This is a genomic window from Pseudomonas sp. AL 58, assembly GCF_036348395.1.
GTDB lineage: Bacteria > Pseudomonadota > Gammaproteobacteria > Pseudomonadales > Pseudomonadaceae > Aquipseudomonas > Aquipseudomonas defluvii.
Genome location: NZ_JAZBQR010000002.1, coordinates 168,577 through 282,294 on the forward strand (window position 1 = coordinate 168,577; position 113,718 = coordinate 282,294).

Consider the following 113,718-nt stretch of genomic DNA (forward strand, 5'->3'; position numbering starts at 1 on the left):
AAACCCAGAAAATGGCCCGTGGCGAGCCGCATAAGCGGAAGGATCAATAGATGTTCGAGCGTCTGCGTGAAGATATCCAGAGCGTTTTCCACCGTGATCCGGCGGCGCGCAATGCCTTTGAGGTGCTGACCTGCTACCCGGGTATGCACGCAATCTGGCTGCACCGTGCAGCGCATGCCCTGTGGGTGCGGGAGTGGAAGTGGCTGGCGCGGTTGGTGTCGAACTTCGGTCGCTGGCTGACTGGCATCGAAATTCACCCGGGGGCCAAGGTGGGGCGGCGTTTCTTCATCGATCACGGTATGGGTATCGTGATTGGCGAGACGGCCGAGATCGGCAACGATGTCACCCTGTACCAGGGCGTGACGCTTGGCGGTACCAGCTGGAACAAGGGTAAGCGCCACCCCACGCTGGAAGATGGTGTGGTCGTGGGTGCTGGTGCCAAGGTGCTCGGCCCGTTCACGGTCGGTGCCGGGGCCAAGATCGGCTCCAACGCCGTGGTGACCAAGGCCGTGCCGGCCGGTGCCACGGCGGTAGGTATTCCGGGGCGCATCATCGTCAAGACCGATGCCGAGCAGGAAGCCAAGCGCAAGGCCATGTTTGATGCCTACGGCGTCAGCGAAGACATGCCAGACCCGGTCGCGCGCGCCATTGGTCAGTTGCTTGATCACCTGCATGCGGTGGATGGGCGCCTGGAGGACATGTGCGGTGCCTTGAAAAACCTGGGCAGTGACTACTGTGCCAAGGAGCTGCCTGCCTTGCGCGACGAGGACTTTGCCGAGGTCAAGGCCGAGCCGCGTAGCGACGCCGCGACGCATTGACAGAAGGGGCGTGTGCTCACGCCCCGACTTTGCTATTATTCCGCCGCCGTTCAGGCTCAATCCCGACTAAAGCACTAGGTCTTATAGTTGACTTAAATGCTCGGGAATAGCATACTCGCTCACATCCCGTAACTCCGTGGTACCTACTAGCCATGCGACTGACTACAAAAGGCCGATACGCCGTGACCGCCATGCTTGACCTGGCATTGCACGCGCAGCATGGGCCGGTGTCCCTGGCCGACATTTCCGAGCGCCAAGGCATTTCCCTCTCTTATCTGGAGCAGCTGTTTGCCAAGCTGCGTCGTAGCAGTCTGGTTTCCAGTGTGCGCGGTCCGGGCGGTGGCTATCAGCTGTCGCGAGACATGGGAAGCATTCAAGTCGCGCAAGTTATCGATGCGGTCAATGAATCGGTCGATGCTACGCGCTGCCAGGGCCTGGGTGATTGCCACGCCGGCGATACCTGCCTGACTCACCACCTGTGGTGCGATCTCAGCCAGCAGATTCACGAATTCCTCAGCGGTATCAGCCTGGCTGACCTTGTCACTCGCAGTGACGTGCAAGAGGTCGCCCAGCGTCAGGACTTGCGTCGAATCGCAGGCCGGGCACCGCAGCTGGACAAGATTGAGACGTCCGCCGTCGAATGACCGTTTCGACGCGCGACGCGACCGCCTGATAGGAGATATTCAATGAAGTTGCCGATCTACCTCGATTACTCCGCGACCACGCCGGTCGACCCACGCGTCGCGCAGAAAATGAGCGAGTGCCTGCTGGTCGACGGAAACTTCGGTAACCCGGCCTCGCGCTCCCATGTTTTTGGCTGGAAAGCCGAAGAGTCGGTCGAAAATGCTCGTCGCCAGGTTGCTGACCTGGTCAATGCCGATCCGCGGGAAATTGTCTGGACCAGCGGTGCCACCGAGTCCGACAACCTGGCAATCAAGGGTGTCGCGCACTTCTATTCGACCAAGGGCAAGCACCTCATCACCTCCAAGATCGAGCACAAGGCGGTCCTGGACACCATGCGCCAACTGGAGCGTGAAGGTTTTGAAGTCACCTACATCGAGCCCGGTGAAGACGGCCTGATTACCCCGGCCATGGTTGAAGCGGCACTGCGTGACGACACCATCCTGGTTTCGGTCATGCACGTGAACAACGAAATCGGCACCATCAACGACATCGCCGCCATCGGTGAGCTGACCCGCTCCCGTGGCGTGCTGTTCCATGTCGACGCGGCCCAGTCCACTGGCAAGGTCGAAATCGACCTGCAGAAGCTGAAGGTCGACCTGATGTCCTTCTCGGCCCACAAGACCTACGGCCCTAAAGGTATCGGCGCGCTGTACGTCAGCCGCAAGCCTCGCGTACGCCTGGAAGCCACCATGCACGGTGGCGGTCACGAGCGTGGCATGCGTTCCGGCACCCTGGCCACCCACCAGATCGTCGGCATGGGTGAAGCCTTTGCCATCGCCAAGCAGGAAATGGCCAGCGAAAACCAGCGTATCAAGGCCCTGAGCGAGCGCTTCTTCAAGCAGGTCGAAGGCCTGGAAGAGCTGTACGTCAACGGCAGCATGACCGCCCGCGTACCGCACAACCTGAACCTGAGCTTCAACTACGTCGAAGGCGAGTCGCTGATCATGGCGCTCAAGGACCTGGCCGTTTCGTCCGGTTCGGCCTGCACCTCGGCCTCGCTGGAGCCGTCCTACGTGCTGCGCGCCCTGGGCCGCAACGACGAGCTGGCACACAGTTCTATCCGTTTCACCTTCGGTCGCTTCAGCACTGAAGAAGAAATCGACTACGCCGCGCAGAAAGTGTGCGAGGCAGTTACCAAGCTGCGCGAATTGTCGCCGCTGTGGGACATGTACAAAGACGGCGTCGACATCTCCAAGATCGAGTGGGCTGCGCACTAAGTAGTCGCCAGCAAGAGCGGCTCTCTGATGAGGAAGGAATTGCACCATGGCATACAGTGAAAAGGTCATCGACCATTACGAAAACCCGCGTAACGTCGGCAAGATGAATGCCGAGGACCCGGATGTCGGTACCGGCATGGTTGGCGCACCTGCGTGCGGCGACGTCATGCGCCTGCAGATCAAGGTCAACGAGCAGGGTGTTATCGAAGACGCCAAGTTCAAGACCTATGGCTGCGGTTCGGCTATCGCTTCCAGCTCCCTGGCCACTGAGTGGATGAAGGGCAAGACGCTGGACGAGGCTGAAACCATCAAGAACACTCAGCTGGCTGAAGAACTGGCGCTGCCGCCGGTTAAAATCCACTGCTCGGTACTCGCCGAAGACGCCATCAAGGCGGCCGTTCGTGATTACAAGCAGAAGAAAGGCTTGCTCTAAGTCGCTTGTTGCAGGTTAAGGAGTTCCGATGGCTATCAGCATGACAGAAGCCGCCGCCAACCATGTGCGGCGCTCCCTCGAAGGACGTGGCAAGGGTGAAGGCATTCGCCTGGGCGTACGTACCACCGGCTGCTCCGGTCTGGCCTACGTGCTGGAGTTCGTCGACGAGCAGGGCAGTGAGGACCAGGTCTTCGAAAGCCATGGCGTGAAGGTGATCATCGACCCGAAAAGCCTGGTTTACCTTGACGGTACCGAGCTCGATTTCGTCAAGGAAGGGTTGAACGAAGGCTTCAAGTTCAACAACCCCAACGTGCGCGGTGAGTGTGGCTGCGGCGAAAGCTTCAACGTTTGAGGCAGATTGTGGGTACTCCTTGTCATTTCGCCCTGTTTGACCTGCAACCTGGCTTCCGCCTGGACCTCGACAAGTTGGCCGCGCGTTATCGCGAGCTGGCCCGCGAGGTCCATCCGGACCGCTTCGCCGATGCTTCCGAGCGCGAGCAGCGCTTGGCGCTGGAGCGTTCGGCTGGCCTCAATGAAGCCTACCAGACGCTCAAGAGCGCGCCGCGACGTGCCCGTTACCTGTTGGCGATCGGCGGCCATGAAGTGCCGCAGGAAGTCACCGTCCACGACCCTCAGTTCCTGCTGCAGCAGATGCAGTGGCGCGAGGAGCTCGAAGACTTGCAGGACAGTGCCGACCTCGAGGGCGTGGCAGCCTTCAAGCACCGCTTGAAAGTTGCTCAGGAGGCCCTCAATGAGGACTTCGCCGCTTGCTGGGATGTGGCTGCGCAGCGTGAGCAGGCCGAGCGCCTGATGCGCCGCATGCAGTTCCTCGACAAGCTCGCCTACGAAGTGCGCCAGTTGGAAGAGCGCCTCGACGATTAACCCGGTGCCGCCCTGGCGGCCCCTCTGGTACCCGAATAAGCATGGCCCTACTGCAGATCGCTGAACCCGGTCAGAGCCCTCAGCCCCACCAGCGTCGTCTGGCGGTGGGCATCGACCTTGGCACCACCAATTCGCTGGTCGCTGCGCTGCGCAGCGGTCTTTCCGAACCACTGGCCGACTCCGAAGGTCGGGTCATCCTGCCGTCTGCGGTGCGTTACCACGCTGACCGCGTCGAGGTCGGGCATTCGGCCAAGGCGGCTGCCTCCAGCGACCCGCTCAATACCGTATTGTCGGTCAAGCGCCTGATGGGGCGTGGCCTGGCGGATGTCAAACAGTTGGGTGATCAACTGCCTTACCGCTTTGTCGGCGGTGAATCGCACATGCCGTTCATCGATACCGTGCAGGGTGCGAAAAGCCCTGTAGAGGTTTCGGCCGAGATCCTGCGGGTGCTGCGCCAGCGTGCTGAAGACACCCTCGGGGGTGAACTGGTGGGTGCGGTGATCACCGTGCCAGCGTATTTCGACGACGCTCAGCGCCAGGCCACCAAGGACGCCGCCAAGCTGGCGGGCCTCAATGTATTGCGCCTGCTCAACGAGCCAACCGCGGCCGCGGTGGCCTATGGCCTGGACCAGAATGCCGAAGGCCTGGTGGCCATCTATGACCTGGGTGGCGGTACCTTCGATATTTCCATCTTGCGCCTGACCGGCGGTGTGTTTGAGGTGCTGGCTACCGGCGGCGACAGTGCCCTGGGCGGCGACGATTTCGATCACGCCATTGCCAGCTGGATCGTTGAGCAGGCCGGCCTGTCGGCTGACCTCGATCCGGGCGCGCAGCGCCAACTGCTGCAAACGGCGTGTGCCGCCAAGGAAGCCCTGACCACGGCCGACAGCGTGCCGGTGGCTTACGGCCAATGGCAGGCTGAGCTGACCCGCGAAGCGTTTGATGCGCTGATTGAGCCGATGGTCGCACGCAGCCTCAAGGCTTGCCGTCGTGCGGTGCGCGACAGTGGCATTGAGCTGGACGAAGTCGGGGCCGTGGTAATGGTCGGCGGCTCGACCCGCGTGCCGCGTGTGCGCGAGGCGGTTGGCGCACTGTTTGGGCGTACGCCACTGACCGAAATCGACCCGGATCAGGTCGTGGCCATTGGCGCTGCCATTCAGGCGGATACCCTGGCCGGCAATCGTCGCGACGGCGGCGAGTTGCTGCTGCTTGACGTGATCCCGCTGTCCTTGGGCCTTGAGACCATGGGCGGCCTGATGGAAAAGGTGATTCCGCGCAACACCACGATCCCGGTGGCACGCGCTCAGGAGTTCACCACCTACAAAGACGGCCAGACAGCCATGATGATTCATGTGCTGCAGGGCGAGCGTGAGCTGATCAGCGACTGCCGTTCCCTGGCGCGTTTCGAGCTGCGTGGCATCCCGGCCATGGTTGCCGGTGCCGCAAAAATCCGTGTGACCTTCCAGGTCGACGCCGATGGCCTGCTCAGCGTGGCGGCCCGTGAACTGGGTTCGGGTGTCGAGGCCAGCATTCAGGTCAAGCCGTCCTACGGTCTGACCGACGGTGAGATCGCCCGCATGCTCAAGGACTCCTTCGAGCATGCCGGCTTCGACAAGACCGCCCGTCAGTTGCGCGAGCACCAGGTCGATGCTCAGCGCCTGATCGAGGCGGTGCAAGGCGCCCTGGATGTCGATGGTGACCGTTTGCTCAGCGCCGAAGAGCGTCTGGCGATCGAGCATCAGATGCACGAGTTGCGTGAATTGATGAACGGCACCGATGGCGCAGCCATCGAGCAGCAGACCAAGCGTCTGTCGCAGGTGACCGATGCTTTTGCAGCCCGCCGCCTTGATTCGACGGTAAAAGCCGCGTTGGCCGGGCGCAACCTGAATGAGATCGAGGAATAACTGATGCCGCAGGTGATTTTTCTGCCCCACGAGAAGTTCTGTCCGGACGGTCTTGTGGTGGAGGTGGAGCCGGGTACTAATATCCTGGAGTTGGCCCACGAGCACCATATCGAGATGGAAAGCGCATGTGGCGGCGTGTGCGCCTGCACCACTTGCCATTGCATCGTGCGTGAAGGTTTCGATTCGCTCGAGGAAGCTGACGAGCTCGAAGAAGACATGCTCGATAAGGCCTGGGGCCTGGAGCGCCAGTCGCGTCTGGCCTGTCAGGTATTCGTGGGTGAGGAAGACCTGACCATCGAGATTCCGAAGTACACGATCAACCTGGCCGCCGAAGCGCCGCACTGATTCAAGGAGCCATCATGAGTCTGAAATGGGTTGATGTACTTGAAATTGCAATCCAGCTTGCCGAAAGCAAGCCGGAAGTCGATCCTCGTTATGTGAACTTCGTCGATCTGCATCAGTGGGTTCTGGCTTTGCCGGAGTTCAGCGACGATCCACAGCGCGGCGGCGAGAAGGTTCTGGAAGCGATCCAGGCCGCCTGGATCGACGAAGCCGACTGAGTACGCTCGGCAGGTTAGGCAATCCCTAAGAACCCGCGTATAATTCGTGGGTTTAATTTTTCGCTTCACTTACTGTTTCTGGAGTTTTCCATGGCTGTTCAACGTACTTTCTCGATCATCAAGCCTGACGCAGTTGCCAAGAACGTCATCGGCGAGATCACCACTCGTTTCGAAAAAGCCGGCCTGCGCGTCGTCGCTTCGAAAATGAAGCAACTGTCCAAAGCCGAAGCTGAAGGCTTCTACGCTGAGCACAGCGCTCGTGGCTTCTTCGGCGACCTGGTTGCCTTCATGACCTCCGGTCCAGTTGTTGTCCAGGTTCTGGAAGGCGAAAACGCCATCGCTCTGAACCGTGAGCTGATGGGCGCTACCAACCCTAAAGAAGCTGCTGCCGGCACCATCCGCGCTGACTTCGCTGAGTCCATCGACGCCAACGCCGTACACGGTTCGGACTCCGAAGCCGCTGCTGCTCGCGAAATCGCTTACTTCTTCGCAGCTACTGAAGTAACCACTCGCTAAGCGAAGGCTGACGAGTGAGGGTGAATCCATGACGACATCGACTGGCAAAATCAACCTGTTGGGTCTAACCCAGCCGGAAATGGAAAAATTCTTCGACTCAATCGGGGAGAAGCGCTTCCGTGCCGGTCAGGTCATGAAGTGGATTCACCACTTTGGCGTTGATGATTTCGACGCCATGACCAACGTCGGCAAGGCCTTGCGCGAAAAGCTCAAGGCCTGTGCCGAGGTTCGCGGTCCGGAAGTGGTCAGCGAGGACATCTCCAGCGACGGTACCCGCAAATGGGTCGTGCGCGTGGCGTCCGGCAGCTGCGTCGAGACCGTCTACATCCCCCAGGGCAAGCGTGGCACGCTGTGTGTCTCGTCCCAGGCCGGTTGCGCCCTGGACTGCAGTTTCTGCTCCACCGGCAAGCAAGGTTTCAACAGCAACCTCACCGCCGCCGAAGTCATCGGCCAGGTGTGGATTGCCAACAAGTCGTTCGGCACTGTACCGGCCAAGATCGACCGTGCTATCACCAACGTGGTGATGATGGGCATGGGCGAGCCGTTGCTGAACTTCGACAACGTCGTCGCGGCCATGCATTTGATGATGGACGACCTCGGCTATGGCATTTCCAAGCGCCGGGTGACCCTGTCCACCTCCGGCGTGGTACCGATGATCGATGAGCTGGCCAAGCACATCGACGTCTCCCTGGCACTTTCGCTGCACGCGCCGAACGATGCGCTGCGCAACGAACTGGTGCCGATCAACAAGAAGTACCCGCTCAGCGTGGTGCTCGACTCGTGCATGCGCTACATGTCCGAGCTGGGCGAAAAGCGCGTACTGACCATCGAGTACACCCTGCTCAAGGACGTCAACGACAAGCTTGAACATGCCGTGGAAATGGCCGAGCTGCTGAAAAACGTTCCGTGCAAGATCAACCTGATTCCGTTCAACCCGTTCCCGCATTCCGGTTACGAGCGGCCGAGCAACAACGCTATCCGCCGTTTCCAGGACCACCTGCATCATGCCGGCTACAACGTGACGGTACGCACCACCCGTGGTGAAGACATCGACGCGGCATGTGGTCAGTTGGTCGGTCAGGTCATGGATCGCACCCGTCGTAGTGAGCGTTACATCGCCGTTCGTCAGTTGAATGCTGATGGTGATGCGCCGAACACGGCCGTGCAGAACTGAAGAGAGGATCTCCATGACCCCACGCGCTGCGCTGCCGATCCTGCTGGTCGCTCTGTTGGCAGGCTGTGCGTCGACCGGTGAGCCTGGTACGCCGGTCAGCAGCAAGGCGCGGGTCGAGGCGGTTCAGGCGTATGTGCAGTTGGGCCTGGGGTACTTGAAGCAGGGGTTGACCGAGCGTGCCAAGTGGCCGTTGAAAAAGGCCCTTGAACTCAATGCTGACGATGCTGATGCGCATGCCGCCCTGGCCCTGGTGTTCCAGGCTGAAGGTGAAGCCGCACTGGCAGAGCAGCACTTTCGCAAGGCGCTGGCGCAGGCCCCGGACAACACCCGAATTCGCAACAATTTCGGCAGCTTCCTTTATGCTCAAGGCCGCTACACCGATGCCGAGCAGATGTTTCGTCGCGCGGCTGCCGATACCCTGTATCCTGAACGTTCGCGGGTGTTCGAAAGCCTGGGGCTAACCGCCTTGAAGCTCGATCAGCGCGAGCAGGCGCGGGAATACCTGGAAAAGGCTTTACGGCTCAACCGTCATCAACCCCATGCGTTGTTGGAAATGGCTGAGTTGTCTTACGAAGACAGGCATTATGTGCCGGCCCGAGACTTCTACGATCGTTTCAGCCAACTGAGCGACCCCAATGCCCGCAGCCTGCTGCTGGGCAGTCGCCTGGCAACGGTGTTTGAAGAATCGAACAAGGCCGCCGAGCTGGGCCTGCAATTACAACGACTTTATCCCGGTACGCCGGAATATCAGCAATACCTGTCGGAGCAATGATGAAAGCGGCGCATCCCGAAGCAGTAGCAGCGACTCGCGAGAATCCCGGTGAGATTTTGCGTCAGGCCCGTGAAAACAGGGGCTGGTCGCAGGCCGAAGTGGCCCACAAGCTCAACTTGACCGTGAGTTCCCTGAGCAATCTTGAAGCCGGCGCCTTCGACAAGCTGCCTGGGCATACCTTTGCCCGTGGTTATATCCGTGCCTACGCCAAGTTGCTCGACATGGATCAGGCAGCGTTGGTTCAGGCCTTTGACCAGTGCACTGGCACCCATGCCCAGGGCAGCGATGTGCATGCCTTGGGCCGTATTGAAGAGCCTGTGCGGTTGTCGCATAACATTTTGCGTGGCGTAAGCCTCGTGCTGCTGCTGGCGGTGGTCGGCGGTGGTTATTTCTGGTGGCAGGATCAAACCCGTCGGCATGGCAAGGACCTGGCCACCATTGCCATGGAGCATGTCGAGGTCGAGAGCGCCGACGGCACGACGCAAATTCATCCGCTGGACGAGCCGGAAGATCAGGCCGTCGATGCATCGCAACAACCGCAAAGCACTGATTTGAGCCTTGAACAGGCCCAGCCAGACGTGGAAGCCCCTGCACCTGCGAGCGAACCAGCAGCGGCCGTGGCTCCAGCCGCGCCAGTGGCTGTGACGCCTGCCAAACCCGCTGCTGCAGCGGTCGTGCCTGCAGCGCCAGCCGCTCCGGCTGCACCTGTGGTACCTGTGGTACCTGTTGCGCCGGCCAAGCCCGTCGTGCCGGCCCCGGCCCCAGTTGTGGCCCCGGCTGCTGTCGTCGCGGCCGCAGAGCCTGCGGTTGCAGGCAGTGGCAAGGTGCATGTTCAATTCAATGCCGATTGCTGGACGTCAGTTATCGACGGCAACGGCAAGGTGCTGTTCAGTGCCATCAAGCGCAAGGGCGACAGCCTGGACGTCAGCGGCAAGCCACCGTTTGCGGTGCGCTTCGGCTACGCCAAGGGCGTGCAACTGAGCTACAACGGTCAGCCAGTCGACCTTGCGCCGTTCACCAGTGGCGAGACCGCTCGCCTGAAGTTGGGACAATAAGTCATGCACGGCGAATCTCCGATCAAACGGCGCGAATCCCGGAAAATCTGGGTAGGTAATGTACCTGTCGGCGGCGATGCACCCATTGCCGTCCAGAGCATGACCAACACCGATACCAACGATGTCGCCGCCACCGTGGCGCAGATCAACCGGCTGGTCGATGCCGGTGTCGATATCGTGCGTGTCTCGGTACCGGACATGGACGCTGCCGAAGCGTTTGGCAAGATCAAGCAACAGGTCAGCGTGCCCTTGGTGGCAGACATTCACTTCGACTACCGCATTGCCTTGCGCGTGGCCGAACTGGGTGTCGACTGCCTGCGTATCAACCCGGGCAACATCGGTCGTGAAGACCGTGTGCGTGCGGTGGTCGATGCGGCACGTGACCGTGGTATCCCGATCCGCATTGGCGTCAACGCCGGTTCGCTGGAAAAGGACCTGCAGAAAAAGTACGGTGAACCGACCCCGGCTGCGCTGGTTGAGTCGGCCCTGCGCCATGTCGAGCACCTCGATCGCCTGGACTTCCAGGACTTCAAGGTCAGCGTGAAGGCGTCCGATGTGTTCATGGCCGTCGAAGCCTACCGCTTGCTTGCCAAGCAGATCATCCAGCCGTTGCACCTGGGTATCACCGAAGCCGGTGGCCTGCGTTCGGGGACGGTAAAATCGGCGGTTGGCCTGGGCATGCTGCTTGCCGAAGGGATTGGCGATACTATCCGCATCTCGCTGGCGGCCGATCCGGTCGAAGAAGTGAAGGTCGGTTACGACATCCTCAAGTCGCTGCACCTGCGTTCGCGTGGTATCAACTTCATCGCCTGCCCGAGCTGCTCGCGGCAGAATTTCGATGTGGTCAAGACCATGAACGAGCTGGAAGGGCGCCTGGAAGACTTGCTGGTACCGCTGGACGTTGCGGTCATCGGCTGTGTGGTCAATGGCCCCGGTGAAGCCAAGGAAGCCCATGTCGGGCTGACCGGTGGTACGCCGAACCTGATCTACATCGATGGCAAGCCGTCGCAGAAACTGACCAATGACAACCTGGTTGATGAGCTGGAAAAGCTTATCCGCCAGAAAGCGGCCGAGAAGGCCGAGGCCGACGCGGCGCTGATCGCCCGCGGCTGACACCGTATCGCTAAGGATTTCCCGTGAGCAAATCGCTGCAAGCCATCCGTGGCATGAACGACATTCTGCCCGAGCAGACCCCGCTATGGCGCTACTTCGAGAGCACCGTGGCCGGCCTGCTCGACACCTACGGCTATCGTCAGATTCGTACGCCGATAGTCGAGTTCACCGAGCTGTTCAAACGCTCGATTGGTGAAGTGACCGACATCGTCGAGAAAGAGATGTACACCTTCGCCGACCGTAACGGCGACTCGCTGACCCTGCGCCCTGAAGGCACGGCCGCCTGCGTTCGCGCGGTGCTCGAGCACGGCATCAGCGGCGGCGGCCAGGTACAGAAACTGTGGTACATCGGCCAGATGTTCCGCCACGAGCGTCCGCAGAAAGGCCGCTACCGTCAGTTCCACCAGATCGGTGTCGAGGTCTTCAACCTCGACGGTCCGGACATCGACGCTGAGCTGATCGTCCTGACCTGGCGCCTGTGGGGCCTGCTGGGCATTCGCGACGCGGTCAAGCTTGAGCTGAACAGCTTGGGCACCAGCGAAGCCCGTGCGCGCTATCGCGATGCCCTGGTCGAGTTCCTCTCGGCACGCCTGAGCGAACTGGACGAAGACAGCCAGCGTCGCCTGAAAAGCAACCCGCTTCGCATCCTCGACAGCAAGGACCCGAACACCCAGGCGGTACTGGTCGGTGCGCCGAAGCTTGAGGAATACCTGGACGAAGAGTCTCGCGTGCACTTCGAAGGCCTGAAGGCGCGCCTGGATGCCGCTGGCATTCCTTACGTCATCAATACCAAGCTGGTACGCGGCCTGGACTACTACAGCAAGACCGTGTTCGAGTGGGTCACCGACAAGCTCGGTTCCCAGGGTACCGTGTGCGCGGGTGGCCGTTACGACGGTCTGGTCGAGCAGATGGGCGGCAAGCCGACCCCGGGCGTTGGTTTCGCCATGGGTATCGAGCGCTTGATCCTGCTGCTGGAAACCCTGGAGCAGATCCCCGAGTCGATCAACCGTCAGGTCGATGTCTACCTGTGTGCGTTCGGCGAGCAGGCCGAGCTGGCTGGCCTGACCTTGAGCGAAAAGCTGCGTGATCGTCTGCCGGGCCTGCGTCTGCAGGTGAACGCCGGTGGTGGCAGCTTCAAGAGCCAGTTCAAGAAGGCCGACAAGAGCGCAGCGCTGTTCGCCTTGATCCTGGGGGACGACGAACTGGCGCAACAAGTGGTAGGTTTCAAACCCCTGCGTGGTCAGGGCGAACAACAAAACATTGCCTGGGATGCTCTGGCCGAGCACCTGGAAGCTTCCCTCGCGCAGGCGTGAAGCGGGTCAACAGCCGATTTGGTGAAAAGGAGTATTGGGGTGTCGAGTACCGATGATGAACAGCTGGCGGCATTCAAGGACTGGTGGCAGCGTAACGGCAAGCCACTGGTAACCGGTGGCCTGCTGGCGCTGGTGGTGGTATTCGGCTGGCAGGCCTGGCAAAAGTACCAGGGCAATCAGTCGCAAGGCGCCTCCAACCTCTACCAGGCCTTGCTGGAAACGACCCTCACGCCGAGCGGTCAGCCTGATACCGCCAAGGTTGCCGAACTGTCCGGCAAGCTCAAGAGCGAGTTCGGCGGTTCTGCCTATGCGCAGTACGCCAGCCTGTTCGTGGCCAAGGTTGCGGTTGAAAGCGGCAAGCTGGATGACGCAGCCGCTGAGCTGAAGAGCGTTATGGACAAGCCGGCCGACGCCACGCTGGGCGAGATTGCCCGCCAGCGTCTGGCCCGCGTGCTGGCTGCGCAGAACAAGGCTGACGAGGCCTTGAAACTGCTTGATGGTGATGCCGACAAAGCGTTCCTGGCCAGCCGCGAAGAGCTCAAGGGCGACCTGCTGGTGCAACTGGGCCGCAGTGCTGACGCCCATAGCGCTTATGAGAAGGCCAAGGCGGCGCTCTCTGACGATGCCGCCATCGGTGGCCTGCAACTCAAGCTCGACGACCTGGCCAAAGGGGATGCCTGACGTGATCGCATGGAAACCTGCCGCAGTGCTGGCCTTGGCTCTTCTGGCCGTGGGTTGCAGCAGCAACAGTAAAAAGGAACTGCCGCCGGCCGAGCTGACTTCGTTCACCGAAGAAGTGGTGCTGAAAAAGCAATGGAGTCGTTCGATCGGTGACGGTCAGGGCGAAACCTTCAATATGCTCGTTCCGGCTATCGAGAACGACCGTATCTATGCTGCGGACGTCAACGGCCTGGTCATGGGCCTTGATCGTCTGAACGGCGACGTGATCTGGAAGAAGAAGCTGGAACTGCCGGTTTCCGGCGCCGTCGGTGTTGGCTATGGCCTGGTCATGGTCGGTACCCTCAAGGGTGACGTCATTGCCCTGGATGCCAGCACCGGTGAAGAAAAGTGGCGCTCGCGCGTTACCAGCGAAGTGCTGGCACCGCCTGCCACCAATGGTGACGTGGTTGTCGTTCAGACTCAGGACGACCGCGTGATCGGTCTGGATGCCAGCACGGGTGACCGCCGCTGGATCTATGAAAGCACCCCGGCCGTACTGACCCTGCGTGGCACAGGCGCGCCGATCGTGACCAACCGTCTGGCGGTTGCCGGGCTGTCGACCGGCAAGGTCATCGCCCTTGATACCCAGAACGGTGTACCGGTCTGGGAACAGCGCGTGGCCATCCCGCAAGGCCGTTCCGAGCTGGACCGTGTCGTGGACATCGATGGTGGCTTGCTGCTGTCGGGTGGTGTGATCTACGTTGCTAGCTACCAGGGTCGTGTTGCCGGCCTGGAACTGGAAAGCGGTCGTGTGCTCTGGCAGCGTGATGCTTCCAGTTCGGCAGGTGTCGCTCAAGGTTTCGGTAACGTCTACGTGAGCGAAGCAACGGGCGCGGTCGAAGGTATCGATGAGCGTTCGTCCACCGCACTATGGAGCAACGATTCGCTGGCACGTCGCCAGCTGTCGGCCCCTGAGGTGTTCTCCAGCTATGTGGCAGTCGGTGACCTTGAGGGTTACCTGCACTTGCTGAGCCAGGTCGATGGTCGTTTCGTTGGCCGTGAGCGCATCGACAGTGACGGCCTGCGCGCGCGTCCGCTGGTGGTGGGTGACACGATTTATGTGTATGGCAACAGCGGCAAGCTGGAAGCGCTGACCATTCGCTGAGTCTATGCTTGAGGCCTGCAAGGGCCTCGGGTTGCGGCACTTTGGTGCCGTCCGAACTCCGGCCGCTGCTGTGCAGCGGCCTTTGTATTTTTTGAATTTACGCAGTGGAGAGCCGCATGGTTCCCGTAATCGCCTTGGTGGGCCGGCCGAACGTCGGTAAATCCACCATGTTCAACCGCCTGACCAAGACCCGCGACGCCATCGTCGGCGACCTGTCCGGTCTGACCCGCGACCGCCAGTATGGTGAGGCGCGCTGGCAAGGGCGTTCTTACATTCTGGTCGACACCGGTGGTATTTCCGGTGACGAGCAGGGCATGGACGAAAAAATGGCCGAGCAGTCGCTGCTGGCCATTGAAGAAGCCGATGTAGTCCTGTTCCTGGTGGATGCCCGTGCGGGCCTGACCGCCGCCGACCAGATGATTTCCGAGCACCTGCGCAAGCGCAACAAGCGCTCGTACCTGGTGGCGAACAAGATCGACAACATCGATCCGCAGATGGCTATCGCCGAATTCTCGCCACTGGGCATGGGTAATGCCTTACCTGTGGCCGGTTCCCAGGGCCGTGGTATCAATGGTCTGCTGGAAACCGTGCTGGGTGAGTTCCCGCGCGACAAGGACGAGGAAGAAGTCGACCTTAACGTCGCCGAGGGCGAGGAGGCCGTGCGCATTCCTGGTCCGAGCGAGAAGGACGGGATCAAGATCGCCATCATCGGTCGTCCAAACGTCGGCAAGTCGACGCTGGTCAACCGTATGCTCGGCGAAGAGCGGGTGATCGTCTATGACCAACCCGGCACCACCCGCGACAGTATCTACATTCCGTTCGAGCGTAATGAAGAGAAGTACACCCTGATCGACACGGCTGGGGTGCGCAAGCGCGGCAAGATCCACGAGGAAGTTGAAAAGTTCTCGGTGGTGAAGACCCTGCAGGCGATCAAGGACGCCAACGTGGTGATCTTCGTCATGGACGCCCGCGAAGGCGTGGTTGACCATGACCTGAACCTGCTGGGCTTCGCCCTGGAAGCGGGCCGTGCGCTAGTGATCGCCCTGAACAAATGGGACGGCATGCAGCCTAGCGAACGCGACTACGTGAAGACCGAGCTGGAGCGCCGGCTGTTCTTCGTCGACTTCGCCGACATTCACTTCATTTCGGCGCTGCACGGCACTGGCGTGGGCAACCTGTATCAATCGGTACAGGCCTCGTTCAAGTCTGCGGTGACCCGTTGGCCGACCAGCCGCCTGACCCAGATCCTCGAGGACGCGGTCAGCGAGCACCAGCCGCCGATGGTCAATGGTCGCCGGATCAAACTGCGTTATGCCCACCTTGGTGGCGCCAACCCGCCGCTGATCGTGATCCACGGCAACCAGGTCGAAAAGGTACCGAAGTCGTATTCGCGCTACCTTGAAAACACCTATCGCCGGGTACTGAAGCTGGTCGGTACGCCGATCCGCATCGAGTACAAGGGCAGCGACAACCCGTACGAAGGCAACAAGAACACGCTGACCGACCGCCAGGTCAACAAGAAGCGTCGTTTGATGTCGCACCACAAGAAAGCCGAGAAGAAGCGCAAAGACAAGCGCAAGTAAGCTTTCAGGCCTAATCGCCGGCTGTGCCGGCGATTAGGATCACCTAACCTTTTTCCTGACCGTTCAATCCGCTATGCTCGGGGGCTTACCTCCCGTGCCGCCTCGAGCCGGATGTTCTGTGTAGAAAGAGGGTTACATGATCAGCAGCAAGTTGCCGAACGTCGGCACGACCATCTTTACCACCATGTCCCAGCTCGCCGCGCAAACCGGCGCCCTGAACCTGTCCCAAGGGTTTCCCGACTTCAATGGTCCGCAAGAACTGCTCGATGCGGTAGGCCGCCATATTGCTGCCGGGCACAATCAGTATTCGCCGATGACCGGCTTGCCCGCCTTGCGTGAGCAGGTTGCAGCAAAGATCGCCCGCAGTTATGGCGTAACGGTTGATGCCGACACTGAAGTGACCATTACTCCCGGTGCGACGGAAGCTATTTTCTGTGCCATCCATGCGGTGATTCGCGCGGGTGACGAAGTGATCGTTTTCGACCCGTGCTACGACAGCTATGAGCCGTCGGTGGCGTTGGCCGGTGGTCGCTGCGTGCATGTGCAGTTGAACCCCAACGATTTCTCCATCGACTGGCAGAAATTCAGCGATGCGCTCAGCCCGCGTACGCGGATGATCATTCTGAACTCGCCACACAACCCGAGTGGGGCGCTGATCAGCCGTGCCGAGCTGGACCAGTTGGCGGCATTGATTGCCGAGCGCGATATCTACCTGATCAGCGATGAAGTCTACGAACACCTGGTGTTCGATGGCGTAAGCCACGCCAGCGTTCTGGCCCATGAGGCTCTGTATCAGCGCGCTTTTGTGGTCAGCTCGTTCGGCAAGACGTATCACGTCACGGGCTGGAAAACCGGTTATGTGGTTGCGCCGCCGGCCTTGAGCGTGGAGTTGCGCAAGGTTCACCAGTACGTGAACTTCTGCGGCGTGACCCCGCTGCAATGGGCGCTGGCCGACTTCATGGCTGCGCACCCGGAGCATGTCGAAGAATTGCCAGCCTTCTATCAGGCCAAGCGTGATCTGTTCTGCGACCTGCTGACGCCCTCGCGCTTCACCTTCAGCCGCGCGGCGGGCACCTATTTCCAGCTGGTGGACTATTCGCAGATCCGCCCCGACCTGAACGATCTCGAGATGTCCGTGTGGTTGACCCGTGAACACGGCGTGGCGACCATCCCGGTATCGGTGTTCTACCAGCAACCTATTCCCGAACAGCGCCTGGTGCGCCTGTGTTTTGCCAAACGCGAGGAGACGCTGCGTCAAGCAGCGGAGAAACTATGCGCGATCTGAGCTCACTGCCTAACCTGAGCGTTGCCCTGGTCCAGACCACATTGGCGTGGCAGGACCGGTTGGCCAACTATGAACATTTTGAAACCCTGATGGAACAGGCCCGTGGCAGCGATTTGATTGTGCTGCCGGAGATGTTCACGACTGGGTTTTCCATGGACTCCGAACGCCTAGCAGAGCCTGAGAATGGCCCGACGTACAAATGGCTCAAAAGCCAGGCGAAGAAGCTCAACGCGGTGATCACCGGCAGTGTGATCATCCAGGCCGCGGACGGCAGCCATCGTAATCGGCTGCTCTGGGCGCGCCCAGACGGCGAAATCCTGCACTATGACAAGCGTCACCTGTTCCGTATGGCCGGCGAGCACAAGCACTACACGCCCGGCGAGCGCCAGGTGCAGTTCGAGATCAACGGCTGGCGGGTGCGCCCACTGATTTGCTATGACCTGCGTTTCCCGGTCTGGAGCCGTGACCCTCAGGACACCGACCTGCTGCTCTATACCGCCAACTGGCCGGCAGCACGGCGCCAGCACTGGAACCGGTTGTTGCCGGCTCGCGGTATCGAGAACCTCTGTTATGTGGCCGCGGTGAACCGGGTGGGTACAGACGGCAAAGGCTTTGCCTACACGGGCGACAGCCAGGTGCTGGATTTCCAGGGTGAGAGCCTGCTCAGCGCGGGAGAGGCGGATGGTGTATTTACCGTGGTGTTGAGCGCAGCCGACCTGGCAGCCTACCGTACGCGTTTCCCGGCGAACCTGGACGCCGACGTCTTCGAGTTGCAGTAAGCGTCATCGTAGGCAAGCCAGCTCCAACAACCTGTAGGAGCCGGGCTTGCCCGCGATGCAGACGCCGCGAACTCACTGGCACCGCGCCGAGGCTATCGCAGGCAAGCCAGCTCCAACAGAAAGTGCAACTTGTAGGAGCCGGGCTTGCCCGCGATGCAGCCGCCGCGAACTCACGGCCACCCCACCGACGCCATCGCAGGCAAGCCAGCTCCAACAGAAAATGCAACCTGTAGGAGCCGGGCTTGCCCGCGATGCAGCCGCCGCGAACTCACGGCCACCCCACCGATGCCATCGCAGGCAAGCCAGCTCCAACAGAAAGTGCAACCTGTAGGAGCCGGGCTTGCCCGCGATGCAGACGCCGCGAACTCGCAGTCACCCCACCGACGTCATCGCAGGCAAGCCAGCTCCAACAGAGTCCGCGCAACCTGTAGGAGCCGGGCTTGCCCGCGATGCAGACGCCGCGAACTCACGGTCACCCCACCGACGCCATCGCAGGCAAGCCTGCTCCAACAGAAAATGCAACCTGTAGGCGCCGGGCTTGCCCGCGATACAGACGCCGCGAACTCACTGGCACCGCGCCGACGCCATCGCAGGCAAGCCAGCTCCAACAGAAAATGCAACCTGTAGGAGCCGGGCTTGCCCGCGATGCAGGCGCCGCGAACTCACGGCCACCCCACCGACGCCATCGCAGGCAAGCCAGCTCCAACAGAAAGTGCAACTTGTAGGAGCCGGGCTTGCCCGCGATGCAGACGCCGCGAACTCACTGGCACCGCGCCGAGGCTATCGCAGGCAAGCCAGCTCCAACAGAGCCCGCGCCAGCTGTGGGAGCCGGGCTTGCCCGCGATACAGACGCCGCGAACTCATGGTCACCCCACCGACGCCATCGCAGACAAGCCAGCTCCAACAGAGCCCGCCAGCTGTGGGAGCCGGGCTTGCCCGCGATGCAGACGCCGCGAACTCGCGGACACCCCACCGACGCCATCGCAGGCAAGCCAGCTCCAACAGAAAATGCAGCCTGTGGGAGGTTTGCCAACGCCTGGGCCGTCAGGCGTCAGTAGACATCCCGCCGGTAACGCCCTTGCTCGATCAGGTGCTCAACCTCGGCAGTGCCCAGCACTTCCTTCAGCAGCGCATCGACCCCACCAGCCATGCCGTGCAGGCTACCGCACACATAAAGCGACGCCCCTTCGGCCAGCCATTGGCGCAACTCTGCCGCCTGTTCGCGCAGGCGATCCTGTACGTAGACCTTTTCTGCCTGATCACGGGAGAACGCCAGGTCCAGGCGTGCCAGTTCACCCGTACGCAACCACCCTTGCAGCTCTTCCCGGCAGAGGAAGTCGTGTGCTTCGTTACGCTCGCCGAACAGCAACCAGTTACGCCGCTCGCCTGCTTCGATACGCGCTTTGAGCAGGCTGCGCAGGCCTGCCAGCCCTGTGCCGTTGCCGATCAGAATCAGCGGTGCAGGCGTTGCCGGGAGGTGGAAGCCGCTGTTACGTCGCAGGCGCAGGTTGATTGGGCCGGCCAGCGGCGCGTGTTCGGTCAGCCAGCCTGACCCCAGGCCCAGTGCGCCATCAGGGTGTTGCTCCTGGCGCACGATCAACTCCAGCATGCCATCGCTGGCAATCGAGGCGATCGAGTACTCCCGGGGGCTGATCGCAGGGTTGTTCTGCGGCAGGATCTCTACCAGATCACCCGCTTCCCAACGTGCCGGTTGTGCTGGCATCAGCCCGAGCAGGTACACGGCTGACCCTTGGCTTCCTGGGTTGAGCCGTTCGCGCCGGGTGAGCGTCCAGGTTTCGAAGGCTGGTGCTTGCCAGTTACTGGCGACTGGGCTGCCGGTCAACTGTGCCAGTTGTTCTTGCCACTGCTGCAGGGCGTGTGGGTCGGCGTTATCCACTTCTACCGGGGCGAAGCGGGCTTTGGCCCCGCGTGTTCCCAGCCAGTCATGCAGGCGTTTGGCGAAACCGCAGAATTGCGTGTATTGACGGTCACCGAGGGCGAGCAGGGCATAGTCGAGTGAGCCCAGCGCCCAGGGCTGGCCGAGCACCTTGCGCTCGAACGTACGGGCGCTGTCCGGTGCTTCGCCGTCGCCAAAGGTACTCACCACGAACAGGGCCTTGTTCGCCTGGCGCAGGTCGGTTTCGCTCAAGTCAGCCAAGGCTCGCACGTTTACCGCAAAGCCCGCCGCCTGCAACTGCCCGGCGCTTTGCCAGGCCAGTTGTTCGGCGAAACCGCTCTGGCTGGCAAAGCCCACCAACCAGCTGTTTTCACCCGATGCAGGCGTGGTCATACCGTTGCGTGCGACGCGGATCTGGCGTTTCTTGCGCCGACGGTCGAGGTACAGCAACCAGCCAGTGATGAAGAACAGTGGCATGCTCAGGCTGGCCAGCATCATCAGGATGCGCCCGGTCAGGCCGAAGTAACTGCCGACGTGCAGGGCATAGACACTGGCCAGCAGTTGCGCCTTGAACGACTTGTCGGTGAAGCGTTCGTGTTTACGCACCTGACCGGTGGCAGGGTCGAGTGTCAGGGTGTTGAAGGCTCTTTCGTGATCGGAATTTTCAAGCAGGTAGAACAGGGTGGCCGGTTGCCCACCTGCAGGCGGCAGGCGCAGGTTGTAGGTGCTCAGGCCTGGCCCGGCAGCCGTTTGCAGGCTGGACCAGATCGCATCGTAGTCAACCACCAGAGGCGGTGCGTTCTTGTCTGGCGCAGGTGGGCGGCCGCGGCCTTCACCGCGTTTGCGTTGCTCGCCCGCCACCGGCCCGTCGGCCAGCAGTTTGTTCAGGCCTTCGCGGTACCACTCGTAAGACCAGAACAGGCCCGTCAGTGCTGCGAGCAGGTAGAACACCAGGCACCAGGTGCCGGCAACCGCGTGCAGGTCCCAGTTGAAGGCGCGGCCTTTTTTCGCCCAGTCCAGGGTCAGCCAGTTACGCCAGTTCAGCGCTTGGCGCGGCCAGCGCAGGTAGAGGCCAGAAAGGCAGAAGAACACCAGCATCAGGGTGCAGGCGCCGGTGATCTGCCGACCGGTGTCGCCGATGGCCAGGAATCGGTGCAGTTGCAGCATCAGGCCGAAAAAGTCCTGGCCACTGACATCGCCTTGCAGCGCGCCAGTGTATGGGTCGGCATAGCGCATTTCGCCTCGCCGCTCGCCAGGTGGCGGGGTGAAGAATACCCGCGCGGCGTTATCGGTGCGGGTATCGACCCAGAGCATGGCAACCTTGTCGCCGTGCTCGGCCTCTACCCGGCGTACCAGTTCAGCCGGCGGCAATACACCGCCTTCACGCACGTGAACCTTGAGGGCTTCGGGGTTGAACAGACGCAGCAGCTCATCCTGAAATGACACCGCTGCGCCGGTAATGCCCATCAGTGCGAGTACCAGGCCTGCGGTGATACCGAAGAACCAGTGCAGTTGAAACAGGGTTTTTTTCACCACATCGACCACCTTGTCTTGCTGTATACCTGTGCGGGGTATGCACGCTGTCGAGATACATAAAAGCCCCGCTCACTGAAGTGGGCGGGGCTTTGCCTGCCAGCAGCCTTAGAAGTGGAAGCTGGTGGTCAGCAGGGCGGTACGCCCGGCCGCCTGGTTGGCGTAGTGATTGCCGTAGGCCTTGTCGTAATACAGTTCGTCGGTCAGGTTCTGCACGTTGAGTTGCAGGTCGACGTTCTTGGTCAGCTTGTAGCTGGCCATCGCGTCATAACGCACGTAGGAGTCGACCATGACGCTGTTGGTGGTGTTGCCGAACACGTCATCGACGTAGAAAGCACCGCCCCCGATGGTCAGTTTTGGCGTTACGTTGTAGGTGGTCCACAGGGTCATGCTGTTGTTTGGGGTGTTGGGCAATTGGTTGCCGTCATCGAAACCGTCGATGTACAGGTTGCCCACCCTCGGAGCGCCGCCGTCTACAAGCTTGGCATCCATGTAGGTATAGCCCGCGAACACTTGCCAGTTGTTGGTCAGCTTGCCGGTTGCGGTCAGTTCGAGGCCGTCAACGCGGGTTGTGCCGACGTTCTGGTAGGTGTTGGCGTCAACCAGTACCCGGGCGTTTTCTTTCTCGGTACGGAAGATTGCTGCAGTCAGTGCCAGACGCTCCTGAAGCAGGTTCCATTTGGTACCGATTTCGTAGTTGGTGGTTTCTTCCGCTTTCAGGTCGCTGGTGGTGGTGGCGGTCAGCAGTGCATTACCATCGGCGCCTTCACCCAGCGAAGCACCGGCTGGCGTAGCAGAGGTGGCATAGGAGATGTAGATGCTGCCATTTTCAGCCGGTTTCCAGGTCAGTCCCAGTTGGCCGGTGACGAATTCACTGGTGTCCTCGGTCTTGAAGTTGACAACCTTGCCAGCAGTCAGTGCGCGGGTCTTGACCTTGGTGTCGAAGTGGTCATAGCGCAGGCCCATGGTTAGCAGCCAAGCCGGGTCCAGTTCAACTGTGTCGACCAAGTAGATCGCACGGGTGTTACCGGTGGTGTCGGCGCCGAGGTCATTACGTGCCACCGTGCCATCCCACGCCTCGTGAGGATCGGGGTTCGGGAATGAGGTGCACACACCGGAGATTTGCCCGGTAGCGCTGGAGCACTTGCCTGCACCGAAGCCTGTGATGGTGTAGCCGGTCTTGACCGAGGCTTCGCGGCTCAGTTCGATACCGGTGGAGAAGTTGTTCTTGAAACCTGCGATGTAGACTTCGCCGAACAGGTCGGTCTGGTTCGTGGTGGTACGGGTGTTGGAGACGCGGTTGTTTGGGCGACGCCAGATTTCACCGTTGAGGATGTTGCCCTTGCTGTCATCCGGCTGGGTGACGATGTAGTCCTGCAGGGTGTTGCCGTGGCGCAGGGTGTTCTTCACCGTCAGCGAGTCGCTCAGGTCGTGCTCGATGGCGATGGTGGAGATATCCGCGCGGCTCTTGTAGAAGTCGCGGCCAACCAGACCATAGAAGTTATCGCTGTCACCACCGTTGGTGGGCTTGTCCGGGTTGGCTGAACTGCGAGAACCCGGGACGCCAGAGTTCAGGCTGTAGGGGATGCCGGAGTCTGGCAGGTCGTCACTTTCGACGTGGTAGTAGTCCAGGCTCACGCGGGTATCGGTACCCAGGCCAAAGACCAGAGAAGGTGCTACGCCCCAGCGGTCATAGTTGACTTCGTCGCGCCCGGCGACGTTGTTTTCGTGGGTCATCAGGTTCAGGCGGAACGCTGCCGTGTCGAGGAACTGGTAGTTGCCGTCGAGGGTGTAGCGTTGCGTCTGGTCTGAGCCCCAGGTGTAGGCGCCATCCAGCGAGTTGCCCAGGTGGGCTTTCTTGGTGATCAGGTTGATGCTTCCACCGGCCGCGCCACGACCGGCGATGGACGAGTTCGGGCCCTTGCTGACTTCAATCGATTCGACGGCGAAGATTTCCCGGGTTTGTGAGCCCGTGTCACGCACACCGTCCAGGTACATCGAGCTCTGTGTGTCAAAGCCACGAATGAACGGACGATCACCAGAAGGGTTGCCGCCTTCGCCCGCGCCCATGGTGATACCGGGCACAGTTCGCAGCGCATCCTGCAGGTTCTGGGCGTTGGTGTCCTTGATGACCTGTTGCGGAACCACGGTGACGGTGCGTGGGATGTCCACCAGCGGCGCGGTGTACTTTTGCGAAGCCGATTTCTCAACCTTGTAGTCGGTGCTGGTCTGGTTGGCTTCACCCGTAACACTGGTGGCATCCAGAGCAATCGCCCCATCGTTGGCCGGTGCAGCTTCGGCAGCGTACGCTATGTGCGCAGTAGAGGTGGCGGTAATGGCCACACCGATGGCAGAAGCGAGCAAGCGTGGTGAACTGACAGCGGTTGGCACGTAGTGGCGCGACATTGTTATGACCCCTCCCAAGGTTTCAAGGCCGCGAAATGTAATGTAAATACATACGACTATCAATTGAGAAGAATTGTTATTCGTGTTGAATTTACAATCTTTACATTTTCATCCTGTGTTTTTTGCGGGCTCATTCGTCTTGGCAAGCGCTAAGGGCTTGTAGTGATGCAATAAGAATCAATATCATTGGCGTCTTTTCCGGCCTTAGGTATCCGCGCCATGCTTTTACACATTCCTGGTCTGTTTACGCGCGAGGAAGTGCTGCGTATTCGTGAGGCGCTGGAGCAGGCCGATTGGGCTGACGGCAAGATCACGGCGGGTTACCAGTCGGCCAAGGCCAAGCACAACCTCCAGTTGCCCGAGGGCCATCCATTGGCCAAGGAGATTGGTGCGGCCATGCTTGAGCGCTTGTGGGCCAACCCCCGTTTCATGTCTGCGGCCTTGCCCTTCAAGGTCTTCCCGCCGCTGGTCAACTGCTACCGTGAAGGCGGCAACTTTGGCTTCCATATCGACAATGCCGTTCGCCAGCCCCGTGGCAGCCACGAGCGGGTGCGTACCGATCTGTCTTCGACGCTGTTCTTCAGCGACCCTGAGGAGTACGACGGCGGTGAGCTCGAAATTCAGGACACCTACGGGCTGCAGCGGGTCAAGCTGGCGGCTGGCGATATGGTGTTGTACCCGGGGACGAGCCTGCACAAGGTCAACCCGGTCACTCGCGGTGCGCGTTATGCGGCGTTTTTCTGGACCCAGAGCATGATCCGCGAAGACAGCCAGCGTACCCTGCTGTTCGAGATGGACAACGCAATTCAGCAGCTGACTGCCGACGTTCCCGATCATCCATCACTGATTCAGTTGACGGGGACGTACCACAACCTGCTGCGTCGCTGGGCCGAGGTCTGACGCATGGCCTTTCACCTACGCCGTGAAGAAGTGCTCGACGGCGATCAACTGGGCCAGATGCTTGAAGAAAGCCCGGCCAAGGCGGCCCAAGCGCTGTTGATGGCGGCGGGGCAGGGGATCGTCGAGGCCCAGTTGCTGCTGGGGCAGATCCTCCTGGACGGGCGCGGTATCGAGCGCGACCCGGCGTTGGCCCGACGCTGGTTTGCCATTGCTGCCAATCAGGGCAGTGCCATGGCGCATAACATGCTCGGGCGTTGCCTGGAGCATGGCTGGGGTGGCGAGGTGGATGTTGTCGAAGCCGCTCGCCGTTACCGCCTCGCGGCAGACGCCGGGCTTGATTGGGGGCTGTACAACTATGCCAACCTGTTGGCCACAGGGCGTGGTGTCGCGATAGATCCTGGTGCGGCACTGCGCTGTTATCGGCGAGCCGCTGAGCAAGGGCATGCGAAATCCATGAACCTGTTGGGGCGCTACCTTGAGGAGGGTGTGCATTGCCCGGCCGATGTGTCGGCGGCACACGACTGGTATCGACGCTCGGCTGAAGGCGGGGACTTTCGTGGGCAGTTCAGCCACGCCGGGGTCTTGGCGGCGCGAGGGCAGGTCGAGCAGGCGCTGGGCTGGTTGCGTCAGGCGCTGGTTGCGGGGAATGCAAATTTTCTGACGGTTGCTGCCGCTGCGTTGGAGCAGGCGACACAGCCCGAGATTCGAGCCATGGCGTTGGCCTATCGCACTCGGCTTGGCGAGCTTGGCGTTATGCCATAAAGCAATCGCCGGCAAGGCCGGCTCCTGCAATCGCTGCAGGAGCCGAGCGTGCCGGCGATAAGGTTCAGCCGTTTACAGGTAGTAGGCTTTCAGCGGCGGGAAGCCGTTGAACTCTACCGCGCTGTAGCTGGTGGTGTAGGCGCCGGTCGACAGCCAGTACAGGCGGTCGCCGATAGCCAGGTTCAGTGGCAGGCCGTACTTGTAGTGCTCGTACATGATGTCGGCGCTATCGCAGGTTGGGCCGGCGATCACGACTTCTTCCATCTCGCCTTTTTTCTCGGTCCAGATCGGGAACTTGATGGACTCGTCCATGGTTTCGATCAGGCCGGAGAATTTGCCCACGTCGGTGTAGACCCAACGCTCAACCGCGGTACGCGATTTGCGGGCGACCAGCACCACTTCGCTGACCAGAATACCGGCGTTGGCAATCAGCGAGCGGCCAGGCTCAAGGATGATTTCTGGCAGGTCGTCACCGAAGTCTTCCCTCAGGAAGCGGATGATTTCCTCGGCGTAGGTTTCCAGGCTGTTGGTACGGGTGATGTAGTTGGCCGGGAAGCCGCCACCCATGTTGATCAGCTTCAGTTCGATGCCGTCTTCGTCTTTCAGACGCTCGAAGATCACTTTGACCTTAGCGATGGCCGCGTCCCAGACGCTGATGTCGCGCTGTTGCGAACCCACATGGAAGGAGATGCCGTAAGGCACCAGGCCCAGGTCGCGGGCGAGGATCAGCAGGTCCATGGCCATGTCGGTCTGGCAACCGAACTTGCGCGACAACGGCCAGTCAGCGGTGGTCGAACCTTCGGTCAGGATACGCACGTAGACTTTCGAGCCCGGTGCGGCCTTGGCGATGTTGCGCAGGTCGGCTTCGGAGTCGGTGGCATACAGGCGCACGCCCTTCTCGTAGAAGTAGCGGATGTCCTTGGATTTCTTGATGGTGTTGCCATAGCTGATGCGGTCTGGGGTGACACCGCGGCCCAGCACTTTGTCGAGCTCGTAGATCGAGGCGATGTCAAAGCTCGAACCCTTGTCGCGCAGCAGATCGATGATTTCGACCGCCGGGTTGGCCTTGACCGCGTAGTAGACCTTGGCGAATTCGAAGCCAGCACGCAGGTCGTCATAGGCCTGGCTGATCATCTGGGTGTCGATAAGTACGAACGGGGTTTCTTGCTTGTCGGCGAACGCCTTCATTTTTTGAAAGGTTTCGCGCGCGAAGTAGTCTTCGACCTGAATCGACATGCTTAGGGACTCCATGGGCAAACTAAAAAAATAAGTGGCTGCAGCTGAGCGCCCTCCGTATCCCCACTTTGGTTCGCCTACTTCCCAAGGCATGTCGCCGAAAGCAAAAAGGTCAACCGTGCGGTGAAAAAGGCGCTACGGGTGACCTTGCTGTCTCGTCGTCAGTACTTGAGCCGGATGGATCGTTTCCAGCATGGACGCTCGGCGCGAACTTTAGGACTTGAGGGGTTCAAGATCAACAAAAAATGTCGCGTTTTTGCACACGTCTGTCGCCCGGCGTTGCGCAGTCTCTTTGTAACCGAGCCGCATGACAGATGGATGTCTTTGAAAACAGTCCACATCGGCTCATGCCAAGGCCATTGCTGCGGCCGTTGTACCGGGGCTTGGCCGCTGTACGATCGCCGTGTGTGAGTCTGCCCTGGTCGTTGGGAGTCTCGACTTTGGTCCACCGGCAAGTTCGGGTATAATTTTGGCCCTTTTGAATCCCCAGTCAGGCGATTTCCCATGACCAACCAGGCCGCCGAAGTCGCGAAGCGTCGCACTTTCGCCATTATTTCCCACCCCGATGCGGGTAAAACCACCATCACCGAGAAGCTCCTGCTGATGGGCAAGGCGATTGCCGTCGCTGGTACGGTGAAATCGCGAAAGTCCGATCGCCATGCCACCTCCGACTGGATGGAAATGGAGAAGCAGCGCGGCATCTCCATCACCACCTCGGTGATGCAGTTCCCTTACCGCGATCACATGATCAACCTGCTCGACACCCCGGGCCACGAAGACTTCTCTGAAGATACCTACCGCACGCTGACAGCAGTGGACTCGGCGCTGATGGTCCTCGACGGCGGTAAAGGCGTTGAGCCACGTACCATTGCCCTGATGGATGTCTGCCGCCTGCGCGACACGCCTATCGTCAGCTTCATCAACAAACTCGACCGTGATATTCGTGACCCGATCGAGTTGCTCGACGAGATCGAAGCGGTCCTGAAGATCAAGGCCGCGCCGATCACCTGGCCGATCGGCTGCTACAAGGACTTCAAGGGTGTTTACCACCTGTCCGGCGACTACATCATTGTCTACACCCCGGGCCACGGTCACGAGCGTACCGAGGTGAAGATCATCGAGAAACTCGACTCGGACGAGGCCCGCGCGCACCTGGGTGATGAATACGAGCGTTTCATCGAGCAACTGGAACTTGTTCAGGGCGCCTGCCATGAGTTCGACCAGGACGAGTTCATGAACGGTGAGTTGACGCCGGTGTTCTTTGGTACCGCGCTGGGCAACTTTGGTGTGGACCATGTCCTTGACGCCGTGGTCGACTGGGCGCCGCGTCCGCTGCCGCGTGTAGCCAATGAGCGCACGGTGGAGCCGACCGAAGAGAAGTTCAGCGGTTTCGTCTTCAAGATCCAGGCGAACATGGACCCGAAACACCGCGACCGTATCGCCTTCATGCGGATCTGTTCGGGCCGTTACGAGAAGGGCATGAAGATGCGCCATGTACGCACCGGCAAAGACCTGCGTATCGGCGATGCTCTGACCTTCTTCTCCTCCGAGCGTGAGCAACTGGAGGAAGCCTGGGCCGGCGACATCATCGGTTTGCATAACCACGGCACCATCCAGATTGGCGACACCTTCACTGAAGGTGAGAACCTGGGCTTCACCGGCATTCCTCACTTTGCCCCTGAATTGTTCCGCCGCGTTCGCCTTAAAGACCCGCTCAAGTCCAAGCAACTGCGTCAGGGCCTGCAGCAGTTGGCCGAAGAGGGCGCGACCCAGGTGTTCTTCCCAGAGCGCAGCAACGACATCATCCTCGGTGCCGTGGGTGTGCTGCAGTTCGATGTGGTCGCCAGCCGTTTGAAGGAAGAGTACAAGGTTGAATGCGCCTACGAGCCGATCACCGTGTGGTCGGCCCGCTGGATCCAGTGCGACGACAAGAAAAAGCTCGAGGAATTCAAGGTCAAGGCCATGGAAAACCTGGCCATCGACGGTGGTGGTCACCTGACCTACCTGGCGCCGACCCGGGTCAACCTGGCACTGATGGAAGAGCGCTGGCCAGATGTGAAGTTCCGCGCCACGCGCGAGCACCACTAAAGCTCGCCGGCAAGCCCGTTCCTGCAACCCAGCACGCCTGAGGCTGTTGTGGGAGACGGGCTTGCCTGCGTACAGGTGTCGCATTAGCCGCCTACGCGAGCTGCCGGTACGCTCGGGCTATGCAGACGTTCACCCATGCGGAAGATCAGCAAGGTCAACGAGTCGGCGTTTTTCAGCATGATTTGCGCACGCTTTTCTGCATCGTTCAGAAAAACCTGACGGGCATCGTCGAGGTTTTTAGCGCCCGTGGTCTGCAGGATGAATCGCCGCCCCTTTCGATCATCGTCACGAATGTCGCGAGGGGCGCCATTCGGGTGATCCTGTATGACAAACAACTCATTGGCCGGTGTGCGGTGTGAGAATGTGGTGTCTTGGCGTTGCCTCAGCCAGAGTGTCTTGGGAACAGGCGCCAGCAGGTTCAGGAAGGGCAAGGTGCCTTCGTTGTAGCAGATGTCGCGCGTGTTGTAGGCCAGGTGCGTGAACTCGTGAACCAGCACGGCTGCCCTGAAAATGGCGGCGGCATCATCCTGCGTGTAGCCTGCACGGAAGGTGAATGTGCTGGCGAAACTGTAGTCAAAGTAGCCGTCGAGCATGAAAATCTGCTTTTCGAGATCCGAAGGCACCGTGAACGCCAGTCCCTCGCTGTTAATTGTGCTTGTACCGATGATGTAGCGTGACGAGGACTGCGGCGAGTAGCTGCCTGACCCCATCATATCGATGACGGCATTGACCGACTCATGCATGTATTGCCGGAGTGGCTCGGTCAGGGCCGGTACACCGAAGAAGTCGCTGATGATGCGTTGGGTTTCTACCGGGACGTGTGTGGCTGGATCGGCGTTGCGCAGGTTTTTCAGGCAGTTCGTCAAGTACATCATGGCGGTGCGATGTGCTTGGCGTATTTTTTGCGCGCGGCTGGGCATCATGTTTTGAATCTGCCGCATTCCGCTCGCGACAATAATGACGTTTTCGCGGCGAGCCTTCCAGCGCGTGTACTGGCCACCTAGCCGGGTCAGGACAGCGCCATGCTCTATCGGAAGCGGCAGCGTCGGGTCGATCTCCCATCGGTTGGCGGCGCTCAGGCGCAAACGAGGGCCAAGGTTATCTTCGGCCTCATCGATCAGGTACCAGTTGGCGTCCGAGAAGGTTGCCCGGTATACGTGTCCATCGATATTGACATAGTGTTTGCCTGTGCCCGCGTCTCTGTAGACCTGAGTAAGGCTGTCGAACACCATTAACTCCAGCGCTTGGGTGGGCGCTTCATAGCGTGCCAAAGGTATGGGGGAGTGCTCGTCAAGGTACAGGTTTTGCCAGAACTGGCGTTCGGCATTAAGGTTTTCTACGTCGCCCAGCGTGCTGGCGCTGTGGCCAATCAGCAGGCTTTGCACCAATACGCACAGCAGTTCGGCGGTATGCGCCGGCCAATCGCTGCCCTCGTCGTTACGTGCAATTTGTAGCACCGTCATTTCTGCCTGCCAGGCGCCGAGCAGCAGTCCAATCTTGCCCGGTACGAAAAAACTCAGTTGGTTGAACACAAGCCCGAGGATATGTTTGAGCGATTCCCAGTCAGCCTTTTCGGTGCTGATCAGTTGGGCGTCCAGCATGCGCTTGAGGGTGCGAATGTTTTCCTCGAACAGGTAATGCAGCGCGTTGCCCTTGACCGGCAGGTTGGCAAGGGTAACGGGGCCTGGTCTCGATAACGGCAGGTCGAAGTCCGATTCTGCACTGAAGGGCAAGTGGGGTTCGTCGAAGCCATTGTTGTCATAGCGTCTGCGCAAGGTCTCTGGTAACTGGGCGAGTACCAGGGCTTGCAACGCGGTGTCTGTCTTCAGTTGTGCCAGTAGTGCTGTGGTGCTGCTGAATTCCTTGAACGTAAAACTTTCGCAGTACGGGGCATAGAGCACTACGGGGTCGGTGTCTTCTGCTCGAAACAGGTAGAGGTCGGGGACAATATCGGCGGGTAAATCCGATTGTGCGATCAGCGCCAGCGGTGTCAGTTGGATGCGCTTGCCATCCAGCGGTAAGCGGGCGGTCGCATCGGGCATTTGTACCACTTGCTTCACAACGTTTACGGCAGTTTTACTCAGGTTTCGCTTCAGGTAGGCATTGAATGCACGTTCAAGCATTTGGTCGGGTACTTGGCGGCAAAACAGCTCCAGACGATGGTTGAAGCCGGGGCTGGCAGGGTCAAATGTCTGACTGAACAATGTCTGATAGTTGCTACCAATATCCAGGCGCCTGACCAGGTCCTTGATGTAGTCCACGTTCATTGCCGCGGGGGGCGCTGCACCGTTTTCCAATTCCAGTGCGGTGATGGGGTTGCTCCAGTCTCGGAAGTGATTCAGTGCATATTCGACCAATGTTTGTCGATGGTGGATGCATTCGCCTGTAGAGCCTGAGGGCACTTCGCCAATGGGCGGTAGCGTTGAGATGCAGGCGATGGTGGTGATGAAAATGCCATCCGGCGGATAGCGTTTGGCCGGAAAGTCGCTATCAAGCTGAGTGGCCAGTCGCTCATAGGCATAGTCCGCGATGGTGGGCATATCGGAGAGGTAATCTTCTTCCGATGTGATATTGAGCAGGTTGCGCCCCAGGATTTCCAGATAATCGAATTTGTCCTGGTAGGTTGCATCCAGCAGCCACTTCGGGATTGCCGCGCGCACGGTTTGTTCGCGTATTTCACGCTTGAAGCGCAGCAACTGTACTTCGCTGCTGTCCATGGGCGTATAGGTATGCAGCAGTTCCGGCAGACCATTGCCCGACAGCCCGGCATTGATGATCTGATCGAAGACGAACAGGGTGTTGCGCTGGCGAAGGCTGCTGTCGAGGGCTTCGAGCCGTTGCAGCACATTGGTCTTGATCGGGCTCCAGTTCAAGGTCGGAGGTGTCACTTGCGGCGCCATAGGGGCGCTATCCGGCAGCACGCTATCCTCTTCTGCAACGCAATCGTAGAGTGATTCTGCGCTGTGAAAGTTGGTTAGCCGCGCCTGAAGCTTCTGGTTGAGGGACTGGAGTGACGTGAAGGTTTCAAAGCCTAATGCCCGTGTCCACAGAATCAGGGGGGCTTCTGCTGTTTCCAGGGGGTTGCGTGACAGTAGCAAGAGGTTGGCAACCTGCGTTTCGTGCTTGCCCTTGTAGGTAATGTTCAGTTGCCAAACCATGGCCGGAGCACCCTCCAGCAGCGGTCGGGTGCGTGATATCGGGTAGTTGAGCACCGCTTGGATGAGGTCGATTGCCGGTTGTTCGAGGGTGTTTTTCTGACGAGCCAGCTGCAGTTCCAGCCGCAGTGTCAAGCCGTACAGGTTTTGTGCCGTGTGTCGCTCTTGGTTCTGATTACGCACGACTGCATGGGCCAGATAATGACGAAGTGAGCCGGTCACTTTGTCGACACACTGGTTGATGACCGGGGCTGTCAGTAGCGGCAGCAGCGCTTGAGCGTTGGCGGCCAGGCGGTGTTGTGCCGGCTGTTGAGTCGCCGACGTCGCATTCCGTTTGCTCAGGTTTTCCCAGATCAACTCACTGAGGCTCTGGTTGGGGGTTCCATCGGCGCCGTTCTGCAGCAGGACAGACGCTGCCGGCATGGAGCCGAGTAGGTAGCACAGGTTGTTTTCAATCAGCGACAGGGTGACGGAATCCAGGCTTGGACGGGCTTCCAGCAGTTGTGTGTTGTTCTGTTCCACGCGGCGTTTGATGTGCTTCAGGTCTTGGAGCGAAAGCGTTTCGCTGTTCAAGTCATGCTTGATTGCCGTGAGCGAGGCGCTGCTCTCTCTATCCTTGCGGACATACGGCATCATCAGGCGTGGCAGGCAGGGATCAATCAAGCTTTCCAGCTCAAGGGCTTTCTGACAGACACTGACAAACGCCAATGGGCCTTGTTGACGCAGGGCCTGGGTCAGGCGCTGGCGCGGTACGCTGAGTAGGCGTTGGGTGTAGGTTTGCAGGGCCGGAGCCTGCATGGGTAGTAGTGGTACGTCATCGATTGCCAGTGTATTCAAGAACGCCTGGCGGTTTGTGTGACGCTTCAGCCCTCCGGTAGGGGTGTAGCTATAGCACGGAGTTGACGGCGCATCCGCAGTGCCCAGCAACATGACGGTTTCCAGCGGAACTGTCGCGGTTGTCGAGGCTGTGGGTTTCAGGTACCAGGCCTGCAGCTCCGGTAAGTATTCTGCCTTGGACCATTTGATCAGGGTCCTGTACTCCTGGTTGCTCAGGTCGTTACTCCAGGCGAGCTGGGTTAGGGCTTCAAGAAAACGGCTGCGTAACGCATGGGTCAGTTGCTCAGTAGGGCTCAGGCCCTCGGAGCGTGATGCTGCCCAGTGGTTATCAAGCTGAGTGGTGCAGTGCTCACTCAACTGCGCCCGAGTCAGGCGCAGTGCGGTATTGAGTTTTTTTTGGTCTTGCGCGCTGGCTCGCGTGCCGTCGGGGTTCAGCAGTTCATGTGCCCCGTTTCCAATGAGTGTGGGGTCTGCCAGCGTTTCCAGAAGGGTATCGTTCAGGCTTTGGTGATAATCCTGCCCCTGGGCGCGGTTGGACAGGCGCTGAGCGGACACTTTGACTTCCCGGGTAGCGGGGTTGATGGCTGCATCGGGCCACTGCACGCGTAGTTGGGTCACGAAGGCTTGGGTTAGCAGCGTTTCGGGAGCCGGCTGGTTGAGGAGCAGGGTTTGCAGGGTGGTCAGGTTCTGGCCGAGACGTGAATTGATGCTCAGCATCAACCACTCAAATACCGCCCCTTCGATCAGGTTGTCTTCCAGGTCCACGACCGGGTCGTTACGCCATTGTCGATAGGCTTCGGCATCGGTGTATTGCAGCAGGGCCAAGGCGGTCTCGGCGTTACCGAGCATCTGGATGAGTGCATTGCGAGCCTGCAGACGATCATCGAATTTCATGATGCCCAGTACAGGGTTGTAGATGAACACTGCTGTTTGCGTGGAGTGGCTGATCAGCAGTGTCGAGATCAGGGCAATGGTTTGACCGGATGCGCTCACCGCATCGAGGTAGTCCACGCGTGTATCCGCGCGAGCGTCGGGCTGAGGCGCCGTGCTGGTCAGGCGTGAGAGCTGGTTTGCCTCCACGGCGCTAATACGTTTAGCAGAGGCGGCGTCTTGCAGGTGATCTTCAAAGCGTTTGTGCAGTGCATCGGTGTGATAGTACGGGAGGGTATTGAGGCTCATGGCACAGTCTCGGCAGGTGGTTAGGCTGTCCGGGCTGCTGTACGTGAACGCAGCACCCCGGCGGTGCGTTCACGGTGCCGGGATGCGGTGTCTCAAAGGTGATATTTATTTCAAGGGTGCTGCTGACACTGCCATGTCTCTGCTAGAGGAACTGCTCTGCGTAGTGACAGGCGACCTGCCGTGTTTCCACCTGACGGAACGCCGGTACCTCCTGGGCGCAACGTTCGGTGGCGTGCGGGCAGCGCTTGTGGAATGCACAACCTGATGGTGGGTCCAGCGGGTTGGGCAGTTCGCCAGCGATCTTGATTTTCGGTTTGAGCGGGTCCGGGTGCAAGGTCGGGGTTGCTGACAACAAGGCCTGGGTGTAGGGGTGCAGTGGCCTGTTGTAGATGTCTTCTTTCGGGCCCATTTCTGCCGGGCGGCCGAGGTACATCACCAGGACCTGGTCGGCCACGTGTCGCACCACGGCCAGGTTGTGGGAGATGAACACATACGCCGTGTTGAACTCGTTTTGCAGGTCCATGAACAGGTTCAACACTTGCGCCTGGATAGATACGTCCAGCGCCGAGGTTGGCTCGTCGGCCACCAGCACCTTGGGTTGCAGCATCATGGCCCGGGCGAGAGCGATACGCTGGCGCTGACCGCCAGAAAACATATGCGGGTAGCGTTGGTAGTGTTCAGGGCGAAGGCCGACCTGTTGCATCATCGCCTGAACCTTCTCTCGTCGTTCGGCTTTGGAGAGGTGGGTGTTGATCAGCAAGGGTTCGGCGAGTTGGTCGCCAATCTTCTGTCGAGGGTTCAACGAAGCATAGGGGCTCTGGAAAACCATCTGCACATCTTTGCGCAGTTGTTTGCGCTGAGCCTTGTTGGCGCCCGTGACTTCTTGCCCGGCAATTTTCAGGGAGCCGGAGGAGGGTTCTTCAATAAGGGTCAGGGCCCGGGCCAGGGTTGATTTGCCGCAGCCGGACTCACCCACGACTGCCAGGGTCTTGCCGGCTTCCAGTTCAAAGGAGACGCCATTCAGCGCGCGGACCAGTGCGTGGCCTTTGAACAGGCCACGTGAGACTTCGTAGTGACGGGTAAGCTCACGGGCGGTAAGAACGACGCTCATTACGCCACCTCCTGGTTCAGCGGGTAGAAACAACGGACCAGGCTGTGGGCCTGTCTGTCCAGGTTCGGACGTTGCTGGCGGCAGTGATCCTGAACGTAGGGGCAGCGCGGTGAGAGCAGGCAGCCCTGTGGTCTGTCATAGCGCCCCGGAACGATACCGGGCAAGGTTGCCAGGCGTGCAGCGCCTTCACTGTGCTCGGGAATGGCCGCCAGCAGCGCTTCGCTGTAAGGGTGCGCAGGCACCTCGAACAGCGTCGGTACCTGGCCAATTTCAACGGCTTGGCCGGCGTACATGACGCATACGCGCCTGGCTGTTTCGGCCACCACGGCCAGGTCATGGGTGATCAGGATCAGGGCCATGTCCTGCTCCTGTTGCAGGTTGAGCAGCAACTCCATGATCTGCGCCTGAATGGTGACGTCCAGTGCGGTGGTCGGCTCGTCGGCGATCAGCAACTTGGGCTCGCCGGCAATCGCCATGGCAATCGCCACGCGTTGGCTCATGCCGCCCGAGAGTTGGTGCGGGTAGGCGTCCAGCCGGCTTTCAGCCGCCGGAATTTCGACTTTCTTGAGGAGTTCCAGCGCCCGCTGGCGGGCTGCCTTGCCGCGCAGACCAAGGTGCTGGCGCAGCACTTCCTCGATCTGAAAACCGACGGTATAGCTGGGATTGAGCGCGGTCATCGGGTCCTGGAAGACCATCGCCAAGTCCTTGCCGACGACCTTGCGCCGTTGCCGCGAGCTGAGCTTGAGCATGTCGTTGCCGTCGAACGTCATGCTGTCGGCGGTGACGATGCCGGGGGCGTCGATCAGGCCCATCAGTGCCATCATGGTCACGGATTTTCCCGAACCGGACTCACCGACGATGGCCAGCACTTCGCCTTTTTCCACGCTGAGGTCGAGACCGTCGACCACGGGGACCGCCTTGGCATCGCCAAAGCGCACATTGAGATTGTTGATCTGCAACAGTGACATGGGCGTCTCCTCAGGCGGCATTCTTGAGTTTCGGGTCCAGCGCGTCGCGCAGCCCGTCGCCCATCAGGTTGATTGCCAGCACGCTGAGCAAAATGGTCAGGCCGGGCAGGCTCACGACCCACCAGGCGCGCTCGATGTAATCGCGGGCCGAGGCCAGCATGGTGCCCCACTCGGGAGTTGGCGGTTGTACGCCAAGACCGAGGAAGCCCAGGGCCGCGGCATCGAGGATGGCCGAGGAAAAACTCAAGGTTGCCTGGACGATCAGCGGTGCCATGCAGTTGGGCAATACGGTGATGAACATCAGCCGTGGCAAGCTGGCACCGGCCAGGCGCGCAGCGGTCACGTAGTCACGGTTCAGTTCTCCCATCACCGCGGCACGGGTCAGGCGCACGTAGGACGGCAACGAAACGATGGCAATGGCAATCACGGTGTTGATCAGGCCAGGGCCGAGAATGGCTACGATGGCCACGGCCAGCAGCAGCGAAGGCAGGGCCAGCATGACGTCCATCAGGCGCATGATCGACGGGCCGAGCAGGCGTGGAAAGAACCCGGCCAACAGCCCCATCAGCACCCCGGGGATCAGCGACATGACCACTGAGGACAGGCCGATCAGCAAGGACAGGCGCGAGCCATGGATCAGTCGCGAGAGCAGGTCGCGGCCGAGCTCGTCGGTGCCGAGGATGAACTGCCAGGTGCCGCCCTCGAGCCAGACCGGCGGGGTCAGCAGGAAATCTCGGTACTGTTCGCTTGGCTCATGGGGCGCGACCCATGGCGCGAAGAGCGCACAGAACACGATCAGGCACATGAACAGCAGGCCGGCGAAGGCGCCTTTGTTGCGGGCGAAGGCCTGCCAGAATTCGGTGTACGGCGATGGGTAGAGCAGGCTCTGGTCCACGGCGCTGGGCGGCACGGCAGAGGCGGATTTTACGATTGGGTCAGTCATTGTCTCGGCCTCAGCGCTGGTGGCGAATGCGTGGGTTGACCAGGCCGTAGAGGATATCCACGACGAAGTTCACCAGGATCACCAGGCAGGCGATCAGCAGGATGCCATTCTGTACCACGGGGTAGTCACGGGCGCCGATGGCTTCGATCAGCCACTTGCCGATGCCCGGCCAGGAAAAGATGGTTTCGGTCAGCACGGCGCCGCCGAGCAGGGTGCCGACCTGCAGGCCGAACACGGTCAGAACCGGGATCAATGCGTTGCGCAGGCCATGCACGAAGACCACGCGGGCAGGCGACAGGCCTTTCGCGCGGGCAGTGCGAATGTAGTCCTCGCGCAGCACCTCGAGCATCGAGGAGCGCGTCATGCGTGCAATCACCGCCAGCGGGATGGTGCCCAGGACGATGGCCGGCAGAATCAGGTGCATGAGCGCATCCTTGAAGGCGCCTTCCTCTTCACTGAACAGGGTATCGATGAGCATGAAGCCGGTGATGGGCTCGATGTCGTAGAGCGAGCTGATACGTTCGGAAACGGGTGTCCAGCCGAGGCTGACCGAGAAGAACATGATCAGGATCAGGCCCCACCAGAAAATCGGCATGGAGTAGCCGGCCAGCGAGATACCCATCACGCCGTGGTCGAGTAGCGAGCCGCGCTTGAGGGCGGCGACCACCCCGGCCAACAGGCCGAACACGCCGGCAAACAGCAGGGCGGCAAGCGCCAGTTCCAGGGTGGCCGGGAACAGGGTGAGAAACTCTTTCCAGACGCTTTCGCGCGTGCGCAGCGACTCGCCCAGATCACCCTGGGCAAGCTTGCTAATGTAGTCCAGGTACTGCACCGGTAATGGTTTGTTCAGCCCCAGCCGCTCCATGGCTTGTGCGTGCATTTCAGGGTCAACGCGACGCTCGCCCATCATCACTTCGACCGGATCACCTGGTATCAATCGTATGAGCGCGAACGTCAGTAAGGTGATGCCGAAGAAGGTCGGGATCAACAGTCCCAGTCGTCGGGCAATAAAACTAAACATGTTCTGGTGTACCTCATCAGCCGGTTAGGCGTACCCGCCAACGCCCGGATAAGGCGCGGGCGGGCGTTGTTGTTCTACTTCACCAGGGTGGTAGCGAAGTTGTTGGTGGTCAGCGGGCTGATGTGGAAGCCCTCGACGTTCTTGCGCATGGCGGTAAACATCTTCGGATGTGCGATGCTGATCCACGGTTGGTCTTCATCGTACACCGCCAGGGCTTTCTCATAGAGTGCTGCGCGCTCACCCGTGTCGATGGTCTCGCGGGCTTTGGTGATCAGCGCCTGGAAGGTCGGGTTACACCAGCGTGCGTAGTTCTCGCCACTTTTTACGGCGTCGCAGCTCAGCAGCGGGCTGAGGAAGTTATCCGGGTCGCCATTGTCACCGGCCCAGCCGGTCGAGACCATGTCGGGTTCTCCCTTCTTCGCGCGCTTGAGCATTTCTGCCCATTCCATCACGCGGATGTCGACCTTAAGACCAATCCTGGCCAGGTCGGCCTGGAGCATTTCTGCGCTCAATCGCGGGTTGGGGTTGGTCGGGCCACCACCGTTACGGGTGTACAGGGTCAATACGGTGCCTTCCGGTACGCCGGCTTCCTTGAGCAGGGCTCGGGCTTTATCCAGATCCCGGGGCGGGTTCTGGTTGGCGTTGTTGAAGCCAATCAGTGTGGGCGGGTGGGGGTTTATGCCGATCAGCGCGTTGCCTTTGCCAAACAGTTGATCAACATGGGCCTGTTTATCGAAAGCCAGGTTGATCGCTTTGCGTACCCGCACGTCACTGAGGTACTTGTGCTCGGTGTTCAGTGAGATGTAACCGGTGGTCAGGGCCTCCAGTTCATCAACTTTCAGGTTCGGGTCTTGGCGGATACTGGGGATGTCATCGGGCTTGGGGTACAGCGCGACCTGGCACTCATTGGCCTTGAGTTTTTGCAGGCGCACATTGTTGTCGGTGGCGATGGTCAGCACCAGAGGGTCGCTGGGTGGTTTGCCCCGGAAATACTCGGGGTTGGCCTTGAAGCGCACCTGAGCGTCTTTTTTGTAGCGCTGAAAAATGAATGGGCCGGTGCCGATTGGTTGGCTGTTGAGGTTGGCCGTCTTGTTGGTCGCCAGCAACTGGTTGGCATACTCGGCCGAATAGATCGAGGTGAAGGCCATGGCCAGGTCACGCAGGAACGGTGCTTCCGGGCGTGTCAGGGTAAAGGTGACGGTGTGCTCGTCGACTTTCTCGACACCTTTGAGCAGGTCTTTGAAACCCATGCTTTCAAAGTAGGGAAAGCCGACGCTGGCCTTGTCATGCCAGGGATGCTTGGGGTCGAGTTGGCGCTGAAAGCTCCAGAGCACATCGTCGGCATTCAACTCACGGCTTGGGGTGAAGTAGTCGGTTTTGTGGAACTTCACGCCCCGGCGCAGGTAGAACGTGTACGTCAGCCCATCCGGGCTGATTTCCCAGCGCTCGGCCAGGGCCGGTTCGATGTCGGTGGTGCCCGGCTTGAAGTCTACCAGCCGGTTGAACACGGTTTCGGCGGCCGCATCGGCCGTCACTGCGGTGGTGTATTGAACGATGTCGAAGCCTTCCGGGCTGGCCTCGGTACATACCACCAGTGGCTTGGCTGCCACGCCAGCTGCAGTGCTCAACAGTAGGGCTGCCAGGGCAGCCTGAAGGGGTCGCAGTTTCATGAAAGCTCCCAGCGATCAATTAAAGCAGGTTAGTTGCCACGGGCGATTCGTCTAATCCCCCGTGGCCATGCCCCCTAAAGGATGTTGAATGGAATGGTGGTCACGACCCGGAACTCGTCCAGGCTACCGTCGGCCTGGGCCTTGCTGGCACGGTGCGCGGTGTAGGTGGCGCGTACCGTGGTGTCTTTGAGCGAGCCGCTCTGCACGGTGTAACTGCTGCCTATGCCGTACTCGTAGTGGTTTTCACCCTCAAGGCCACGCACGTCGTAGCCGGTGCTCGTGTAGTGGGTGCCGTCGATACCCCAGCCACGGGCGTTATAGATATTAAACTTCAGCCCCGGAACACCATACCCGGCCATGTTCAGGGTGTAGGCCACCTGCAGGGATTTTTCGTTCGGGCCGTTGAAGTCCGAGAGCAGTGAGTTGGCCAGAAAGATGGCGTTGGTATCATGGAGGTAGTCGAAGTACTCGTTGCCGTTTACCTGCTGGTAGGAAACGCTGAGTTTGTGCGCCTGATGGGTCAGGCCTAGCGACAGGCTGTAGGTGTCATTGTCGATCTCACCCAGTTTGCGTTTACCTTCATCCCGGGTTTTGTAGTAGTTCAGCCCCGTGCTCAGGCTCAGCAGTGCGCTGTCGCCCAGCTCGTGCGTGGCGCCGAAATAGTACTGGTTCCAAAGGTCTTCGACATTGGACAGGTAGAGGCTGGTGTTCAAGCTCTTGAGTGGCTGGTAGTTGACGCCGGCCATGCTGATGCGGTCGGTGTACTGGTTGCTGTCGCCATATTCGGAGCGGAACTTGCTCTGGCCTTGCTCGGTTCGGGTCGAGACGCGGTCGAAGGTGCCGGCATCGAACGACAGGTTGTCGAACTCTGCGCTGTGGATGCTGACACCCTGGAAGCTGGAAGGCAGTGCACGGTTGCCAATGTAGGCAATAACCGGCGTGTCGATGGACTGACGGCCTGCTGTGAGGGTGGTGTTGGAGACCCGCGCCTTGAGGTTGGCCAGGCCCATCTTGCTCCATTGGCCGATGACCTCTCCGTCGCGGTGGGTCAGGGTGCGGTTGTTTGGCCCGGCGACGGCGGCGCGGCCTTGCTCAAGCGCAATGGCGTTATAGGCGGCGACTTCGGTGCTTAAGCCGACAGTGCCTTCGGTGAAACCGGAGGTGTAGTTGAGAATGGTGCCCTGTACCCAGTTGTTACGGCTATGGGTGTCATGACGGCTACCATCACGTTTGTAGTATTTCCACAGGGGTGCACGGGTAGCACGCTCATGGGCATACCAGTTGCGGGTCGAACCGGACAGGCTCTGCCCTTCGATGAAGCCTTTGGCTTCGTTTTGATCGCTGGTGGATTTGACCGTCACCGGGACGAATGCCTGGCTGATGGGTTCTGCCAGGGCCAGTGTGGATAGGCTACTGAGGGATAAGGCCAGTACTGCGTTCTTGGTTCGTCTCAAGGTAAAACTCCCTTTCTTCTCTTTCTATTAACCGTCCAGCCTCGTGAGCCGTGCGGGTACTGCGGTGGAACTGGTTTGGATGAACCAGGCGTTCAATCCACGCTGACACCTGAGAAGTTGTTGCGGCCGAACGGGCTCACCTTGAAGCCCTCGACCTTGGCGCTGAGCGGCTGATTGACGGTCGAGTGAGCGATTGGCGTGATGGGGACCTGTTGCTTCAGGCGCTGTTGGGCTTGCTGGTAGAGCGCGGTACGTTGCACGCGGTCGGTGACGGTCTTGGCCTTTTTAACCAGCGCGTCATAGTCCGCATCGCACCACATGGAGTAGTTGTTGCTGCCAATCGCGTCACAGCTGTACAGCGTGCCCAGCCAGTTGTCCGGGTCACCGTTGTCGCCTGTCCAGCCGATCAGCGAGATGTCGTGTTCACCGTCCTTGGTGCGCTTGAGGTATTCCCCCCACTCGTAGCTGACGATCTTGACCTTGAAGCCGACCTTGCCCCAATCGGCTTGCAGCATCTCGGCCATCAACTTGGCGTTGGGGTTGTAAGGGCGTTGCACGGGCATGGCCCACAGGGTGATTTCGGTCCCTTCCTTGACGCCTGCGGCCTTGAGCAGTTCGCGTGCTTTTTGCGGGTTGTACCCGGCGTCCTTGAGGGTTTCGTCGTACGACCACTGGGTCGGCGGCATGCTGCCGACGGCCAGTTGCCCGGCCTGCTGGTAAACCGCATTGACGATGGCGGGCTTGTTGACCGCCATGTCCATGGCCTGGCGCACCTGCAACTGATCGAACGGTGCGCGCTGGACGTTGTAGGCGATATAGCCAAGGTTGAATCCAGGCTTTTCGATCACCTGCAGCTTCAGGTCCTGCTTGAGTGCATCGAGGTCGGCCGGGCGCGGATTCAGGGTCACCTGGCATTCGTTCTTGCGCAGTTTCTGGACGCGCACCGATGGGTCGACGTTGATCGAGAAAATCAGGCGCTCGACCTTGACCTGGCTGGGGTCCCAATAGGCTTTGTTGGCCTGGTAGCGAATCTGCGAATCTTTTTGGTAGCGCTGGAAGACAAAGGGGCCGGTGCCAATGGGGTGCTGGTTGATGTCGCTCGGTTTTCCGCTGGCCAGCAACTGGTTGGCGTACTCGGCAGAGAGGATCGAAGCGAAACTCATGGCCATGTTCTGGATGAATGCGGCATCGATGCTGTTGAGGGTAAACCTGACGGTATGCGCGTCGAGCTTCTCCACCTTGGCGATGTTCTTGTCCAGGCTCATGCTCACGAAGTAGGGGAACTCGGTAGGGTAGGCCTGGCGAAACGGATGGGTTTTGTCGAGCATGCGCTGGAAGGTGAACAGCACGTCATCGGCGTTGAACGTGCGGGTAGGGGTGAAGGCCTTGTTGCTGTGGAACGTGACGCCTTCACGTAAGTGGAAGGTGTAGTGCAAACCATCCCTGGATACCTCCCAATGGGTTGCCAGTGCCGGTTTGACGATGGTGCTGCCTCGTTCGAATTCCACCAGTCGGTTGTAGATCGGCTCGGCCGCATCGTTGTCGGTGGCACTGGTGTACTGGGCGGTATCGAAACCTGCGGGGCTGCCTTCCGAGCAGAATACCAGGCTGCCTTTGGCCTGAACCTGAGTGGCCAATGCCAGGTGTGTCTGGGCCAGTAGGCCAAGGCCGAGCAAGGTGGCAAATACGGGTGTGTATCGCATGGCGGTCCCTTTCTTTTCTTCTTGTTGAACAGGTCAGTGGCATGCAGTCGGCCATAAGCTCGCGACTGGCCGGATGCACCTTCGACGTTAGGGGGGCAGGGGGCATTCAGGAAGGTAAGAAAGCGGAGGGTGTAAGTAGGATGTTTCTGATTGATGCGTAGGCTGTGTCTTGATGGGGCGTCGGCAGGATGTTGGCCTTCGTTAAAGGCTGGCCCCGGCACGCCGTCTGGCGGTACCGGGGTACCCCCCAGTGTCTACTGGCTGATGCCGACCCCGTAGAAGGCATTCAAGGCAAACGGACTGATCTTGAACCCCTGCACGGTTTTACGCATGGGTTGGTAAACCGTTGAATGCGCGATAGGGGTAATCGGCACCTGGTCCTTGATAATGTGTTGTGCTTGCTTGTATAGCGCGGTGCGCTTGGCTGTGTCGGAGGTGGCCTTGGCTTGCTTGATCAGCGTGTCGTACTCGGTGTTGCACCATTTGGAGAAGTTGTTGCCGTCCACCGCGTCGCAGCCGTAAAGCGTGCCCAGCCAGTTGTCGGGGTCACCGTTGTCGCCGCTCCAGCCGATCAGCATGGCGCCGTTCTCGCCTGCCTTGGCGCGTTTGATGTATTCGCCCCACTCGTAGGTGACGATCTTGGCCTTGATGCCGATTTTGGCCCAGTCCGATTGCAGCATTTCGGCCATCAGTTTGGCGTTGGGGTTGTAGGGGCGCTGAACCGGCATGGCCCACAGGGTGATTTCGGTGCCTTCCTTGATCCCGGCTTCCTTGAGCAATGCCTTGGCTTTTTCCGGGTCGTAGGGGGTGGCCTTGATGGTGTCGTCATACGACCACTGGGTGGGCGGCATGGCATTGACGGCTTCCTGGCCCGCCCCCTGATAGACCGAGTCGATGATCTGCTTCTTGTTCACAGCCATGTCCAGGGCCTGGCGTACCTTGAGCTGAGCCATCGGGTTGGGCTCGTTGCTGCCCTTGATCTTGTCCATCACGTTGTAGGCGATGTACCCCAGGTTGAAGCCGGCTTGCTCGGGCATTTGCAGGTTCGGGTCGCTTTTCAGCGATTGAATGTCCGCTGGGCGCGGGAACAAGGTGACCTGGCATTCGTTTTTCTTCAGTTTCTGCATGCGTACCGAAGCGTCTGTGGTAATGGCGAAGATCAGGTTGTCCAGCTTCACGTCCTCGGGCTTCCAGTAGTCCTTGTTGCCCTTGAAGCGGATCTGCGCGTCTTTCTGGTACTTGCTGAATACGAAGGGGCCGGTGCCGATTGGCTTCTGGTTGATGTCGGCGGGTTTGCCCTCCTTGAGCAACTGGTCGGCGTACTCGGCTGATTGAATCGAGGCGAAGCTCATCGCCAGGTTCTGAATGAATGCGGCGTCTACGGTCTTTAGCGTGAATTTGACTGTGTGTTCGTCGATTTTTTCGACTTTGCTGATGTTTTTGTCCATCCCCATGTCGGTGAAGTAGGGGAACTCGGTGGGGTAGGCCTTACGGAATGGCATGTATGGGTCGAGCATGCGGTTGAAGGTAAACAGCACGTCGTCGGCGTTGAACTCACGGCTTGGCTTGAAGTAGCTGGTGGTATGGAACTTCACCCCCTCACGCAGGTGGAAGGTGTAGCTCAGGCCGTCCTCGGCAGTATCCCAGCGGGTTGCAAGGCCCGGGATAACGGATGTGCCGCCTTGTTCAAATTGCGTCAGGCGGTTGAAGACTGTTTCGGCAGAGGCATCGAAGTCGGTTCCGGTGGTGTATTGGCCGGGGTCGAAGCCCGCCGGGCTGCCTTCAGAGCAAAACACCAGGTTGCCTGCAGCGAGGGTGAACGGGGCACTGGAGAGTAGGCTTGCACCTAAAAGAAACGGAATGACTGCATGTTTAAGCATGGTGGCCTCATTGTTGTCATTTTGATGTGAGGGCGGCCTCGTGAGCCGGCCTGCCGGATACTTAAGCAGGCCCCATTGCCAATGCAATATTCAGCGTACTGAGTACGGGGAAAATGTGGAACGATCGTACATGGATGTCGCGTTGGTATAACTATCTGGCTTGTTTAACGCTTAATCGTGAATGTTTATGTTTTTTTACGATGATTTCGTGTAGGTGCGGCTGCGCGGCGAGTGAAAATCGCCGCGCAGTTAGCGGATGTCAGGGCATTTGTACTTCGATCGTACCGTCGGCATTCATGCTGACCTGGCTGGTACCGGCTTCGACCTGCGGGCTGGGTGCGGCCTCGGCATCCATACTGGCTTTCATCATCATGACTGGGCCACGGGCATAGGGTTGCGGATAGCCACTGCTGTTGAGGTTCAGGTTGAGTACTTTGTAACCCTTGCCGCCCAGTGCCTCGGTGGCCAGTTGCGCACGGCTCTTGAAGGCGTTTACGGCATCTTTGAGCAGTTCATCTTCACTGGCCTTGCGGGTGGCTGGTGCAATGGCAAAGTCCATGCCGGCCATTTTCAGTTCATGCAGCAGTTCACCGGTCAGTTTCGACAGCGCCGGGAAGTCGGTGCTTTCCAGGCGAAGCTCTGCACGTTCACGCCAGCCGGTAATTCTTTGGCCTTTGGTGTCGTAAATGGGGTAGCTGTTGCGGCTGCCCTGGCTGATTTTGATGTCCTTGACTGAGCGTGCCTGCTCCAGGGCCTTATTCATGGTTCGGGTGATTTCGGCTGCGAGCTTGCCAGGGTCGCTATTCTGCGCTTCGCTGTACAAGGTTACGCTCATCAGGTCGCGAGCCACTTCCTTGCTGACTTCAGCGCGCAGGGATACTTGATTGTAACGAGGTTCTTCAGCCAGCACCGGGAGGCTGGCCATCAGACCAGCGGCCAATAGCATTGCTGCACTGCGACGAGGGAAATACATGTAGGGCTCCTTGAAAAAAGGCGTGGTTGATGGTCATCCATTTTCACGCAGACACTTAAGACCCTTGGCAGTGTAGCGAGGTTCAAAAATGCCAGTATGGGCCTGTAAAAAACTGTGGTGTGTTGCCGCATCGCTGCAGACCAGGCCTCACCTTCGGTATACTCGCGACGATTCACCTGGAGCACTCATCAGGAGAGCTCATGCTCGCCCCCGTACAAATACTCTCTGCTACCCGTCAGAACCTCTGGCGCCTGACGTTCATCCGCATTCTGGTTTTGGCGGCCCAGGCCGGTTCCGTGGCCGTTGCCTACTGGACTGATCTGCTGCCGCTGCCGTGGTTGTCGTTGGTTATCACGCTGGGCTTGTCGACGTTACTCTGCGCCTTCACGGCCTTGCGCTTGCGCCTTTCCCTGCCCGTCACCGAGCTGGAGTACGCCTTTCAGCTGGCTTGTGATCTGCTTATTCACAGCGCCCTGTTGTACTACTCCGGCGGGTCGACCAATCCGTTTGTCTCGTACTACCTGGTACCGCTGGCCATCGCTGCAGTGACCTTGCCGTGGGTCTACTCACTGATCCTGTCAGGCATCGCACTTATTGCTTACAGCCTGTTGCTGGTGCAGTTCTATCCGCTGGAAACCTTCCCGGTTGCACGGGAAAAAATGCAGATATATGGCATGTGGCTGAGCATCGCGCTGGCTGCAGCGGTGATTACCTTCTTCGCCGCCAAGATGGCCGAGGAGCTGCGCCGTCAGGAGCAGTTGCGCGCCCAGCGTCGCGAGGAAGGCCTGCGTGACGAGCAGTTGCTGGCCGTCGCCACCCAAGCGGCAGGCGCGGCCCACGAGTTGGGAACCCCGCTGGCGACCATGAGTGTGTTGATCAAGGAAATGCGCCAGGACCATTCCGACCCGCTACTGCAGGAAGACCTGCAAGTGCTGCAGGATCAGGTCAAACTGTGCAAGGAAACCTTGCAGCAACTGGTGCGTGCCGCCGAAGCCAACCGGCGCATGGCCGTGGAAGATCAGGACGTCACCTTCTGGCTTGACGAGGCACTGAACCGCTGGCACTTGATGCGCCCAGAGGCGAGTTACCGCTTCCAGCGACTTGGCCAAGGCAGCATACCGCGCCTGGCACCACCACCGGATCTGACCCAGGCGCTGCTGAACCTGTTGAACAATGCCGCCGATGCCTGCCCGGATGGGCTTGAAGTTCATCTGGACTGGAACGACCAGGACATCGTGATCAACATCCGCGACCATGGCCCCGGCGTGCCGGTGGCCATCGCCGAGTCGATCGGGAAACCCTTTTTTACCACCAAGGGCAAGGGCTTCGGCCTGGGCCTGTTTCTGAGCAAGGCCAGCGTCACGCGTGCTGGTGGCTCGGTAAAACTCTATAGTCACGAGGAAGGCGGTACGCTGACCGAGCTACGCCTGCCGCGTGATGCGCGAGGAGATCAACAATGAATGATGAAACCCAGGTCGAAGGCGAAGAGCTGCCGCATCTGTTGCTGGTGGACGATGATGCCACCTTTACCCGCGTGATGGCCCGAGCCATGAGCCGTCGCGGTTTTCGTGTGAGCATTGCTGGCTCGGCTGAAGAAGGGTTGGTGCTGGCTCAGCAGGACATCCCCCACTACGCGACACTGGACCTGAAGATGGAAGGCGACTCGGGCCTGGTGCTGCTGCCCAAGCTGCTCGAACTCGATCCGGAAATGCGCGTGGTCATTCTGACCGGCTATTCAAGCATTGCTACCGCGGTTGAGGCGATCAAGCGCGGCGCCTGCAATTACCTGTGCAAACCCGCTGACGCTGACGACGTGCTGGCTGCATTGTTGTCCGAGCACGCAGACCTGGACAGCCTGGTACCGGAAAACCCGATGTCGGTGGACCGCTTGCAGTGGGAGCACATTCAGCGGGTACTCACCGAGCATGAGGGCAATATCTCTGCGACGGCCCGGGCACTGGGCATGCACCGCCGCACGTTGCAGCGCAAGCTGCAAAAGCGCCCGGTCCGACGCTGAGCGGTATCAGATCTCGCTACCGTGTTTTGCCAGGGCCTGACGGATCAGGCCTAGTACTTCCGTCGGGTGCGCCGCTCTTTTTATGGATGTTGCACAGTCCAGGGGAGCGCTAGCGTAGTAATCGACGCAGATGAAATCATCCACAAGGCCATTAACCAGTACACGATGGTCTGCGGGGCCATCCCCGACGATGATTACAGGCCCATTCAGACGGCCTTTGGCCCGCCATTCGCGCACAATTGCAGACTTGCCTTTGCTTGAACTCAGCAAGGGAGAGGGGCGAATGGCCAGTGCGCGCGAGCCAAGCCAGAAAAAACGGTTGGCGATGACGTGCTGCGGGTTGATCCCCCATGATGCTGCCAGCGGCACGATCCACTCCATGTAACCGCCCGAGATGATGTGTATACCGACCTGCTGTTCTTGAAGGTGGCGCAGGGTTGTGCGCAGCGCCTCAGGCAGGCAGTTTGCCTGTTCGCGGATGTAGCGTTGAACATGCTCTCGGCGGATTCTGGGGATGATTTTCATCAGTGTCAGCAATTCTGCCAGGCTGGCCTGGCCTGCCAGAGCCTTTGGGGCGATGTGGGCAAGCCGTTGAATCACTTGCGGCGCGTCCTGGCATCCTTCCAGGCTGAGCTTGATGACTTCGACTGTGCTTTCGCCGGGAAGCAGTGTCTGGTCAAAATCGAAAATCACGTGAGCTTTCATGGCTGAAGCCTGCGCTGTTCAAGGTCGTGGTACTTGTCTTCGCGTGTCCACTGAGTGGCGGCTATCTGCAGGTGCTGAGCGATGGCGTTCTGTACTTGATCGGCGAAGTCCTGATCTGACTGCTCCGCAGCGGGTGACTGGTGGGCGAGAAAGGTCAGTTCAAATTCGAGCCAGGGCATGGCCAGGAGCCGCAGGAATTTCATCGCGCCCGGATCTTCAAGCGGGTTGGGGTTCAGTCCCAGGGGGGTTTTGAGCTTCATTGCCAGTGGTACCACCGGGCGACGGCGCACCATGAACTCCGGGCGAAAACGGAAAAGGCCTTTGCCGTTATTGATGGTCGCTTCGGGGGTGATGTAGAGCGCCGTGCCTTCGGGGGCGCGTTGCCATTGTCGGAAATGCCCGGCGAGTTGCCGTTTATCATCGGTCACTTGCCAGTAGCTTGAGCCTGAGCACTGAAACAGCAGGTGCCCGGTCAGTTTGCCGATGATGCTGTCGGTTTTTACCACCATCACCGTGGCGAAAGGCATTGCCAGTACCGGGTAGTGATCAAACACGCTGATGTGATTGAGCGCGACGACGCAGCCGTCAGTATGCTGCCCTACCTGCTGAGGCGTCATCGCGCACTTGATGCGTATATTCATGGCTTTCAAGAGGCATCGATACAGCGCCCTTTTACCAGCGCGAGGTAAAACCAGTGCGATCAGGCTAGCCAAGAACAGACTGAACAGGCGCAGTACCAGAAGTATGATGCCTACAGGCAGGTACAGGTAACGCAGTACGGCGGATACACCGCTACGGGGTTGCCAGGCGCTCATGTCCGAAAGGTCACTGACCCGAGGGGTAATCCGTTCATTCGATTGCTTAGACATTTGCATGGTGCGCGCCCTGTTTAGGCGCTTCAAGAGCGCGTTCACGTTTCTGTTCAAAGTAGTTGATCAAGGATTCGATACGGGCGGCGTTCTTGGCGCGGACTTCGAGGATTTTTTGTTTGGTGACATCGATTTTTACATGCGGACCAAACGGGGTTTCGATAATGCAATCCGGAAGTACTTCCAGGTTCAGCAGTTTTTTGTTCATGTTGAGTGCTGCAGTGTGCTTCAGGTTTGTCAATGTATAAACTTTCTCAAACCCCAATGTTTCAAAGGCATAGGTGACGGCCATATGAGCGGCGGTGAAGGGATAAGGTGTTCCCCAGTAGGGCTTTAAAAAGCGCATTCCAAAGTTTATTCCCCACTCTTTTTCAGCAAACCCCGCGTAGCCTATGAAGGGCGAGCCAAGGCCAAGGCTTACGGCCCAGCGCGACCAGCCTTGTTTGGCGTGCGCTTCCTGGAAGGTCGCCACTTCGGCGGCGGCATCCTGCTCGGTTCGTGTGGTGCCAGCAGAAATGAATTGCATCGTTTCACTGTCGCTTACCAGTGAGGCGTAACCCTGTATATCCGCTGCATCCCACGTTCTTAAGGTTAATCCATGTAGGCTGATGATTTCTGTGCGCACGGTGAAGTCCTTGTCGATCTAAGAAGTATCAAGTGGAAACTCAGGTGGCTAAGGTGGGTAAGCGTCTTACACAAACTTAGTTGTGATCGTTTCTATAATGAGTGTTGTTGAGGTGCAAGTTCGTGGGGGTGGGCTGCAAGAAAGTTAGTGGTTTCTGTAGTTGTCTTGTAACTTGTCTTGGATGTAGGTGGAAGTTTTCTGTCAGACGCTCGTTGATACAGGGCGCGAGGATAGTGTTGCTCAAACGGAGTGACTCAGGGCTGTCGAACCGGCGCTTGTATTTGCGCTATTGAATATCTTTTCAGTGGCTTTTCTGCCTGTGCAGCCCGCACTGTTTGGTCGGATGCGACACTTGATTCAGACCTGTACGCGCTGATCTGAAATTTATTGCGTGTGGCGAAAAATCCCCATCAAGATATCGCCTTTGCTGGCGTATCATTAGCCACCTAACGACAGCCAGCCAACGGGATCGCCTGCATGCTCGCCCTCTTTTTTCAGACGCTGAACATCACTGCGCCTGTTTTTGCGATGTTGTTCATGGGGGTGCTGCTCAAGCGCATTAATGCCATCAACGACGGTTTTATCCATACCGCCTCGTCCCTGGTCTTCAACGTCTGTATGCCAGCGTTGTTGTTCCTGGGGATCTACCACGCGGACCTGAGTGCGGCGGTCAAGCCGGGTTTGCTGCTGTACTTTGCGGTTGCAACACTGGGTGGTTTTTCCCTGGCTTGGGCCTATGCCCTGTGGCGTTGCCCGCGTGAAGACCGTGGTGTCTATATCCAGGGTGCATTTCGTGGCAACAACGGGGTTATTGGTCTGGCGTTGGCGGCGAGTATGTACGGTGATTACGGCATCTCGCTCGGTGCGGTTCTGGCGGGCCTGGTGATCCTGCTCTACAACTCGTTGGCGGCGGTGGTGCTGGCGGTCTATAGCTCCAGCACCAAGTCCGACCCGTGGAGCATTCTCAAGAGCATTTTGCGTAACCCGCTGATTATCAGCGTGCTGCTGGCCACTCCAATGGCGTATGGACAGGTGCCATTGCCGAACTGGTTACTGACCTCCAGCGACTATCTGGCGCAGATGACACTGCCGTTGGCGTTGATCTGTATCGGTGGCACGCTGTCGCTGGCATCGTTGCGCAACAGCGGCAGTCTGGCCATCAGTGCCAGCCTGCTGAAAATGGTCTGGTTGCCGCTGATCGGTACTGTCGGCGCGTGGTTGTGGGGTTTCCGAGGTGCCGAGTTGGGCATTCTGTTCCTCTACTTCGGTAGCCCGACGGCAGCTGCCAGCTACGTGATGGCCCGCGCCGTCAACGGCAACCATGAGCTGGCGGCATCGATCATTGTCATCACCACAGTGGCGGCGGCGCTGACGACAAATATCGGCATCTTCCTCTTGCAGTGGGGCGGCTGGATCTAGATCCTGTCACAAAACAATTCAAACGCTGCCTGACCTGTCCGAGGACATTCCATGCAAGACGAGATCACGCCCGAGCGCTTGCACCGTGGGCTGAAGAATCGCCATATCCAGTTGATCGCCCTGGGCGGAGCCATCGGTACTGGCCTGTTTCTCGGCATTGCCCAAACCATCCAGCTGGCTGGCCCTTCGATTTTGCTGGGGTATGCGGTTGCAGGGCTGATTGCATTTTTTATCATGCGACAGTTGGGCGAGATGGTGGTCGAGGAGCCGGTATCGGGTACGTTCAGCCACTTCGCACACCGTTACTGGAGTGAGTTCGCCGGTTTCATGTCGGGCTGGAACTACTGGGTGCTCTATGTGCTGGTGGGCATGGCCGAGCTGACCGCCGTGGGGATTTATATCCAGTACTGGTGGCCAGGCTTTCCGACCTGGGCCTCGGCAGCCGTATTCTTTGTGTTGATCAACTTGATCAACCTCAGCCAGGTCAAGGTCTATGGCGAGATGGAGTTCTGGTTTGCCTTGATCAAGGTCGTGGCGATTGTCAGCATGATCGCCTTCGGTGGCTGGTTACTGTTCAGCGGCAATGGCGGCCCGGACGCCAGTGTGGCCAACCTTTGGCAATACGGTGGTTTCTTTCCCAACGGCCTGACCGGGTTGTTGATGGCCATGGCGGTGATCATGTTCTCGTTTGGCGGCCTGGAGCTGGTCGGCATTACTGCCGCTGAGGCCGACAATCCGCGCTACAGCATCCCGCGGGCGACCAATCAGGTGATCTACCGCATTCTGCTGTTCTACATCGGGGCGCTGGCGGTGCTGCTGTCGCTCTACCCATGGCAGAAAGTGGTTCAGGGCGGCAGCCCCTTCGTGATGATTTTCCATGCACTGGATAGCAACGTGGTGGCCACGGTACTCAACCTGGTGGTGCTGACGGCAGCGCTGTCGGTGTACAACAGCTGCGTGTATTGCAACAGCCGCATGCTGTTTGGCCTGGCAACACAAGGCGATGCGCCGAGGCGCCTGCTCAAGGTCAACGCACGGGGTGTGCCCCTGGCGGCGCTGGGGGTTTCGGCAGTGGCCACCGGGCTGTGTGTGTTGATCAACTATGTGATGCCGGCCAAGGCCTTTGAGTTGCTGATGGCACTGGTGGTGTCATCGTTGGTGATCAACTGGGGCATTATCAGTATCACCCACTTGAAGTTCCGCCGGGCCAAGCAGGCTGCCGGAGAAACGACGTTCTACAAAAGCTGGGGCTACCCGCTGACCAACTACATCTGCCTGGCCTTCCTGGCCCTGATTCTGGTGGTGATGTACTTGACCCCGGGCATCAACATCTCAGTGATGCTGATTCCGGTCTGGCTGGTGCTATTGCGGCTGGCCTTCTGGCTGAAAAAACGCAACGAGAAGGCTGCCGCCGTTGCCAACTGACGCGCCGAAGGCAGGCGAGTGATCGATCAGCCCTGTTGGTAGCTGTCGATCACTTCCTGGGCGGCACGGAAGGCGTCTATTGCTGCTGGAACGCCGGCATACACCGCGCAATGCAGCAACGCCTCGCGAATCTCTTCTACCGTACAGCCGTTGTTCAAGGCGCCGCGCACGTGGCCCTTGAGTTCTTGCGGGCACTTCAATGCGGTCAGTGCGGCCAGGGTAATCAGGCTACGGGTTTTCAGCGGCAAGCCTTCGCGGCTCCAGACACTGCCCCAGGCATGTTCGTTGACGAATGCCTGTAGCGGCGCCGTGAAATCGGTGGCGTTACCCAGTGCACGGTCAACGAAGGCGTCACCCATTACCTGGCGGCGGACCTGTTCGCCGCGTTTCTCGCTGTCACCCATCGTGTTCTCCTTAGTGTTGACGGCGCCAGGCTTGCAGGCTGGTGTAAAGCAGCGTCACAGCGAGCACTGGCAGGACATAGAACAGCATCAATCGCTCAAGCTTCGTCGCCAGCGGCATGCCGGTGGTGAACGCCACCACGTGCAGACCATAAGCCAGGTACAGGCAGAGAAACACCAGACCTTCGGCGCGGGTGATCCGATAGCCGGAATAGAACACTGGCAGGGTCAGGACGGCAACGCCGAGCATCACCGGCAAGTCGAAGTCCAGTGCATTGGGTGAAATCGACAAGGGCGTCGGGGCCAGCACGCTGGTCAGGCCCAGCACGGCGAGCAGGTTGAACAGGTTGCTGCCAATGACGTTGCCCACGGCGATCTCCCGTTCGCCACGCAAGGCGGCGATCAGTGAGGTGGCCAACTCGGGCAGTGAGGTGCAGACCGCAACCACTGTCAGGCCAATGATTCGTTCGGAGAGTCCCAGGTCGACTGCCACCTCGACCGAGGCTTCCAGCAGCAAATGTCCGGCCAGGCTGAGAAGGCCCAGGCCGGCAGCCATCAGCAAGAGGCTATTGAACCAGAAGCCTGCGCTGCGCTGTGGCCTTGGCCCTGGGGCCGGATAGGTGCGCGCGTGGTGCCGGGATTGGTGCCAGAGCAGGCTCAGGTAAGCGACCAGTGCGCAGAGCAGCAGGACGCCTTCCAGGCGACCAAGCCGTTCATTGAGCGCGAGCAGATAGACCAGCAGGCTGGCGCCGATCATCAAGGGGATGTCCAGCCTTACCAGCTGTCGGGAAACCCGCAGTGGAATAATCAGTGCTGCCAGGCCAAGGGTTACCAGAACGTTGAAGATGTTGCTGCCGATGACACTGCCGACGGCGACGTCTGGCGCGCCGCTGTAGGCTGCTTGAATACTGACCGTCAATTGCGGTGCGCTGCTGCCGAAAGCTACCAGGCTAAGACCAATGATCAGCGGCCTCACCTGCAGGCTTTCGGCCATGCGCAGGGCGGCACGCACCAGCAGCTCGGCACCTGTGATCAACAGCAGCAGGCCGCTGATCAGTTGCAGCAGGCTGAAGGTCGGTAATGAGGCCAGGTCAAAAATGGTCGTGCTCCCTCAAAGGTCAGTCGCTAAGACCTTGTACCCGTACGCGGGCCGTTCCGCTACGGATCATGCCCAATTGTTCGGCGGCAGCACGGGAGAGATCAATCAGCCGGCCGCGGGTGTGCGGGCCACGGTCGTTAATGCGCACCACCACGCTGCGTTGGTTGTTCAGGTTGGTGACGCGTACCTGTGTGCCGAAGGGCAGGCTGCGGTGCGCAGCGGTCAGTGCGCGTTGATTGAACGGTTCGCCACTGGCAGTACGCTTGCCGTGGTGACGGGCGCCGTAATAGGAGGCCGTACCACTTTCATCGTAACCGTGAGGGTCGATGTCGTGGCTGGCACAGCCGGCAACCAGGGTGAACAGTGCTAGTGCACTAAGCGGACGCCACATGAATCAGATACTCCGAGGTGTGTGCATGGCTGGCAAGGCTGGCTCTTACAAGGTGCAGGCCTGGTAGGAGCCAGCGTTGCCGGCGATGCAATTACCCTTCGAGCTTGCTCTTGAGCAATTGGTTCACTTGCTGCGGGTTGGCCTTGCCTTTGGACGCTTTCATTGCCTGACCGACGAAGAAACCGAACATCTTGCCGCGCTTGGCTTCATCGGCGGCGCGGTACTGCTCGACCTGCTCGGCGTTGGCTGCCAGCACTTCGTCCAGCACTTTCTCGATCGCGCCGCTGTCGGTGACTTGCTTCAGTCCGCGGGCCTCGATGATGGTGTCGGCATCGCCTTCACCGGCGGCCATCGCCTCGAAGACCATCTTGGCGATCTTGCCGCTGATGGTGTTGTCGATGATGCGCGAGAGCATACCGCCCAGTTGTGCGGCACTGACCGGTGATTGCTCGATTTCCAGGCCCAGCTTGTTCAGCAGGCTGCCCAGTTCGACCATGACCCAGTTGGCGGCCAGTTTGGCATCGCCACATACGCCAACCACCTGTTCGAAGTAGTCTGCCTGTTCACGGCTGGAAGCCAGCACGTTGGCGTCGTAGCTGGACAGGCCGAACTGGCTCTGGAAGCGCTCGCGTTTCTGCGGTGGTAGCTCCGGCAGGGTGGCGCGGGTGGCTTCGAGGAAGGCCTCTTCGATGACCACAGGCAGCAGGTCCGGGTCGGGGAAGTAACGGTAGTCGTTGGCTTCCTCCTTGCTGCGCATCGAGCGGGTTTCGTCCTTGTTCGGGTCGTACAGGCGGGTTTCCTGGATGACCTTGCCGCCGTCTTCGATCAGGTCGATCTGGCGTTGCACTTCGCTGTTGATCGCACGCTCGATGAAGCGGAACGAGTTGACGTTCTTGATCTCGCAGCGGGTGCCGAACTCGGCCTGGCCTTTCGGACGAATCGAGACGTTGCAGTCGCAACGCAGCGAGCCTTCGGCCATGTTGCCGTCGCAGATGCCCAGGTAGCGCACCAGCGCATGGATCGCCTTGACGTAGGCCACGGCTTCCTTGGCGCTGCGCATTTCCGGCTCGGAGACGATCTCCAGCAGCGGGGTGCCAGCACGGTTCAGGTCGATGCCGGTGGCGCCGCTGAAGTCTTCGTGCAGGCTCTTGCCGGCGTCTTCTTCCAGGTGCGCGCGGGTAATGCCGATACGCTTGACGGTGCCGTCTTCCAGGGCGATGTCCAGGTGGCCCTTGCCGACAATCGGCAACTCCATCTGGCTGATCTGGTAACCCTTGGGCAGGTCAGGGTAGAAGTAGTTCTTGCGGGCGAACACGTTGTGCTTGCCGATCTCGGCGTCGATCGCCAGGCCGAACATGCAGGCCATGCGCACGGCTTCTTCGTTCAGCACCGGCAGCACGCCGGGCATGCCCAGGTCGATCAGGCTGGCCTGGGTGTTCGGCTCGGCGCCAAAGGTGGTGGCGCTACCGGAGAAAATCTTCGACTGGGTGGCGAGCTGGGTATGAATCTCCAGCCCGATAACAACTTCCCATTGCATGTGTGTATTCCTCAGAAGCCTTTAGGTGCGCGGGTGTGCCAGTCAGTCACTTGCTGATAGCGGTGCGCGACGTTGAGCAGGCGGCCTTCCTGGAAATACGGGGCGAGCAATTGCACGCCGACCGGCAGACCTTCGACGAACCCGGCCGGCATCGACAGGCCCGGCAGGCCCGCGAGGTTGGCGGTGATGGTGTAGACGTCTTCCAGGTACGCAGCAACCGGATCGTTGTTCTTCGCGCCAATCTTCCAGGCCGGGTTCGGCGTGGTTGGGCCGAGAATGACGTCGACCTCGTTGAAGGCGGCCATGAAGTCGTTCTTGATCAACCGACGGATTTTCTGCGCCTGCAGGTAATAGGCATCGTAGTAACCCGCCGACAAGGCGTAGGCGCCAACCATGATCCGGCGTTGTACTTCAGCACCGAAGCCTTCGCCGCGCGAGCGCTTGTACAGGTCGGTGAGGTCTTTCGGGTTTTCGCAGCGGTAGCCGAAGCGCACGCCGTCGAAGCGCGACAGGTTGGAAGAGGCTTCTGCCGGCGCGATCACGTAGTAGGCCGGAATGGCGTGCTGCATGTTCGGCAGGCTGATTTCCTTGATGACCGCACCGAGCTTCTCCAGCTCTTTGACGCTGGCCTGGACCAGGTCGGCAATGCGCGGATCAAGACCGGCACCGAAGTACTCCTTCGGCAGGCCGATGCGCAGGCCTTCAAGGGATGCATTCAGGTTGGCGCTGTAATCGGGCACGGGCTCATCGATGCAGGTGGAGTCCTTGGCATCGAAACCGGCCATGCCTTGCAGCAGCAGTGCGCAGTCTTCGGCGGTGCGGGCCATCGGGCCGCCCTGATCGAGGCTTGAGGCATAGGCGATCATGCCCCAGCGCGAAACACGACCATAGGTCGGCTTGAGGCCGGTCAGGTTGGTCAGCGCCGCAGGCTGGCGGATCGAACCACCGGTATCGGTGCCGGTGGCGGCTGGCAACAGGCGTGCGGCGACAGCCGCGGCCGAACCACCGGAAGAACCGCCAGGGACGTGCTCGAGGCTCCACGGGTTCTTGACGGCGCCGTAGTAGCTCGATTCGTTGGCCGAGCCCATGGCGAACTCGTCCATGTTGGTCTTGCCCAGGGTGACAGTGCCAGCTTCGGCCAGCTTGCTGACAACGGTGGCGTCGTAGGGCGCCTTGAAGTTGTCGAGCATCTTCGAGCCGCAGCTGGTCCGCACGCCTTGGGTGCAGAACAGGTCTTTGTGGGCGATCGGCGCGCCGAGCAGGGCACCGGTCTCGCCAGCAGCACGCCGTGCGTCGGCTGCACGGGCCTGGCTGATGGCCAGCTCTTCGGTGATGCTGATGAAACTGTTAAGTTGTGGGTCGAGTTGCTGAATGCGTGCCAACAGTGCACGGGTCAGTTCTTCGGAGGAAAAACGCTTGTCGGCGAGTCCGCGGGCGATCTCGGCCAGGGTCAGTTGATGCATGGCAGGCTCTTTTCCCTTACTCGATGACTTTCGGAACCAGGTACAGGCCGTTTTCGGTCGCCGGGGCGATGGCCTGGTACTGGTCGCGATGGTTGCTTTCGGTGACCACGTCAGCGCGCAGGCGCTGGCTGGCTTCCAGCGGGTGGGCGAGTGGTTCGATGCCGGTGGTGTCGACGGCTTGCATCTGGTCGACCAGCCCCAGAATACTGTTCAGGGCATCAGTGGTGCGTGGCAGATCGCTTTCATTCAGGCCCAGACGGGCCAAATGAGCAATCTTTTCCACGTCGCAGCGTTGAAGCGCCATGGGAATCTCCAGGGAAACAAAAAAACGGATTTCATCCGTGATGAGGAACATGCCGGCAATTTTACGGTCATACGGCCGCGATCATGTGCTGGCTTGCTCGGAAAAACTGCCAATTTAACATATTGGCGCCTTGCCCAAAATCCCCGCCGTTGTTAGAGTTTGCCGCACTTTTTTACCCACGCGTTGCCTAGGGTCACTTTCCCATGTTCAAGAAACTGCGTGGCATGTTTTCCAGCGATCTTTCCATCGACCTGGGCACTGCCAACACCCTTATTTACGTGCGTGAGCGCGGTATCGTCCTGAATGAGCCCTCGGTCGTGGCCATTCGTACTCACGGCAACCAGAAAAGTGTCGTCGCTGTCGGTACCGAAGCCAAACGCATGCTGGGCCGTACGCCCGGTAACATTGCTGCCATTCGTCCGATGAAGGACGGTGTGATCGCCGACTTCAGCGTTTGCGAAAAAATGTTGCAGTACTTCATCAACAAGGTTCACGAAAACAGCTTCCTGCAGCCCAGCCCTCGTGTGCTGATCTGCGTGCCGTGCAAATCGACCCAGGTCGAGCGTCGTGCCATTCGTGAATCGGCGCTGGGCGCCGGTGCCCGTGAAGTGTTCCTGATCGAAGAGCCAATGGCTGCTGCGATCGGTGCAGGCCTGCCGGTTGAAGAGGCGCGCGGTTCGATGGTCGTCGATATCGGTGGTGGTACCACTGAAATTGCACTGATCTCCTTGAACGGCGTGGTTTATGCCGAGTCCGTGCGTGTGGGCGGCGATCGCTTCGACGAAGCCATCGTGACCTACGTGCGCCGTAACTACGGCAGCCTGATCGGTGAGTCCACCGCCGAGCGCATCAAGCAGGAAATCGGTACCGCTTATCCGGGCGGCGAAGTCCGCGAAGTCGATGTACGCGGCCGTAACCTGGCAGAAGGCGTTCCACGTGCTTTCACCTTGAACTCCAACGAGGTGCTCGAAGCGCTGCAGGAGTCCCTGGCGACTATCGTCCAGGCGGTCAAGAGCGCGCTGGAGCAATCACCACCCGAGCTGGCTTCGGATATCGCCGAACGTGGCCTGGTGCTGACCGGTGGTGGCGCGTTGCTGCGCGATCTGGACAAGCTGCTGGCCCAGGAAACCGGCCTGCCGGTCATCGTCGCCGAAGATCCGCTGACCTGTGTCGCCCGTGGCGGTGGTCGTGCGCTGGAGATGATGGACAAGCACACCATGGACCTGCTCTCCAGCGAGTGATCTTGCCGGCAGCCATCCGATGAGTGGTTTACAGGTAGTGCCAAGGGTGCTACCTGTATGCGGTTGTCGGCGCCTTCAGGCGCCGCATCGCCTTACGCCACGCGTCGGCACGTGTGTTGCCGTATGATTGATCTCCTGAATAGTCGCCCACGAGGAACGGCCCATTAAACCGCTTTTCGCCAAAGGCCCTTCACTGGGTGTTCGCTTGCTCGTGCTGGTGGTGCTTTCGGTCGCCCTGATGGTGGTCGACGCGCGCTTTTCGGTGTTGCAGCCGGTGCGCCAGCAAATGTCGCGGGTACTGATCAAGGCCTACTGGGTTACCAACCTGCCGGAGCAGTTCTGGCAGGGCATCTCCAACCAGTTCGGCAGCCGTGCCGAATTGATGGCCGAGAACGAGAAACTCAAGACCGAGGCGCTGCTACTGCAAGGTCGCCTGCAGAAGCTGGCTGCCCTGACGGAACAGAACGTGCGTTTGCGCGAGCTGCTCAATTCCTCGGCATTGGTTAACGAAAAGGTCGAGGTCGCCGAGCTGATCGGTATCGATCCGAACCCGTTCACCCACCGTATCCTGATCAACAAGGGCGAGCGTGATGGCGTCGTTCTGGGGCAGCCTGTGCTCGATGCTCGCGGCCTGATGGGGCAGGTGGTCGAACTGATGCCTTACACGTCCCGTGTGCTGCTGCTCACCGATACCACCCATAGCATTCCCGTGCAGGTCAACCGCAATGGCTTGCGCGCCATTGCCAGCGGCACCGGCAACCCGGAGCGCCTTGAGCTGCGTCATGTTGCCGATACCGCCGACATCAAGGAGGGCGACCTGCTGGTCAGCTCTGGCCTCGGGCAGCGGTTCCCGGCGGGTTATCCGGTGGCCACGGTCAAGGAAGTCATTCACGACTCAGGCCAGCCCTTCGCTATTGTCCGTGCGGTACCAACGGCGGCTCTCAATCGCAGCCGCTACATGCTGTTGGTGTTCAGTGACAGTCGTTCTCCTGAACAGCGCGCCACCGAAGCGGCCCAGGCCCAGGAAGCCGCGGACCGGCAGAAGCTCGCCGTGCCAGGTGATGCCCCGGCCACGGTTGCGCCCGCGCCGGCCACGCCTGCTGCCACGGCACCTGTTGCAGCGCCTGCTGCACCTGCTCCCGCGGCAACTGCCCCGGCCCATGGCGCGGGTGCTGCGCCGGTCAACTCCCGGGAGAGACACTAATGGTTAGTACCCGAAGCAGAAACGGCTGGGTCATTTGGCTGAGCTTCGTGATCGGCATACTGTTGAGCGTTGCCCCCATGCCAGAGGGCTCCGATCACCTGCGCCCCTTGTGGCTGGCGTTGTTGCTGGTGTTCTGGACGCTGACGCTGCCGCACAAGGTCGGAATGACTACGGCCTTTGTGCTCGGCCTGGCATCCGATGTGCTGTGTGGGACCCTGTTGGGGCAGAACGCGTTGGTGCTGACCTTGATCAGCTTCCTGATCCTGTCGCTGCAGCAGCGGTTGCGCATGTTCCCCATGTGGCAACAGAGCCTGGTGGTGCTGGTGATCTTTGGCCTGGCGCAGTTGGTCCAACTGTGGCTAAGCGCCCTGACCGGTAACCGCCAGCCGACCCTCGCCTTGCTCTGGCCTGCCGTTGTCAGTGCCTTGCTCTGGCCCTGGATCAGCTACGCCTTGCAAGGCTTGCGCCGCCGACTCGGCATCCACTGATTCCACTGCCCGCCGTTGACAGGGAGACGTCAAGATGACTCCGCTTTACCTGGCCTCTGGTTCGCCACGCCGTCGTGAACTGTTGACCCAGATTGGTGTGCCATTCACGGTCATCAGTGCCTCCATCGATGAAACCCCCCTGGCCGATGAGTCTGCCTGTGCTTATGTCGAGCGTCTGGCGCGTGGCAAGGCATTGGCCGGGCTGGCAATGCTCGCCGCCACGGAGGCGCGCGCGCCCTTGGCGGTCTTGGGGGCTGATACCGCTGTGGTTCTGGATGGGCAGATTTTAGGTAAACCGCAGGACCGTGCCGAAGCCCTGGCGATGCTCGCTGCGCTTTCCGGGCGCGAGCATGAGGTGTTGACCGCTGTTGCCATTACCGACGGTTCCCGTTGCGAGAGCCTGTCTGTGAGCAGCCGCGTTGCGTTTCGCTCGATCAGCCCGGCCGAAGCGCAGGCTTACTGGGAGAGTGGCGAGCCGCATGACAAGGCCGGCTCTTACGCAATCCAGGGCCTGGGGGCCGTGTTCGTGAAGGGCCTGAGTGGTAGTTATTCAGCCGTTGTCGGCTTGCCGCTTTGTGAAACGGCCGAACTGCTGGCGCGGTTCGGCATTCCTTGCTGGCAACGCCTCCAGGCCTGTTGAGCGAGGATGCACTGAAGCTGCCAGCGCTCGCCAGCCTTCCATGAGCGAGCCATCATTACCTGAACACCTTTGACGAGAGCCAGCCATGAGTGAAGAGATTCTGATCAATATCACGCCGATGGAATCACGCGTGGCGGTGGTGGAAAACGGTGTCCTGCAAGAGGTGCATGTCGAGCGTACCCAGCGCCGCGGGATTGTCGGCAACATCTACAAGGGCAAGGTGGTGCGTGTCCTGCCGGGTATGCAGGCGGCTTTTGTCGATATTGGCCTGGAGCGCGCAGCGTTCATCCATGCGTCGGAAATCTCCCTGCGTGAAGGGCCGGCAGTCGAGACCATCAGTGCCTTGGTGCATGAAGGTCAGAGCCTGGTGGTGCAGGTGACCAAGGACCCCATCGGTTCAAAGGGCGCTCGCCTGACCACACAGCTTTCGATTCCTTCGCGTTATCTGGTTTACATGCCACGCACCAGCCATGTCGGTATTTCCCTGAAAATCGAAGACGAAGCCGAGCGTGAGCGTCTCAAACAGGTGGTCAGTGACTGCGTGGCCCAGGAAAATATCAAGGATGCCGGTGGTTTCATCCTGCGCACGGCTGCCGAAGGCGCGGGCGCCGATGAAATCCTCATGGACATTCGCTATCTGCGTAGGCTCTGGGAGCAGATTGGCAATCAGATCAAGACTGTGGGGGCGCCGACCGTCATTTATGAGGATCTGGGCCTGGCCTTGCGTACCCTGCGCGACCTGGTCAACCCGAAAATCGAGAAGATCCGCATCGACTCTCGGGAAACGTTCCAGAAAACAACGCAGTTCGTCGCCGAGCTGATGCCGGAAATCGCCGACCGGCTGGAGCATTACCCGGGTGAGCGTCCGATTTTCGACCTTTATGGCGTCGAGGACGAAATCCAGCGTGCGCTGGACCGCAAGGTGCCGCTCAAGTCCGGTGGTTATCTGGTGGTCGACCCGGCTGAAGCGATGACCACGATCGATGTGAACACCGGGGCTTTCGTCGGGCATCGCAACCTTGAAGAGACCATCTTCAAGACCAACCTGGAGGCGGCAACCGCGATTGCCAGGCAACTGCGCCTGCGCAACATTGGCGGGATCATCATCATCGACTTCATCGACATGGAAGACGAAGAGCATCAGCGCCAGGTATTGCGTACGCTGGAGAAGCAGCTCGAACGTGATCATGCCAAGACCAACATCATTGGTATCACCGAGTTGGGCCTGGTGCAGATGACCCGCAAGCGCACCCGTGAAAGCCTCGAGCAGGTGCTCTGCGAGCCCTGCATCAGTTGCCATGGTCGCGGCAAGCTGAAAACACCCGAGACAATCTGTTACGAGATTTTCCGGGAAATCCTTCGCGAGGCCCGCGCCTATCAGGCTGAAGGCTATAGAGTGCTGGCCAACCAGAAGGTGGTGGACCGGTTGCTGGACGAGGAGTCTGGCAATGTTGCCGAACTTGAGGCGTTCATCGGGCGAACGATTCGCTTCCAGGTCGAGTCGATGTATTCCCAGGAACAATACGATGTGGTGCTGCTCTGATTCGCTTTTGTTGTTCATTTGAGCTGTGGCTGCTGGCAAAGCCGGTAGTCCGGGCCATAGTTAAAGTTCGACTCGGGGAGACATCGACATGGAACGTCTGACGCGCGTTCTGATCGCATTGACTCGCTGGGGCTTGGGCGGGTGCGCCCTGCTGACAGTGCTTGTCGCACTTTACGTAAGCCTTGGGCGGCAGTTGGTGCCGTTGGTGGCTGAATACCGGAATGACGCTCAGGACAAGGCCGAGCAGGCCTTGGGCATGCCTGTCCATATCGGCGCCCTGGAGGGACGCTGGAATGGGTTGGCGCCGGTGTTGCTGGTGCGTGATGTGCAGCTGGGTGATGGCCCCAACGCCTTGCGCCTGGATGCGGTCAGGGTAGTGCCAGACCTTTGGGCCAGCTTGATGGAGCGTCAGCTACGCATTGCCCAGATCGAGTTGGGTGGCCTGCAGGTGAGCCTGCATGAAGATGAGAATGGCCGTTGGGCGCTGAAGGGTTTGCCCGTCACGCAAGCGCAATCACTCGACCCTGAGCAGGTGCTGACCCAACTTCAGGTGGTCTCGAAGGTTTCCCTGTTCGACAGCCAGGTGACCCTTGAGCCGTTCCAGCGTGACCCGACAACCCTTACCTATGTCAGCCTCGGGCTACAGACCGGCAGTGTGCGCCAGCGTCTTGATGCGCGTGCGACCCTGCCCGACGGCCAGCCGCTGGCCTTGAGCCTGCGCAGCCGGATTCGCCCGGCTCAATGGCGTGAGGCGCAACTAGAGGCGTACCTGAGCCTGCCGCAGAGTGACTGGGCCAAGTGGATACCGCCGAAATGGCTGGGACAGTGGAAGGCCGAGCAGTTGCGTAGTGGCGGCGAGGTCTGGCTCAACTGGTCGAACGGTGCGGTGAGCAGTGCGGTGGTGCGCATGAACGCGCCGCGGTTGCGCGGTGCCTATACCGGGCGCAAAGCCATCGCCCTGGATAACCTGGCCCTCAACGCCTGGTTCCAACGTAGCGAGCAGGGCTTCGAAGTGGCCGTAGACTCCCTGGCGATGAGCCTGGGCGAAACCCGCTGGGAATCTCGTATCCAGTTGCGCCAGTTGGCGGCCACCGAGAAAACCGAAGAAACCTGGGAGGTGCAGGCCGATCGCCTGGACCTTGCCCCGCTCACGCCGTTGATCGATGCCCTGGCTCCGCTGCCGGACACTCTGATGGCCGTGGTTGATGGTCTCAAGGTGACCGGTGGCTTGCGCAACGTGCGGCTGGATATTCGACCCAAGGCCAGTGGCGATCAGCGCCTGAGCTTTGCAGCCAACCTCGACCGGGTGGGGTTTTCGGCCTACCACGGTGCACCGGCGGCAGGAAACGTCAGTGGCAGCATCAGTGGTGACCTTGGTCAGGGTGAGCTACGCCTTGATACCGATGCATTCATGCTGCATCTCGATCCTATCTTCGCCAAACCCTGGCATTACCAGAAAGCCAATGCACGCTTGACCTGGCGTCTGGATCAGGACGGCTTCACCCTCATTGCGCCTTACCTCAAGGTGCTGGGAGAGGAAGGCAAGATCGCTGGCGATTTCCTGATTCGTCTGCTCTTCGACCCTGCGCTTGAGGACTACATGGACCTGCGTGTCGGTCTGGTCGAGGGTGACGGTCGTTACACTGGCAAGTACCTGCCGGCAGTCTTGAGCCCCGCATTGGATGAGTGGCTGCGCACGGCAATTCTCAAGGGTGCGGTCGATGAGGGCTATTTTCAGTACCAGGGCTCGCTGAACCACGGGGCATCCCCTGAGGCCCGGAGCATCAGCCTGTTTTTCAAGGTGCATGATGCGGCCCTCGATTTTCAGCCTGGCTGGCCGACGGTGCACAACGTCGACGGCGACGTGTTCATCGACGATGCCGGGGTGCGGGTAAAGGCCCGCAGTGGGGAGCTGCTCAATACCCAGGTCAGCAACGTGATAGTCGATATTCCCCATGTGGACAGTGGCGAGCAAAGCCACTTGTACCTTGATGGCGAATTTTCCGGCGGGCTTGGCGATGGTCTGAAGATTCTCCAGGAGGCACCTATTGGCACCGGGCCGACCTTTGCCGGTTGGGAGGGCGAGGGCAGCCTGGTGGGCAAGCTCAAGCTCGATGTTCCACTGGTGAAGGGGCAACAGCCCAAGGTGCTGGTGGACTTCAGTACGGCTGATGCACGCCTCAAGATCCGTGAGCCGGCGCTGGAATTGAGCCAGCTCAAGGGCGATTTTCGATTTGATTATGACAAGGGCCTGAGCGGTCAGGGCATTACGGCCCGGGCGTTCGACAAGCCGTTCACTGCGCAGATTTTCGCGGAAGGCAAGCCCGGTCAGTTGCAGACCCGCCTCGCTGCCAAGGGGCAGATCGGGCTCAAGGCGCTGACCGACTGGCTGCAGTTCAACCAAGCCTTGCCGCTGTCTGGCGAACTGCCCTACGAGTTGCAGGTAGCCTTGGGTAGCCGCAGCAATCAACTGACGATCAATTCCACGCTCAAGGGGCTGGCAATCGACCTGCCTGCACCGTTTGGCAAATCCGCAGGCGAGGTGCGTAACAGCCAGTTTCGGATGAACCTGCAAGGCCCTGAGCGCCGTTACGATGTTGATTACGCAGACCTTGCCAACCTGGTGTACGCATCGCCGGTGGGCAAGCCCGGCCAAGGGCGCGGCGAACTGTTGTTTGGCGAAGGCAATGCCCAGTTGCCCTCTGCCCAGGGCGTGCGGTTGAGTGGCAAGCTGGCCGAGCTGGACGTGGCGCTTTGGCAGAAACAGCTGGAACGTTATGCCGGAAACGATCCAGGCGGCAGTGCCCGGCAAGCCCTCCAGAGTGCCGATGTGAGCATTGGGCAGGTCAAGGTATTCGGTCTTGACCTCAACCAGGCGGTGGTTCGTGTCAACCGTAGCAATGACAGTTGGGGCGTGCGCCTGGACAGCAAGGAGGTCATAGGTAATGCGCGCCTGCCGGATAACCAGGCACAACCGATCACCCTTAATTTGCAGACCATTCATCTGCCGTCGGCTGATCCCGCTGAGGTTACGGCCCCGGATGCCCCGGACCCCTTGGCTACTGTCGATCCGCGCAAAATTCCTGCAGTCGACCTGACCATCGGCAAGTTGTTCCTGGGTGACGATCTGTTGGGCAGTTGGTCGCTGAAGCTGCGGCCCACGGCCAAGGGCGTAGCGCTGAAGGATCTGGACCTCAATCTCAAAGGCTTGATGATTGATGGCAACGCTGGCTGGGAGGGTGTGCCGGGGGCGAGCAGTAGTTGGTACAAGGGCCGTCTGGAAGGCAAGGACGTGGCAGATGTGCTCAAGGCCTGGAAGTTCGCACCGACCGTGACCAGTCGGGATTTTCGTCTGGACGCCGACGGCCGCTGGCCAGGCTCGCCCGCCTGGGTTGGCCTCAAGCGGTTTTCCGGCAGCCTTGATGCCTCGCTACGCAAAGGCCAGTTTGTCGAGGTGGAAGGTGGTGCTCAGGCGCTGCGGGTGTTTGGTCTGCTGAACTTCAACTCGATTGGCCGTCGCTTGCGCCTGGACTTCTCCGACCTGCTTGGCAAAGGCCTGAGTTATGACCGGGTCAAAGGCTTGTTGGTCGCCAGTGAGGGCGTCTACGTGACGCGTGAACCGATCACCGTGACGGGGCCCTCAAGTAATCTGGAGCTGGATGGCACACTGGACATGGTTCGAGACCAGATCGATGCCAACCTGCTGGTGACCTTGCCGGTGACCAACAACCTGCCATTGGCGGCGTTGATTGTCGGTGCGCCGGCCATTGGCGGTGCCCTGTTCCTGGTTGACCGCCTGCTGGGGGACCGGGTGGCACGTTATGCCAGCGTGCACTATCGCGTCGAAGGCCCGTGGAAAGAGCCTAAGATTAGCTTTATCAAACCTTTCGAGAAGAACCGTTGATGAAAGCAGCCGTGATTCAGATGGTCAGCCAGAGCGATATTGCTGGCAACCTGGCCCAGGCCCACGCATTGCTTGAGCGTGCAGCCCATGGCGGTGCGCGGCTGGCAGTCTTGCCAGAAAACTTTGCGGCCATGGGGCGTCGTGACAGTGCCGCAATCGGCCGAGCCGAAGCGCTTGGCGAGGGGCCAATCCTGCCGTGGTTGAAACAGACGGCACGTGACCTCAGGTTATGGATTGTGGGCGGAACCGTGCCTTTGCCGCCGGTCGGGCAGCCCGACGCGAAAGCCCATGCCTGTTCGTTGCTGATCGACGATCAGGGGCAGCAGGTGGCGCGCTACGACAAGCTGCACCTGTTCGATGTCGATGTGGCCGACAACCGTGGCCGTTATCGTGAGTCCGATGATTATGCCCATGGAAGTCGGGTGGTCGTGGCCGACACGCCGGTTGGCCGTCTGGGGCTCAGTGTTTGCTATGACCTGCGCTTTCCGGAGCTCTATAGCGCCTTGCGCGAAGCGGGGGCTGAATTGATCAGTGCGCCGGCGGCGTTTACCGCGGTAACCGGTGCCGCACACTGGGAAGTGCTGATACGTGCCCGGGCTATTGAAACGCAGTGCTATGTGTTGGCTGCGGCTCAGGGCGGCACTCATCCCGGTCCACGGGAAACCTTTGGTCATGCGGCGATCGTCGATCCATGGGGGCGCATCGTCGCCGAACAGGACACCGGCGAAGCCGTGCTGCTGGCCGAACGCGACAGCAGCGAACAGGCGTCCATCCGGGCGCGGATGCCGGTGGCCTTGCACCGGCGCTTTTTTTCGCAGGACGCCTTGCGGCCTGCGCACACCTCGGAGTGACTATGAGCGAGTTGTTATCCACCGTCAGTGAGCACCTGCTGGCGCCAGGTGGTCTTACCCTGGACAGCCTGCAGTCGGTGCTCGGTGAGCTGGCCGGGCCCGGTATCGATGCCGCCGACCTTTACTTTCAGGGGCAGATTTCCGAGTCGTGGGCACTGGAGGACGGCATTGTCAAAGAGGGCAGCTTCAACCTCGATCAGGGGGTAGGTGTTCGTGCCCAATCCGGTGAAAAAACCGGTTTCGCCTACAGCAATGCGATCAACCTTGAGGCCTTGAGCTCGGCGGCTCGTGCTGCCCGCTCAATTTCCCGAGCTGGACAGAACGGCAGCGTTCAGGCGTTCAAAAGCCAGGACGTGGTGCAGTTGTACTCGCCGGACAATCCACTTGAGGTCATCAGCCGTGCCGAGAAGGTCGAGCTGCTCAAGCGTGTCGATGCGGCAACCCGCAAGTTGGACCCACGTATCCAGCAGGTCAGTGTCAGCATGGCCGGCGTCTGGGAGCGCATCCTGGTCGCGGCCGCCGACGGTAGCCTGGCTGCCGATGTGCGACCGCTGGTGCGTTTCAACGTCAGCGTGATCGTCGAGCAGAATGGTCGCCGTGAACGCGGCGGCCACGGCGGCGGCGGGCGCACTGACTACCGCTTCTTCACCGATGAGCGTGTCATGGGCTATGCCCGCGAGGCATTGCGTCAGGCCTTGGTCAACCTTGAGGCGGTTCCGGCGCCGGCCGGGACATTGCCTGTGGTTCTCGGCCCGGGCTGGTCAGGGGTGTTGCTCCATGAAGCGGTCGGCCATGGTCTTGAGGGTGATTTCAACCGCAAGGGCAGCTCGGCCTATAGCGGTCGTTTGGGGGAGCAGGTCGCGTCCAGTCTCTGCACCATTGTCGACGACGGTACCCTGGAAGGGCGCCGCGGCTCGCTGAGCGTCGATGACGAAGGTACCCCCACCGAATGCACCACCTTGATCGAGAACGGCATCCTCAAAGGCTACATGCAGGACAAGCTCAATGCCCGCTTGATGGGGATGGCGCGCACCGGTAACGGTCGGCGTGAGTCCTATGCACACTTGCCGATGCCGCGCATGACCAACACCTACATGCGCGCCGGCGACAGCGACCCGGCTGAAATCATCGCTTCGGTGAAGCGTGGCCTGTACTGCGCAAACCTTGGCGGCGGGCAGGTAGATATCACCAGTGGCAAGTTCGTGTTTTCCACCAGTGAGGCCTACCTCATCGAGGACGGCAAAATCACCACGCCGGTGAAGGGGGCGACCCTGATCGGTAACGGGCCGGAGGCCATGAGCCGTGTGTCGATGGTCGGTAACGACCTGTCGCTGGACAGTGGTGTTGGCACGTGTGGCAAGGATGGGCAATCGGTGCCTGTGGGCGTTGGTCAGCCGACGCTGAAGATCGATGCGATCACCGTGGGTGGCACGGGCGCATGACGAAAAGGTCGAGCCGGCAGGGTGCCGGCTCGGCTACGAAGATCAGCGCAGGCCGCGCTGGGTTTCGTCGAGGTCGCGGATGTACTTGAAGATCTTGCGGCTGGCAGTTGGCGGCTTGTTGCGCGCCAGCTCATGCTGGGCCTGACGGATCAGCGAGCGCAGCTGCTGGCGATCCGCTTCGGCGTATTCGTTGACGAAACGCTCGAGGTCTTCGTCGGTGCCGCCGATCAGACGGTCGCGCCAGCGTTCAAGGTTGTGGAATCGTTCGTTGTACTGGCGAGTGGAGGCATCGAGTTGGTCCAGCAGCGCAAGAATGGCCTCGATGTCCTGATCGCGCATCAATTTGCCGATGAACGACAAATGGCGTTTACGGGCAATGTGTGCGGTGTGTTTGCTGGCATCGGCCAAGGCCCGGCGCAGGGCGTCGGTCAGCGGCAGGCGTGCCAGGGTGTCCGGCTTGAGCGTTGTAAGGCGCTCGCCGAGGTCGACCAGCGCATGCAGCTCGCGCTTGATCTGGGTTTTGCTTTTTTCGCCTTCGTCGAAGGCATCGTCGTAAGAATCAACCATGGTGGCAGTCCGCGTGGAAACGCCGCCATGATAACCAGTCGGGGGCCGCTTGTCCGGCCCGGTCGTGAGTTGACCCGTGCCGAGAGCAGATTTTGAGTGGAGAAGACCATGAGTTCAGTCCAGAGCGTAGGTCCGCAAGCCCTGCCGGCACTGCAGGAGCAGGTCGAGCAGATCATTGCCGAGGCCCGGCGCCAAGGCGCCAGTGCCTGCGAAGTAGCCGTTTCGCTGGAGCAGGGGCTGTCGACCTCGGTGCGTCAACGTGAAGTAGAGACGGTTGAGTTCAACCGTGACCAAGGCTTTGGTATCACCTTGTACGTTGGTCAGCGCAAAGGTTCGGCCAGCACCTCGGCCAGCGGCAGTGAGGCGATTCGTGAAACCGTTGCTGCCGCACTGGCGATTGCCAAGCACACCTCCGAAGACGATTGCGCCGGGCTGGCTGATGCCGCGTTGATGGCTCGCGATTTGCCGGACTTCGATCTTTACCATGCCTGGGACATCACTCCGGAACAGGCCATCGAGAAGGCCTTGGCCTGCGAGGCGGCGGCATTCGAGGCCGATCCACGGATCAAGAATGCTGATGGCACCACCCTCAATACCCATCAGGGCTGCCGCGTCTACGGCAACAGCCATGGTTTCATCGGCGGTTATGCCTCGACGCGTCACAGCTTGAGTTGCGTGATGATCGCCGAGGGCGATGGGCAGATGCAGCGCGACTACTGGTATGACGTCAATCGTCAGGGCGAGTTGCTGGCCGACCCGCAGAGCATTGGCCGGCGCGCTGCGCAGCGTGCTGCCAGCCGTCTGGGCGCGCGCCCGGTACCCACCTGCGAGGTGCCGGTGCTGTTCTCGGCGGAACTGGCCGGTGGGCTGTTCAGCAGCTTCCTGTCGGCGATCTCCGGTGGAAACCTGTACCGCAAATCGTCGTTCCTCGATGGCGCTATGGGCCAGCAGTTGTTCCCGAATTGGCTGACCCTGGATGAGCGTCCGCACCTGCAGCGTGCCTTGGGCAGTGCGGCCTTCGATGGTGATGGGCTGGCAACCTATGCCAAGCCATTCGTCAAAAACGGTGAGTTGGTGTCTTATGTTCTGGGCACTTATTCCGGGCGCAAACTGGGCATGCCGAGCACCGCCAACGCCGGTGGTGTGCACAACCTGTTTGTCACCCATGGTGATGAAGATCAGGCTGCACTGTTACGTCGCATGGGGCGCGGCCTGTTGGTCACTGAACTGATGGGGCATGGCCTGAATATGGTGACAGGCGATTACTCCCGTGGCGCGGCAGGTTTCTGGGTGGAGAACGGTGAGATCCAGTTTGCGGTTCAGGAGGTGACGATCGCCGGCAATATGAAAGACATGTTCCAGCAAATCGTTGCAATCGGTAATGATCTGGAAACCCGCAGCAATATCCACACTGGCTCCGTACTGATCGAGAAAATGACGGTCGCTGGTAGCTGATTCCCTTGGGCCTGGCCATAACTATGTAGGATCAGGTCATCTGTTTGCAGGCGTAGAGTCCGTTCTGTCGTTCGATAAGGATACGAACACTGAAACGGACTCTCGTACTGTCGTGGCGTAAGCCCTTCTTCGCTGTTCGTCCTTCTTGAACGTATCGCTTGCCCGGCGAACGTGCGCGTTAGCGCTGCGCAGGCCTCACTTTACCTGGCTCAAGAAAAGGATTTCCCAATGATGAATGATGTGAACAAGGCGCCGGAGGCTGTAGGGCCTGAAAATCTGCCCGACTTGAAGGCGCATGTCGAAGTGCTGCTTGCTGAGGCTCGCGCACAAGGTGCCGATGCCTGTGAAGCGCTTGCGCTGCGTACGGCACACCGTGTGCAGCCGGGTGGCAGGTGATCACGTGGACCCCTGTACACCGACGCTACAGCTTGGCTTGGGCTGGCAGTCTACGTTGGTCAGTGCAAGGCTGAGGTGAGCATCGACCTGAATGAGGGATTCTCGCCTGATGAAGCGGTGAGTTCTCCATGCGCGGCATTGGTTTCTGGATTGAGCATGGCGAGGTGCAGCATGCGCTGAACCCGTTTACTGTCTCGGGCAATATGAACGCACTGTTCAAGCAAATCGTTGCTGTAGGCCGTGATCGCGAGCCCGTTGGACGCTCATTGGGGCGCTCGCTTCTGATTGAACAACTGGATATCGTGAGTGATTGAGCAACTGTCGTAGTGGATCCTACGTCTGGTAGCTCGGCTTGGTGTTGGGCTACCAGAAGGGCACGCGGCTGTGTGCGACAAGGGGGGCAGTAGAATGCTTGTGCGTTACTCGCCTTCGTCAAAGCGATTGTTGATCAGCTCAACCAGTGCGTTGAGTGCCTCTGTGTCGTCTTCACCTTCGGTGTGCAGGTGTACCTGGGTACCTTTGCCTGCTGCGAGCATCATCACGGCCATGATGCTCTTGCCATCGACCAGTTTGTCCGGTGCACGGCCAATTCGTACCTGGCAAGGAAAACGGCCTGCAACGCCAACGAACTTGGCGGCTGCGCGGGCATGCAGGCCCAGCTTGTTGATGATGGTTATTTCAAGAGCAGGCATCGCACAAGAGTCCTGTGGCTAGAGGTCGCGGTGGCGGACCTGGACGTTCTTCAGCGATTGCTGCAGCAACTGACCCAGGCGTTCGGTCAGATAGACCGAGCGATGATGACCACCGGTACAACCGATGGCAATGGTGACATACGCACGGTTGCTGGCGGCAAAGCGGGGTAGCCATTTGAGAAGATACCCGGAGATATCCTGGAACATGTCTTCGACATCCGGCTGGGCGGCCAGGTAGTCGATTACCGGTTGCTCAAGCCCGGAGTGATCCCGCAGTTCTGGCTTCCAGTAGGGGTTGGGCAGGCAGCGCACATCGAACACCACGTCAGCGTCTACGGGCATTCCACGCTTGAAGCCGAATGATTCGACCAGGAACGCAGTACCCGGCTCTGGCTGATTGAGCAGGCGAAGCTTGATCGAGTCTTTGAGCTGGTACAGGTTCAGGTTGGTGGTGTCGATCTTCAGGTCGGCCAGATCGGAAATAGGACCCAGCAGTTCGGTCTCGACCCGGATGGCCTCAGCCAGCGAGCGCTGAGCGTTGGTCAGCGGGTGACGGCGACGGGTTTCCGAGAAGCGCTTGAGCAGGGTTTCTTCATCGGCGTCCAGATACAGCACGTCGCATTGGATATGCCGGTTGCGTGCATCTTCAAGCAGTTCCGGGAACCGGGAGAGATGGCTTGGCAGGTTGCGTGCATCAATGGACACGGCAACCTTGGGTTGCATCAGTTCGGTATTGATCAGCGCACTTTCGGCAAGCTGCGGCAGCAAGCCGGCCGGAAGGTTGTCGATGCAATAGTAGCCATTGTCCTCGAGCACATCGAGGGCAGTGCTTTTACCTGAGCCGGACCGGCCGCTGACGATGATCAAACGCATGTTCAGTGCCCGTTCTGTACATCCAGTACGACCTGATACAGGGACTGGCTATCGCTGGCCGCACGCAGTTTTTCGCGAACGTCCTTGCGGTCAAGCATGCTGGCGATCTGGCGCAGCAGCTCCAGGTGCTCGTCGGTGGCGGCTTCCGGAACCAGCAGTACGAACAGCAGGTCTACGGGAGCACCATCGATGGCGTCGTAATCTATGGGGGCATCCAGGTGGAGCAGCGCACTGATCGGTGCGGTGCAGCCACTGAGGCGGCAGTGTGGAATGGCGATACCGTTGCCGAAACCGGTTGAACCCAGTTTTTCGCGGGCAATCAGGCTCTCGAAGACATCTTGCATTTCCAGATCCGGTACTTCCCGGTCAATCAGGTTGGCAATGTGTTCGAGTACGCGTTTTTTACTGCCGCCCGGCACGTTCACAAGTGAACGGCCGGGGGTCAGGATATCTTCAAGTCGGATCATGAGTGGGGGGGATCAGCGAGCGGCTGCACCTTGCAGCAAGGCCTGCTGTTTTTCCTTGTGTTTTTTCAGTTGGCGGTCGAGCTTGTCGGCAAGCAGGTCGATCGCGGCATACATGTCTTCATGCTCGGCATTGGCGACGACTTCGCCGCCAGGGATGCGCAGGGTGGCCTCGATTTTCTGTTTCAGTTTCTCGACCTCCAGAATGACCTGCACATTGGTGATCTTGTCGAAGTGACGCTCAACACGCTCGAGTTTTTCCCCGATATAAGTGCGCAGCGCTTCGGTGACTTCTACTTGGTGTCCACTGATGTTGACTTGCATACAGCTTCTCCTTTTGTTGCCGGTGCATAAAGAGGCAGGTATTGCGCCTGCCACTTGAATTGCGGTGGCACACCTCAGGTGCGTTACATCAGTCGCTTGCGTTCACTCGACGGTGCAATGCCGAGCGACTCGCGGTACTTGGCGACGGTGCGTCGTGCTACCTGGATGCCTTGTGCCTCCAGTAAACCAGCGATCTTGCTGTCACTCAATGGCTTTTTCTGATTTTCCGCTGCAACCAGTTTTTTGATGATCGCGCGAATCGCCGTGGACGAGCATTCTCCGCCTTCGGAGGTGCTGACATGGCTGGAGAAAAAGTACTTCAGTTCGTAAATGCCACGCGGGGTATGCATGTACTTTTGCGTGGTCACCCGGGATATGGTCGACTCGTGCATGCCCACCGCTTCGGCGATGTCGTGCAGTACCAGCGGCTTCATGGCCTCGTCACCGTGGTCGAGGAATCCGCGCTGGTGTTCGACGATCTGGGTGGCAACCTTCATCAGCGTTTCGTTGCGGCTTTGCAGGCTCTTGATGAACCAGCGGGCTTCCTGAAGCTGATTGCGCATGAAGGTGTTGTCTGCGCTGGTATCGGCGCGGCGTACAAAGCCTGCGTACTGTGGATTGACGCGCAGGCGTGGGACGGCTTCCTGGTTCAGTTCAACCAGCCAGCGATCGCTGTCCTTGCGCACGATCACGTCAGGCACCACGTATTCGGGTTCACTGGACTCGATCTGTGAGCCGGGGCGTGGGTTCAGGCTTTGTACCAGTTCGATCACCTGGCGCAGCTCGTCTTCCTTGAGCTTCATGCGGCGCATCAGCTGGCTGTAGTCGCGGCTGCCGAGCAGGTCGATGTAGTCGCTGACCAGTCGTTGCGCTTCAGTCATCCAGGGTGTTTGTGCCGGCATCTGACGCAACTGCAACAACAGGCATTCGCTCAGGTTGCGGGCGCCTATACCGGCAGGCTCGAATTGCTGGATGCGGTGCAGGACGGCTTCCACTTCGTCCAGTTCGATATCGAGTTCCGGGTCGAAGGACTCACAGACTTCTTCCAGGGTTTCGTCGAGATAGCCCTGGTTGTTGATGCAGTCGATCAGGGTGACGGCAATCAGTCGGTCGGTATCCGACATTGGCGCCAGGTTCAATTGCCACAGCAGGTGGCTCTGCAGGCTTTCACCCGCCGAGGTGCGGGTGGTGAAGTCCCACTCGTCGTCATCGTTGCTGGGAAGGCTGCTGGCGCTGGTTTGATAGATATCTTCCCAGGCGGTGTCTACCGGCAGCTCATTGGGAATACGCTCGTTCCACTCACCTTCCTCAAGGCTTTCCACGGGAGTGGCGGTTTCCTGGAAGCTGGTTTCCTGGGATTCCGAGGTCGGCTTGGATTCGGCGTTATCCGCCATCGGGTCGCTGTTATCGAAGTCGTCGCCATCTTCCTGGCGTTCGAGCATCGGGTTGGATTCCAGGGCTTCCTGGATTTCCTGCTGCAGGTCCAGTGTGGAAAGCTGGAGCAGACGGATGGCCTGTTGCAACTGCGGTGTCATCGTCAGTTGCTGGCCCATTCTTAGGACGAGCGATGGTTTCATGGCAGGGGCTTAACACCTTATTCGCCGGCGCACATGCGCCATCCACTACAAGGGCGCCGAAGCGCCTTCTTTAAGCAAATTATATGCCTGAAACCGAGGTGTTTGCCTAGAGCGCTGTAACAAATAAGCCGGTATTTGGGCGGATCGTCAGCGCTCTGGCGGTGCCTCGCACCTCGGGCTTACAGGCGGAACTCGTGGCCGAGGTAAACCTCTTTCACCAGTTCGTTGGCCAGGATGGTTTCTGCATCACCTTCGGCGATTAGGCGACCATCGTTGACGATGTAAGCGGTTTCGCAGATATCCAGTGTTTCACGGACGTTGTGGTCGGTGATCAGAACGCCAATGCCTTTGGCTTTCAGGTGGTGGATGATCTGCTTGATGTCGCCGACCGAGATCGGGTCGACACCGGCAAACGGTTCGTCGAGCAGGATGAATTTCGGTGCAGTCGCCAGTGCGCGGGCGATCTCCACACGGCGACGTTCACCACCGGAAAGGCTCATGCCGAGGTTGTCGCGGATGTGGCTGATGTGAAACTCCTGCAGCAGGCTTTCCAGTTCCTTGCGACGCCCTGCGGCGTCCAGCTCCTTGCGTGTTTCCAGGATCGCCATGATGTTGTCGGCCACCGACAACTTGCGGAAGATCGAGGCTTCCTGGGGCAGGTAGCCAATCCCAGCGCGTGCACGACCGTGCATCGGCTGGTGGCTGACATCCAGGTCGTCGATGAGCACGCGGCCCTGGTCGGCCTGTACCAGGCCGACAATCATGTAGAAGCACGTTGTCTTGCCGGCGCCGTTAGGGCCGAGCAGGCCGACGATCTGGCCGCTGTCGATTGACAGGCTGACGTCACGTACGACTTGTCGACTCTTGTAGCTCTTGGCCAGGTGCTGGGCTTTGAGGGTTGCCATTACTCGGCCTTCTTCTTCGGCTGGATCACCATGTCGATGCGTGGGCGCGGTGCGGTAATGTTGCTGCCGCGGCCGGCGGTGGCGACCTGAGACTTGGTGTTGTAGACGATTTTCTCGCCTTCGGTGGTGTTGCCTTCGTTGATCACCTTGGCCCGGTCAGTCAGAACCACCAGGTCTTTCAATGCCTGATATTGGATCTGCACGGCATAGCCTTGCATCTTGTCCGGCTTTGCAGCGCTTTGTTGCTGCTCGAAATACGCCAGGTTGCCCACCGAAGTGACCACGTCGATATCGCCGGAAGCGGAGCGGGTGATGGTCACGGTGTTGCCTTTGATCATCATCGAGCCTTGGGTGATGATCACGTCGCCGGTGTAGGTGGCAATGCCTTTCTTGTCGTCCAGTTGGGCGTTATCGGCCTGGATGCGGATTGGCTGGTCGCGGTCGTTCGGCAGGGCCAAGGCGCTCGCGCTTCCCAGTGCTGCGCTCAGGCTGAGCAAAAAGGGGAGGGTTTTAACGAGCCTCATACTGTCCTCTTACGTTGGACAGCAGGTCCATCCTGCCGTCTTTCAAATACGCTTTCATTCCCTTGCCCGTAGTGGTTCCACCGGCGCCGTCGATTCTAACGGCTTGATCGGTTTGAGCATATTGCTTCTGTGGGAATACCGTCATGCGGGTCGTGGTAATAATGGTTTCGCGGTTCTGTTCATCGGTGCGGGCAACCCGTACCGAGTCAATCAGCTCGACTTCGGTACCGTCCGGGTTGACCTCGCCGCGTTCGCTCTGAACGTGCCAAGGGTAGGCGGTGCCGCGGTACATGTGCAGGTCGGGCGTGGTCAGCAGGGTGATCTCGCTGGCCTGCAGGTGCTCGACCTTGTCTGCCGTCATGTCGTATTGCAGCTTGCCGTCAGGTAGAAACTGAACGCTGTGGGCATTGGTGGCGTAATAGTCGATGGCGCCTTTGTCGACAGTGGCCACCGGTTTCTCGAGGAAAGTATCGGGGCCGACCTTCCAGTAGCCAACCGCCGCCAGCAGGACGGCGATCGCCCCGAGCAGCGCAATGTTGCGGATTTTATTGCTGAACATGTGTCGCCCTACAGATAGTTGGCGTTTGCCGCATCGAGGTTGCCTTGGGCTCGCAGGATCAACTCGCAGAATTCGCGAGCGGCACCTTCGCCACCGCGTGCGAGGGTAACGCCATCAGCGTGTTCGCGTACGAAGGCCGCGGCGTTGGCCACGGCCATGCCCAAGCCAACCCGGCGGATGACGGGCAGGTCCGGTAGATCGTCGCCCAGGTAGGCAACCTGTTCATAGTCTAGGCCTAGCTGGCCGAGAAGTTCGTCCAGTACGACCAATTTATCTTCACGCCCTTGGTACAGGTGCGGGATGCCGAGGTTTTTCGCTCGGCGTTCGACCACCGGTGTCTTGCGACCGCTGATGATCGCGGTGGTCACACCCGAGGCCATGAGCATTTTGATGCCTTGACCGTCCAGGGTGTTGAAGGTCTTGAACTCGCTGCCATCTTCGAGGAAATACAGGCGACCGTCGGTGAGGACGCCATCAACATCAAAAATGGCCAGTTTGATGGCCTTGCCGCGCTGCAGCAGATCGGTTTGCATTACATTACTCCCGCACGCAGCAGGTCGTGCATGTTCAGTGCGCCTACCGGGTGATCGTCCGTGTCTACGACGACCAGGGCGTTGATCTTGTGGTCTTCCATGATTTTCAAGGCCTCGGCGGCGAGCATTTCGGCGCGGGCGGTTTTGCCGTGCGGTGTCATCACGTCTTCGATTCGCGCCTTGTGCAGGTCGATGTTGCGGTCGAGCGTGCGGCGCAGGTCGCCGTCAGTGAAGATCCCGGCCAGACGGCCGTCGGCTTCCAGTACCACGGTCATGCCCAGGCCCTTGCGGGTCATTTCCATCAGGGCATCCTTGAGCAGGGTGCCGCGGGCAACCTGGGGCAGCTCGGCGCCGGCGTGCATGACGTTTTCGACTTTCAGCAGCAGGCGTCGGCCCAGTGCGCCGCCGGGGTGCGAGAACGCGAAGTCCTCTGCGGTGAAGCCTCGCGCTTCAAGCAGGGCAATGGCCAGTGCATCGCCCAGCACCAGGGCTGCGGTGGTCGAGGAGGTTGGCGCCAGGTTAAGCGGGCAGGCTTCCTGTTGCACACGGGCGTCAAGGTTGACTTCGGCGGCTTTGGCCAGTGGCGAATCCGGGTTGCCGGTGAGGCTGATGAGTTGAATGCCCAGGCGTTTGATCAGCGGCAGCAGGGTCACGATTTCAGCGGTTGAACCGGAGTTCGACAACGCCAGGATGATATCGTCACGAGTGATCATGCCCATGTCGCCATGGCTGGCTTCGGCAGGGTGGACAAAGAACGCCGGTGTGCCGGTACTGGCCAGGGTTGCGGCGATCTTGTTGCCGATGTGCCCCGACTTGCCCATGCCGACTACCACGACCCGGCCTTTGCTGGCCTGGATCAGCTCGCAGGCCTTGACGAAATCAGCGTCGATATGGGCAAGCAGGCCTTCTACCGCTTCAAGTTCGAGGCGGATGGTGCGTTGTGCGGATTGGATCAGGTCGCTGGATTGGCTCATGTGGAAAATCGGATTGCCTGATGAAAAGGCGGCGATTATAGCGGGAATGCGCGAAAGCCTCACCTGCGAATCGCTGTCAGTGGCGTGTCAGTCGTTCATTTTTGGCTCAAGGAAGTCTGCGCAAGCGCTGCGATGGCCTTGGGGCGGCCCTTTCTGCGGTGCTATAGTTCGCCGCCAGTTCGGCCCGCTCAGGGCGTGCGTGCCTCCATGAAGGAGGTGGACGTCTGAGTGAGAAGGCTGCATCGCAAGGAGTTTAGATGAGCGTTGATAACGCCTACGCGGTCGAGTTGAAGGGCGTAACCTTCAAGCGCGGTTCGCGCAGTATCTTCAATAATGTCGATATACGCATTCCCCGAGGCAAGGTCACCGGCATCATGGGGCCATCCGGGTGTGGCAAGACCACGCTGCTGCGGCTGATTGGTGCGCAGCTGCGACCGGCCAGCGGCGAAGTCTGGGTGGCGGGGCAGAATTTGCCGACCCTGTCACGAAGCGACCTGTTCGATGCACGCAAGCAGATGGGCGTGCTGTTCCAGAGTGGCGCCCTGTTCACGGATCTCGACGTGTTCGAGAACGTCGCCTTTCCCCTGCGCGTTCATACGCAATTGTCTGATGAGATGATTCGCGACATCGTGCTGATGAAGTTGCAGGCGGTGGGCTTGCGCGGTGCCTTCGAGCTGATGCCCGACGAGCTGTCAGGCGGCATGAAGCGCCGTGTGGCGCTGGCCCGTGCAATTGCCCTGGACCCGCAAATCCTCATGTACGACGAACCCTTCGTTGGTCAGGATCCGATCGCAATGGGCGTGTTGGTACGCTTGATCCGCCTGCTCAACGATGCCCTGGGTATCACCAGTATCGTCGTTTCGCATGACCTGGCGGAAACCGCCAGCATTGCCGACTACCTCTATGTGGTGGGTGATGGGCAGGTATTGGGGCAAGGTACGCCGCAGGAGCTGATGAGCTCCGATAACCCCCGTATCCGTCAGTTCATGAAAGGCGATCCGGACGGCCCGGTGCCCTTCCATTTTCCTGCGCCTGACTACCGCGCCGATTTGCTGGGGAAGCGTTAGATGCGCAGAAAATCGTTACTTGAGCGTATTCGTCTTTTCGGTCGCTCGGCCATTGATGTGCTCGCCGTGCTGGGTCGCTCCTGGCTGTTCCTGTTACATGCGTTGATTGGGCGTGGCGGTATTGGCGGCAGCTTTCAGTTGCTGATCAAGCAGCTCTACTCGGTCGGCGTGTTGTCGCTGGCGATCATCGTGGTTTCCGGTATTTTCATCGGCATGGTGCTGTCGTTGCAGGGCTTCAATATCCTGAGCAGCTATGGCTCGGAACAGGCAGTAGGGCAGATGATTGCCTTGACCTTGCTGCGTGAGCTTGGCCCGGTGGTGACCGCGCTGCTGTTCGCCGGGCGGGCCGGTTCTGCATTGACCGCTGAAATCGGCAACATGAAGTCCACCGAGCAACTGTCCAGTCTTGAGATGATCGGTGTCGATCCGCTCAAGTACATCGTTGCCCCACGCCTGTGGGCAGGCTTCATTTCCCTGCCGCTGCTGGCAATGATTTTCAGTGTGGTGGGTATCTGGGGTGGGTCCTGGGTCGCGGTTGACTGGCTGGGGGTCTATGAAGGCTCTTTCTGGTCCAACATGCAAAACAGTGTGTCCTTCACCGATGATGTGCTTAACGGGATCATCAAGAGCCTGGTATTTGCCTTTGTCGTCACCTGGATCGCCGTATTCCAAGGCTATGACTGTGAGCCCACCTCAGAGGGGATCAGCCGTGCCACTACCAAGACCGTGGTCTATGCCTCGTTGGCAGTCCTGGGTCTGGACTTTATTCTGACCGCCTTGATGTTTGGAGATTTCTGATGCAAAACCGCACCCTGGAAATCGGTGTCGGCCTGTTCCTCCTGGCCGGGATCCTGGCGCTGCTTCTGCTGGCACTGCGTGTCAGCGGCCTGTCTGCCAGCCCGAGCAGCGATACCTATAAACTTTATGCCAACTTCGACAATATCGCCGGTTTGACGGTCAGATCCAAAGTGACCATGGCCGGTGTCACCATCGGTCGGGTCACGGCCATCGACCTCGACCGCGACAGCTTCACCGGTCGCGTGACCATGGAACTGGAAAAACGCCTGGACAATCTGCCTTCGGACTCCACGGCATCGATCCTGACCGCGGGGTTGCTGGGTGAAAAGTACGTGGGTATCAGTGTCGGTGGCGATGAGACGGTGTTGAAGGATGGCGGCGTCATCCATGACACCCAGTCGTCATTGGTGCTTGAGGACCTGATCGGCAAGTTCCTGCTCAACAGTGTTGGCAAAGAAGCCAAATAAGGAGTTTCTATGATCTCTATTCTGCGACGCGGCCTGCTGGTGTTGCTGGCGGCACTGCCAATGTTTGCGGGCGCGGCAGTGGCCCCGTCGGCTCATGACCTTATCCAGGGCACGACCAATGAACTGCTGTCCGACCTGAAGTCGAATAAAGAGCAGTACAAGGCCAACCCAAGCGCCTTCTACGACGCCCTCAACCGTATCCTGGGGCCGGTAGTGGATGCCGATGGCATCTCGCGCAGCATCATGACCGTTAAGTATTCGCGCAAGGCCACGCCTGAGCAGATGACGCGCTTTCAGGAGAACTTCAAGCGTAGCTTGATGCAGTTCTACGGCAACGCACTGCTGGAGTACAACAACCAGGGTATTACGGTCAGCCCGGCCAAGGATGAAAGCGGTACTCGGACCAGCGTTGACATGAAGGTCACGGGTAACAACGGCGCGATCTATCCGGTTTCCTACACGCTGGAGAAAATCGATGGCGTCTGGAAAGTGCGCAATGTGATCGTCAATGGCATCAACATCGGCAAGTTGTTCCGTGACCAGTTTGCCGATGCCATGCAGCGCAACGGTAACAACCTGGACAAAACCATCGATGGTTGGGCTGGCGAAGTCGCCAAGGCCAAGGAAACGGCGGAGCAGTCCACCGAGAAGCAGACGCAATGAGCAGTGCCTCTGTTCAGTGGGGTGAGGCCGGTGTCCTGAACCTTTCGGGTGTTCTGGATTACCGCACGGGCCCGACCTTGCGCAAGGAAGGTAAGGTGCTGATTGCTTCCGAGAAGGCGCCCGCGCTGGTGCTCGACTGCTCTGCGGTGGAGAAGTCGAGCAGTGTAGGCCTTTCCCTGTTACTGGCTTTCATGCGTGATGCCAGTGCAAGCGGGAAAACCGTCGAAGTGCGCGCAATGCCCCAGGACATGCGCGAAATCGCCGAGGTCTATGGCCTCTCCGAACTGTTGGCGGGCCGATAATCGGCCCCGTCTAGCGGCCCCTCGGTCAGAGTCCTCGTTTACGGGGTTCGCAGGCGAGGGGCTTTTTTGTATGATGGCCGACCCGCGCGCACAGGGCGCCGATTGAGGTTGAGCATGCAGGCCGTAGAAGTTAAGAGCTTCCTTGAAGAAAAGTTGCCGGGAACCCGGGTCGAAGTTGAAGGCGAAGGCTGCAACTTCCAGTTGAATCTGATCAGCGACGAGTTGGCGGCCCTGAGCCCGGTCAAACGTCAGCAAGCGATCTATGCTCACCTGAACCCGTGGATCGCCGATGGCAGCATCCATGCGGTAACCATGAAATTTTTCAGCAGCGCAGCCTGGGCTGAGCGCACCTGAGCCAATTGGCGCGAGACTCAAATGGATAAACTGATTATTACTGGCGGTTCTCGTCTTGATGGCGAAATCCGCATTTCCGGGGCGAAGAACGCCGCCCTGCCGATTCTGGCTGCCACCTTGTTGGCTGACGGCCCTGTGACGGTTGGCAACCTGCCACACCTGCACGACATCACCACCATGATCGAGCTGTTCGGACGTATGGGCATTGAGCCTGTCATCGATGAAAAGCTTTCGGTGGAAATTGACCCGCGCAGCATCAAGACGCTGATCGCGCCTTACGAGCTGGTGAAAACCATGCGCGCCTCGATCCTGGTACTCGGCCCGATGGTCGCGCGCTTTGGCGAGGCTGAAGTGGCCCTGCCTGGCGGTTGCGCCATCGGTTCGCGTCCTGTCGACCTGCACATTCGTGGCCTTGAAGCCATGGGCGCGAAGATCGAAGTCGAGGGTGGTTACATCAAGGCCAAGGCACCTGAAGGTGGCTTGCGTGGTGCGCACTTCTTCTTCGATACCGTCAGTGTGACCGGTACCGAGAACATCATGATGGCGGCGGCGCTGGCCAAAGGCCGCAGCGTACTGCAAAACGCCGCGCGTGAGCCGGAAGTGGTCGACCTGGCCAACTTCATCAACGCCATGGGCGGCAAGGTTCAGGGCGCTGGCACCGATACCATCACCATCGATGGTGTCGAGCGCCTGGGTTCGGCGACCTACCGCGTCATGCCTGACCGTATCGAGACCGGTACCTACCTGGTGGCTGCCGCCATTACCGGTGGTCGCGTCAAGGTCAAGGACACCGATCCAACCATCCTCGAAGCGGTTCTTGAGAAACTCAAGGAAGCCGGTGCCGAAATCACCACGGGTGAAGACTGGATCGAGCTGGACATGCACGGCAAGCGGCCTAAAGCCGTGAACCTGCGCACCGCCCCATACCCGGCGTTCCCGACGGACATGCAGGCGCAGTTCATCTCCCTCAACGCCATCGCCGAAGGCACTGGCGCGGTGATCGAGACGATCTTTGAGAACCGTTTCATGCACGTGTACGAGATGCACCGCATGGGCGCCTTGATCCAGGTCGAAGGCAACACTGCCATCGTTACCGGGACCAAGACCCTCAAAGGCGCGCCAGTGATGGCGACTGACCTGCGGGCTTCGGCCAGCCTGGTGCTGTCGGCGCTGGTTGCCGAAGGTGATACCCTGATCGACCGCATCTACCACATCGACCGTGGTTATGAGTGCATCGAGGAAAAACTGCAGATGCTGGGCGCGAAGATCCGTCGCGTACCGGGCTAGTCTGCCTGCGGCGCAAGGACGCGCCACACATTGCTGGACCGAATTGAATGCTGTCGAGCCTGCTGTGCGGCTCGACGGGCACATGCCGCATAAGGACCGACGTTTCATGTTGACCATCGCGCTGTCCAAGGGCCGTATTCTTGACGATACCCTGCCGTTGCTGGCAGAGGCGGGCATTGTCCCGACCGAGAATCCGGACAAGAGCCGCAAACTGATCATCCCGACGACCCAGGCCGATGTACGCCTGCTGATCGTGCGGGCCACCGACGTGCCGACGTATGTCGAGCATGGTGCCGCCGATCTGGGTGTGGCTGGCAAGGACGTGTTGATGGAGTACGGTGGTCAGGGCCTTTACGAGCCACTGGATCTGCAGATTGCCAAGTGCAAGCTGATGACCGCTGGCGCAGTCGGTGCTGCCGAACCCAAAGGCCGTCTGCGGGTGGCGACCAAGTTCGTCAACGTTGCCAAGCGCTACTATGCCGAGCAGGGCCGTCAGGTCGATATCATCAAGCTCTATGGCTCGATGGAGCTGGCGCCTTTGATTGGCCTGGCTGACAAGATCATCGACGTCGTCGATACCGGTAATACCCTGCGGGCAAACGGTCTGGAGCCCCAGGAACTGATCGCGACCATCAGCTCCCGCCTGGTGGTCAACAAAGCGTCCATGAAAATGCAGCATGCGCGTATTCAAAGCCTGATCGATACCCTTCGTCAGGCCGTGGAATCGCGACACCGCGGTTGATACCTGCGCGCGACCTTCGCTGTCGCGCCCGTCTATCCGCGTCATAGCCAACTTTTTCAGGTGCCCTCGCGGATCGGCTGCTACGTTAAGGGCGCCTGAGCATCCGCCAATTATTGAGGCCCTCGCTATGACCACGTCCACTGCTATTGCCCGACTCAATGCCGCTGACCCGGATTTCGCCCGACATCTGGATCATCTGCTGAGCTGGGAAAGTGTGTCCGACGACACGGTCAATCAGCGCGTGCTGGACATCATCAAGGCCGTGCGCGAGCGCGGTGACGCCGCACTGGTGGAGTTCACCCAGCGTTTTGATGGGGTTGAAGCCACCTCGATGAGCGACCTGATTCTCGGTCGCGAGCGCCTGGAACTGGCCCTGAGCCGAATCACTGTCGCCCAGCGCGAAGCACTGGAAAAGGCTGCTGCGCGGGTTCGCAGCTACCACGAAAAACAGAAGCAGGACTCCTGGACCTACACCGAGGCCGATGGCACCGTGTTGGGTCAGAAAGTCACGCCGTTGGACCGTGCGGGCTTGTACGTACCCGGTGGCAAGGCCTCCTACCCGTCGTCAGTGCTGATGAACGCCATTCCGGCCAAGGTCGCTGGTGTTGCCGAGGTGGTGATGGTCGTGCCGACTCCGCGTGGCGAGGTCAATGAACTGGTACTGGCTGCTGCCTGCATCGCTGGCGTTGATCGCGTCTTCACCATTGGTGGCGCCCAGGCCGTTGCAGCGCTGGCCTATGGCACCGAAAGCGTGCCGCAGGTCGACAAGGTGGTAGGGCCGGGCAACATCTACGTCGCAACCGCCAAGCGCCATGTGTTCGGCCAGGTAGGGATCGACATGATTGCCGGTCCTTCGGAAATCCTGGTGGTGTGTGATGGCCTGACCGATCCGGACTGGATCGCGATGGACCTGTTCTCCCAGGCCGAGCATGACGAAGATGCCCAGGCCATTCTGGTAAGCCCGGACGCGGCCTTCCTTGATCGCGTCGCTGCGAGCATCGACAAGCTGTTGCCGACCATGGACCGTGCCGAGATCATCAAGACCTCGATCAATGGCCGTGGCGCCCTGATCCAGGTGCGCGACATGCAGCAGGCTATCGAGGTGGCCAACCGTATTGCCCCTGAGCACCTGGAGCTGTCGGTTGCCGACCCGCAGGCCTGGCTGCCGCAGATCCGTCACGCCGGGGCCATCTTCATGGGCCGTCACACCAGCGAGGCACTGGGCGACTACTGCGCCGGGCCGAATCACGTCTTGCCGACTTCCGGCACGGCGCGCTTTTCCTCGCCTCTGGGGGTGTATGACTTCCAGAAGCGTTCCTCGATCATCTTCTGCTCCGAACAAGGCGCTTCCGAACTGGGCAAGACCGCTTCGGTCCTGGCCCGTGGCGAATCGCTCAGTGCTCACGCGCGCAGCGCCGAATACCGCATCATTGCCGACAACGAGGGGAACTGAACATGAGTAAATTCTGGAGCCCCTTCGTCAAGGACCTTGTGCCTTACGTGCCGGGTGAGCAGCCGAAACTGGCCAAACTGGTGAAGCTCAACACCAACGAGAACCCGTATGGGCCCTCGCCGAAAGCCCTTGAGGCCATGCGCGCCGAGTTGAATGACAACCTGCGTCTGTACCCTGACCCGAACAGCGATCTGCTCAAGCAGGCAGTGGCCGAGTACTACGGCGTGCAGGGTAACCAGGTGTTCCTGGGTAACGGTTCCGATGAAGTGCTGGCGCATATCTTTCACGGTCTGTTCCAGCATGACGCGCCGCTGCTGTTCCCGGACATCAGCTACAGCTTCTATCCGGTTTACTGCGGCCTTTACGGTATTCCGTACGAGGCGGTAGCGCTGGATGAGCAGTTCCAGATTCGCGTCGAGGATTATCAACGAGCGAATGCCGGGATCATCTTCCCGAACCCCAACGCGCCAACTGGCTGCCTGCTGGCCCTGGACGCCATTGAGCAGTTGCTCAAGGCCAACCCTGATTCCGTGGTGGTGGTCGACGAGGCCTATATCGACTTCGGTGGGCAGACGGCGATCAGCCTGGTTGGCCGTTATCCGAACCTGCTGGTCACCCAGACCCTGTCCAAGTCGCGTTCGCTGGCCGGGTTGCGTGTGGGCCTGGCGGTCGGTCATCCAGACCTGATCGAGGCGCTGGAGCGGATCAAGAACAGCTTCAACTCCTACCCGCTCGACCGTATGGCTATTGTCGGGGCTGCTGCGGCGTTCCAGGACAAGGCTTACTTTGACGAGACCTGCCGCAAGGTCATCGACAGCCGCGAACATTTGGTGGCCGAGCTCACCGCGCGCGGTTTTGAAGTGTTGCCGTCGGCGGCGAACTTTATCTTTGCCCGTCATCCTGAGCAGGATGCTGCCGACCTGGCTGCCCGTCTGCGTGAACAGGGCGTGATTGTGCGGCACTTCAAACAAGCGCGTATCGCGCAGTTCCTGCGGATCACCATCGGTACCCCGGAGCAGAATCAGGCGTTGCTCGACGCGTTGAACTGATATCGGTTGGGCCCTCTCGCCGGCCAGGCTTGCTCTTGCGCACGTGTATTGCTCTGGAGTTGGTCTGGCCGGCGATTGCATTTGTATCGCTGTCTAACCCCTTTGCTGGAGCCCGATGGATGAACCCTGAACACGCTGCTGCCCGTGATCGCGAAGCGCGTGGAGCGGAACTCGACGAACTGCTGATCGACGCTGAAGCTGATGATGAGCAGGTTCAACAGCAGCCCGTGGTGTTGCAACGCCCTTGGTTGCTGCTTCTGGGGCTGGTGTTGGTGGCCCTGAACCTGCGCCCGGCGTTGTCGAGCATGGCGCCGGTGCTCGGGCAGGTCTCTGAGAGCCTGGGGCTGAGTGCTTCCCAAGCGGGCCTGCTGACCACCTTGCCCGTGCTGTGCCTGGGCCTGTTTGCACCGTTGGCGCCTGTGCTGGCGCGGCGTTTCGGCAGTGAGCGGGTCGTGCTGGGTGTTCTCCTGTGCCTGGCGGCCGGTATTTTCCTGCGCAGCGTCCTGGGCAGTTTCGGGGTGTTTGTCGGCAGCATACTGGCCGGCGCCAGTATTGGCGTGATCGGCGTCTTGTTGCCGGGTATCGTCAAGCGTGATTTTGCCAAGCATGCCGGTACGCTCACCGGCGTCTACACCATGGCCCTGTGCCTCGGCGCTGCAGTTGCCGCTGGCGCCACCGTGCCGCTTGGTCGTTACTTTGATGACAGCTGGTCGATGGGGCTGGGCTTCTGGTTGCTGCCAGCGGTCGTTGCGGCGCTGTTCTGGCTGCCTCAGGCTCGTCAGGGCCATGCGGCGCATAGCGTCGCCTACCGGGTGCGCGGTGTGTGGCGTGATCCGCTGGCCTGGCAGGTGACCTTGTACATGGGGCTGCAGTCGTCGTTGGCCTACATCGTCTTCGGTTGGCTGCCTTCGGTGCTGATCGGGCGCGGCCTCAGCCCGACCGAGGCAGGCCTGGTGTTGTCCGGTTCGGTCATTGTTCAACTGCTCAGCTCGTTGACTGCACCTTGGCTGGCCACCCGGGGCAAGGATCAGCGCTTGGCCATTGTGTTGGCCATGCTGATGACGTTGGCCGGGTTGTTCGGTTGTCTTTATGCGCCGCTGAACGGCCTCTGGGGCTGGGCGGTGGTCTTGGGCTTGGGGCAGGGCGGAGCGTTTGCGCTGGCATTGACCCTGATCGTGCTGCGCTCCCGGGATGCCCATGTCGCGGCCAACCTGTCGAGCATGGCGCAAGGGGTGGGTTACACCCTGGCGTCCCTTGGGCCTTTCGCCGTGGGTGTGGTGCATGACCTGACGGGCGGGTGGAAGGCTGTGGGGTGGATTTTCGCGGTGCTCGGTGTCAGCGCCATAGTCTTCGGCCTCAAGGCCGGGCGCGCCTTATATGTGAACGCGACCAGCGAGCGGGTCTGATCCGCGCTGGCGGTCAGCGATTGATTTCAGGTGGTGCGCGCTATTCGCCGTGCAAATGTCCGTAGCTTTTCGGCCTTGGCCCGGACTATCGTTCCAGACTCTCTTCTCGGTAATGGATCTGCCCATGAGCGATGCCCACAGTGCCCTGATCACCCGCTTCTATCAGGCCTTTCAGCGGCTGGATGCCGAGGCCATGGTGGCCTGCTACAGCGACGATGTGCTTTTCAGCGACCCGGCCTTCGGCATTTTGCAGGGCAAGGATGCGGGTGATATGTGGCGCATGCTGACGACTCGCGCCAAGGATTTCTCCCTGACGTTCGACAATGTGCGCGCCGATGAGCGCAGTGGTGGCGCTCACTGGGTGGCCACCTACCTGTTCAACCAGACCGGCCGGGTCGTGATCAACCACATACAGGCGCGCTTCGTGTTTCGCGACGGCAAGATCTGTGAGCACCATGACAGTTTCGAAATGTGGCAATGGGCGCGCCAGGCGTTAGGCATGAAAGGTTTGCTGCTGGGGTGGACGCCATGGCTGCAGGGTAAGGTGAGGGCGCAGGCGTTGAAGGGCTTGCGGACGTTTCAGGCTGCCCGCTGAGGCGGTAAGCTGTGAGCCTTGTCGTCTTCTTTACGAATATGCCGTGACCGATAGCCTCTGTGAACCCACCAGCAAACCTTGGTACGTCTACCTGGTGCGCGCCGCCAACGGCTCACTGTACTGCGGTATCAGTGATAACCCGCAACGACGTTTCGAGGCTCATCAGAAGGGGCGGGGCGCTCGCTATTTCAGCACCAGCCCGGCGGTCGCGCTGGTGTATGTCGAGGTGTGGCCGGACAAGGCTGAAGCCCTGCGCCAGGAGCGGCTGGTGAAGAAGCTGCGCAAAAGTGCCAAGGAGGCGTTGGTCGCCTCCTATCTCGCGGTCAGTCCTTGCGACGCTTGAGCTGATCGGTCAGCTGTGTCGGCAAGCCTTTGATGATCAGTGTTCCGGCTTCCTCGTCATATTCGATCTTCGAGCCAAGCAAGTGCGCTTCAAAGCTGATCGACAAGCCTTCGGCTCGACCGGTGAAGCGGCGGAACTGATTCAAGGTGCGCTTGTCGGCAGGGATTTCCGGTGACAGGCCATAGTCCTTGTTGCGGATGTGGTCGTAGAAGGCCTTTGGGCGGTCCTCATCGATCAGGCTGGAGAGTTCTTCCAGGGTTACCGGCTCACCGGCTTTGGTCTGGCTGGTGGCGTAATCGACCAGGGTCTGGGTTTTCTCTCGGGCGGCTTCCTCGGGCAGGTCTTCGCTTTCGACGAAGTCACTGAAGGCCTTGAGCAGGGTGCGGGTTTCGCCGGGGCCGTCCACGCCTTCCTGACAGCCAATGAAGTCGCGGAAGTATTCCGAGACTTTCTTGCCGTTCTTGCCCTTGATGAAGGAAATGTACTGTTTCGAGTTCTGGTTGTTTTGCCACTCGGAAATGTTGATGCGTGCAGCCAGGTGAAGCTGACCCAGGTCCAGATGGCGCGACGGGGTGACGTCGAGCTCGGCGTTAACCGCCACGCCTTCACTGTGGTGCAGCAGGGCGATGGCCAGGTAATCGGTCATGCCTTGCTGGTAGTGGGCAAACAGCACATGGCCACCCACCGAGAGGTTGGACTCTTCCATCAGCTTCTGCAGGTGTTCGACGGCGACACGGCTGAAGGCGGTGAAGGTCGTACCGTTGTCCAGGTACTCCTTGAGCCAGCCACTGAACGGGTGCGCCCCGGATTCGGCATGGAAGAAACCCCAGGCCTTGCCCTGTTTGGCGTTGTAGCTGTCGTTGAGGTCGGCCAGCAGGTTTTCGATGGCGGTCGACTCGCTCAGTTCAGAGTCGCGGGCATGCAGCACGGCTGGGCTGCCATCGGGCTTTTTGTCGATCAGGTGGACGATGCAATGACGGATCGGCATGGGATTCTCGGCTGAAAAAGGGCAGGGCGCTGCCATATTGCAAAGTCGCCCAGTGTAACCCAGACCTGGGGCTGCGCCGTGTCTGGATGTATTGTGAAATGGCCTTTGTTCATTTTTTGTTCGATTTTTTGCGTTTTTTGGCGCAAACCCCCGAAAAACCTGAACATTTGCCTTGCTTGAGGCGGATATTTATTCGCCTCTGTGGTAGCTTTGCCCCCGTCTTGCGCCCCCCTATGTGGCGCATCGCTGGCAGACCGCTCGTGTCACATCGAACCAAACGTCATTTTGCGTATCTACATACGCGATTGGTGTGGCTGTAACACCGAGCCGCCGGGCATTTGCAGGCCTGGCCCGATAGCTGACGCGGCACTCTGCAAACCAACTGAATTTGATAGGGAAGGAACACCACCATGGCATTGACCAAAGACCAACTGATCGCCGATATCGCTGAAGCTATCGACGCGCCAAAAACCACCGCGCGTAACGCTCTGGAGCAACTGGGCCAGATCGTTGCTGATCAACTGGAAAATGGCAGCGAAATCACTCTGCCAGGTATTGGCAAACTGAAAATCACCGAGCGTCCTGCCCGTACCGGCCGTAACCCATCGACTGGCGCTGCCATCGAAATCGCGGCCAAGAAAGTTGTCAAGTTCGTTCCAGCCAAAGTGCTGACCGACGCTGTCAACAAGTAAGTCGTAAGCTGTTCCTGAAGCCGCGCCTGATGTTTGTCTGGCGCGGCTTTTTCATGCCTGCCGTTCGGCCCAGCGTTGCTGGCGCCATTGTTGCCGGGCGGCTGTGTCCTTGAAGGTCCAGGCCACCAGACGGCTTTGCTTCTGCCCTTGCCCCATCTCGACGACGCGATGCTCGAGAGCGCCCGCCTTGTTCAGGGCCGCCTGAATGCCAGGCAGGTTGGAGGCTTTGGAGACCAGGCTGGTGAACCACAGCACCTGTTGACCCATCGCCGCGCTTTCGGCCACCAGTTGGCTGACGAAACGTATCTCGCCACCCTCGCACCACAGTTCATTGTTTTGCCCGCCAAAGTTGAGCACAGGCAGTTTGCGCTTGGGGTCGGCCTTGCCCAGCGCCCGCCATTTGCGCTGGCTGCCACGGGTGGCTTCGTCGCGCGAGGCATGGAAGGGCGGGTTGCACAGGGTCAGGTCAAAGCGGTCTTCAGCGCTGAGCAGGCCGAGCAGGATGTGTTTGCGGTTGCTCTGCAGGCGAAGGCCAATGGCCTTGCCCAGCCCATTGGCCTGGACGATGGCTTTGGCCGAGGCCAGTGCGACGGTATCGATGTCCGAGCCTACGAAGCGCCAGCGGTAATCGCTATAGCCGAGCAACGGGTAGATGCAGTTGGCGCCCACACCGATGTCCAGCGCCTGGATTTTCGCCCCGCGAGGAATTTCGCCGGCGTTGTCGTCGGCCAACAGGTCGGCCAGTGCGTGCAGGTAGTCGGCGCGTCCGGGGATGGGCGGGCACAGGTAGTCTGCCGGTATGTCCCAGTGCTGGATGCCGTACTGGGCCTTGAGCAGGGCCCGGTTGAAGACCCTTACGGCCTCGGGGTCGGCAAAATCAATGCTGGGTTTGCCGTACGGATTCGTGATCAGGAAACGGCCCAGTTCCGGGCTGCTTTTGATCAGTTGGGGAAAGTCATAGCGGCCCTGATGGCGATTGCGCGGGTGCAGGGTCGGTTTGTTGGGTGTGCTCATGAGGGTGTCCTGTGGAACGCATCGCGGGCAAGTCCGCTCCTACACGGTTGGTTGTCAACCTGTAGAAGCGGGCTTGCCCGCGATGGCGTTACGGCGGCGTACTAGCGGTTACAGGCTGGCAATCCGCGCATGCTGCTCGGTGAAGTTGGCCAAGGCCTGCTCGGCTTCAGCCAGCTTGGCGCGCTCCTTGTCGATGACGGCAGGTGGCGCCTTGTCGACGAACGCTGCGTTGGACAGCTTGCCGCCCACGCGCTGGACTTCGCCTTGCAGGCGCTGGATTTCCTTGTTCAGGCGCGCCAGCTCGGCATCCTTGTCGATCAGGCCGGCCATGGGAACCAGTACCTGCAGATCGCCTACCAGTGCGGTAGCGCTCAGTGGTGCCTCGTCCTGTTCGCCCAGCACGGTGAAGGATTCGATCTTCGCCAGCTTCTTGAGCAGCGCTTCGTTTTCCTGCAGGCGGCGCTGGTCTTCGCTGCTGGCGTTCTTCAGGAACAGTTGCAGTGGTTTGCCCGGGCCGATGTTCATTTCGCCACGGATGTTACGCACGCCGAGCATCAGTTCCTTCAGCCACTCGATGTCGCCTTCGGCAGCCGTATCGATGCGGCTGTCGTTGGCCACTGGCCAAGGCTGCAGCATGATCGTCTTGCCTTCAGCACCGACCAGCGGCGCCAGGCGCTGCCAGATTTCCTCGGTGATGAATGGCATGAATGGGTGAGCCAGGCGCAGCGCGACTTCCAGTACCCGTACCAGGGTGCGACGGGTGCCGCGCGCGCGCTCGACAGGCGCGTTTTCGTCCCACAGCACAGGCTTGGACAGCTCCAGGTACCAGTCGCAGTACTGGTTCCAGATGAACTCGTACAGCGCTTGAGCTGCCAGGTCGAAACGGAACTGCTCCAACTGACGGGTCACTTCGGCTTCGGTGCGCTGCAGCTGCGAGATGATCCAGCGATCAGCCAGTGACAGTTCGTAGGCTTCGCCGTTCTGGCCGCAGTCTTCGCCCTTGTCCAGCACGTAGCGGGCGGCGTTCCAGATCTTGTTGCAGAAGTTGCGGTAGCCTTCGACGCGGCCCATGTCGAACTTGATGTCGCGGCCAGTGGACGCCAGCGAGCAGAAGGTAAAGCGCAGGGCATCGGTGCCGTAGCTGGCAATACCTTCCGGGAACTCGGCACGGGTCTGCTTGGCGATCTTCTCGGCCAGTTTTGGCTGCATCATGCCGCTGGTGCGTTTTTCCAGCAGGGCATCGAGGGTGATGCCGTCGACGATGTCCAGCGGGTCAAGGACGTTGCCCTTGGACTTGGACATCTTCTGGCCCTGGCCATCGCGCACCAGGCCGTGGACGTAAACGGTCTTGAACGGTACCTGCGGGGTGCCATCCTCGTTCTTCACCAGGTGCATGGTCAGCATGATCATCCGGGCAACCCAGAAGAAAATGATGTCGAAACCGGTGACCAGCACGTCGGTGGAGTGGAACTTCTTCAGGAATTCGGTCTGCTCTGGCCAGCCGAGGGTCGAGAAGGTCCACAGGCCCGAGCTGAACCAGGTGTCGAGTACGTCGTTGTCCTGGTTCAGGACAACCTCAGCGCCCAGGTTGTGCTTGCTGCGCACTTCCTCTTCGCTGCGCCCGACATAGACCTTGCCGGCTTCGTCGTACCAGGCTGGAATGCGGTGGCCCCACCACAGCTGGCGGCTGATGCACCAGTCCTGAATGTCCCGCATCCAGGAGAAGTACATGTTTTCGTACTGCTTCGGTACGAACTGGATACGGCCATCTTCGACGGCGGCAATGGCCGGCTCGGCCAGGGGCTTGGTCGACACGTACCACTGGTCGGTCAGCCACGGCTCGATGACGGTGCCGGAGCGGTCGCCCTTCGGTACTTTCAGGGCGTGGTCGTCAACGCTGACCAGCAGGCCTGCGGCTTCAAAATCGGCGACGATCTGCTTGCGCGCGACGAAACGGTCGAGGTTGGCGTAGCGGGCAGGCAGGGTGGCATCGATGGATTCGTTGACGCTGCCGTCGAGGTTGAATACCTGGGCTGCCGGCAGCACCATGGCGTTCTTGTCGAAGATGTTCAGCAGTGGCAGGTTGTGACGCTTGCCGACTTCATAGTCGTTGAAGTCGTGTGCCGGCGTGATCTTCACACAGCCGGTGCCGAATTCCGGGTCGCAGTAGTCATCGGCGATGATCGGAATGCGGCGGCCAACCAGTGGCAGCTCGACGAACTTGCCGATCAGGGCCTGGTAGCGCTCATCGTTCGGGTTAACGGCTACGGCGGCGTCGCCCAGCATGGTTTCCGGACGGGTAGTGGCAACGACCAGGTAATCCTTGCCTTCAGCGGTTTTCGCGCCGTCGGCCAGCGGGTAGCGCAGGTTCCACAGGTGGCCTTTCTCGTCGTGGTTTTCCACTTCAAGGTCGGAGATTGCGGTGTGCAGCTTGGTGTCCCAGTTGACCAGGCGCTTGCCGCGGTAGATCAGGCCGTCTTCGTGCAGGCGCACGAAGGCTTCCTTGACCGCTTCGGACAGGCCGTCGTCCATGGTGAAGCGCTCGCGGCTCCAGTCTACCGAGGAGCCCAGGCGGCGGATCTGGCGGCTGATGTTGCCACCGGACTGGTCTTTCCATTCCCAGACCTTTTCCAGGAACTTTTCCCGGCCCAAGTCGTGGCGGCTCTGGCCCTTGGCTTCCAGTTGACGCTCCACCAGCATCTGCGTAGCGATACCGGCATGGTCGGTGCCTGGCTGCCACAGGGTGTCGCGGCCCTGCATGCGGCGGAAACGGATCAGGGCGTCCATGATCGCGTTGTTGAAGCCGTGACCCATGTGCAGGCTGCCGGTGACATTCGGCGGCGGAATCATGATGGTGTACGGCTCGCCCGCACCTTGCGGGGCGAAGTAATTCTCGGACTCCCAGGTCTGGTACCAGGAAGTTTCAATAGCGTGCGGCTGGTAGGTCTTATCCATGCGCGGCGGGACCCTATGGCGTTTATTCGGGAAAGCCGAGAAGTATAACGGGGAATAGGCGCTGGGGCGTAGCCTGAGGTGATGGCAGGAGGCAGAAAACGTCGTTTCACCCATTGCGGGCACGACCGGTATGGCGATCGCAGAGCAATGCGGGCCAACGGCCCGCGGATTTACTCTGGCAACTGGTTCAGCAAACGCTCAAGACGCGCATCCAGCCGACGCTTGATCTCGGTTTCGATGTGCGGGGCGAAGTCATCGATCACGTCCTGCATGATCAGCTGTGCGGCAGCACGTAACTCAACGTCCAGGTGCAGGAGGGTATCCTGTCTCCTGGCCTGAGGGTCAGGTGCTTCCTGTGCCGGTGGCTGAGCGCTTGGCACTTCAGCTTCAAGCGTTGGCACAACCGGTTCGATGGCCTCTTCAAGCAGCAGTGGAATCTGCTCGTTGTGGTCCACGGTTTCGGTCAGCAAGGGTGGTTGCAGGGTATCGTCGCCGAGCAGTTGGCGGATCGACTCAAGGTCATCCAGCAAGTGCGCGGACTTGGAGTGGGGCGTGGGTTTGTCCATCGTCGTCAGAGTCGCTGTAAGCGGTGATCTTGCAGAGCATAGCCCTGTTGTCGGTAGAAACGGAAACTCTCCCGTGTCGCCTGGCGAATCGCGGGGTCTTCGACCACGATTTCAGCGATGCGGGCAAAACGGTCAGCGAAGCCTGGCACCTTCAGGTCGAGGTTGATCAGCAGGTCCTGATGGCTGCCGGGCGTGTCGCCCAGGCCCAATACCACAGTGGCCTCGGGGTCGTCTTCGGCATTGCTGTGCGGTACGAATGCCTCGCCCTTGAAGCGCCAGAGCAGTTCGTCCAGCTCGTCGCGCTGGGTGCTGTCGCTGCAGTTGAGGTAGACCTGGTGGCCGAGGCGCCAGGCTTTCTCGCACAATTTGCAGGCGAACACCAGCCGCGCCGAAAGGGCCGGGCTTGGGAGGATGTAGAAGTCGACTTGGCTCATGGTGTGGGGTGCCTGCCGGCTGCGCGTATGCGGCGCAGCCGGGCAGGGCGGCCTCAGCCGTTGGCGCGATCGAGCAGGTACTGGGTCAGCAATGGAACCGGGCGACCTGTAGCGCCCTTGTCCTTGCCGCCACTGACCCAGGCGGTACCGGCGATATCCAGGTGCGCCCACTCATAGGCCTTGGCAAAGCGCGACAGGAAGCAGCCCGCCGTGATGGTGCCGGCCTTTGGTCCGCCAATGTTGGCGATGTCGGCGAACGGGCTGTCGAGCTGTTCCTGGTACTCGTCGAACAGTGGCAACTGCCAGGCACGGTCGTCGGCGCGTTTGCCTGCTTCGAGCAGTTGCGCGACCAAGGCGTCATTGTTGCCCATCAGGCCCGAGGTATGGCTACCCAGGGCAACGATGCAGGCGCCGGTCAGGGTGGCGATATCGATCACTGCCTGCGGCTTGAATCGCTCGGCGTAGGTCAGGGTGTCGCACAGCACCAGGCGGCCTTCGGCGTCGGTGTTGAGGATCTCGACGGTTTGCCCGCTCATGGTCGTGACAATGTCGCCTGGACGGGTGGCGCCGCCGCTTGGCATGTTCTCGGCGCAGGCCAGCAGGCAGACCAGGTTGATGGGCAGTTGCAGTTCGAGCACGGCATGCAGGGTGCCGAAGACGCTGGCAGCACCGCACATGTCGTACTTCATTTCATCCATGCCGGCGCCAGGCTTGAGGCTGATACCACCGGTATCGAAGGTAATGCCCTTGCCCACCAGCACGAACGGCTTCTCGCTTTTCTTGCCGCCCTGGTAGTTGAGCACGATCAGTCGCGGTGGCTGGTCGCTGCCTTGGCCAACGGCGACAAAGGCCCCCATGCCCAGTTCCTTGAGCTTCTTCTCGTCGTGGATTTCGACCTTGAGGTTCTTGTGAGCCTTGCCCAGTGCCTTGGCTTCGTCCGCCAGAAAGCTTGGGTGGCACAGGTTGGGTGGCAGGTTGCCAAGGTCACGGGTGTAGCTCATGCCGCTGGCAATCGCACTGGCGTGCTTGACCGCGCGCTCGGTCTCGGCCTGGGTGGCCTTGTCGGTGAGCAGGGTGATTTTCTTCAGCGCCCGAGGCTCGGCTTTCTTGCTCTTGAAGCGGTCGAAGACATATTCGCCGTCGAGCAGGGTTTCGGCCAGCAGGCGGGTTTTTTCGTAAGGGGCATCACGGCCAGTGACCGCTACATCGTCCAGCGCCAGCACGGCATCGCTGCCGCCCAGGCCCTTGAGCACGTTCAGTACGCTGGACACGACTTTGCGCCAGCTGCGATCACCCAGTTCGGCGTCTTTGCCGGTGCCGACCAGCAACAGGCGCTCGGCCTTCAGGCCAGGCAGGCTTTGCAGCAGCAGCGTCTGGCCCACCTTGCCGGCCAGGTCGCCGCGCTTGAGCAGTGCGCTCAGGGCGCCGTCGGTCGCGTCGTCGATGCCTTTGGCGGTGGTGCCGAGTTTGCGGCCTTCACCGACAGCCAGTACCAGGGTTGCGGTCTTCAACGATGCTGCGGCTACACTTTTTACAACCAATTCCATGTCAGGGTCCCCAATGATCGGTCTGTGCGCTGTCTGTGCAGGCGCTTGGAGCGGCCTGGCGGCGCATCTGCGTGCCAGTGATAAAGCCGCCAGTTTGAGCCTGCTGCGCCCAGCCTGACAACCCCGAGATGACGCTTTGCGTACGCCAAGTGACAGGCACGGCCAATCACAGGATAATGCGCCAACTTTTTTGCCGGTTTCACGTCTGCAGCGTGCATCCGGTGCGACTGCTACGTTTCCCTTGTTCGGCTGTTTGAGCCTGACAACCCAGGAGTGTCTGGTTTGATCGTCTTTCGTTATCTGTCTCGCGAGGTCATGCTGACCTTGAGTGCCGTCAGCGCCGTGCTGCTGGTTATCATCATGAGCGGGCGCTTCATCAAGTACCTGGCTCAGGCCGCACAGGGCCTGCTCGACCCGAGCGTATTGTTCATGATCATGGGGTTCCGCTTGCCGGGTTTCCTGCAACTGATCCTGCCGCTTGGCCTGTTTCTGGGCATTTTGCTGGCATACGGCCGGCTCTACCTGGAAAGCGAGATGACCGTGCTCGCCGCCACCGGGATGAGCCAGCAGCGCCTGCTGGCGATGACCATGGCACCGGCCTTGCTGGTGGCCTTGCTGGTTGCCTGGTTGAGCCTGGGCCTTGCGCCTCAGGGCGTTGCGCGGGTGGCACAGATCATCAATGAACAGGACGCCTTGACCGAGTTCGACACCCTGGTTCCGGGACGCTTCCAGACCCTGCGTGACGGTTCACGTGTTACCTATAGCGAGCAGCTATCCGATAACCGTGAGAATCTGGGCGGGGTGTTCATTTCCGAGAAACGCGTCTCCCAGGACAAGAGCAAGGACCGCGGCCCTTCTGTGCTGGTGGCCGAGAAGGGGCGTCAGGAAGTGCAGGCGGATGGCAATCGTTACCTGATCCTGGAAAACGGCTACCGCTATGACGGTAATCCGGGGCAGGCCGATTACCGCATCATCAAGTACGACACCTACGGGGTGCTGTTGCCCAAGCCGGAAGTCAGCGAGGAAGTGACTGATCGGGAAGCAATCCCGACGTCGAAGTTGCTGGGTGCCAAGACCCTGCGCGAGCGCTCCGAGTTGCAATGGCGGATTTCGTTGCCATTGCTGGTGTTTGTCGTGACCGTGCTGGCCGTGCCGCTGTCGCGCGTCAATCCGCGGCAAGGACGTTTCCTCAAGCTGCTGCCGGCGATTCTTTTGTATATGGCGTATCTGACAATGTTGATCGCTGCGCGTGGTGCCCTGGAAAAAGGCAAGCTGCCGATCGCCTTGGGGCTTTGGTGGGTGCATGGCTTGTTCCTGCTCATCGGCCTGGGGTTGATGTACTGGGAGCCGTTGAAGCTCAAGCGTGCTGCTCGCCGTGCGGAGGTGGCCCGTGGTTAAACTCGACCGTTACATCGGCAAGAGTGTATTCCTGGCAATTATTGCCGTACTGGGGATCATTCTCGGCCTGGCCTCGCTGTTTGCCTACATTGATGAAATGAGCGACATCAGCAACACCTATACCCTGATGGATGCGGCTAGTTTTGTGCTGTTGACCGCGCCGCGTCGGCTCTACGACATGCTGCCGATGGCAGCACTGATCGGTTGCCTGATCGGTCTCGGCAGCTTGGCCAGCAGCAGTGAGCTGACCATCATGCGCGCGGCTGGCGTGTCTATTGGCCGTATCGTCTGGGCAGTCATGAAGCCGATGCTGGTGCTGATGCTGGTCGGCGTGCTGATTGGTGAGTACCTGGCCCCGGTCACCGAAAACAAGGCCCAGGCCGAGCGCTCCCTGGCGCAGGGCGGTGGTGAGGCGCAGTCTTCCAAACGCGGTATGTGGCATCGTCAGGGTGATGAGTTTGTCCACATCAACAGCGTCCAGCCCAACGGCCTTTTGTATGGCGTAACGCGCTACCGCTTCGACAGCGAGCGCCGCATGCTGACGTCCAGCTTTGCGCGCAAGGCCCAGTATCAGAACGATCACTGGTTGCTCAGTGGCGTCACCACCACGCACTTCCGCGGCGACAGCACTGAAGTGCTCAAGAGCCCCGAGGAGCGTTGGGATGTGGCGGTTACCCCCGAGTTGTTGAATACGGTGGTCGTTGCCCCGGACTCTCTCTCTATTTCCGGGTTGTGGGACTACATTCACTACCTGTCCGACCAGGGCTTGAACAACGCTCGCTACTGGTTGGCGTTCTGGACCAAGGTGATGCAGCCGATTGTGACGGCGGCGCTGGTGCTCATGGCGGTGTCGTTCATCTTTGGCCCTTTGCGTTCGGTGACCTTGGGGCAGCGGGTGTTTACCGGCGTGCTGGTGGGGTTCACCTTCCGGATTGCCCAGGACCTGCTGGGGCCGTCCAGCCAGGTGTTCGGTTTCCCGCCATTGTTGGCCGTGCTGATTCCGGCAGGTATCTGCACGTTGACAGGGGTATGGCTGTTGCGCAGGGCCGGTTAAGCCGTAACGCGTATGAAAAAGCCGACCCTGGGGTCGGCTTTTTCATGGGCGACTGATCACGGTTTCAGCGCTCAGGCCTTTTCCTTGCCCTTCTTGGGGATGCGCACCAGCTGACTGTCGGAATACATGTCATGCCAACTGCGCTTTTGTTTGTCGATCAATACCCAGAAGAAACCCAGGCCCAGGCACAGCCAGGAGGCGATGGAGACAACAAAGCGCAACAGTGCCTGCCACAGGCCGATGGCGCTGCCATCTGCGTTTTGTACGCGAATCCCCCAGACCTGCATCCCCAAGGTCTGTCCACCGTGGGTCCAGAATTTGGCGAAGAAGCCAAACAGCATGAACACCAGAATGGTCGACAGCAGCGGGTCGGTGTCCAGGGCGCCAGCATCGGTCAGTTCGCGCATCCGCGCCTCGCCGATGAAGGCCATCATGATCATCTTGTAGACCAGGGTGGTGACCATCAGCAGCGCTGTACACAGCAGGAAATCGTAGAACATTGCCGCAAGGCGACGCCCCAGGCCGACGGCTGGGAAATCGCCCTGAGGCTTCAACAGGTGCTTGGGCATACAAGAAGCCCTCCTTGCGCAAAACGCCCATTCTACGGAATAACAGGCACAAAAAAGCCCCTGCTGTTGCCAGCAGGGGCTTTTTATCGGGAAATCAATTTTCCGCGATAACTTCGTCAGCCTGCATGCCTTTTTGGCCCTGCACGGCGATGAAGGTAACTTTCTGGCCTTCTTTCAGGCTCTTGAAGCCGTTGCCCTGAATAGCGCGGAAGTGTACGAACAGATCCGGACCGCTTTCTGGAGTGATGAAACCAAAACCTTTTTCGTCGTTAAACCACTTGACGGTACCGCTCTGACGAGTCGACATAGCTTATTTCCTTTGGAACTTAGAATTAGTAACAGCTTCTTTCAAATGAAAGAGTACTGGGCTGGGTTGCAGGAAAGTAAGAGACGTCGAACGGGTTGTAGCAAATCTCAGAGCTACTGCCCAGGTCACGAACCATAGCGACCCATGCAAACACAGTGAACAGACAATACGCTAACTTTGAAGACAAAAACAAGCCCTGAAAAGCGCCGGATTTTGACCTTTTTAGCCGCTGCTTGGGCGATTTTTTCTGGTGCATTCCAAGCGGTTTTTCGGCTGTGTTCACATGTTGTGAAACGCGTTCGGTTACGAAAATCTCGAACGCGTTTCATCACGCTTCTGGGCGGGTATCAGCCGCGGTAGTAGCGTTGGGCAACAAAAGGCATCTTGCTGACTTTCATCGCTACGCGTTTGCCACGCACGATGGCCCACACAGGAGTATCCAGAGCGGCATGGGCAGTGTCCAGGTAGCCCATGGCTACAGGGGCGCTCAGGCTCGGGCCGAACCCACCGCTGCAGACACGGCCAATGACGCTGCCGGCTTCATCGACGATCTCGGCATCCTCACGGACAGGTGTGCGCTCTTGGGGCAGCAGGCCGACCCGCTTGCGTGCAACACCGTCTTGCTGCTGAGCGAAGATCCGCTCGGCACCCGGGAAGCCGCCCGCACGCGCGCCGTCGGCACGGCGTACTTTGGAGATGGCCCAGAGCAGGCTGGCCTCGATGGGGGTGGTTTGCGCGTTCATGTCGTGGCCATACAGGCACAGGCCGGCTTCCAGGCGCAGTGAGTCGCGCGCACCCAGGCCGATCGGGGCCACTTCCGGCTCAGCCAGCAGGCGACGTGCCAGGGCGTCGGCATTGGCCGCCGGTACGGAAATTTCAAAGCCGTCTTCACCGGTATAGCCGGATCGGCTGACGTAGCAGTCCACACCCAGCAACTGCACGCTGGTGAACTGCATGAAGGTCATGCCCGCGACTTCGGGAGCCAGACGCTCGAGTACCTTGACTGCCGCCGGGCCCTGCAGGGCCAGCAGGGCGCGTTCCTCAAACAGGGGCTGGATTTCGCACTGGTTGCCGATGTGCTGGCGCAGGTGCGCCAGGTCCTGCTCCTTGCAGGCCGCATTGACCACCAGGAACAAGGTGTCGTTGCCCAGGTTGGCGACCATCAGGTCGTCGAGGATACCGCCCTGTTCGTTGGTGAACATGGCATAGCGCTGCATGCCTACCGGCAAGTCGATGATGTCCACCGGCACCAGGCTTTCCAGTGCCTTGGCGGCTTCACTGCCCGTCAGGCGGATCTGGCCCATGTGCGAGACATCGAACAACCCGGCCTGTTCACGGCTGTGCAGGTGCTCTTTCATCACCCCCATTGGGTACTGCACGGGCATGTCGTAGCCAGCGAAGGGCACCATGCGTGCGCCCAGTTCCAGGTGCAGGGCATGCAGTGGGGTGGTGTGCAGTGTTTCGGTGGACATTGATGACTCCTTGGGACTTGAGAAGGGGTGTCAGCATTCGATGATGTTGACGGCCAGACCGCCGCGGGCGGTCTCCTTGTATTTGCTTTTCATGTCGGCGCCGGTCTGGCGCATGGTGCGGATAACTTTGTCGAGCGAGACGAAATGCTGCCCGTCGCCACGCAAGGCCATGCGTACCGCATTGATCGCCTTGACCGAGCCCATGGCATTGCGTTCGATACACGGCACCTGAACCAGCCCGCCGATGGGGTCACAGGTCAGGCCGAGGTTGTGTTCCATGCCGATTTCGGCGGCGTTCTCGACTTGCTGCACACTGCCGCCCATCACTTCGCAGAGGGCACCGGCGGCCATCGAGCAGGCCACACCGACCTCGCCCTGGCAGCCGACTTCGGCGCCGGAGATCGACGCGTTTTCCTTGTAGAGAATGCCAATGGCTGCGGCGGTGAGCAGAAACCGCACAACGCCGTCTTCGTTGGCACCCGGGATAAAGCGCATGTAGTAGTGCAGCACTGCTGGAACGATGCCGGCGGCACCGTTGGTCGGTGCGGTAACCACGCGTCCGCCAAAGGCGTTTTCCTCGTTGACCGCCAGTGCATAGAGGTTGACCCAGTCGAGCACCGAGAGCGCATCACGCAGGTTCGCTTCCGGGTGCTGACACAGTTGCCGGTACAGCGCGGCGGCCCGGCGCTTGACCTTGAGCCCACCCGGCAGGATGCCTTCATTGCGACAGCCAGCGGCCACGCAGTCCTGCATCACCTGCCAGATTCGCAGCAGGCCACTGCGGGTTTCGCTTTCCGGGCGCCAGGCGGCCTCGTTGGCCAGCATGACCTGGCTGATCGAGAGGTTCTGTGTGGTGCAATGGCTGAGCAGTTCCTTGGCAGTCTTGAACGGCAATGGCAGCACCGTGCGGTCCTCGACGATGCGGTCGGCCCCGGCTGCATCATCATCCACGACAAAGCCGCCACCGACCGAGTAGTACTCGCGGCTGCGAATTTGCAACCCGGCAGCGTCGAAGGCGCGAAAGATCATGCCGTTAGGATGGTAAGGCAGCGGTTTGCGAATCATCGCCAGGTGCTGCTTTTCAATGAACGCGATGCTGTGTTCGCCTAGCAGTTTCAGCTGTCCGCTGCTGCGGATGGCCTGTAGGCGAGCAGGAATGGTTTCGGTATCGACGCTGTCGGGATGCTCGCCTTCCAGGCCGAGCAAAACCGCCTTGTCGCTGCCGTGGCCTTTGCCGGTGGCGCCGAGCGAGCCGTGCAGCTCGACTTTGACGCTGACGGTGGCGCCCAGCAGGTGATCGCGGCGTAACCCTTCGGCGAAGCGCGCAGCGGCACGCATCGGGCCGACGGTGTGGGAACTGGAGGGGCCGATGCCAATCTTGAACAGGTCGAAGACGCTTAGTGACATGGTCGTGCCCTCAGGGGTGGGACGGTTGCAGGAGCCGGTTGTGCCGGCTCCTGCCGTTCAGGCATCAGGCGTCCTGATAGCTCTCGATCGACGGGCAAGCGCAGACCAGGTTACGGTCGCCGAACACGTTGTCGACCCGGCCAACCGGCGGCCAGTACTTGGCTTCGATCAGCGTTGGCAGTGGGTACACCGCCTGTTCGCGGCTGTAGCCATGTGCCCATTCACCCACCAGTTCGGCTGCCGTGTGTGGCGCGTTCTTCAGCGGGTTGTCGTCCTTGTCCAGGCTGCCATTTTCTACCGCGCGGATCTCTTCTCGGATGCAGATCATCGCGTTGCAGAAGCGGTCCAGTTCTTCCTTGGACTCACTCTCGGTAGGCTCGATCATCAACGTGCCGGCTACCGGGAAGGACATGGTCGGTGCGTGGAAGCCGAAGTCGATCAGGCGCTTGGCTACATCGTCAACGCTGATACCGCTGCTGTCCTTGAGTGGGCGCAGGTCGAGGATGCATTCATGGGCAACCAGGCCATTGCTGCCGGTGTACAACACAGGATAGTGCTCTTCCAGGCGACGGGCGATGTAGTTGGCGTTGAGGATCGCCATCTGCGAGGCGCGTTTGAGGCCGGCACCACCCATCATGCGAATGTACATCCAGGTGATTGGCAAAATGCTCGCGCTGCCGAACGGTGCGGCGCAGACCGCGCCTTCCTTGCGCGCCATGTGCCCGTGGCCAGGCAGGAACGGTGCCAGGTGGGCCTTGACGCCAATCGGACCAACGCCCGGGCCGCCACCGCCGTGCGGGATGCAGAAGGTCTTGTGCAGGTTCAGGTGCGACACGTCGCCACCGAACTTGCCAGGGGCGCACAGGCCGACCATCGCGTTCATGTTGGCGCCGTCGATGTACACCTGGCCGCCGTTGTCATGAATGATTGCGCAGATCTCGCCAATGGCTTCCTCGAACACGCCGTGGGTCGACGGGTAAGTGATCATCAGCGCGGCGAGGTGTTCGCGGTGCTCGATGGCCTTGGCGCGCAGGTCGTCGATATCGACGTTGCCGCGGGCGTCACAGGCAGTGACGACCACGCGCATACCGGCCATGTGCGCAGTGGCTGGGTTGGTACCGTGGGCCGACGACGGGATCAGGCAGATGTCACGACGATCGTCGCCACGGCTCTGGTGGTAGGCGCGAATGGCCAACAGGCCAGCGTACTCGCCCTGAGAGCCGGCGTTAGGCTGCAGCGATACTGCGTCGTAACCGGTGGCAGCGCAGAGCATGGCCTCCAGCTCGTCGGTCAGTTGCTGGTAACCCTGGCTTTGTTCGGCCGGGGCAAAGGGGTGCAGGTTGCCGAACTCTGCCCAGGTGATCGGAATCATTTCGCTGGCAGCGTTGAGCTTCATGGTGCAGGAGCCCAGCGGAATCATGGTGCGGTCCAGCGCCAGGTCCTTGTCGGCCAGCTTGCGCAGGTAACGCATCAGCTCGGTTTCGCTGTGGTAGCGGTTGAACACCGGGTGCTCGAGGATCGCTGACTGGCGCAGCAGTGCTGTTGGCAGGCGCGATTCGACGCGGGCTGCCAGTGCGGCGAAGTCTGGCAGTGCCTGACCGTTGGCAAACAGCGCCCAGAGTGTTTCAACATCGGCCTGACGGCTGGTTTCATCCAGCGACAGGCCCAGGCGCTGGGCGTCGATCTGGCGCAGGTTCAGCTGTTGGGCGCGGGCGCGCTCATGCAGCGCAGCGGTGTTGCTGCCGGTGGCCAGGGTGAGGGTGTCGAAGAAGCTCTGTGGCTCGACGGTGACGTCCAGTGCCTGCAAGCCGGCAGCGAGGATGGCGGTCAGCTGGTGGGTGCGCTCGGCGATCTGCTTCAGGCCTTGCGGGCCATGATAGACCGCGTACATGCTGGCGATGTTGGCCAGCAGTACCTGAGCGGTGCAGATATTGCTGGTGGCCTTCTCGCGGCGAATGTGCTGCTCGCGGGTTTGCATGGCCAGACGCAGTGCAGTCTTGCCGAAACGATCGATGGACACACCGACCAAGCGGCCTGGCATGTCGCGCTTGAAGGCGTCGCGGGTGGAGAAGTAGGCGGCGTGCGGGCCGCCGAAGCCCAGCGGAACACCAAAGCGCTGGGCGCTGCCGATGGCCACGTCGGCACCGAATTCCCCTGGTGGCGTCAGCAAGGTCAGGGCCAGCAGGTCAGCGGCAACCGCGACCAGGGCATTGGCGGCGTGGAAGCGTTCGGTCAGCTCGCGGTAGTCGAAGACCTCACCGTTGCTGGCCGGGTACTGCAGCAGGGCGCCGAAGAACGCGCTGACGTCGCTGAGCTCGCGCTCGTCGCCAACCACCACGTCGATACCCAGCGGTTCGGCGCGGGTGCGCAGTACGTCGAGGGTCTGTGGGTGGCAATGCACGGAGGCAAAGAAGGCATGGCTGCCTTTGTTCTTGCTCAGGCGCTTGCAGAAGGTCATGGCTTCAGCAGCAGCGGTGGCCTCATCGAGCAACGAGGCGTTGGCAATCGGCAGGCCGGTCAGGTCGCTGATCAGGGTCTGGAAGTTCAGCAGGGCTTCCAGGCGGCCTTGGGAAATTTCGGGTTGGTACGGGGTGTAGGCGGTGTACCAGGCCGGGTTTTCCAGCAGGTTGCGCAGGATCGGCGCAGGGGTATGGCAGTTGTAGTAGCCCTGGCCAATAAAGGTCTTGAACAGTTGGTTCTTGCTGGCGATGGCCTTGAGTGCTGCCAGTGCGTCTGCTTCGCTCTGGCCGGCGCCAGCATCGAGCACGCTGGTGCCCTTGATGCTGTCGGGAATCACGCTGGCGCTCATGGCGTCCAGCGAATCAAATCCCAGTGTGGCAAGCATGCTCTGCTCGTCGCTCTGGCGTGGGCCGATGTGCCGGGCGATGAATTCGTTGGCAGTGCCGAGGTTGATAGTCATGGCGGCTCCTCAGGCGTCGGCGCTGGCTTTGATCAGGCGGTCGTAGGCGTCCTGGTCGAGCAGTTGCTCGACGGCGCTGGCATCGGCCGGGATGAAGCGGAAGAACCAGCCTGCGCCCAGTGGGTCTTCGTTGACCAGCTCAGGGCTGTCTTCCAGGCCGTCGTTGACGGCAACGACTTCGCCGTCGAGTGGCATGTAGACACCACTGGCGGCCTTGACCGACTCGACGGTAGACGCTTCGGCGCCTTTTTCGTAGTGCTGCAGTTCCGGCAGTTGCACATAGACCACATCGCCCAGCGCGTTCTGGGCGAACGCGGTGATGCCAACCGTGACGCTGCCGTCAGCTTCGACACGCAGCCATTCGTGATCTTCGGTAAAACGCAACTCGCTCATGGGAATTCCTCGGGGGACACGGTGACGGGCCGGTTACGCAACCAGGCCTAGGACTGGTAACTCCTTAGCAATTTTGTGGCCAATTCAATAAATCTCTTTTAAATCAATTAGTTATGATTTTTCATGAATGCGAGATGACACGGCTGTAGCGAAATCGCTACAGCCGGGGTGCGAGAAAAAAGCTCAAAGGGATCAAAACCTTGCGTTGTAGCGCAAAAAACGTGCTGTATCGAAATCGTTACGCCGTAGCGTTTTCAGTACGCTGAATGTCGCTTTCAGTGCTTTCCGGGGATGCCGTACTTGCGCAGGCGATGGGCGATGGCCGTGTGAGAGGTCTGCAGGCGGTTGGCCAACTGCCGGGTGGAAGGGTAGGTGGCATAGAGTTTTTCCAGCAGGCTGCGTTCGAAGTCTTCCACGGCCTGTTCCAGGCTGGTCACTTCACCATCCTGTTCGCGGGCCACAGACGTGCCGGCGATGTCCAGGTCGCCGATGTCCACCAGGCTGCTTTCGCAGATCGCGGCGGCGCGGAAGATCACGTTCTGCAATTGCCGCACGTTTCCAGGCCAGTGGTTGCTGAGCAGGGCAGGGTACGTTCCGGGGGCCAGACGGCAGAGCGGACGCTGGATCTGGGTGCAGGCCTGTTGCATGAAGTAGCGGGCCAGCAACAGGATGTCCTGGCCGCGCTCGCGCAGTGGTGGTACTTGCAGGTTAAGCACGTTCAGGCGGTAGAACAGGTCCTCGCGAAAGGTACCCTCGGCGACCATTTTCTCCAGGTTGCGGTGGGTGGCGCTGAGGATCCGCACGTTGACCTTGACCTCACGGTCGCCGCCCACCCGGCGAAAGCTGCCATCGTTGAGAAACCGCAGCAGCTTGGCTTGCAGGTAGGGTGACATTTCGCCGATCTCGTCGAGAAACACCGTACCCTGGTTGGCCAGTTCCATCAGCCCCGGTTTGCCGCCACGCTGCGCACCTGTAAAGGCCCCGGGGGCATAGCCGAACAGTTCGCTCTCGGCAAGGTTCTCCGGCAGGGCAGCACAGTTCAGGGCCAGGAACGGTGCAGTGTGTCGGCTGCTGATGGCATGGCAGGCGCGGGCCACCAGCTCTTTGCCGGTACCGGTTTCTCCATGGATCAGCAGCGGTGCGTCGAGGGTAGCGACCCGCAGTGCGCGGGCCTTGAGCGTACGGATCGGCGGTGAGTCTCCGAGCAGCGCATCGAAGCCCTCGGCGTGGTCGTGATGCAGGGCCGACAGGCGCTCACCGATGCGGTTGGGTTGGTACAGGGTCAGCAGGGCACCGGCATTGGTGATCGGGGTGGCGTCGAGTAGCAGGCTCTGGCCGTTGAGGACCATTTCACGCATGGGCAAGCGAAAACCGTTTTCGAGCAAGGTATCAAGCAGGCCGGGGTCGCCGAAAAACTCCCCCACCGAGCGCCCCGCCGGCTCCTGGCCGCAGAGCGCAATCAGCGCCGGATTTGCCAGCAGGACAGTACCTGCACTGTCCAGGGCCAGCACCGGGTCGCTCATTGCCGCCAGCAGTGCATCCAGTTGCAAGTGCCGACGCTGGCCGGGGAGGATGTCGACGACCTTCACCGTTTGCACGCCGCGCACATTGAGCAGGGCGTCGTGCAACTCCTCGAGTACATCGGGGCTCAAGGTCGGCGCATCGATGTAGACGTTTGGGGGCACCATCTCCACGGCATCCAGGTTCAGATGACGGGCACCGAGCAAGGCCAGGACTTCCTGGGTGATACCGACGCGGTCGATGAAGCTGACGTGGATGCGCATGGGGCGTTAACGGGTCTGTACTGCCGGGGGAGGCTAGTATGCCTTGCGCCTGCGATACGGTCGAATCGCTGGCAGGTGTGTGCCCATTACCACGCTGGCGATGAGGCCCTGACGGCTAGGCGAGATGTTCCGGTTTGATCGGGTCTCCGGGTTTTACGTCGAGCTGTCGGCGCACGTCTTCGAATACCTGGTCGTAGTAACTGTGCATTGAGCCGATGCCTGCGGTTTTGGGCATGCCGTATTGTTGGGCGATGCGTGTTGCATGGCGGGCAAAATCGAAAGCCTGATCCTTGGGCAGGAAGAAGTCTTCCTTGAGGCTATTGCCCTCGATCGTACCGTGAAGGGTAAAGAGCATGCCTTTACCTTCCTTGGGGTCGTGCGTGACTTCATAGTCAAGACACAGGTTGTAGCTGTAGTCATCCTTGTTCAGCGCATGGCGCTCGAAATGCAAATGACCGGGTTCAAACTTGGCCATGGTGTGCTCCTTTGGGTTTAGAACTGACGGGCGCGCACGCCCGTCACACGGGTCAAAGGTAGCGGATACCTGCTGTGGCCGTGCTGACGCGAGTGCCTGCAGTACCTTTGACGATGTCTTCAATGTCGGCCAACGATCCGATGACCGCCACTTTGCCGGTGTTGCGTGCAAAATCGCAAGCTGCCTGCACCTTTGGTCCCATAGAGCCGGCGGCAAAACCGAGCTTTTCCAGTTCGTCCGGGTGCGCCTGGGCGATGGCTTTCTGGGTAGGCTTGCCGTAGTCGATGAACGCAGCGCTGACATCTGTAGCGATCACCAACAGGTCCGCTTCCAGTTGCTCGGCCAACAGTGCCGAGCACAGGTCCTTGTCGATCACCGCCTCGATACCCTGGAGCTTGCCGTTGGCATCGTACATCGTTGGAATGCCGCCCCCACCGGCACAGATCACGATGCTGCTCTTTTCCAACAGCCATTTGATCGGGCGAATTTCAAAGATGCGCTTGGGTTTTGGGCTGGCGACCACGCGCCGGTACTTGTCGCCGTCCGGGGCGATGGCCCAGCCTTTCTCCTTGGCCAGGCGCTCGGCGTCTTCCTTGCTGTAGACCGGGCCGATCGGTTTGCTCGGATGCTTGAACGCCGGGTCATTGGCATCAACTTCGACCTGGGTAAGCAAGGTGGCGAAGGGCACTTCGAAATCCAGCAGGTTGCCCAGTTCCTGTTCGATCATGTAACCGATCATGCCCTCGGTTTCGGCCCCGAGCACATCCAGCGGATAGGGGGAAACCGACGTGTAAGCCGCCGCCTGCAGCGACAGCAGGCCCACTTGCGGGCCATTACCGTGAGCGATGACCAACTGGTTGCCGGGGTGAACCTTGGCGATCTGTTCGGTGGCAATCCGGATATTGGTGCGCTGGTTGTCCGCAGTCATTGGTTCGCCACGGCGCAGCAGAGCGTTACCGCCCAATGCAATAACGATACGCATGGTGATGTCCTTTTAGCGAAAGGGGAGGAAGCATGTTGGCTGTTTGGCAACCGTCACGTTCGGGTGCAGGCAGCGCTGCCCCCGCACGTGCTTAAGGCCGAGGGCCTACAGGTCTGCCAGGGTCGACACTAGGATTGCCTTGATGGTGTGCATGCGGTTTTCCGCTTGCTCAAAGGCAATACAGGCTGGCGACTCGAAGACGTCGTCGGTCACTTCGATGCCATTGGCCAGGTATGGGTACTGCTCGGCGATCTGCTTGCCGACCTTGGTGTCGGCGTTGTGGAAGGCCGGCAGGCAATGCATGAACTTGGTCCGCGGGTTGCCAGTGGCTTTCATCAGTTCGGCGTTGACCTGATACGGCAGCAGTTGCTGGATGCGTTCGCCCCAGGCTTCGACGGGCTCACCCATCGACACCCAGACGTCGGTATGGACAAAGTCGACGCCCTTGACCGCTGCTTTCGGGTCTTCGGTGAGGGTGATACGTGCACCACTTTCCTCAGCGAATTTCTTGCAGCGAGCCACCAGGTCATCATGTGGCCACAGGGCTTTGGGCGCGGCAATGCGCACATCCATGCCCAGTTTGGCGCCGATCAACAGCAGCGAGTTGCCCATGTTGTTGCGGGCATCGCCCAGGTAGGCGTAGCTGATGTCGTGCAGCGGTTTGTCGCTGTTCTCACGCATGGTCAGTACGTCGGCGATCATCTGGGTCGGGTGATACTCGTCGGTCAGGCCGTTGAACACCGGTACGCCAGCGTACTTGGCCAGTTCTTCGACGATCTCCTGCTTGAAGCCACGGTACTCGATGGCATCGTACATGCGCCCGAGCACGCGGGCGGTGTCCTTCATGCTTTCCTTGTGGCCGATCTGCGAGGAGTTGGGGTCGATGTAGGTCACGTTGGCGCCCTGGTCGTAGGCGGCCACTTCAAAGGCGCAGCGCGTGCGGGTCGAGGTTTTCTCGAAGATAAGCGCAATGTTGTTGCCTTTGAGGTGCTGCTGTTCGGTGCCGGTGTACTTGGCGCGCTTCAGGTCGCGTGACAGGTCAAGCAGGTAACGCAACTCGCGTGTGGTGTGGTGTTCCAGGCTCAGCAGGTTACGGTTGTGGATGTTGAACGCCATGATGATTCTCCTTGGATTCGGTGATCGGCCCGGCCAACGCCGGGTAGGCGTGGCCGGGGTGATGGTCGTTTAGTAATCGATCGGGTCACGTACGATTGGGCAGGTCATGCAGTGGCCGCCGCCACGGCCACGGCCCAGCTCGCCAGCGCTGATGGTGATGACTTCGACACCCGCCTTGCGCAGCAGGGTGTTGGTGTAGGTGTTACGGTCATAGCCAATGACCACACCAGGCTCCAGGGCCACCACGTTGTTGCCGTCGTCCCACTGTTCGCGCTCGGCAGCGAAGCTGTTGCCACCGGTTTCCACAACGCGCAGTGCTTTCAGGTTCAAGGACTCGGCTACGACATCAAGGAAGGATTTGTTCTCCCGTCGTACGTCCAGGCCATAGCTGTTCTTGCTGTCCGGACGGATGATGAACGGGATGATTTCCTTGACCACTTCCGGGAAGACCGTGACCAGGTCGCGGTCGCAGAAGCTGAACACAGTGTCCAGGTGCATCGCCGCACGGGATTTCGGCAGGCCGGCGACCACGATTTTCTCTGCGGCGCCCTTGGCGAACAGCGATTGCGCGAGTTGGCCGATGGCTTGGCGCGACGTACGCTCACCCATGCCGATCAGAACCACGCCGTTGCCGATCGGCATCACATCGCCGCCTTCCAGCGTTGCCTGGCCATGGTCCTTGTCCGGGTCGCCGTACCAGATTTCAAAGTCGGCGTTGATAAACTCCGGGTGGAACTTGTAGATGGCGGTGGTCAGCAAGGTTTCCTGGCGTCGGGCCGGCCAGTACATCGGGTTCAGTGTCACGCCGCCGTAGATCCAGCAGGTGGTGTCCCGGGTGAACTGGGTATTGGGCAGCGGTGGCAGCAGGAAGCTGGAGTGGCCGAGGTAGTCGCGGTACATCTTGATGACGCTGGCGCCTTCACTTTCTGGCAGGTCTTCACCGGCCACGCCGCCGATCAGGAATTCGGCCAGCTTGCGGGGCTCCAGGCTTTCCAGCCAGCCGCGCACTTCATTGGTCAGGCCGACGCCGACGGTGTCCGGGGTGATCTTGCGGTCGAGAATCCACTTCAGGGCTTCGGGGTTTTGAATGGTTTCGGTCAACAGGTTGTGCATTTCCAGCACTTCAACACCGCGCTCACGCATCTTGGTGACGAAGTCGAAGTGATCACGCTTGGCCTGGTTGACCCAGATGACGTCATCGAACAGCAACTCGTCGCAGTTGCTCGGCGTCAGGCGCTGATGCGCCAGGCCGGGGGAGCAAACCATCACTTTGCGCAGTTTGCCGGCTTCGGAATGTACGCCGTACTTAACTTTTTCCGTGGACATGGCTTATTTCCTCCAAGTTGCGAATACGGGGGTTACAGGGTCAGGAAGCCGTCATACAGGCCGTAGGCTGCCACCAGGGCGCCGACGATCACGGCGGCGAAAATCAACTTCTCCACGTTGGTAAAAATGGGTTGGCCGACTTCACGCTTGGCCTTGGCGAACAGAATCACGCCGGGGGCATAGAGCAACGCCGAGAGCAGCAGGTACTTGACGCCGCCGGCGTACAGCAGCCAGATCGCGTAGATCAAGGCGATCCCACCGATGAACAGGTCCTTCTTGCGCTCGGCCAAGGCTTGCTCATAGGTTTCATTGCGTACCGCCAGCAGCACGGCATAGGCTGCCGACCACAGGTAAGGCACCAGGATCATCGAGGTGGCGAGGTAGATCAGCTTCAGGTAGGTGCTGGCAGAGAACAGGGTGATGACCAGGAAAATCTGCACCATGGCATTGGTTAGCCACAGGGCATTGGCCGGTACCTGCTTGGCGTTCTCACGGCGCAGGAATTCCGGCATGGTGTGGTCCTTGGCCGCTGCGAACATGATTTCGGCGCACAGCAACACCCAGGACAGCAGCGCGCCCAGCAGCGAGATGACCAGGCCGACACTGATCAACACCGCGCCCCAGTGACCGACCACGTGCTCAAGCACCGCCGCCATCGACGGGTTTTGCAACTTGGCCAGTTCGGGCTGCGTCATGATGCCCAGCGATAGCACGTTGACCAGCACCAGGAAGAGCAGCACGGTAATGAAACCG

Annotated in this window: 105 protein-coding genes and 1 pseudogene (2 of these 106 cut by a window edge); 55 read left to right on the forward strand and 51 right to left on the reverse strand. The window is 60.1% G+C overall.

Translation table 11 applies throughout. From position 1 onward, the window contains the following. From trmJ to UIA24_RS01275, 21 genes are all read left to right on the forward strand, one after another. On the forward strand, positions 1-50 hold the 3' end of the coding sequence (trmJ, locus tag UIA24_RS01175; protein ID WP_330522005.1) for a tRNA (cytosine(32)/uridine(32)-2'-O)-methyltransferase TrmJ. 724 nt of this gene lie to the left of the window's left edge; the window shows 50 of its 774 coding nt (coding positions 725-774); its start codon lies off the left edge, out of view; its stop codon occupies positions 48-50. Then, entirely contained in the window at positions 51-818 is a 768-nt protein-coding gene (cysE, locus tag UIA24_RS01180) for a serine O-acetyltransferase (protein WP_065761350.1), read from the forward strand. It begins immediately after the preceding gene. A 152-nt stretch (positions 819-970) separates the two neighbouring features. Further along, a complete protein-coding gene (gene iscR, locus UIA24_RS01185; RefSeq protein ID WP_065761351.1) occupies positions 971-1,462 on the forward strand; it encodes a Fe-S cluster assembly transcriptional regulator IscR in 492 nt (163 codons plus the stop codon). Positions 1,463-1,504: 42 nt separating this feature from the next. Then, a complete protein-coding gene (locus UIA24_RS01190) occupies positions 1,505-2,719 on the forward strand; it encodes an IscS subfamily cysteine desulfurase (RefSeq protein WP_065761352.1) in 1,215 nt (404 codons plus the stop codon). Between the two features lie 46 nt (positions 2,720-2,765). Then, complete coding sequence (iscU, locus tag UIA24_RS01195; protein WP_002552476.1) at positions 2,766-3,152, forward strand: Fe-S cluster assembly scaffold IscU; 387 nt, start codon at positions 2,766-2,768, stop codon at positions 3,150-3,152. A gap of 28 nt (positions 3,153-3,180) precedes the next feature. Further along, positions 3,181-3,504 carry an iron-sulfur cluster assembly protein IscA gene (gene iscA / locus UIA24_RS01200; protein ID WP_065761353.1) on the forward strand — a complete coding sequence of 108 codons (324 nt, stop codon included), beginning with the start codon at positions 3,181-3,183 and terminating at the stop codon, positions 3,502-3,504. 8 nt (positions 3,505-3,512) lie between these two features. Next, the gene (gene hscB / locus UIA24_RS01205) at positions 3,513-4,034 is read left to right on the forward strand and encodes a co-chaperone HscB (protein WP_065761354.1); all 522 of its coding nucleotides are present in this window, start codon (positions 3,513-3,515) and stop codon (positions 4,032-4,034) included. 41 nt (positions 4,035-4,075) lie between these two features. Further along, positions 4,076-5,938 (forward strand): Fe-S protein assembly chaperone HscA, encoded by a 1,863-nt coding sequence (gene hscA / locus UIA24_RS01210; protein WP_065761355.1) that lies wholly within the window; start codon positions 4,076-4,078, stop codon positions 5,936-5,938. 3 nt (positions 5,939-5,941) lie between these two features. After that, complete coding sequence (gene fdx, locus UIA24_RS01215) at positions 5,942-6,283, forward strand: ISC system 2Fe-2S type ferredoxin (RefSeq protein ID WP_065761356.1); 342 nt, start codon at positions 5,942-5,944, stop codon at positions 6,281-6,283. Positions 6,284-6,297: 14 nt separating this feature from the next. Beyond that, the gene (gene iscX / locus UIA24_RS01220; RefSeq protein ID WP_065761357.1) at positions 6,298-6,498 is read left to right on the forward strand and encodes a Fe-S cluster assembly protein IscX; all 201 of its coding nucleotides are present in this window, start codon (positions 6,298-6,300) and stop codon (positions 6,496-6,498) included. A 90-nt stretch (positions 6,499-6,588) separates the two neighbouring features. Next, positions 6,589-7,014, forward strand: coding sequence for a nucleoside-diphosphate kinase (gene ndk / locus UIA24_RS01225; protein WP_065761358.1), 426 nt, complete (start codon positions 6,589-6,591; stop codon positions 7,012-7,014). A 28-nt stretch (positions 7,015-7,042) separates the two neighbouring features. After that, a complete protein-coding gene (gene rlmN / locus UIA24_RS01230) occupies positions 7,043-8,188 on the forward strand; it encodes a 23S rRNA (adenine(2503)-C(2))-methyltransferase RlmN (protein WP_065761359.1) in 1,146 nt (381 codons plus the stop codon). A gap of 13 nt (positions 8,189-8,201) precedes the next feature. Beyond that, on the forward strand, positions 8,202-8,960 hold the full coding sequence (gene pilW / locus UIA24_RS01235) for a type IV pilus biogenesis/stability protein PilW (protein ID WP_099773610.1): 759 nt from the start codon (positions 8,202-8,204) through the stop codon (positions 8,958-8,960). Continuing rightward, entirely contained in the window at positions 8,960-10,015 is a 1,056-nt protein-coding gene (locus UIA24_RS01240; RefSeq protein ID WP_330522006.1) for a RodZ domain-containing protein, read from the forward strand. The genes pilW and UIA24_RS01240 overlap by 1 nt, the downstream gene beginning before the upstream one ends. 3 nt (positions 10,016-10,018) lie before the next feature. After that, positions 10,019-11,128, forward strand: a complete 1,110-nt coding sequence (gene ispG / locus UIA24_RS01245; protein WP_065761362.1) for a flavodoxin-dependent (E)-4-hydroxy-3-methylbut-2-enyl-diphosphate synthase — start codon at positions 10,019-10,021, stop codon at positions 11,126-11,128. 23 nt (positions 11,129-11,151) lie between these two features. Then, positions 11,152-12,441, forward strand: a complete 1,290-nt coding sequence (gene hisS / locus UIA24_RS01250) for a histidine--tRNA ligase (protein ID WP_065761363.1) — start codon at positions 11,152-11,154, stop codon at positions 12,439-12,441. A gap of 39 nt (positions 12,442-12,480) precedes the next feature. After that, on the forward strand, positions 12,481-13,122 hold the full coding sequence (locus UIA24_RS01255) for a YfgM family protein (protein ID WP_065761364.1): 642 nt from the start codon (positions 12,481-12,483) through the stop codon (positions 13,120-13,122). Further along, entirely contained in the window at positions 13,115-14,266 is a 1,152-nt protein-coding gene (gene bamB / locus UIA24_RS01260; protein ID WP_218197067.1) for an outer membrane protein assembly factor BamB, read from the forward strand. Before UIA24_RS01255 ends, bamB begins: the two co-directional genes overlap by 8 nt. 116 nt (positions 14,267-14,382) lie before the next feature. Next, positions 14,383-15,849 (forward strand): ribosome biogenesis GTPase Der, encoded by a 1,467-nt coding sequence (gene der / locus UIA24_RS01265; RefSeq protein WP_099773612.1) that lies wholly within the window; start codon positions 14,383-14,385, stop codon positions 15,847-15,849. A 136-nt stretch (positions 15,850-15,985) separates the two neighbouring features. Then, on the forward strand, positions 15,986-17,134 hold the full coding sequence (locus tag UIA24_RS01270; protein WP_065761961.1) for a pyridoxal phosphate-dependent aminotransferase: 1,149 nt from the start codon (positions 15,986-15,988) through the stop codon (positions 17,132-17,134). Continuing rightward, positions 17,122-17,913 carry an amidohydrolase gene (locus tag UIA24_RS01275; protein ID WP_065761960.1) on the forward strand — a complete coding sequence of 264 codons (792 nt, stop codon included), beginning with the start codon at positions 17,122-17,124 and terminating at the stop codon, positions 17,911-17,913. The genes UIA24_RS01270 and UIA24_RS01275 overlap by 13 nt, the downstream gene beginning before the upstream one ends. Positions 17,914-18,964: 1,051 nt before the next feature. Here UIA24_RS01275 and UIA24_RS01280 read toward each other — a convergent pair. After that, on the reverse strand, positions 18,965-21,346 hold the full coding sequence (locus UIA24_RS01280; protein WP_330522008.1) for a PepSY domain-containing protein: 2,382 nt from the start codon (positions 21,344-21,346) through the stop codon (positions 18,965-18,967). Between the two features lie 105 nt (positions 21,347-21,451). Continuing rightward, the gene (locus UIA24_RS01285; protein ID WP_099773615.1) at positions 21,452-23,749 is read right to left on the reverse strand and encodes a TonB-dependent receptor; all 2,298 of its coding nucleotides are present in this window, start codon (positions 23,747-23,749) and stop codon (positions 21,452-21,454) included. A gap of 219 nt (positions 23,750-23,968) precedes the next feature. Between UIA24_RS01285 and UIA24_RS01290 the strand changes: the two genes are divergently transcribed. Further along, a complete protein-coding gene (locus tag UIA24_RS01290) occupies positions 23,969-24,649 on the forward strand; it encodes a Fe2+-dependent dioxygenase (RefSeq protein ID WP_099773616.1) in 681 nt (226 codons plus the stop codon). A gap of 3 nt (positions 24,650-24,652) precedes the next feature. Then, positions 24,653-25,411, forward strand: a complete 759-nt coding sequence (locus UIA24_RS01295) for a tetratricopeptide repeat protein (RefSeq protein WP_330522009.1) — start codon at positions 24,653-24,655, stop codon at positions 25,409-25,411. 72 nt (positions 25,412-25,483) lie between these two features. Here UIA24_RS01295 and UIA24_RS01300 read toward each other — a convergent pair whose 3' ends face one another. Further along, positions 25,484-26,647, reverse strand: a complete 1,164-nt coding sequence (locus UIA24_RS01300; RefSeq protein ID WP_065759367.1) for a type III PLP-dependent enzyme — start codon at positions 26,645-26,647, stop codon at positions 25,484-25,486. 504 nt (positions 26,648-27,151) lie between these two features. On the opposite strand from UIA24_RS01300, the gene UIA24_RS01305 reads away from it, so the two are divergent. Beyond that, positions 27,152-28,735 carry a peptide chain release factor 3 gene (locus UIA24_RS01305; RefSeq protein WP_163934046.1) on the forward strand — a complete coding sequence of 528 codons (1,584 nt, stop codon included), beginning with the start codon at positions 27,152-27,154 and terminating at the stop codon, positions 28,733-28,735. An 83-nt stretch (positions 28,736-28,818) separates the two neighbouring features. Here the strand turns inward: UIA24_RS01305 and UIA24_RS01310 are convergent, their stop codons facing one another. From UIA24_RS01310 to UIA24_RS01355, 10 genes are all read right to left on the reverse strand, one after another. After that, positions 28,819-33,906 carry a dermonecrotic toxin domain-containing protein gene (locus tag UIA24_RS01310; protein ID WP_330522010.1) on the reverse strand — a complete coding sequence of 1,696 codons (5,088 nt, stop codon included), beginning with the start codon at positions 33,904-33,906 and terminating at the stop codon, positions 28,819-28,821. A gap of 142 nt (positions 33,907-34,048) precedes the next feature. Next, positions 34,049-35,017 carry a peptide ABC transporter ATP-binding protein gene (locus UIA24_RS01315; protein WP_330522011.1) on the reverse strand — a complete coding sequence of 323 codons (969 nt, stop codon included), beginning with the start codon at positions 35,015-35,017 and terminating at the stop codon, positions 34,049-34,051. Further along, a complete protein-coding gene (locus UIA24_RS01320; protein WP_330522012.1) occupies positions 35,017-35,985 on the reverse strand; it encodes an ABC transporter ATP-binding protein in 969 nt (322 codons plus the stop codon). Before UIA24_RS01320 ends, UIA24_RS01315 begins: the two co-directional genes overlap by 1 nt. A gap of 10 nt (positions 35,986-35,995) precedes the next feature. After that, positions 35,996-36,928 (reverse strand): ABC transporter permease subunit, encoded by a 933-nt coding sequence (locus UIA24_RS01325; protein WP_099773621.1) that lies wholly within the window; start codon positions 36,926-36,928, stop codon positions 35,996-35,998. Positions 36,929-36,938: 10 nt separating this feature from the next. Then, a complete protein-coding gene (locus tag UIA24_RS01330; RefSeq protein WP_099773622.1) occupies positions 36,939-37,949 on the reverse strand; it encodes an ABC transporter permease subunit in 1,011 nt (336 codons plus the stop codon). 74 nt (positions 37,950-38,023) lie between these two features. Beyond that, positions 38,024-39,619: an ABC transporter substrate-binding protein gene (locus tag UIA24_RS01335; protein WP_330522013.1), complete on the reverse strand. Its 1,596-nt coding sequence runs from the start codon at positions 39,617-39,619 to the stop codon at positions 38,024-38,026. 74 nt (positions 39,620-39,693) lie between these two features. Then, the gene (locus UIA24_RS01340; protein WP_330522014.1) at positions 39,694-41,073 is read right to left on the reverse strand and encodes an OprD family porin; all 1,380 of its coding nucleotides are present in this window, start codon (positions 41,071-41,073) and stop codon (positions 39,694-39,696) included. A gap of 92 nt (positions 41,074-41,165) precedes the next feature. Further along, positions 41,166-42,776 carry an ABC transporter substrate-binding protein gene (locus UIA24_RS01345; protein ID WP_330522015.1) on the reverse strand — a complete coding sequence of 537 codons (1,611 nt, stop codon included), beginning with the start codon at positions 42,774-42,776 and terminating at the stop codon, positions 41,166-41,168. A gap of 254 nt (positions 42,777-43,030) precedes the next feature. Continuing rightward, positions 43,031-44,656, reverse strand: coding sequence for an ABC transporter substrate-binding protein (locus UIA24_RS01350; RefSeq protein WP_330522016.1), 1,626 nt, complete (start codon positions 44,654-44,656; stop codon positions 43,031-43,033). Between the two features lie 259 nt (positions 44,657-44,915). Then, complete coding sequence (locus tag UIA24_RS01355; protein ID WP_330522017.1) at positions 44,916-45,629, reverse strand: SIMPL domain-containing protein; 714 nt, start codon at positions 45,627-45,629, stop codon at positions 44,916-44,918. A gap of 200 nt (positions 45,630-45,829) precedes the next feature. On the opposite strand from UIA24_RS01355, the gene UIA24_RS01360 reads away from it, so the two are divergent. Both UIA24_RS01360 and UIA24_RS01365 read left to right on the forward strand, forming a co-directional pair. After that, positions 45,830-47,089 (forward strand): ATP-binding protein, encoded by a 1,260-nt coding sequence (locus UIA24_RS01360; RefSeq protein ID WP_065759379.1) that lies wholly within the window; start codon positions 45,830-45,832, stop codon positions 47,087-47,089. Continuing rightward, a complete protein-coding gene (locus tag UIA24_RS01365) occupies positions 47,086-47,646 on the forward strand; it encodes a response regulator transcription factor (protein WP_099773628.1) in 561 nt (186 codons plus the stop codon). The genes UIA24_RS01360 and UIA24_RS01365 overlap by 4 nt, the downstream gene beginning before the upstream one ends. Positions 47,647-47,652: 6 nt before the next feature. Here UIA24_RS01365 and UIA24_RS01370 read toward each other — a convergent pair whose 3' ends face one another. Genes UIA24_RS01370 through UIA24_RS01380 form a run of 3 tightly spaced genes read right to left on the reverse strand, consistent with a single transcriptional unit; the run spans position 47,653 to position 49,845 of the window. Continuing rightward, a complete protein-coding gene (locus UIA24_RS01370) occupies positions 47,653-48,351 on the reverse strand; it encodes an HAD family hydrolase (RefSeq protein ID WP_330522018.1) in 699 nt (232 codons plus the stop codon). Next, positions 48,348-49,226 (reverse strand): hypothetical protein, encoded by an 879-nt coding sequence (locus tag UIA24_RS01375; protein ID WP_125862926.1) that lies wholly within the window; start codon positions 49,224-49,226, stop codon positions 48,348-48,350. The genes UIA24_RS01370 and UIA24_RS01375 overlap by 4 nt, the downstream gene beginning before the upstream one ends. Continuing rightward, entirely contained in the window at positions 49,213-49,845 is a 633-nt protein-coding gene (locus UIA24_RS01380; RefSeq protein ID WP_157767117.1) for a GNAT family N-acetyltransferase, read from the reverse strand. Before UIA24_RS01380 ends, UIA24_RS01375 begins: the two co-directional genes overlap by 14 nt. Before the next feature lie 477 nt (positions 49,846-50,322). Between UIA24_RS01380 and UIA24_RS01385 the strand changes: the two genes are divergently transcribed. Together UIA24_RS01385 and UIA24_RS01390 are read left to right on the forward strand one after the other, a co-directional pair. Further along, the gene (locus UIA24_RS01385; protein ID WP_330522019.1) at positions 50,323-51,264 is read left to right on the forward strand and encodes an AEC family transporter; all 942 of its coding nucleotides are present in this window, start codon (positions 50,323-50,325) and stop codon (positions 51,262-51,264) included. A gap of 51 nt (positions 51,265-51,315) precedes the next feature. Next, positions 51,316-52,689: an amino acid permease gene (locus tag UIA24_RS01390; protein ID WP_330522020.1), complete on the forward strand. Its 1,374-nt coding sequence runs from the start codon at positions 51,316-51,318 to the stop codon at positions 52,687-52,689. Positions 52,690-52,715: 26 nt separating this feature from the next. Here UIA24_RS01390 and UIA24_RS01395 read toward each other — a convergent pair whose 3' ends face one another. From UIA24_RS01395 to gatC, 6 genes are all read right to left on the reverse strand, one after another. Further along, positions 52,716-53,093, reverse strand: a complete 378-nt coding sequence (locus UIA24_RS01395; RefSeq protein ID WP_065759386.1) for a carboxymuconolactone decarboxylase family protein — start codon at positions 53,091-53,093, stop codon at positions 52,716-52,718. Positions 53,094-53,103: 10 nt separating this feature from the next. Further along, positions 53,104-54,147 carry a calcium/sodium antiporter gene (locus tag UIA24_RS01400; RefSeq protein WP_330522163.1) on the reverse strand — a complete coding sequence of 348 codons (1,044 nt, stop codon included), beginning with the start codon at positions 54,145-54,147 and terminating at the stop codon, positions 53,104-53,106. A gap of 61 nt (positions 54,148-54,208) precedes the next feature. After that, the gene (locus tag UIA24_RS01405; RefSeq protein ID WP_065759388.1) at positions 54,209-54,580 is read right to left on the reverse strand and encodes a septal ring lytic transglycosylase RlpA family protein; all 372 of its coding nucleotides are present in this window, start codon (positions 54,578-54,580) and stop codon (positions 54,209-54,211) included. 91 nt (positions 54,581-54,671) lie between these two features. Continuing rightward, on the reverse strand, positions 54,672-56,117 hold the full coding sequence (gene gatB / locus UIA24_RS01410; protein WP_065759389.1) for an Asp-tRNA(Asn)/Glu-tRNA(Gln) amidotransferase subunit GatB: 1,446 nt from the start codon (positions 56,115-56,117) through the stop codon (positions 54,672-54,674). An 11-nt stretch (positions 56,118-56,128) separates the two neighbouring features. Further along, positions 56,129-57,580, reverse strand: a complete 1,452-nt coding sequence (gatA, locus tag UIA24_RS01415; RefSeq protein ID WP_065759390.1) for an Asp-tRNA(Asn)/Glu-tRNA(Gln) amidotransferase subunit GatA — start codon at positions 57,578-57,580, stop codon at positions 56,129-56,131. A gap of 16 nt (positions 57,581-57,596) precedes the next feature. Then, a complete protein-coding gene (gene gatC / locus UIA24_RS01420) occupies positions 57,597-57,884 on the reverse strand; it encodes an Asp-tRNA(Asn)/Glu-tRNA(Gln) amidotransferase subunit GatC (RefSeq protein WP_065759404.1) in 288 nt (95 codons plus the stop codon). Between the two features lie 203 nt (positions 57,885-58,087). On the opposite strand from gatC, the gene mreB reads away from it, so the two are divergent. The 8 genes from mreB (at position 58,088) to tldD (ending at position 69,197) form a co-directional block, all read left to right on the forward strand. Beyond that, a complete protein-coding gene (gene mreB / locus UIA24_RS01425) occupies positions 58,088-59,125 on the forward strand; it encodes a rod shape-determining protein MreB (protein WP_008371426.1) in 1,038 nt (345 codons plus the stop codon). A gap of 163 nt (positions 59,126-59,288) precedes the next feature. Continuing rightward, positions 59,289-60,329 (forward strand): rod shape-determining protein MreC, encoded by a 1,041-nt coding sequence (mreC, locus tag UIA24_RS01430; protein ID WP_371918256.1) that lies wholly within the window; start codon positions 59,289-59,291, stop codon positions 60,327-60,329. Further along, positions 60,329-60,817, forward strand: coding sequence for a rod shape-determining protein MreD (gene mreD / locus UIA24_RS01435; RefSeq protein WP_099773634.1), 489 nt, complete (start codon positions 60,329-60,331; stop codon positions 60,815-60,817). The genes mreC and mreD overlap by 1 nt, the downstream gene beginning before the upstream one ends. A 34-nt stretch (positions 60,818-60,851) precedes the next feature. Continuing rightward, positions 60,852-61,457: a Maf family protein gene (locus UIA24_RS01440; protein WP_330522021.1), complete on the forward strand. Its 606-nt coding sequence runs from the start codon at positions 60,852-60,854 to the stop codon at positions 61,455-61,457. An 85-nt stretch (positions 61,458-61,542) separates the two neighbouring features. Then, positions 61,543-63,000: a ribonuclease G gene (gene rng / locus UIA24_RS01445; RefSeq protein ID WP_065759393.1), complete on the forward strand. Its 1,458-nt coding sequence runs from the start codon at positions 61,543-61,545 to the stop codon at positions 62,998-63,000. An 88-nt stretch (positions 63,001-63,088) separates the two neighbouring features. After that, complete coding sequence (locus UIA24_RS01450) at positions 63,089-66,904, forward strand: YhdP family protein (protein WP_330522023.1); 3,816 nt, start codon at positions 63,089-63,091, stop codon at positions 66,902-66,904. Continuing rightward, complete coding sequence (locus UIA24_RS01455; protein WP_330522024.1) at positions 66,904-67,755, forward strand: carbon-nitrogen hydrolase family protein; 852 nt, start codon at positions 66,904-66,906, stop codon at positions 67,753-67,755. Before UIA24_RS01450 ends, UIA24_RS01455 begins: the two co-directional genes overlap by 1 nt. Before the next feature lie 2 nt (positions 67,756-67,757). Next, positions 67,758-69,197 carry a metalloprotease TldD gene (gene tldD / locus UIA24_RS01460; RefSeq protein WP_065759396.1) on the forward strand — a complete coding sequence of 480 codons (1,440 nt, stop codon included), beginning with the start codon at positions 67,758-67,760 and terminating at the stop codon, positions 69,195-69,197. A 42-nt stretch (positions 69,198-69,239) separates the two neighbouring features. On the opposite strand, the gene yjgA is transcribed toward tldD, so the two are convergent. Next, on the reverse strand, positions 69,240-69,764 hold the full coding sequence (gene yjgA, locus UIA24_RS01465; protein ID WP_065759397.1) for a ribosome biogenesis factor YjgA: 525 nt from the start codon (positions 69,762-69,764) through the stop codon (positions 69,240-69,242). Positions 69,765-69,872: 108 nt separating this feature from the next. Between yjgA and pmbA the strand changes: the two genes are divergently transcribed. From pmbA to UIA24_RS01480, 3 genes and pseudogenes are all read left to right on the forward strand, one after another. Then, positions 69,873-71,219 carry a metalloprotease PmbA gene (gene pmbA / locus UIA24_RS01470; protein ID WP_065759398.1) on the forward strand — a complete coding sequence of 449 codons (1,347 nt, stop codon included), beginning with the start codon at positions 69,873-69,875 and terminating at the stop codon, positions 71,217-71,219. A gap of 228 nt (positions 71,220-71,447) precedes the next feature. After that, entirely contained in the window at positions 71,448-71,615 is a 168-nt protein-coding gene (locus UIA24_RS01475; protein ID WP_442962998.1) for a hypothetical protein, read from the forward strand. Between the two features lie 125 nt (positions 71,616-71,740). Beyond that, positions 71,741-71,929 (forward strand): annotated as a pseudogene (locus UIA24_RS01480) (metallopeptidase TldD-related protein); the annotation flags it as partial. 105 nt (positions 71,930-72,034) lie between these two features. On the opposite strand, the gene UIA24_RS01485 reads toward UIA24_RS01480, so the two are convergent. From UIA24_RS01485 to UIA24_RS01530, 10 genes are all read right to left on the reverse strand, one after another. Beyond that, positions 72,035-72,307, reverse strand: coding sequence for an HPr family phosphocarrier protein (locus UIA24_RS01485; protein ID WP_065759401.1), 273 nt, complete (start codon positions 72,305-72,307; stop codon positions 72,035-72,037). Between the two features lie 18 nt (positions 72,308-72,325). Further along, positions 72,326-73,180, reverse strand: a complete 855-nt coding sequence (gene rapZ, locus UIA24_RS01490; protein WP_099773637.1) for an RNase adapter RapZ — start codon at positions 73,178-73,180, stop codon at positions 72,326-72,328. Between the two features lie 2 nt (positions 73,181-73,182). Further along, complete coding sequence (ptsN, locus tag UIA24_RS01495; protein WP_330522026.1) at positions 73,183-73,647, reverse strand: PTS IIA-like nitrogen regulatory protein PtsN; 465 nt, start codon at positions 73,645-73,647, stop codon at positions 73,183-73,185. Positions 73,648-73,659: 12 nt separating this feature from the next. Then, positions 73,660-73,968 carry a ribosome hibernation-promoting factor, HPF/YfiA family gene (hpf, locus tag UIA24_RS01500; protein WP_065760933.1) on the reverse strand — a complete coding sequence of 103 codons (309 nt, stop codon included), beginning with the start codon at positions 73,966-73,968 and terminating at the stop codon, positions 73,660-73,662. An 83-nt stretch (positions 73,969-74,051) separates the two neighbouring features. After that, positions 74,052-75,545, reverse strand: coding sequence for an RNA polymerase factor sigma-54 (locus UIA24_RS01505; RefSeq protein ID WP_065760932.1), 1,494 nt, complete (start codon positions 75,543-75,545; stop codon positions 74,052-74,054). Between the two features lie 179 nt (positions 75,546-75,724). After that, complete coding sequence (gene lptB / locus UIA24_RS01510) at positions 75,725-76,450, reverse strand: LPS export ABC transporter ATP-binding protein (protein WP_065760931.1); 726 nt, start codon at positions 76,448-76,450, stop codon at positions 75,725-75,727. Further along, complete coding sequence (gene lptA, locus UIA24_RS01515) at positions 76,450-76,974, reverse strand: lipopolysaccharide transport periplasmic protein LptA (protein WP_065760930.1); 525 nt, start codon at positions 76,972-76,974, stop codon at positions 76,450-76,452. The genes lptB and lptA overlap by 1 nt, the downstream gene beginning before the upstream one ends. Beyond that, on the reverse strand, positions 76,961-77,533 hold the full coding sequence (gene lptC / locus UIA24_RS01520) for an LPS export ABC transporter periplasmic protein LptC (protein ID WP_065760929.1): 573 nt from the start codon (positions 77,531-77,533) through the stop codon (positions 76,961-76,963). The genes lptA and lptC overlap by 14 nt, the downstream gene beginning before the upstream one ends. Positions 77,534-77,541: 8 nt before the next feature. After that, positions 77,542-78,066, reverse strand: coding sequence for a KdsC family phosphatase (locus UIA24_RS01525; RefSeq protein ID WP_330522028.1), 525 nt, complete (start codon positions 78,064-78,066; stop codon positions 77,542-77,544). Beyond that, positions 78,066-79,040, reverse strand: a complete 975-nt coding sequence (locus tag UIA24_RS01530) for a KpsF/GutQ family sugar-phosphate isomerase (protein WP_065760927.1) — start codon at positions 79,038-79,040, stop codon at positions 78,066-78,068. The genes UIA24_RS01525 and UIA24_RS01530 overlap by 1 nt, the downstream gene beginning before the upstream one ends. 257 nt (positions 79,041-79,297) lie before the next feature. Between UIA24_RS01530 and UIA24_RS01535 the strand changes: the two genes are divergently transcribed. From UIA24_RS01535 to UIA24_RS01595, 13 genes are all read left to right on the forward strand, one after another. Next, a complete protein-coding gene (locus UIA24_RS01535; RefSeq protein ID WP_065760926.1) occupies positions 79,298-80,107 on the forward strand; it encodes an ATP-binding cassette domain-containing protein in 810 nt (269 codons plus the stop codon). Next, a complete protein-coding gene (gene mlaE / locus UIA24_RS01540) occupies positions 80,108-80,905 on the forward strand; it encodes a lipid asymmetry maintenance ABC transporter permease subunit MlaE (protein ID WP_065760925.1) in 798 nt (265 codons plus the stop codon). Further along, positions 80,905-81,372 carry an outer membrane lipid asymmetry maintenance protein MlaD gene (mlaD, locus tag UIA24_RS01545; protein ID WP_065760924.1) on the forward strand — a complete coding sequence of 156 codons (468 nt, stop codon included), beginning with the start codon at positions 80,905-80,907 and terminating at the stop codon, positions 81,370-81,372. Before mlaE ends, mlaD begins: the two co-directional genes overlap by 1 nt. Positions 81,373-81,381: 9 nt before the next feature. After that, the gene (locus tag UIA24_RS01550) at positions 81,382-82,035 is read left to right on the forward strand and encodes an MlaC/ttg2D family ABC transporter substrate-binding protein (protein WP_099773639.1); all 654 of its coding nucleotides are present in this window, start codon (positions 81,382-81,384) and stop codon (positions 82,033-82,035) included. Further along, entirely contained in the window at positions 82,032-82,337 is a 306-nt protein-coding gene (locus UIA24_RS01555) for an STAS domain-containing protein (RefSeq protein WP_330522029.1), read from the forward strand. The genes UIA24_RS01550 and UIA24_RS01555 overlap by 4 nt, the downstream gene beginning before the upstream one ends. A gap of 114 nt (positions 82,338-82,451) precedes the next feature. Then, positions 82,452-82,691, forward strand: a complete 240-nt coding sequence (locus UIA24_RS01560; protein WP_065760921.1) for a BolA family protein — start codon at positions 82,452-82,454, stop codon at positions 82,689-82,691. 21 nt (positions 82,692-82,712) lie between these two features. Continuing rightward, a complete protein-coding gene (gene murA / locus UIA24_RS01565) occupies positions 82,713-83,978 on the forward strand; it encodes a UDP-N-acetylglucosamine 1-carboxyvinyltransferase (RefSeq protein ID WP_065760920.1) in 1,266 nt (421 codons plus the stop codon). Between the two features lie 106 nt (positions 83,979-84,084). Continuing rightward, a complete protein-coding gene (hisG, locus tag UIA24_RS01570) occupies positions 84,085-84,720 on the forward strand; it encodes an ATP phosphoribosyltransferase (RefSeq protein ID WP_065760919.1) in 636 nt (211 codons plus the stop codon). Between the two features lie 127 nt (positions 84,721-84,847). Further along, complete coding sequence (gene hisD / locus UIA24_RS01575) at positions 84,848-86,173, forward strand: histidinol dehydrogenase (RefSeq protein ID WP_065760918.1); 1,326 nt, start codon at positions 84,848-84,850, stop codon at positions 86,171-86,173. 2 nt (positions 86,174-86,175) lie between these two features. Then, positions 86,176-87,222, forward strand: a complete 1,047-nt coding sequence (gene hisC, locus UIA24_RS01580; RefSeq protein ID WP_330522030.1) for a histidinol-phosphate transaminase — start codon at positions 86,176-86,178, stop codon at positions 87,220-87,222. Between the two features lie 119 nt (positions 87,223-87,341). Then, the gene (locus UIA24_RS01585; RefSeq protein WP_099773642.1) at positions 87,342-88,628 is read left to right on the forward strand and encodes a CynX/NimT family MFS transporter; all 1,287 of its coding nucleotides are present in this window, start codon (positions 87,342-87,344) and stop codon (positions 88,626-88,628) included. 124 nt (positions 88,629-88,752) lie between these two features. Continuing rightward, entirely contained in the window at positions 88,753-89,223 is a 471-nt protein-coding gene (locus tag UIA24_RS01590) for a nuclear transport factor 2 family protein (protein WP_330522031.1), read from the forward strand. Positions 89,224-89,266: 43 nt separating this feature from the next. Next, positions 89,267-89,566, forward strand: a complete 300-nt coding sequence (locus tag UIA24_RS01595) for a GIY-YIG nuclease family protein (protein ID WP_065760914.1) — start codon at positions 89,267-89,269, stop codon at positions 89,564-89,566. On the opposite strand, the gene yejK is transcribed toward UIA24_RS01595, so the two are convergent. Next, positions 89,547-90,554, reverse strand: coding sequence for a nucleoid-associated protein YejK (gene yejK / locus UIA24_RS01600; protein ID WP_065760913.1), 1,008 nt, complete (start codon positions 90,552-90,554; stop codon positions 89,547-89,549). The genes UIA24_RS01595 and yejK overlap by 20 nt on opposite strands. Positions 90,555-90,964: 410 nt before the next feature. Between yejK and UIA24_RS01605 the strand changes: the two genes are divergently transcribed. Beyond that, a complete protein-coding gene (locus UIA24_RS01605) occupies positions 90,965-91,246 on the forward strand; it encodes an HU family DNA-binding protein (protein WP_009398256.1) in 282 nt (93 codons plus the stop codon). Positions 91,247-91,297: 51 nt separating this feature from the next. On the opposite strand, the gene rlmF is transcribed toward UIA24_RS01605, so the two are convergent. The 5 genes from rlmF to UIA24_RS01630 form a co-directional block, all read right to left on the reverse strand. After that, a complete protein-coding gene (gene rlmF / locus UIA24_RS01610) occupies positions 91,298-92,260 on the reverse strand; it encodes a 23S rRNA (adenine(1618)-N(6))-methyltransferase RlmF (RefSeq protein WP_330522032.1) in 963 nt (320 codons plus the stop codon). Positions 92,261-92,368: 108 nt separating this feature from the next. After that, positions 92,369-95,215, reverse strand: a complete 2,847-nt coding sequence (locus tag UIA24_RS01615; protein ID WP_065760911.1) for a valine--tRNA ligase — start codon at positions 95,213-95,215, stop codon at positions 92,369-92,371. 170 nt (positions 95,216-95,385) lie between these two features. Next, complete coding sequence (locus tag UIA24_RS01620) at positions 95,386-95,781, reverse strand: DNA polymerase III subunit chi (RefSeq protein ID WP_065760910.1); 396 nt, start codon at positions 95,779-95,781, stop codon at positions 95,386-95,388. Between the two features lie 5 nt (positions 95,782-95,786). After that, a complete protein-coding gene (locus tag UIA24_RS01625; RefSeq protein WP_065760909.1) occupies positions 95,787-96,215 on the reverse strand; it encodes a DNA polymerase III subunit chi in 429 nt (142 codons plus the stop codon). A gap of 53 nt (positions 96,216-96,268) precedes the next feature. Then, positions 96,269-97,762, reverse strand: coding sequence for a leucyl aminopeptidase (locus UIA24_RS01630; RefSeq protein ID WP_330522033.1), 1,494 nt, complete (start codon positions 97,760-97,762; stop codon positions 96,269-96,271). Positions 97,763-98,044: 282 nt separating this feature from the next. On the opposite strand from UIA24_RS01630, the gene lptF reads away from it, so the two are divergent. Continuing rightward, on the forward strand, positions 98,045-99,160 hold the full coding sequence (lptF, locus tag UIA24_RS01635; protein ID WP_330522034.1) for an LPS export ABC transporter permease LptF: 1,116 nt from the start codon (positions 98,045-98,047) through the stop codon (positions 99,158-99,160). Beyond that, positions 99,153-100,214 (forward strand): LPS export ABC transporter permease LptG, encoded by a 1,062-nt coding sequence (lptG, locus tag UIA24_RS01640; protein WP_065760172.1) that lies wholly within the window; start codon positions 99,153-99,155, stop codon positions 100,212-100,214. Before lptF ends, lptG begins: the two co-directional genes overlap by 8 nt. A gap of 71 nt (positions 100,215-100,285) precedes the next feature. On the opposite strand, the gene UIA24_RS01645 is transcribed toward lptG, so the two are convergent. The 12 genes from UIA24_RS01645 to arcD all read right to left on the reverse strand — a co-directional run. Then, positions 100,286-100,783: an RDD family protein gene (locus UIA24_RS01645; protein ID WP_065760171.1), complete on the reverse strand. Its 498-nt coding sequence runs from the start codon at positions 100,781-100,783 to the stop codon at positions 100,286-100,288. A gap of 94 nt (positions 100,784-100,877) precedes the next feature. Continuing rightward, positions 100,878-101,090, reverse strand: coding sequence for a cold-shock protein (locus UIA24_RS01650; RefSeq protein ID WP_065760170.1), 213 nt, complete (start codon positions 101,088-101,090; stop codon positions 100,878-100,880). 347 nt (positions 101,091-101,437) lie between these two features. Beyond that, complete coding sequence (gene gcvT / locus UIA24_RS01655; RefSeq protein WP_065760169.1) at positions 101,438-102,562, reverse strand: glycine cleavage system aminomethyltransferase GcvT; 1,125 nt, start codon at positions 102,560-102,562, stop codon at positions 101,438-101,440. Positions 102,563-102,592: 30 nt separating this feature from the next. Then, a complete protein-coding gene (locus tag UIA24_RS01660) occupies positions 102,593-103,969 on the reverse strand; it encodes an L-serine ammonia-lyase (RefSeq protein WP_330522036.1) in 1,377 nt (458 codons plus the stop codon). Positions 103,970-104,033: 64 nt separating this feature from the next. Next, a complete protein-coding gene (gene gcvP, locus UIA24_RS01665) occupies positions 104,034-106,889 on the reverse strand; it encodes an aminomethyl-transferring glycine dehydrogenase (RefSeq protein ID WP_330522037.1) in 2,856 nt (951 codons plus the stop codon). Positions 106,890-106,898: 9 nt separating this feature from the next. Continuing rightward, positions 106,899-107,282, reverse strand: a complete 384-nt coding sequence (gene gcvH, locus UIA24_RS01670; RefSeq protein WP_330522038.1) for a glycine cleavage system protein GcvH — start codon at positions 107,280-107,282, stop codon at positions 106,899-106,901. A gap of 275 nt (positions 107,283-107,557) precedes the next feature. Further along, entirely contained in the window at positions 107,558-109,066 is a 1,509-nt protein-coding gene (locus UIA24_RS01675; RefSeq protein ID WP_099773651.1) for a sigma-54-dependent transcriptional regulator, read from the reverse strand. A gap of 115 nt (positions 109,067-109,181) precedes the next feature. Further along, on the reverse strand, positions 109,182-109,541 hold the full coding sequence (locus UIA24_RS01680; RefSeq protein WP_065760164.1) for a DUF5064 family protein: 360 nt from the start codon (positions 109,539-109,541) through the stop codon (positions 109,182-109,184). Positions 109,542-109,593: 52 nt separating this feature from the next. Continuing rightward, complete coding sequence (gene arcC, locus UIA24_RS01685) at positions 109,594-110,523, reverse strand: carbamate kinase (RefSeq protein ID WP_065760163.1); 930 nt, start codon at positions 110,521-110,523, stop codon at positions 109,594-109,596. A gap of 105 nt (positions 110,524-110,628) precedes the next feature. Further along, positions 110,629-111,639 carry an ornithine carbamoyltransferase gene (locus UIA24_RS01690; protein WP_330522039.1) on the reverse strand — a complete coding sequence of 337 codons (1,011 nt, stop codon included), beginning with the start codon at positions 111,637-111,639 and terminating at the stop codon, positions 110,629-110,631. A gap of 69 nt (positions 111,640-111,708) precedes the next feature. Further along, positions 111,709-112,965 carry an arginine deiminase gene (gene arcA, locus UIA24_RS01695; protein WP_065760161.1) on the reverse strand — a complete coding sequence of 419 codons (1,257 nt, stop codon included), beginning with the start codon at positions 112,963-112,965 and terminating at the stop codon, positions 111,709-111,711. Between the two features lie 32 nt (positions 112,966-112,997). Next, positions 112,998-113,718, reverse strand: partial view of an arginine-ornithine antiporter gene (gene arcD, locus UIA24_RS01700; RefSeq protein ID WP_330522040.1) — the 3' portion only. The gene runs 707 nt beyond the window's last position; the window shows 721 of its 1,428 coding nt (coding positions 708-1,428); the start codon falls outside the window, past its right edge; its stop codon occupies positions 112,998-113,000.

What these genes read in the sequence shown, in the direction of transcription:
- UIA24_RS01375 (WP_125862926.1), bottom strand. Translation starts at nt 49,226, where the DNA reads ATGCAAATGTCTAAGCAATCGAATGAACGGATTACCCCTCGGGTCAGT.
- UIA24_RS01310 (WP_330522010.1), bottom strand. Translation starts at nt 33,906, where the DNA reads ATGAGCCTCAATACCCTCCCGTACTATCACACCGATGCACTGCACAAA.
- UIA24_RS01585 (WP_099773642.1), top strand. Translation starts at nt 87,342, where the DNA reads ATGAACCCTGAACACGCTGCTGCCCGTGATCGCGAAGCGCGTGGAGCG.
- iscX (WP_065761357.1), top strand. Translation starts at nt 6,298, where the DNA reads ATGAGTCTGAAATGGGTTGATGTACTTGAAATTGCAATCCAGCTTGCC.
- UIA24_RS01555 (WP_330522029.1), top strand. Translation starts at nt 82,032, where the DNA reads ATGAGCAGTGCCTCTGTTCAGTGGGGTGAGGCCGGTGTCCTGAACCTT.
- UIA24_RS01560 (WP_065760921.1), top strand. Translation starts at nt 82,452, where the DNA reads ATGCAGGCCGTAGAAGTTAAGAGCTTCCTTGAAGAAAAGTTGCCGGGA.
- UIA24_RS01290 (WP_099773616.1), top strand. Translation starts at nt 23,969, where the DNA reads ATGCTTTTACACATTCCTGGTCTGTTTACGCGCGAGGAAGTGCTGCGT.
- UIA24_RS01335 (WP_330522013.1), bottom strand. Translation starts at nt 39,619, where the DNA reads ATGAAACTGCGACCCCTTCAGGCTGCCCTGGCAGCCCTACTGTTGAGC.
- mlaD (WP_065760924.1), top strand. Translation starts at nt 80,905, where the DNA reads ATGCAAAACCGCACCCTGGAAATCGGTGTCGGCCTGTTCCTCCTGGCC.
- UIA24_RS01645 (WP_065760171.1), bottom strand. Translation starts at nt 100,783, where the DNA reads ATGCCCAAGCACCTGTTGAAGCCTCAGGGCGATTTCCCAGCCGTCGGC.
- mlaE (WP_065760925.1), top strand. Translation starts at nt 80,108, where the DNA reads ATGCGCAGAAAATCGTTACTTGAGCGTATTCGTCTTTTCGGTCGCTCG.
- UIA24_RS01690 (WP_330522039.1), bottom strand. Translation starts at nt 111,639, where the DNA reads ATGGCGTTCAACATCCACAACCGTAACCTGCTGAGCCTGGAACACCAC.
- pilW (WP_099773610.1), top strand. Translation starts at nt 8,202, where the DNA reads ATGACCCCACGCGCTGCGCTGCCGATCCTGCTGGTCGCTCTGTTGGCA.
- UIA24_RS01360 (WP_065759379.1), top strand. Translation starts at nt 45,830, where the DNA reads ATGCTCGCCCCCGTACAAATACTCTCTGCTACCCGTCAGAACCTCTGG.
- iscA (WP_065761353.1), top strand. Translation starts at nt 3,181, where the DNA reads ATGGCTATCAGCATGACAGAAGCCGCCGCCAACCATGTGCGGCGCTCC.
- cysE (WP_065761350.1), top strand. Translation starts at nt 51, where the DNA reads ATGTTCGAGCGTCTGCGTGAAGATATCCAGAGCGTTTTCCACCGTGAT.
- UIA24_RS01295 (WP_330522009.1), top strand. Translation starts at nt 24,653, where the DNA reads ATGGCCTTTCACCTACGCCGTGAAGAAGTGCTCGACGGCGATCAACTG.
- mreB (WP_008371426.1), top strand. Translation starts at nt 58,088, where the DNA reads ATGTTCAAGAAACTGCGTGGCATGTTTTCCAGCGATCTTTCCATCGAC.
- UIA24_RS01330 (WP_099773622.1), bottom strand. Translation starts at nt 37,949, where the DNA reads ATGTTTAGTTTTATTGCCCGACGACTGGGACTGTTGATCCCGACCTTC.
- UIA24_RS01190 (WP_065761352.1), top strand. Translation starts at nt 1,505, where the DNA reads ATGAAGTTGCCGATCTACCTCGATTACTCCGCGACCACGCCGGTCGAC.
- ispG (WP_065761362.1), top strand. Translation starts at nt 10,019, where the DNA reads ATGCACGGCGAATCTCCGATCAAACGGCGCGAATCCCGGAAAATCTGG.
- UIA24_RS01525 (WP_330522028.1), bottom strand. Translation starts at nt 78,066, where the DNA reads ATGCAAACCGATCTGCTGCAGCGCGGCAAGGCCATCAAACTGGCCATT.
- UIA24_RS01630 (WP_330522033.1), bottom strand. Translation starts at nt 97,762, where the DNA reads ATGGAATTGGTTGTAAAAAGTGTAGCCGCAGCATCGTTGAAGACCGCA.
- UIA24_RS01505 (WP_065760932.1), bottom strand. Translation starts at nt 75,545, where the DNA reads ATGAAACCATCGCTCGTCCTAAGAATGGGCCAGCAACTGACGATGACA.
- arcC (WP_065760163.1), bottom strand. Translation starts at nt 110,523, where the DNA reads ATGCGTATCGTTATTGCATTGGGCGGTAACGCTCTGCTGCGCCGTGGC.
- iscU (WP_002552476.1), top strand. Translation starts at nt 2,766, where the DNA reads ATGGCATACAGTGAAAAGGTCATCGACCATTACGAAAACCCGCGTAAC.
- lptA (WP_065760930.1), bottom strand. Translation starts at nt 76,974, where the DNA reads ATGAGGCTCGTTAAAACCCTCCCCTTTTTGCTCAGCCTGAGCGCAGCA.
- UIA24_RS01325 (WP_099773621.1), bottom strand. Translation starts at nt 36,928, where the DNA reads ATGACTGACCCAATCGTAAAATCCGCCTCTGCCGTGCCGCCCAGCGCC.
- UIA24_RS01485 (WP_065759401.1), bottom strand. Translation starts at nt 72,307, where the DNA reads ATGCCTGCTCTTGAAATAACCATCATCAACAAGCTGGGCCTGCATGCC.
- UIA24_RS01385 (WP_330522019.1), top strand. Translation starts at nt 50,323, where the DNA reads ATGCTCGCCCTCTTTTTTCAGACGCTGAACATCACTGCGCCTGTTTTT.
- UIA24_RS01300 (WP_065759367.1), bottom strand. Translation starts at nt 26,647, where the DNA reads ATGTCGATTCAGGTCGAAGACTACTTCGCGCGCGAAACCTTTCAAAAA.
- rlmN (WP_065761359.1), top strand. Translation starts at nt 7,043, where the DNA reads ATGACGACATCGACTGGCAAAATCAACCTGTTGGGTCTAACCCAGCCG.
- UIA24_RS01320 (WP_330522012.1), bottom strand. Translation starts at nt 35,985, where the DNA reads ATGTCACTGTTGCAGATCAACAATCTCAATGTGCGCTTTGGCGATGCC.
- UIA24_RS01530 (WP_065760927.1), bottom strand. Translation starts at nt 79,040, where the DNA reads ATGAGCCAATCCAGCGACCTGATCCAATCCGCACAACGCACCATCCGC.
- UIA24_RS01615 (WP_065760911.1), bottom strand. Translation starts at nt 95,215, where the DNA reads ATGGATAAGACCTACCAGCCGCACGCTATTGAAACTTCCTGGTACCAG.
- bamB (WP_218197067.1), top strand. Translation starts at nt 13,115, where the DNA reads ATGCCTGACGTGATCGCATGGAAACCTGCCGCAGTGCTGGCCTTGGCT.
- arcA (WP_065760161.1), bottom strand. Translation starts at nt 112,965, where the DNA reads ATGTCCACGGAAAAAGTTAAGTACGGCGTACATTCCGAAGCCGGCAAA.
- UIA24_RS01370 (WP_330522018.1), bottom strand. Translation starts at nt 48,351, where the DNA reads ATGAAAGCTCACGTGATTTTCGATTTTGACCAGACACTGCTTCCCGGC.
- ndk (WP_065761358.1), top strand. Translation starts at nt 6,589, where the DNA reads ATGGCTGTTCAACGTACTTTCTCGATCATCAAGCCTGACGCAGTTGCC.
- mreD (WP_099773634.1), top strand. Translation starts at nt 60,329, where the DNA reads ATGGTTAGTACCCGAAGCAGAAACGGCTGGGTCATTTGGCTGAGCTTC.
- UIA24_RS01355 (WP_330522017.1), bottom strand. Translation starts at nt 45,629, where the DNA reads ATGTATTTCCCTCGTCGCAGTGCAGCAATGCTATTGGCCGCTGGTCTG.
- UIA24_RS01405 (WP_065759388.1), bottom strand. Translation starts at nt 54,580, where the DNA reads ATGTGGCGTCCGCTTAGTGCACTAGCACTGTTCACCCTGGTTGCCGGC.
- UIA24_RS01395 (WP_065759386.1), bottom strand. Translation starts at nt 53,093, where the DNA reads ATGGGTGACAGCGAGAAACGCGGCGAACAGGTCCGCCGCCAGGTAATG.
- UIA24_RS01625 (WP_065760909.1), bottom strand. Translation starts at nt 96,215, where the DNA reads ATGAGCCAAGTCGACTTCTACATCCTCCCAAGCCCGGCCCTTTCGGCG.
- UIA24_RS01680 (WP_065760164.1), bottom strand. Translation starts at nt 109,541, where the DNA reads ATGGCCAAGTTTGAACCCGGTCATTTGCATTTCGAGCGCCATGCGCTG.
- gatC (WP_065759404.1), bottom strand. Translation starts at nt 57,884, where the DNA reads ATGGCGCTTCAACGCTGCGACGTGGAAAAGATTGCTCATTTGGCCCGT.
- UIA24_RS01620 (WP_065760910.1), bottom strand. Translation starts at nt 95,781, where the DNA reads ATGGACAAACCCACGCCCCACTCCAAGTCCGCGCACTTGCTGGATGAC.
- UIA24_RS01305 (WP_163934046.1), top strand. Translation starts at nt 27,152, where the DNA reads ATGACCAACCAGGCCGCCGAAGTCGCGAAGCGTCGCACTTTCGCCATT.
- UIA24_RS01390 (WP_330522020.1), top strand. Translation starts at nt 51,316, where the DNA reads ATGCAAGACGAGATCACGCCCGAGCGCTTGCACCGTGGGCTGAAGAAT.
- lptC (WP_065760929.1), bottom strand. Translation starts at nt 77,533, where the DNA reads ATGTTCAGCAATAAAATCCGCAACATTGCGCTGCTCGGGGCGATCGCC.
- UIA24_RS01350 (WP_330522016.1), bottom strand. Translation starts at nt 44,656, where the DNA reads ATGCTTAAACATGCAGTCATTCCGTTTCTTTTAGGTGCAAGCCTACTC.
- UIA24_RS01650 (WP_065760170.1), bottom strand. Translation starts at nt 101,090, where the DNA reads ATGTCGACTCGTCAGAGCGGTACCGTCAAGTGGTTTAACGACGAAAAA.
- iscR (WP_065761351.1), top strand. Translation starts at nt 971, where the DNA reads ATGCGACTGACTACAAAAGGCCGATACGCCGTGACCGCCATGCTTGAC.
- UIA24_RS01550 (WP_099773639.1), top strand. Translation starts at nt 81,382, where the DNA reads ATGATCTCTATTCTGCGACGCGGCCTGCTGGTGTTGCTGGCGGCACTG.
- hpf (WP_065760933.1), bottom strand. Translation starts at nt 73,968, where the DNA reads ATGCAAGTCAACATCAGTGGACACCAAGTAGAAGTCACCGAAGCGCTG.
- UIA24_RS01605 (WP_009398256.1), top strand. Translation starts at nt 90,965, where the DNA reads ATGGCATTGACCAAAGACCAACTGATCGCCGATATCGCTGAAGCTATC.
- UIA24_RS01475 (WP_442962998.1), top strand. Translation starts at nt 71,448, where the DNA reads ATGATGAATGATGTGAACAAGGCGCCGGAGGCTGTAGGGCCTGAAAAT.
- gatA (WP_065759390.1), bottom strand. Translation starts at nt 57,580, where the DNA reads ATGCATCAACTGACCCTGGCCGAGATCGCCCGCGGACTCGCCGACAAG.
- UIA24_RS01240 (WP_330522006.1), top strand. Translation starts at nt 8,960, where the DNA reads ATGAAAGCGGCGCATCCCGAAGCAGTAGCAGCGACTCGCGAGAATCCC.
- UIA24_RS01275 (WP_065761960.1), top strand. Translation starts at nt 17,122, where the DNA reads ATGCGCGATCTGAGCTCACTGCCTAACCTGAGCGTTGCCCTGGTCCAG.
- UIA24_RS01675 (WP_099773651.1), bottom strand. Translation starts at nt 109,066, where the DNA reads ATGCGCATCCACGTCAGCTTCATCGACCGCGTCGGTATCACCCAGGAA.
- hscA (WP_065761355.1), top strand. Translation starts at nt 4,076, where the DNA reads ATGGCCCTACTGCAGATCGCTGAACCCGGTCAGAGCCCTCAGCCCCAC.
- murA (WP_065760920.1), top strand. Translation starts at nt 82,713, where the DNA reads ATGGATAAACTGATTATTACTGGCGGTTCTCGTCTTGATGGCGAAATC.
- yejK (WP_065760913.1), bottom strand. Translation starts at nt 90,554, where the DNA reads ATGCCGATCCGTCATTGCATCGTCCACCTGATCGACAAAAAGCCCGAT.
- hisC (WP_330522030.1), top strand. Translation starts at nt 86,176, where the DNA reads ATGAGTAAATTCTGGAGCCCCTTCGTCAAGGACCTTGTGCCTTACGTG.
- gcvH (WP_330522038.1), bottom strand. Translation starts at nt 107,282, where the DNA reads ATGAGCGAGTTGCGTTTTACCGAAGATCACGAATGGCTGCGTGTCGAA.
- UIA24_RS01365 (WP_099773628.1), top strand. Translation starts at nt 47,086, where the DNA reads ATGAATGATGAAACCCAGGTCGAAGGCGAAGAGCTGCCGCATCTGTTG.
- UIA24_RS01315 (WP_330522011.1), bottom strand. Translation starts at nt 35,017, where the DNA reads ATGAGCGTCGTTCTTACCGCCCGTGAGCTTACCCGTCACTACGAAGTC.
- UIA24_RS01450 (WP_330522023.1), top strand. Translation starts at nt 63,089, where the DNA reads ATGGAACGTCTGACGCGCGTTCTGATCGCATTGACTCGCTGGGGCTTG.
- gcvT (WP_065760169.1), bottom strand. Translation starts at nt 102,562, where the DNA reads ATGTCCACCGAAACACTGCACACCACCCCACTGCATGCCCTGCACCTG.
- UIA24_RS01455 (WP_330522024.1), top strand. Translation starts at nt 66,904, where the DNA reads ATGAAAGCAGCCGTGATTCAGATGGTCAGCCAGAGCGATATTGCTGGC.
- fdx (WP_065761356.1), top strand. Translation starts at nt 5,942, where the DNA reads ATGCCGCAGGTGATTTTTCTGCCCCACGAGAAGTTCTGTCCGGACGGT.
- pmbA (WP_065759398.1), top strand. Translation starts at nt 69,873, where the DNA reads ATGAGTTCAGTCCAGAGCGTAGGTCCGCAAGCCCTGCCGGCACTGCAG.
- UIA24_RS01345 (WP_330522015.1), bottom strand. Translation starts at nt 42,776, where the DNA reads ATGCGATACACACCCGTATTTGCCACCTTGCTCGGCCTTGGCCTACTG.
- lptB (WP_065760931.1), bottom strand. Translation starts at nt 76,450, where the DNA reads ATGGCAACCCTCAAAGCCCAGCACCTGGCCAAGAGCTACAAGAGTCGA.
- rapZ (WP_099773637.1), bottom strand. Translation starts at nt 73,180, where the DNA reads ATGCGTTTGATCATCGTCAGCGGCCGGTCCGGCTCAGGTAAAAGCACT.
- gatB (WP_065759389.1), bottom strand. Translation starts at nt 56,117, where the DNA reads ATGCAATGGGAAGTTGTTATCGGGCTGGAGATTCATACCCAGCTCGCC.
- ptsN (WP_330522026.1), bottom strand. Translation starts at nt 73,647, where the DNA reads ATGATCCGACTTGAAGATATCCTGACCCCCGGCCGTTCACTTGTGAAC.
- UIA24_RS01440 (WP_330522021.1), top strand. Translation starts at nt 60,852, where the DNA reads ATGACTCCGCTTTACCTGGCCTCTGGTTCGCCACGCCGTCGTGAACTG.
- rlmF (WP_330522032.1), bottom strand. Translation starts at nt 92,260, where the DNA reads ATGAGCACACCCAACAAACCGACCCTGCACCCGCGCAATCGCCATCAG.
- der (WP_099773612.1), top strand. Translation starts at nt 14,383, where the DNA reads ATGGTTCCCGTAATCGCCTTGGTGGGCCGGCCGAACGTCGGTAAATCC.
- tldD (WP_065759396.1), top strand. Translation starts at nt 67,758, where the DNA reads ATGAGCGAGTTGTTATCCACCGTCAGTGAGCACCTGCTGGCGCCAGGT.
- UIA24_RS01270 (WP_065761961.1), top strand. Translation starts at nt 15,986, where the DNA reads ATGATCAGCAGCAAGTTGCCGAACGTCGGCACGACCATCTTTACCACC.
- UIA24_RS01590 (WP_330522031.1), top strand. Translation starts at nt 88,753, where the DNA reads ATGAGCGATGCCCACAGTGCCCTGATCACCCGCTTCTATCAGGCCTTT.
- UIA24_RS01285 (WP_099773615.1), bottom strand. Translation starts at nt 23,749, where the DNA reads ATGTCGCGCCACTACGTGCCAACCGCTGTCAGTTCACCACGCTTGCTC.
- rng (WP_065759393.1), top strand. Translation starts at nt 61,543, where the DNA reads ATGAGTGAAGAGATTCTGATCAATATCACGCCGATGGAATCACGCGTG.
- UIA24_RS01660 (WP_330522036.1), bottom strand. Translation starts at nt 103,969, where the DNA reads ATGTCACTAAGCGTCTTCGACCTGTTCAAGATTGGCATCGGCCCCTCC.
- hisG (WP_065760919.1), top strand. Translation starts at nt 84,085, where the DNA reads ATGTTGACCATCGCGCTGTCCAAGGGCCGTATTCTTGACGATACCCTG.
- hisD (WP_065760918.1), top strand. Translation starts at nt 84,848, where the DNA reads ATGACCACGTCCACTGCTATTGCCCGACTCAATGCCGCTGACCCGGAT.
- UIA24_RS01535 (WP_065760926.1), top strand. Translation starts at nt 79,298, where the DNA reads ATGAGCGTTGATAACGCCTACGCGGTCGAGTTGAAGGGCGTAACCTTC.
- gcvP (WP_330522037.1), bottom strand. Translation starts at nt 106,889, where the DNA reads ATGACTATCAACCTCGGCACTGCCAACGAATTCATCGCCCGGCACATC.
- yjgA (WP_065759397.1), bottom strand. Translation starts at nt 69,764, where the DNA reads ATGGTTGATTCTTACGACGATGCCTTCGACGAAGGCGAAAAAAGCAAA.